Origin of the sequence: Pseudomonas sp. PA27(2017), from assembly GCF_001945445.1 — a bacterium.
GTDB lineage: Bacteria > Pseudomonadota > Gammaproteobacteria > Pseudomonadales > Pseudomonadaceae > Aquipseudomonas.
This window is the reverse complement of record NZ_MSXW01000009.1, coordinates 1-114836: the sequence shown is the minus strand read 5'-3', so window position 1 is coordinate 114836 and position 114836 is coordinate 1. Positions and strand designations below refer to the sequence as shown.

Annotated in this window: 102 protein-coding genes and 1 pseudogene (1 of these 103 running past the window's edge); 56 read left to right on the top strand and 47 right to left on the bottom strand. The window is 64.7% G+C overall.

Annotation, left to right across the window (positions count from 1 at the left end):
- Window positions 1-292, bottom strand: the 5' end (the start) of a protein-coding gene (gene znuA / locus BVH06_RS04280) for a zinc ABC transporter substrate-binding protein ZnuA (RefSeq protein ID WP_075933350.1). Its footprint begins 635 nt before the window's first position; only the first 292 of its 927 coding nucleotides appear in the window; the start codon lies at window positions 290-292; the stop codon falls past the left edge of the window.
- Window positions 293-478: 186 nt separating this feature from the next.
- Between znuA and BVH06_RS04275 the strand changes: the two genes are divergently transcribed.
- From BVH06_RS04275 to BVH06_RS04245, 7 genes are all read left to right on the top strand, one after another.
- On the top strand, window positions 479-979 hold the full coding sequence (locus BVH06_RS04275) for a Fur family transcriptional regulator (RefSeq protein ID WP_075928838.1): 501 nt from the start codon (window positions 479-481) through the stop codon (window positions 977-979).
- Window positions 976-1779: a zinc ABC transporter ATP-binding protein ZnuC gene (gene znuC, locus BVH06_RS04270; RefSeq protein WP_075928839.1), complete on the top strand. Its 804-nt coding sequence runs from the start codon at window positions 976-978 to the stop codon at window positions 1777-1779. Before BVH06_RS04275 ends, znuC begins: the two co-directional genes overlap by 4 nt.
- Window positions 1772-2560, top strand: coding sequence for a zinc ABC transporter permease subunit ZnuB (gene znuB, locus BVH06_RS04265; protein ID WP_074886094.1), 789 nt, complete (start codon window positions 1772-1774; stop codon window positions 2558-2560). The genes znuC and znuB overlap by 8 nt, the downstream gene beginning before the upstream one ends.
- Window positions 2561-2644: 84 nt before the next feature.
- Window positions 2645-3472, top strand: a complete 828-nt coding sequence (locus BVH06_RS25680) for a hypothetical protein (RefSeq protein WP_075933315.1) — start codon at window positions 2645-2647, stop codon at window positions 3470-3472.
- A gap of 147 nt (window positions 3473-3619) precedes the next feature.
- Entirely contained in the window at window positions 3620-4624 is a 1005-nt protein-coding gene (locus tag BVH06_RS04255; protein ID WP_075933314.1) for a methionine ABC transporter ATP-binding protein, read from the top strand.
- Window positions 4624-5289: a methionine ABC transporter permease gene (locus BVH06_RS04250; RefSeq protein WP_139315565.1), complete on the top strand. Its 666-nt coding sequence runs from the start codon at window positions 4624-4626 to the stop codon at window positions 5287-5289. Before BVH06_RS04255 ends, BVH06_RS04250 begins: the two co-directional genes overlap by 1 nt.
- A gap of 60 nt (window positions 5290-5349) precedes the next feature.
- Window positions 5350-6126 (top strand): MetQ/NlpA family ABC transporter substrate-binding protein, encoded by a 777-nt coding sequence (locus BVH06_RS04245; RefSeq protein ID WP_075928843.1) that lies wholly within the window; start codon window positions 5350-5352, stop codon window positions 6124-6126.
- A gap of 79 nt (window positions 6127-6205) precedes the next feature.
- Here the strand turns inward: BVH06_RS04245 and BVH06_RS04240 are convergent, their stop codons facing one another.
- The 24 genes from BVH06_RS04240 to BVH06_RS04125 form a co-directional block, all read right to left on the bottom strand.
- Entirely contained in the window at window positions 6206-6637 is a 432-nt protein-coding gene (locus BVH06_RS04240; protein WP_075933312.1) for a GFA family protein, read from the bottom strand.
- A 140-nt stretch (window positions 6638-6777) separates the two neighbouring features.
- Entirely contained in the window at window positions 6778-7191 is a 414-nt protein-coding gene (locus tag BVH06_RS04235; RefSeq protein WP_075928845.1) for a YbaN family protein, read from the bottom strand.
- Window positions 7184-7777: a biliverdin-producing heme oxygenase gene (locus BVH06_RS04230; protein WP_075933311.1), complete on the bottom strand. Its 594-nt coding sequence runs from the start codon at window positions 7775-7777 to the stop codon at window positions 7184-7186. Before BVH06_RS04230 ends, BVH06_RS04235 begins: the two co-directional genes overlap by 8 nt.
- 90 nt (window positions 7778-7867) lie before the next feature.
- Complete coding sequence (locus tag BVH06_RS04225) at window positions 7868-9205, bottom strand: TolC family outer membrane protein (RefSeq protein WP_075933310.1); 1338 nt, start codon at window positions 9203-9205, stop codon at window positions 7868-7870.
- The gene (locus BVH06_RS04220; RefSeq protein ID WP_305883397.1) at window positions 9202-10530 is read right to left on the bottom strand and encodes an HlyD family type I secretion periplasmic adaptor subunit; all 1329 of its coding nucleotides are present in this window, start codon (window positions 10528-10530) and stop codon (window positions 9202-9204) included. The genes BVH06_RS04225 and BVH06_RS04220 overlap by 4 nt, the downstream gene beginning before the upstream one ends.
- Window positions 10527-12287: a type I secretion system permease/ATPase gene (locus BVH06_RS04215; protein ID WP_075933308.1), complete on the bottom strand. Its 1761-nt coding sequence runs from the start codon at window positions 12285-12287 to the stop codon at window positions 10527-10529. The genes BVH06_RS04220 and BVH06_RS04215 overlap by 4 nt, the downstream gene beginning before the upstream one ends.
- 188 nt (window positions 12288-12475) lie before the next feature.
- Window positions 12476-13039, bottom strand: coding sequence for a heme acquisition protein HasA (locus BVH06_RS04210; protein WP_075928850.1), 564 nt, complete (start codon window positions 13037-13039; stop codon window positions 12476-12478).
- Between the two features lie 118 nt (window positions 13040-13157).
- Window positions 13158-16154 (bottom strand): TonB-dependent receptor, encoded by a 2997-nt coding sequence (locus BVH06_RS04205; protein ID WP_168172882.1) that lies wholly within the window; start codon window positions 16152-16154, stop codon window positions 13158-13160.
- A gap of 192 nt (window positions 16155-16346) precedes the next feature.
- Window positions 16347-17324: a FecR family protein gene (locus BVH06_RS04200; protein WP_075933307.1), complete on the bottom strand. Its 978-nt coding sequence runs from the start codon at window positions 17322-17324 to the stop codon at window positions 16347-16349.
- A gap of 89 nt (window positions 17325-17413) precedes the next feature.
- The gene (locus tag BVH06_RS04195) at window positions 17414-17917 is read right to left on the bottom strand and encodes an RNA polymerase sigma factor (protein ID WP_075933306.1); all 504 of its coding nucleotides are present in this window, start codon (window positions 17915-17917) and stop codon (window positions 17414-17416) included.
- Window positions 17918-18124: 207 nt separating this feature from the next.
- Window positions 18125-18754, bottom strand: a complete 630-nt coding sequence (locus tag BVH06_RS04190; protein WP_075933305.1) for an SCO family protein — start codon at window positions 18752-18754, stop codon at window positions 18125-18127.
- Between the two features lie 197 nt (window positions 18755-18951).
- Entirely contained in the window at window positions 18952-20481 is a 1530-nt protein-coding gene (locus BVH06_RS04185) for a SulP family inorganic anion transporter (RefSeq protein ID WP_075928854.1), read from the bottom strand.
- A gap of 197 nt (window positions 20482-20678) precedes the next feature.
- Window positions 20679-21410 carry a carbonic anhydrase gene (locus tag BVH06_RS04180; protein WP_075928855.1) on the bottom strand — a complete coding sequence of 244 codons (732 nt, stop codon included), beginning with the start codon at window positions 21408-21410 and terminating at the stop codon, window positions 20679-20681.
- A gap of 371 nt (window positions 21411-21781) precedes the next feature.
- A complete protein-coding gene (gene pgi / locus BVH06_RS04175) occupies window positions 21782-23446 on the bottom strand; it encodes a glucose-6-phosphate isomerase (protein WP_075928856.1) in 1665 nt (554 codons plus the stop codon).
- A gap of 123 nt (window positions 23447-23569) precedes the next feature.
- Complete coding sequence (locus BVH06_RS04170) at window positions 23570-24505, bottom strand: carbohydrate kinase (protein WP_075928857.1); 936 nt, start codon at window positions 24503-24505, stop codon at window positions 23570-23572.
- 72 nt (window positions 24506-24577) lie between these two features.
- Window positions 24578-26062 carry a xylulokinase gene (gene xylB / locus BVH06_RS04165; RefSeq protein ID WP_075933304.1) on the bottom strand — a complete coding sequence of 495 codons (1485 nt, stop codon included), beginning with the start codon at window positions 26060-26062 and terminating at the stop codon, window positions 24578-24580.
- 3 nt (window positions 26063-26065) lie between these two features.
- Window positions 26066-27541, bottom strand: coding sequence for a mannitol dehydrogenase family protein (locus tag BVH06_RS04160; protein WP_075933303.1), 1476 nt, complete (start codon window positions 27539-27541; stop codon window positions 26066-26068).
- Window positions 27542-27558: 17 nt separating this feature from the next.
- Window positions 27559-28665, bottom strand: coding sequence for an ABC transporter ATP-binding protein (locus BVH06_RS04155; protein ID WP_075933302.1), 1107 nt, complete (start codon window positions 28663-28665; stop codon window positions 27559-27561).
- Between the two features lie 12 nt (window positions 28666-28677).
- Window positions 28678-29511, bottom strand: a complete 834-nt coding sequence (locus BVH06_RS04150; protein ID WP_075933301.1) for a carbohydrate ABC transporter permease — start codon at window positions 29509-29511, stop codon at window positions 28678-28680.
- A 9-nt stretch (window positions 29512-29520) separates the two neighbouring features.
- A complete protein-coding gene (locus tag BVH06_RS04145; RefSeq protein WP_013793411.1) occupies window positions 29521-30453 on the bottom strand; it encodes a carbohydrate ABC transporter permease in 933 nt (310 codons plus the stop codon).
- A 108-nt stretch (window positions 30454-30561) separates the two neighbouring features.
- On the bottom strand, window positions 30562-31872 hold the full coding sequence (locus BVH06_RS04140) for a sugar ABC transporter substrate-binding protein (RefSeq protein ID WP_075933300.1): 1311 nt from the start codon (window positions 31870-31872) through the stop codon (window positions 30562-30564).
- 225 nt (window positions 31873-32097) lie between these two features.
- Window positions 32098-33003, bottom strand: a complete 906-nt coding sequence (locus BVH06_RS04135) for an AraC family transcriptional regulator (RefSeq protein WP_075928863.1) — start codon at window positions 33001-33003, stop codon at window positions 32098-32100.
- A 268-nt stretch (window positions 33004-33271) separates the two neighbouring features.
- Complete coding sequence (locus tag BVH06_RS04130) at window positions 33272-33994, bottom strand: carbonic anhydrase (RefSeq protein ID WP_075928864.1); 723 nt, start codon at window positions 33992-33994, stop codon at window positions 33272-33274.
- Between the two features lie 306 nt (window positions 33995-34300).
- Window positions 34301-35362: a PA0069 family radical SAM protein gene (locus BVH06_RS04125; protein WP_075933299.1), complete on the bottom strand. Its 1062-nt coding sequence runs from the start codon at window positions 35360-35362 to the stop codon at window positions 34301-34303.
- Window positions 35363-35511: 149 nt separating this feature from the next.
- Here BVH06_RS04125 and BVH06_RS04120 point away from each other — a divergent pair, with 149 nt between their 5' ends.
- Genes BVH06_RS04120 through BVH06_RS04110 form a run of 3 tightly spaced genes read left to right on the top strand, consistent with a single transcriptional unit; the run spans window position 35512 to window position 40765 of the window.
- The gene (locus tag BVH06_RS04120; RefSeq protein WP_075933298.1) at window positions 35512-36621 is read left to right on the top strand and encodes an efflux RND transporter periplasmic adaptor subunit; all 1110 of its coding nucleotides are present in this window, start codon (window positions 35512-35514) and stop codon (window positions 36619-36621) included.
- Entirely contained in the window at window positions 36618-37682 is a 1065-nt protein-coding gene (locus BVH06_RS04115) for an efflux RND transporter periplasmic adaptor subunit (protein ID WP_075928867.1), read from the top strand. Before BVH06_RS04120 ends, BVH06_RS04115 begins: the two co-directional genes overlap by 4 nt.
- On the top strand, window positions 37679-40765 hold the full coding sequence (locus BVH06_RS04110; RefSeq protein ID WP_075928868.1) for an efflux RND transporter permease subunit: 3087 nt from the start codon (window positions 37679-37681) through the stop codon (window positions 40763-40765). Before BVH06_RS04115 ends, BVH06_RS04110 begins: the two co-directional genes overlap by 4 nt.
- 194 nt (window positions 40766-40959) lie before the next feature.
- Here the strand turns inward: BVH06_RS04110 and BVH06_RS04105 are convergent, their stop codons facing one another.
- Complete coding sequence (locus tag BVH06_RS04105; protein ID WP_075933297.1) at window positions 40960-42726, bottom strand: sigma-54-dependent Fis family transcriptional regulator; 1767 nt, start codon at window positions 42724-42726, stop codon at window positions 40960-40962.
- Window positions 42727-42982: 256 nt separating this feature from the next.
- On the opposite strand from BVH06_RS04105, the gene BVH06_RS04100 reads away from it, so the two are divergent.
- Genes BVH06_RS04100 through BVH06_RS04090 form a run of 3 tightly spaced genes read left to right on the top strand, consistent with a single transcriptional unit; the run spans window position 42983 to window position 46285 of the window.
- Entirely contained in the window at window positions 42983-44473 is a 1491-nt protein-coding gene (locus BVH06_RS04100) for a benzaldehyde dehydrogenase (RefSeq protein ID WP_075933296.1), read from the top strand.
- A 41-nt stretch (window positions 44474-44514) separates the two neighbouring features.
- Complete coding sequence (locus BVH06_RS04095) at window positions 44515-45279, top strand: coniferyl-alcohol dehydrogenase (RefSeq protein WP_075933295.1); 765 nt, start codon at window positions 44515-44517, stop codon at window positions 45277-45279.
- Between the two features lie 58 nt (window positions 45280-45337).
- Complete coding sequence (locus BVH06_RS04090) at window positions 45338-46285, top strand: transporter (protein WP_075933294.1); 948 nt, start codon at window positions 45338-45340, stop codon at window positions 46283-46285.
- A 21-nt stretch (window positions 46286-46306) separates the two neighbouring features.
- On the opposite strand, the gene BVH06_RS04085 is transcribed toward BVH06_RS04090, so the two are convergent.
- Window positions 46307-47323: a bile acid:sodium symporter family protein gene (locus BVH06_RS04085; protein WP_075933293.1), complete on the bottom strand. Its 1017-nt coding sequence runs from the start codon at window positions 47321-47323 to the stop codon at window positions 46307-46309.
- A 98-nt stretch (window positions 47324-47421) separates the two neighbouring features.
- On the opposite strand from BVH06_RS04085, the pseudogene BVH06_RS04080 reads away from it, so the two are divergent.
- Window positions 47422-48207 (top strand): annotated as a pseudogene (locus BVH06_RS04080) (helix-turn-helix transcriptional regulator); the annotation flags it as partial.
- Between the two features lie 151 nt (window positions 48208-48358).
- Here the strand turns inward: BVH06_RS04080 and BVH06_RS04075 are convergent.
- From BVH06_RS04075 to BVH06_RS04065, 3 genes are all read right to left on the bottom strand, one after another.
- Window positions 48359-49138: a DUF1835 domain-containing protein gene (locus BVH06_RS04075; protein WP_075928874.1), complete on the bottom strand. Its 780-nt coding sequence runs from the start codon at window positions 49136-49138 to the stop codon at window positions 48359-48361.
- Window positions 49139-49157: 19 nt separating this feature from the next.
- Window positions 49158-50231 (bottom strand): hypothetical protein, encoded by a 1074-nt coding sequence (locus BVH06_RS04070; RefSeq protein ID WP_075933292.1) that lies wholly within the window; start codon window positions 50229-50231, stop codon window positions 49158-49160.
- A gap of 73 nt (window positions 50232-50304) precedes the next feature.
- Complete coding sequence (locus tag BVH06_RS04065; protein ID WP_075933291.1) at window positions 50305-51723, bottom strand: FAD-binding oxidoreductase; 1419 nt, start codon at window positions 51721-51723, stop codon at window positions 50305-50307.
- Window positions 51724-52370: 647 nt separating this feature from the next.
- Between BVH06_RS04065 and BVH06_RS04060 the strand changes: the two genes are divergently transcribed.
- The 3 genes from BVH06_RS04060 to BVH06_RS04050 all read left to right on the top strand — a co-directional run bounded on the left by BVH06_RS04060 (window position 52371) and on the right by BVH06_RS04050 (window position 55418).
- Window positions 52371-53339 carry a tripartite tricarboxylate transporter substrate binding protein gene (locus BVH06_RS04060; RefSeq protein ID WP_075933290.1) on the top strand — a complete coding sequence of 323 codons (969 nt, stop codon included), beginning with the start codon at window positions 52371-52373 and terminating at the stop codon, window positions 53337-53339.
- Between the two features lie 62 nt (window positions 53340-53401).
- Window positions 53402-53881 carry a tripartite tricarboxylate transporter TctB family protein gene (locus tag BVH06_RS04055; protein WP_075933289.1) on the top strand — a complete coding sequence of 160 codons (480 nt, stop codon included), beginning with the start codon at window positions 53402-53404 and terminating at the stop codon, window positions 53879-53881.
- 10 nt (window positions 53882-53891) lie between these two features.
- Window positions 53892-55418 carry a tripartite tricarboxylate transporter permease gene (locus BVH06_RS04050; RefSeq protein WP_075928879.1) on the top strand — a complete coding sequence of 509 codons (1527 nt, stop codon included), beginning with the start codon at window positions 53892-53894 and terminating at the stop codon, window positions 55416-55418.
- A gap of 63 nt (window positions 55419-55481) precedes the next feature.
- On the opposite strand, the gene BVH06_RS04045 is transcribed toward BVH06_RS04050, so the two are convergent.
- Both BVH06_RS04045 and prlC read right to left on the bottom strand, forming a co-directional pair.
- Window positions 55482-55769, bottom strand: coding sequence for a YheV family putative zinc ribbon protein (locus tag BVH06_RS04045; protein ID WP_075928880.1), 288 nt, complete (start codon window positions 55767-55769; stop codon window positions 55482-55484).
- Entirely contained in the window at window positions 55766-57814 is a 2049-nt protein-coding gene (prlC, locus tag BVH06_RS04040; RefSeq protein WP_075933288.1) for an oligopeptidase A, read from the bottom strand. The genes BVH06_RS04045 and prlC overlap by 4 nt, the downstream gene beginning before the upstream one ends.
- Before the next feature lie 102 nt (window positions 57815-57916).
- On the opposite strand from prlC, the gene BVH06_RS04035 reads away from it, so the two are divergent.
- The 4 genes from BVH06_RS04035 (at window position 57917) to BVH06_RS04020 (ending at window position 59980) form a co-directional block, all read left to right on the top strand.
- Window positions 57917-58459 (top strand): gamma carbonic anhydrase family protein, encoded by a 543-nt coding sequence (locus BVH06_RS04035; RefSeq protein ID WP_027908502.1) that lies wholly within the window; start codon window positions 57917-57919, stop codon window positions 58457-58459.
- An 81-nt stretch (window positions 58460-58540) separates the two neighbouring features.
- Window positions 58541-59011 carry an antitoxin Xre/MbcA/ParS toxin-binding domain-containing protein gene (locus BVH06_RS04030; protein WP_075933287.1) on the top strand — a complete coding sequence of 157 codons (471 nt, stop codon included), beginning with the start codon at window positions 58541-58543 and terminating at the stop codon, window positions 59009-59011.
- Entirely contained in the window at window positions 59011-59472 is a 462-nt protein-coding gene (locus BVH06_RS04025; protein ID WP_075933286.1) for an RES family NAD+ phosphorylase, read from the top strand. Before BVH06_RS04030 ends, BVH06_RS04025 begins: the two co-directional genes overlap by 1 nt.
- A 19-nt stretch (window positions 59473-59491) precedes the next feature.
- Window positions 59492-59980: a GNAT family N-acetyltransferase gene (locus tag BVH06_RS04020; protein WP_075933285.1), complete on the top strand. Its 489-nt coding sequence runs from the start codon at window positions 59492-59494 to the stop codon at window positions 59978-59980.
- A 272-nt stretch (window positions 59981-60252) separates the two neighbouring features.
- Here the strand turns inward: BVH06_RS04020 and solA are convergent, their stop codons facing one another.
- Together solA and BVH06_RS04010 are read right to left on the bottom strand one after the other, a co-directional pair.
- On the bottom strand, window positions 60253-61419 hold the full coding sequence (solA, locus tag BVH06_RS04015; RefSeq protein WP_075933284.1) for an N-methyl-L-tryptophan oxidase: 1167 nt from the start codon (window positions 61417-61419) through the stop codon (window positions 60253-60255).
- 8 nt (window positions 61420-61427) lie between these two features.
- A complete protein-coding gene (locus BVH06_RS04010) occupies window positions 61428-62087 on the bottom strand; it encodes an HD domain-containing protein (RefSeq protein WP_075933283.1) in 660 nt (219 codons plus the stop codon).
- Between the two features lie 282 nt (window positions 62088-62369).
- Here BVH06_RS04010 and BVH06_RS04005 point away from each other — a divergent pair, with 282 nt between their 5' ends.
- The 9 genes from BVH06_RS04005 (at window position 62370) to BVH06_RS03965 (ending at window position 72472) form a co-directional block, all read left to right on the top strand.
- A complete protein-coding gene (locus BVH06_RS04005) occupies window positions 62370-64595 on the top strand; it encodes a type VI secretion system Vgr family protein (RefSeq protein ID WP_075933282.1) in 2226 nt (741 codons plus the stop codon).
- 25 nt (window positions 64596-64620) lie between these two features.
- Window positions 64621-65070: a DUF6484 domain-containing protein gene (locus BVH06_RS04000; RefSeq protein WP_075928887.1), complete on the top strand. Its 450-nt coding sequence runs from the start codon at window positions 64621-64623 to the stop codon at window positions 65068-65070.
- Window positions 65071-65080: 10 nt separating this feature from the next.
- On the top strand, window positions 65081-66193 hold the full coding sequence (locus BVH06_RS03995) for a DUF2169 domain-containing protein (RefSeq protein WP_075933281.1): 1113 nt from the start codon (window positions 65081-65083) through the stop codon (window positions 66191-66193).
- On the top strand, window positions 66190-67227 hold the full coding sequence (locus tag BVH06_RS03990; protein ID WP_075933280.1) for a 3-oxoacyl-ACP synthase: 1038 nt from the start codon (window positions 66190-66192) through the stop codon (window positions 67225-67227). Before BVH06_RS03995 ends, BVH06_RS03990 begins: the two co-directional genes overlap by 4 nt.
- The gene (locus BVH06_RS03985) at window positions 67227-68444 is read left to right on the top strand and encodes a PAAR-like domain-containing protein (protein WP_075928890.1); all 1218 of its coding nucleotides are present in this window, start codon (window positions 67227-67229) and stop codon (window positions 68442-68444) included. Before BVH06_RS03990 ends, BVH06_RS03985 begins: the two co-directional genes overlap by 1 nt.
- Complete coding sequence (locus BVH06_RS03980) at window positions 68441-69337, top strand: hypothetical protein (protein ID WP_083651862.1); 897 nt, start codon at window positions 68441-68443, stop codon at window positions 69335-69337. Before BVH06_RS03985 ends, BVH06_RS03980 begins: the two co-directional genes overlap by 4 nt.
- On the top strand, window positions 69337-70572 hold the full coding sequence (locus BVH06_RS03975; RefSeq protein WP_075933279.1) for a TIGR02270 family protein: 1236 nt from the start codon (window positions 69337-69339) through the stop codon (window positions 70570-70572). The genes BVH06_RS03980 and BVH06_RS03975 overlap by 1 nt, the downstream gene beginning before the upstream one ends.
- A gap of 240 nt (window positions 70573-70812) precedes the next feature.
- Window positions 70813-71283: a DUF6795 domain-containing protein gene (locus tag BVH06_RS03970; RefSeq protein WP_075928892.1), complete on the top strand. Its 471-nt coding sequence runs from the start codon at window positions 70813-70815 to the stop codon at window positions 71281-71283.
- A 37-nt stretch (window positions 71284-71320) separates the two neighbouring features.
- Window positions 71321-72472, top strand: a complete 1152-nt coding sequence (locus tag BVH06_RS03965; protein WP_075933278.1) for a lipase family protein — start codon at window positions 71321-71323, stop codon at window positions 72470-72472.
- A 36-nt stretch (window positions 72473-72508) separates the two neighbouring features.
- Here BVH06_RS03965 and BVH06_RS03960 read toward each other — a convergent pair whose 3' ends face one another.
- The 4 genes from BVH06_RS03960 to purE form a co-directional block, all read right to left on the bottom strand.
- Entirely contained in the window at window positions 72509-73042 is a 534-nt protein-coding gene (locus BVH06_RS03960) for a DUF3299 domain-containing protein (RefSeq protein ID WP_075933277.1), read from the bottom strand.
- 61 nt (window positions 73043-73103) lie between these two features.
- A complete protein-coding gene (locus tag BVH06_RS03955) occupies window positions 73104-73352 on the bottom strand; it encodes a GlsB/YeaQ/YmgE family stress response membrane protein (protein WP_075928895.1) in 249 nt (82 codons plus the stop codon).
- Between the two features lie 84 nt (window positions 73353-73436).
- A complete protein-coding gene (locus BVH06_RS03950) occupies window positions 73437-74522 on the bottom strand; it encodes a 5-(carboxyamino)imidazole ribonucleotide synthase (RefSeq protein ID WP_075933276.1) in 1086 nt (361 codons plus the stop codon).
- Window positions 74522-75013: a 5-(carboxyamino)imidazole ribonucleotide mutase gene (gene purE / locus BVH06_RS03945; RefSeq protein ID WP_075928897.1), complete on the bottom strand. Its 492-nt coding sequence runs from the start codon at window positions 75011-75013 to the stop codon at window positions 74522-74524. The genes BVH06_RS03950 and purE overlap by 1 nt, the downstream gene beginning before the upstream one ends.
- A gap of 250 nt (window positions 75014-75263) precedes the next feature.
- On the opposite strand from purE, the gene adhP reads away from it, so the two are divergent.
- The 9 genes from adhP (at window position 75264) to BVH06_RS03900 (ending at window position 85735) form a co-directional block, all read left to right on the top strand.
- The gene (gene adhP, locus BVH06_RS03940; RefSeq protein WP_075933275.1) at window positions 75264-76286 is read left to right on the top strand and encodes an alcohol dehydrogenase AdhP; all 1023 of its coding nucleotides are present in this window, start codon (window positions 75264-75266) and stop codon (window positions 76284-76286) included.
- Between the two features lie 90 nt (window positions 76287-76376).
- A complete protein-coding gene (locus tag BVH06_RS03935; RefSeq protein ID WP_075928899.1) occupies window positions 76377-77174 on the top strand; it encodes a hypothetical protein in 798 nt (265 codons plus the stop codon).
- Window positions 77175-77452: 278 nt separating this feature from the next.
- Window positions 77453-78361 (top strand): glutamate/aspartate ABC transporter substrate-binding protein, encoded by a 909-nt coding sequence (locus BVH06_RS03930; RefSeq protein ID WP_075933274.1) that lies wholly within the window; start codon window positions 77453-77455, stop codon window positions 78359-78361.
- Window positions 78362-78534: 173 nt separating this feature from the next.
- Complete coding sequence (locus BVH06_RS03925) at window positions 78535-79281, top strand: amino acid ABC transporter permease (protein WP_075928901.1); 747 nt, start codon at window positions 78535-78537, stop codon at window positions 79279-79281.
- Window positions 79278-79946, top strand: coding sequence for an amino acid ABC transporter permease (locus BVH06_RS03920; RefSeq protein WP_177344592.1), 669 nt, complete (start codon window positions 79278-79280; stop codon window positions 79944-79946). Before BVH06_RS03925 ends, BVH06_RS03920 begins: the two co-directional genes overlap by 4 nt.
- Window positions 79943-80677 (top strand): amino acid ABC transporter ATP-binding protein, encoded by a 735-nt coding sequence (locus tag BVH06_RS03915; protein WP_075928902.1) that lies wholly within the window; start codon window positions 79943-79945, stop codon window positions 80675-80677. Before BVH06_RS03920 ends, BVH06_RS03915 begins: the two co-directional genes overlap by 4 nt.
- Window positions 80678-80746: 69 nt before the next feature.
- Window positions 80747-82420 carry a gamma-glutamyltransferase gene (gene ggt, locus BVH06_RS03910; protein ID WP_075928903.1) on the top strand — a complete coding sequence of 558 codons (1674 nt, stop codon included), beginning with the start codon at window positions 80747-80749 and terminating at the stop codon, window positions 82418-82420.
- A 98-nt stretch (window positions 82421-82518) separates the two neighbouring features.
- A complete protein-coding gene (locus BVH06_RS03905; protein ID WP_075928904.1) occupies window positions 82519-84420 on the top strand; it encodes an ATP-binding protein in 1902 nt (633 codons plus the stop codon).
- Window positions 84413-85735 (top strand): sigma-54 dependent transcriptional regulator, encoded by a 1323-nt coding sequence (locus BVH06_RS03900; RefSeq protein WP_075933273.1) that lies wholly within the window; start codon window positions 84413-84415, stop codon window positions 85733-85735. Before BVH06_RS03905 ends, BVH06_RS03900 begins: the two co-directional genes overlap by 8 nt.
- Window positions 85736-85822: 87 nt before the next feature.
- Here the strand turns inward: BVH06_RS03900 and BVH06_RS03895 are convergent, their stop codons facing one another.
- Window positions 85823-86734, bottom strand: a complete 912-nt coding sequence (locus BVH06_RS03895) for a LysR substrate-binding domain-containing protein (protein ID WP_075933272.1) — start codon at window positions 86732-86734, stop codon at window positions 85823-85825.
- A 177-nt stretch (window positions 86735-86911) separates the two neighbouring features.
- Here BVH06_RS03895 and aspA point away from each other — a divergent pair, with 177 nt between their 5' ends.
- The 3 genes from aspA (at window position 86912) to BVH06_RS03880 (ending at window position 90194) form a co-directional block, all read left to right on the top strand.
- On the top strand, window positions 86912-88369 hold the full coding sequence (gene aspA, locus BVH06_RS03890; RefSeq protein WP_075933271.1) for an aspartate ammonia-lyase: 1458 nt from the start codon (window positions 86912-86914) through the stop codon (window positions 88367-88369).
- A 124-nt stretch (window positions 88370-88493) separates the two neighbouring features.
- The gene (locus BVH06_RS03885) at window positions 88494-89261 is read left to right on the top strand and encodes an ABC transporter substrate-binding protein (protein ID WP_075928908.1); all 768 of its coding nucleotides are present in this window, start codon (window positions 88494-88496) and stop codon (window positions 89259-89261) included.
- 168 nt (window positions 89262-89429) lie between these two features.
- Window positions 89430-90194, top strand: coding sequence for an ABC transporter substrate-binding protein (locus BVH06_RS03880; RefSeq protein ID WP_075933270.1), 765 nt, complete (start codon window positions 89430-89432; stop codon window positions 90192-90194).
- Window positions 90195-90406: 212 nt separating this feature from the next.
- Here BVH06_RS03880 and BVH06_RS03875 read toward each other — a convergent pair whose 3' ends face one another.
- A complete protein-coding gene (locus BVH06_RS03875; RefSeq protein WP_075928910.1) occupies window positions 90407-91219 on the bottom strand; it encodes a helix-turn-helix transcriptional regulator in 813 nt (270 codons plus the stop codon).
- A gap of 165 nt (window positions 91220-91384) precedes the next feature.
- Between BVH06_RS03875 and BVH06_RS03870 the strand changes: the two genes are divergently transcribed.
- The 3 genes from BVH06_RS03870 (at window position 91385) to BVH06_RS03860 (ending at window position 94516) form a co-directional block, all read left to right on the top strand.
- Window positions 91385-92833 carry a sodium:alanine symporter family protein gene (locus tag BVH06_RS03870; RefSeq protein WP_075933269.1) on the top strand — a complete coding sequence of 483 codons (1449 nt, stop codon included), beginning with the start codon at window positions 91385-91387 and terminating at the stop codon, window positions 92831-92833.
- A gap of 206 nt (window positions 92834-93039) precedes the next feature.
- Window positions 93040-94029 carry an asparaginase gene (locus tag BVH06_RS03865; RefSeq protein ID WP_075933268.1) on the top strand — a complete coding sequence of 330 codons (990 nt, stop codon included), beginning with the start codon at window positions 93040-93042 and terminating at the stop codon, window positions 94027-94029.
- Between the two features lie 88 nt (window positions 94030-94117).
- Entirely contained in the window at window positions 94118-94516 is a 399-nt protein-coding gene (locus BVH06_RS03860) for a hypothetical protein (protein WP_075928913.1), read from the top strand.
- 319 nt (window positions 94517-94835) lie between these two features.
- Here the strand turns inward: BVH06_RS03860 and glsB are convergent, their stop codons facing one another.
- Complete coding sequence (gene glsB / locus BVH06_RS03855; protein ID WP_075933267.1) at window positions 94836-95744, bottom strand: glutaminase B; 909 nt, start codon at window positions 95742-95744, stop codon at window positions 94836-94838.
- A gap of 83 nt (window positions 95745-95827) precedes the next feature.
- The gene (locus tag BVH06_RS03850) at window positions 95828-96724 is read right to left on the bottom strand and encodes a homocysteine S-methyltransferase family protein (protein WP_075933266.1); all 897 of its coding nucleotides are present in this window, start codon (window positions 96722-96724) and stop codon (window positions 95828-95830) included.
- Between the two features lie 111 nt (window positions 96725-96835).
- Between BVH06_RS03850 and BVH06_RS03845 the strand changes: the two genes are divergently transcribed.
- From BVH06_RS03845 to BVH06_RS03805, 9 genes are all read left to right on the top strand, one after another.
- Window positions 96836-97657, top strand: coding sequence for an ABC transporter substrate-binding protein (locus BVH06_RS03845; RefSeq protein WP_075933265.1), 822 nt, complete (start codon window positions 96836-96838; stop codon window positions 97655-97657).
- Window positions 97654-98490 (top strand): amino acid ABC transporter permease, encoded by an 837-nt coding sequence (locus tag BVH06_RS03840; protein WP_075933264.1) that lies wholly within the window; start codon window positions 97654-97656, stop codon window positions 98488-98490. Before BVH06_RS03845 ends, BVH06_RS03840 begins: the two co-directional genes overlap by 4 nt.
- A gap of 2 nt (window positions 98491-98492) precedes the next feature.
- Complete coding sequence (locus tag BVH06_RS03835) at window positions 98493-98957, top strand: hypothetical protein (RefSeq protein ID WP_075933348.1); 465 nt, start codon at window positions 98493-98495, stop codon at window positions 98955-98957.
- A gap of 70 nt (window positions 98958-99027) precedes the next feature.
- The gene (locus BVH06_RS03830; protein ID WP_177344593.1) at window positions 99028-99483 is read left to right on the top strand and encodes a GNAT family N-acetyltransferase; all 456 of its coding nucleotides are present in this window, start codon (window positions 99028-99030) and stop codon (window positions 99481-99483) included.
- A gap of 58 nt (window positions 99484-99541) precedes the next feature.
- Window positions 99542-99988 (top strand): Lrp/AsnC family transcriptional regulator, encoded by a 447-nt coding sequence (locus tag BVH06_RS03825; RefSeq protein ID WP_075928918.1) that lies wholly within the window; start codon window positions 99542-99544, stop codon window positions 99986-99988.
- Between the two features lie 356 nt (window positions 99989-100344).
- Window positions 100345-101454 carry a TRAP transporter substrate-binding protein gene (locus BVH06_RS03820; protein WP_075933263.1) on the top strand — a complete coding sequence of 370 codons (1110 nt, stop codon included), beginning with the start codon at window positions 100345-100347 and terminating at the stop codon, window positions 101452-101454.
- Window positions 101451-101969, top strand: coding sequence for a TRAP transporter small permease subunit (locus BVH06_RS03815; protein WP_075933262.1), 519 nt, complete (start codon window positions 101451-101453; stop codon window positions 101967-101969). Before BVH06_RS03820 ends, BVH06_RS03815 begins: the two co-directional genes overlap by 4 nt.
- Window positions 101966-103291, top strand: coding sequence for a TRAP transporter large permease subunit (locus tag BVH06_RS03810; protein WP_075928921.1), 1326 nt, complete (start codon window positions 101966-101968; stop codon window positions 103289-103291). Before BVH06_RS03815 ends, BVH06_RS03810 begins: the two co-directional genes overlap by 4 nt.
- 66 nt (window positions 103292-103357) lie before the next feature.
- Entirely contained in the window at window positions 103358-104941 is a 1584-nt protein-coding gene (locus tag BVH06_RS03805; protein WP_075933261.1) for a gamma-glutamyltransferase family protein, read from the top strand.
- A gap of 139 nt (window positions 104942-105080) precedes the next feature.
- On the opposite strand, the gene BVH06_RS03800 is transcribed toward BVH06_RS03805, so the two are convergent.
- From BVH06_RS03800 to BVH06_RS03780, 5 genes are all read right to left on the bottom strand, one after another.
- Window positions 105081-106454: a sodium:alanine symporter family protein gene (locus BVH06_RS03800; RefSeq protein WP_075933260.1), complete on the bottom strand. Its 1374-nt coding sequence runs from the start codon at window positions 106452-106454 to the stop codon at window positions 105081-105083.
- A gap of 305 nt (window positions 106455-106759) precedes the next feature.
- The gene (locus tag BVH06_RS03795; protein WP_075933259.1) at window positions 106760-107596 is read right to left on the bottom strand and encodes an alpha/beta hydrolase; all 837 of its coding nucleotides are present in this window, start codon (window positions 107594-107596) and stop codon (window positions 106760-106762) included.
- Window positions 107590-108804, bottom strand: a complete 1215-nt coding sequence (locus tag BVH06_RS03790) for a YeeE/YedE family protein (protein WP_075933258.1) — start codon at window positions 108802-108804, stop codon at window positions 107590-107592. Before BVH06_RS03790 ends, BVH06_RS03795 begins: the two co-directional genes overlap by 7 nt.
- A 358-nt stretch (window positions 108805-109162) precedes the next feature.
- Complete coding sequence (gene oadA, locus BVH06_RS03785; RefSeq protein WP_075928926.1) at window positions 109163-110974, bottom strand: sodium-extruding oxaloacetate decarboxylase subunit alpha; 1812 nt, start codon at window positions 110972-110974, stop codon at window positions 109163-109165.
- A gap of 10 nt (window positions 110975-110984) precedes the next feature.
- A complete protein-coding gene (locus tag BVH06_RS03780; protein ID WP_075933257.1) occupies window positions 110985-112400 on the bottom strand; it encodes an acetyl-CoA carboxylase biotin carboxylase subunit in 1416 nt (471 codons plus the stop codon).
- 188 nt (window positions 112401-112588) lie between these two features.
- On the opposite strand from BVH06_RS03780, the gene BVH06_RS03775 reads away from it, so the two are divergent.
- Together BVH06_RS03775 and BVH06_RS03770 are read left to right on the top strand one after the other, a co-directional pair.
- Window positions 112589-113539 (top strand): LysR family transcriptional regulator, encoded by a 951-nt coding sequence (locus BVH06_RS03775; protein ID WP_075933347.1) that lies wholly within the window; start codon window positions 112589-112591, stop codon window positions 113537-113539.
- A 220-nt stretch (window positions 113540-113759) separates the two neighbouring features.
- Entirely contained in the window at window positions 113760-114431 is a 672-nt protein-coding gene (locus tag BVH06_RS03770) for a GntR family transcriptional regulator (RefSeq protein WP_075933346.1), read from the top strand.
- Window positions 114432-114836 lie beyond the last annotated feature (405 nt).

Below are 114836 nucleotides of genomic sequence, written 5' to 3'. Positions count from 1 at the left end.
GCAGGCTCTGCACCGCCACGCTGGGCTTCTCGCGGGTCGCCAGCACGCGGGGCATGAAGCTCTCCATGTCCGGACCGATCCAGTACAGCAGGTCCACTTCCTGCACCCGACGCATGTCGGATGGGCGCAGCGCGTAGTGGTGCGGCGATGCGCCCGGCGGCAACAGCACGTCAGGCTTGCCCACGCCGTCCTGCACCGCGGCGGCGATCAGTTGCAGGGGCTTGATGCTGGTCAGCACGCGCACCTCGGCCTGGGCAGAACCCACGACAAACAGCAGGGCGAAGGAGATCATCAACGAACGTGGAGAAAGCAGGCGCGGCAACATAGGCAGGAGATTCGGTCAGCAGGCGAAAGGAGTAATACAATAACATCTCTTTATGCCCATCGTCGAAACGCATCGACGGGCTGACTGGCCGATGCGTGGCGCCGGGCGGCCAATGCGTAATAGAATAACGTCCTACGTTTCGAGGCCCACGCCATGTACAAACCCGCCAGCGTCGTGCCGCCACTGGCATCGCGCCCCCACGATCACTCCCACTGCGTCAGCCATGCGCTGGCCGAAGCCGAGGCCATCTGCGCGCGCCAGGGCCTGCGCCTGACCGCCCTGCGCAAGCGCGTGCTGGAGCTGGTCTGGGCCAGCCACAAGCCGCTGGGCGCCTACGACATTCTCGGCGTGCTCAGCGAGGAAGACGGCCGCCGCGCCGCGCCGCCAACGGTCTACCGAGCCCTGGATTTCCTGCTGGAAAACGGCTTGGTGCACCGCATCGCCTCGCTCAACGCCTTCGTCGGCTGCAGCCACCCGGCCCACGCACACCAGAGTCAGTTCCTGATCTGCCGCAGTTGCAGCGCCGCCGTCGAGCTCGAGCAGACCGCCATCAGCGACGCCATCGTGCGCGGCGCCAAGGGCGTTGGCTTCGCGGTGGAAAACCAGACCGTGGAAGTCGTCGGCCTGTGCGCAGGCTGCCAAGGCAAGAAATGAGCGACGCGCTGATTCGCCTCGAAGGCGTGACTGTCGGTTTCACCGGGCAGACCGTGCTCGACAAGGTCGAGCTGACCATCCAGCCCGGCCAGATCGTTACCCTGATCGGCCCGAACGGCGCCGGCAAGACCACTCTGGTACGCGCCGTGCTCGGCCTGCTCACTCCGGACAGCGGCACGGTGTGGCGCAAGCCGAAGCTGCGCATCGGCTATATGCCGCAGAAGCTGCATGTCGACCCGACCCTGCCGCTCAGCGTGCTGCGCTTCCTGCGTCTGGTGCCGGGCGTCGATCGCGCTCGTGCCCAGGCCGCTCTGGCCGAAGTGGGCGCCAGCCAGGTGCTCGACAGCCCGCTGCAAGGCATTTCCGGTGGGGAGATGCAGCGTGTGCTGCTGGCCCGTGCGCTGCTGCGTGAGCCGCAATTGCTGGTGCTCGACGAGCCAGTGCAGGGCGTCGACGTGGCCGGCCAGGCCGAGCTGTACCGGCTGATCACCCGCCTGCGCGACCGCCATGGCTGCGGCGTGCTGATGGTTTCCCACGACCTGCACCTGGTGATGAGCACCACCGACCAGGTGGTCTGCCTGAACCGCCACGTATGCTGCTCGGGCCATCCGGAGCAGGTCAGCTTCGATCCGGCCTTCGTCGAACTGTTCGGCCGCGACGCCCAGAGCCTGGCCGTGTATCACCACCACCATGACCACGAACACGACCTGCACGGCAGCGTGGTCAGCGACGAACCGGGCCTGACCATCCACGGACCGGTCCGCCCTCACGTACATGGAGACGGCTGCAAGCATGGCTGATTTTCTGCTCAACGCCCTGCTCGCCGGTCTCGCCCTGGCCCTGGTCGCCGGCCCTCTCGGTTCCTTCGTGGTGTGGCGGCGCATGGCCTACTTCGGCGATACCCTGTCCCATGCCGCCCTGTTGGGCGTGGCACTGGGGCTGATGCTGGACGTCAACCCGACCTTCGCGGTGACCGTCGGCTGCGTGCTGCTGGCGATCCTGCTGGTGACCCTGCAGACCCGCCAGCCGTTGGCCAGCGATACCCTGCTCGGCATCCTCGCCCACAGCACTTTGTCGCTGGGCCTGGTAGTGCTGAGCTTCATGCGTGACGTGCGCATCGACCTGATGGGCTACCTGTTCGGCGACCTGCTGGCGGTGAGCCCTACGGATCTGGCCTGGATCCTCGCCGGCAGCGCCCTGGTGCTGGTGCTGCTGGTGCTGATGTGGCGTCCGCTGCTGGCGATCACCGTGCACGAGGAACTGGCACGCGTGGAAGGCCTGCCGGTAGCCGCCATCCGCCTTGGCCTGATGCTGCTGATCGCCATCGTCATCGCCGTGGCCATGAAGATCGTCGGCGTGCTGCTGATCACCTCGCTGCTGATCATTCCCGCCGCCGCCGCCCAGCGGCACGCCCGCACGCCTGAGCAGATGGCCTTCGGTGCCAGCCTGCTGGGCATCATTGCGGTGTGTTGTGGTCTGAGCCTGTCATGGTTCAAGGACACGCCGGCCGGGCCATCGATCGTGGTGTCGGCCGCCAGCCTGTTCCTGCTGAGCTTTCTGCTGCCACGCCGCAAGGCCTGACACCCCGCCGTGATGGCACATTTGGTGGCCCGCCGGCCGCCGTGTAGAATTGCGTATTTTTTGCACAAACCGAGACCCGCAGCCATGACATCGTTCCCTTTACGCTGCGCCGCCCTGGCCGTACTGGCCCTGCTGACTATTGGCTGCCAAAGCCAGCAGGCAGCCGAGCCGGCGCCGGCCCCGGCCGAAGCTGCCGCAGCCCCGGGCGCCCAGGAGCAGTTCGAGGCACATCTGGCCGCCGGCCAGCTGGCCGAGGCCGAAGCCCAGTTACCAGCGCTGCAGGCAGAAGGCGATTCCGCTGCACAGTTGCAGGCCCAGCGCCAGCTATCCGAGGCGTACCTGCAGGAAGGCCAGAAGGCCCTGGAAGCCGGCGATCTGGACAAGGCCGCTAAATCCCTGGCCCACGCGCGCACCCTGATGCCCAAGGCGCCAGCCCTGACCACCGGGCTGGATGGCGCCATCGGCAAGGCCCGCCAAGCCGAACTGAGCGCCGTAGAACAGGCGCGCCAAGCCGGTGAACAGGCCCAGGCAGCACGCCAGGAGCAACTACGCCTGCTGCGCCAGGCCGCCGAAGCGCAAGCTGCCGCCAGCCGTGCGGCCGATGGCGCACCCGCGCAGGTGCCGGCGCAATTGATCGACCCGGCAGACAAGCGCAGCGACGTCAGCCTGGCGATGCTCGACAGCCGTGACGAGGCGGCGCTGTTCGAGCGCCTGGATGCCGTGGCCGCCGATGTGGTGGCCTTCGACCGCAGCGTACAGGTCCAGGTACGCAGCGCCGAAGATCTGCGCCGTGTGACGGCCCTGCTCGAAGCTCGGGTGATGAAGCTCCATCCGACGTTCAAACTTGTACTCAGCCACGCCGTCAAACCGGTTCAGGTACCGCGCCTGATCTTGCGCGCTCGAGGCCAATAAGGTTTCGAACCGGGCTCGAATCCAGCTTTTTAGATATAAACATAGGCCTACAAAGATTTTTGAGGTCTAAGCAGCGCCGGGTAAACTGGCAATCATTTTTATGCTTATGCCTACCCGGCAGAACGAAGAACCCAAAAGGTTTAACGCGTGATCGACTTTCATCAGGTTCACAAGGCGTATCGCGTCAGTGGCCGCGATATTCCCGCCCTGCAACCCTGCGACCTGCATATCGAACGTGGCGAAGTGTTCGGCATCATCGGCCATTCCGGTGCTGGCAAGAGCACCCTGCTGCGCCTGATCAACCGCCTCGAGGAGCCCTCCGGCGGGCGCATCGACATCGACGGCGTGTATGTCACCGCCCTGGGCGCCGACGGCCTGCGCAAGTTCCGTCAGCAAGTGGGCATGATCTTCCAGCACTTCAACCTGCTGTCTTCCAAGACCGTTGCCGCCAACGTCGGCATGCCGCTGAAACTGGCGGGCGTGCCGGCCAGGGAAATCGACCAGCGCGTCGCCGCCCTGCTCGAGCGCGTCGGTCTCAAGGACCACGCCAGCAAGTACCCAGCGCAACTCTCCGGCGGCCAGAAGCAGCGTGTCGGCATCGCCCGCGCCCTGGCCACGCGGCCGAAAATCCTGCTGTGCGACGAGGCCACCAGCGCCCTCGACCCGCAGACCACCGCCTCGGTGTTACAGCTGCTGGCCGAGATCAACCGCGAACTGGGCCTGACCATCGTGCTGATCACCCACGAGATGGATGTGATTCGTCGTGTCTGCGACCGCGTGGCGGTCATGGATGCCGGCGTGATCGTCGAACAGGGCCCGGTAGCCGAGGTGTTTCTGCACCCGCAGCACGCCACCACCAAACGCTTCGTGCAGGAAGCCGAGCATGTCGACGAGGACGACCAACGCGATGACTTCGCCCATGTGCAGGGCCGCATCCTGCGCCTGACCTTCATCGGCGAGTCCACCTATTCGCCGGTTCTCGGCCAGGTGGCGCGGGAAACCGGCATCGACTACAGCATCCTCGCCGGACGCATCGACCGCATCAAGGACACGCCCTACGGCCAGTTGACCCTGGCGCTGACCGGCGGCGACATCGACGCCGCCCTCGCCCGCTTCGAAGCGGCTGACGTGCACCTGGAGGTCCTGCGCTGATGGAAACCCTGCTCCCCAACGTCGACTGGCTGGAAATCTGGCAGGCCAGTCTCGATACCCTGAACATGCTCGGCGGCTCCATGCTGTTCACCGTGCTGTTCGGCCTGCCCCTGGGCGTGTTGCTGTTCCTGACCGGCCCGCGGCAGATGTTCGAACAGAAAGGCCTGTACGCGGTGATTTCCCTGGTGGTGAACGTGCTGCGTTCGGTGCCGTTCGTGATCCTGCTGATCCTGCTGATCCCGGTCACGGTGGTGATCACCGGCACCTCCCTGGGCGTCGCCGGTGCCATTCCACCGCTGGTGGTCGGCGCCACGCCGTTCTTCGCGCGCCTGGTGGAAACCGCCCTGCGCGAGGTCGACCGCGGCATCATCGAGGCGACCCAATCGATGGGGGCCAGCACCCGGCAAATCATCTTCAACGCCCTGCTGCCCGAAGCCCTGCCCGGCATCCTGGCGGCCATCACCGTCACCGCCATCACCCTGGTGTCCTACACCGCGATGAGCGGCCTGATCGGCGGCGGCGGCCTGGGCGATCTGGCGGTGCGTTACGGCTATCAGCGTTACCAGCCGGACGTGATGTTCGTGACCGTGGCGCTGCTGGTGGTGCTCGTACAGATTCTGCAAACCATCGGCGACCGCCTGGTGGTGCATTTTTCCCGTAAATGAAACAGCTGGAAGGGCCAGCGGCAGCGTGCCGCCACGCCATCTCACTTCAAGGAGTCAACGATGAAAAAACTGCTCACTGCCCTGGCTGTCGTCGCAGCCTTCTCCAGCGCCGCCCAGGCTGAAACCCTGCGCGTCGCCGCATCGGCCGTCCCGCACGCCGAGATCCTCGATTTCGTCAAACCGGCCCTGGCCAAGGAAGGCGTGGAACTGGACGTGAAAGTCTTCACCGACTACGTGCAGCCCAACGTGCAGGTCGCCGAGAAACGCCTGGACGCCAACTTCTTCCAGCACCAGCCGTACCTGGACGAGTTCAACAAGAGCCGTGGCACCAGCCTGGTCAGCGTCGGTGGCGTGCATGTCGAGCCGTTCGGCGCTTACTCCAGCAAGATCAAGGACCTCAAAGACCTGCCGCAAGGCGCCAACGTGGTGATCCCCAACGACGCCACCAACGGCGGCCGCGCTCTGCTGCTGCTGCAGAAGGCTGGCGTGATCACCCTGAAGGATCCGACCAACATCCTGTCCACGCCGAAGGACATCGCCGAGAACCCGAAAGGCATCAAGGTGCGTGAACTGGAAGCCGCGACCCTGCCGCGCGTACTGACCCAGGTCGACCTGGCGCTGATCAACACCAACTACGCCCTGGAAGCCAAGCTGAACCCGACCGAGGACGCCCTGGCCATCGAAGGCAGCGACTCGCCGTACGTGAACATTCTGGTGACCCGCGAAGACAACAAGGACAGCCCGGCCGTGCAGAAGCTGGTCAAGGCCCTGCACAGCGATGAAGTGAAAGCCTTCATCCTGGAAAAATACAAAGGCGCGGTGGTTCCGGCGTTCTGATCGCCGCTACGCAACCGTTGCATCCAATGCCGCGTCGCCTCCGGGCCACGCGGCATTTTCATATCTTTGGCCCGGGTTCTCAGTCGGCGGGAATGAAGCGCAGCACCCCGGCCTGTCGCGGGCCAGCTCCGCTGGGATCGTCCTTGGGATGGGCGATGCCATCGCTGACCGGCACTTCCTCGAAATCGAACGGGCTGATGCCCTCCAGGCAGGCGACGTTGACGCCGTACTGATGGGGATTGGAGCGACGCTGGTGGTGGGTGTAGATACCGCAACGCGAGCAGAAGAAATGCTCGGCGCTCCCGGTATTGAAACGATAGGTGGTCAGCAGCTGCGCACCTTGAAGAATCCGAAAGCCGGCCAGCTCGGCCGAAACCGCTACCGCGCCGCGCATCCGGCAATAGGAACAGGTGCAGCGCCGTGCCGTATGCAGGCCGTCGCTGAGCGCCACGTGAAAGCGCACGCCGCCGCAATGGCAGGCGCCGTTGATCTCGCCGATATCCTTGTTCATCGCCAGGCCCTCGTTCGCACAAGCGCACAGCATAGGCTAAATACCGAACAGGTAGCCTGGCGTTGCACTTAGCGATACTCAGGAACAGTTGTCCCAACTACTTCCGATCTACCCTGGGTATCGCTGCGCTCAACCACGGGCTACGAGACATGATGGTCTTTGCGGGGGCGCTCTGGCCGTGACCAGATCCACAGTGCGCCGCAACTCATGCCCAGCCCGGCGAAGATCACTGACGGTGTATGCGCTACCGTGAGAACCATGATGGCGAACGCCACCAACATGCTCAGGCTGGCCGCCAGCTTGGTACGCCGAGTGATCACACCACCGTCTCGCCAGTTGCGCAGCAGCGGGCCGAACAGCCGGTGGTTTTCCAGCCAGGCGCTGAGCCGCGGCGAACTGCGCGACGCGGCCCAGGCGGCCAGCAGCACGAACTCGGTGGTCGGCAGACCAGGCACCAGTACACCGACTGCCGCCATGCCAATGCTCAGGTAGGCGAGCGCCAGCCACAGCCAGCGCGTCCAGCCGCTGGCCAGCGCCCCAGGCGTATCAGGCAAAGCAGCGCTCCAGGTGCTCGGTGAAACGCTCGAAGGCGGCGATGGCGGCAGCTTCGGCCTCGCGTTCCTGGCGCTCGTCCAGCTCGACGCCGTCGAGGGTTGCCACGAAGCTTTTCCAGCCTTGCGCCCGGCCGCCCTCGGGCTCGCCCAGATGCCGCGCCCCGAACGTTTCGCTCAGGCCCAGAGCGGGCATGCGCTTGAGCAGGAAGGCCGCGCCCAGCTTGGAACCCTCGGACACGAACAACCAGGCCAGCGCGGCACCGAGCCCGAGCGAACGGCTGCGGATGGCCTCGTCACCCTCGGGAATCGGCAAACCGAGATCAGCCAGATCCAGACGCGCCTGCTGGAGTCGGCAACGGGCGGGCAGGTCCGGTATCAACGCGACCAAAGCCGGATCGTTGTAAAGCGTCTCCAGGTCGTACTGGAACAGGTACTGCGCGGCGACGAAGCGCGCGAAACGCTCCGGGCTGCCGAACGGATCATGGCTCTTCACCAGAGTATCGAGCTTGCCATGAGGCTCGTGGGTCAACTGGTTCAGGCGTTGCGAACGCAGAGGGTGGGCAAGCTGTGCCGGTTGGGCGGTCATCGTTCTCTCCTTGGACGGGGCCTGCCGAGCGGTGCTCGGGATAGTCTAGATAAATGACGAATCAGCTGCGCAAAGTCGGTAATGCGCCCCTTACCCCTGAGCTGGAAAGTAGCGGTTCAAGTGGCGCAGATCCGCCTCCCCCAGCACTCCCGCCAGGTAACGAAGTTGCAGCCAGGCCCGCAGGTAGCCGTGGCGCGCCTCGGCCAGATCGCGACGTGCGCCGTAGAGTTGCTGTTCGGCATCGAGCACGTCGCGGTTGACCCGTTCGCCACCGGTCACGCTCTTGCGGGTCGCGTCGGTCAGCGCACTTGCCGACTCGACCGCCAGCTCATAGGCGCGCACCTTGGCCGTGCTGCTGGCGCACAGGTTGAACTGCCGACGCAGGTCGACGAGCACTTCGTCGCGCCGGGCATCGAGTTCATAGCGAGCCTGCTCAAAGGACGCCGAAGCCTGACGCCTGGCCGCCGAAACGCCGCCGCCAGCGAACAGCGGCATGCTGAGCTGGATACCGATGCTGTCGGTGTCGTATTTCTGGTTGTAGGTGCTTTCCGAGTCGGAACGGGTTTGCCGCGAGGTGGCGTACAACCCCAGCGTTGGCAGGTGTCCGGCACGCTGACGCTCGACCTCTTGCTCAGCCACGGTCAGTCCGTGACGCTGGCCGGCGAGGTCGGCATTGTGCACCAGGGCCATATCGCGCCACCCTTCGAAGCGCGCCGGTGCCAAGGGCTCGGCGCTGAACGGGCCGCTCAATGGTGCCAATTGCTGCAGCTCCACCGGCTCGCCGATGATCGCCTGCAGCTCGCGCAGCGCGACGTCCAGCGCATCCTGCGCCTCGATCTCCTGCGCGCGGGACAGATCATGGCGGGCGCGGGTTTCCAGCAGATCGGTATGGGTACCCTCGCCGGCTTCGAAGGTGCGCTGGTTGAGCTCGAGCTGCTCGGCATAGGCGCGCCGCTGGGCCGCTGCCAGCTCGATCTGCTCGCCGGCCAGCAAGGCCTGGCTGTAGGCCGCGAAGACGCGCACCACCAGTTCCTGACCACGGCCGCGCAAGCGCTCGTCGGCCAATGCCGCCTTGGCGACGCCCTGGCGGTATTCGGCCCAGGCGGCGTAGTCGAACAAGGGCTGCTGCAAGGTCAGCGTCGAGGAATAACTATCGTAGTCGCGGTCGAGGGTCACATCGCCAGAGGTCACCTCGGATTCGTTACGAGCCTTGCGATAGTTGTAGGAAAGGCTCGGCAACAACCCGGCACGACCGATGGCCAGGTTTTCCGCACCGGCATCCCGCTCATGGGTGGCAGCGCGGAAGGTCGGGTCGTTGCGCAAGGCCAGGGCGTAGGCGTCCATCACACCGAATGCGAAGCTCGGCGCAGTCAGCAACGCACCAATCAGCAAAACCAGGAGCCTGACGGCGACGTTCGAAGGCTTCATTCTTCCACCAGCGCCATGTGGGTACGATCGGTCAGCGGCTTGAACAGGTAGTTGAGCAGTGAGCGCTCACCCGTGCGCACGAAGGCCTGCACCGGCATGCCGGGACGAATCGTCTGGCCCTGCAACTGGCGCAAGCCATCGTCATCCACCTGCACACGCAGCCTGTAGTAGGGCTGATCGGTCTTCTCGTCGAGCAGGCGATCGGCGGAAACCAGCGTCACCTTGCCGTTGACCCTTGGCGTGCGGCTCTGGTTGAAGGCAACGAACAGCAGCTCCACGTCCAAGCCCGGCTGCAGCTTGTCGACCAGTTCGACCGGGGCTCGGGCGTCGACCAGCAACGGCGCGTCCTGCGGGACGATCTCCATCAGCATCTGCCCTGGCGAAATCACCCCACCCTCGGTGAACACGTCGAGCCCGACCACGGTGCCCGCGGCCGGGGCACGGACTTCGCTGTGGGCCAGCTCGAAGTCGGCGGCGCTCAGTCGGCTACCCAGTTCCTCGACCCTGAGGCGGGCGTCGGCGAGTTGCTGACGCACGTCCTGCTGATATTCCTCGCTGCGCTGGGCGGCACGCAGGCGCAACTCGAGGATCTGCCGTTGGGTACGACCGATGGTGCCGAGATCCTGGGAGATGTCACCATTGAGCTGGGCATACAGTCGCTCGTTCTCGAGCAGACGATTGCGCGCCACGTAGCCATCACGCGCCAGCTCGCGCAGCCCCTGCAACTGCGTCTGCATGCTGAGGCGTTGCTCGTCCTTGTGCGCCCTGGCGGCCTGCAACCCTTGGAGCACGGCCTGACTGCCGGCAATGCTCTCCTGCAGGCCTTCGAGCTCCAGACGCAACGCGGCCCGACGGCTGGCGAGCAACTGGCGCTGCAGGGCGACGGTCGCCTCGACGCGGGGATCGGCCATGGCACTGACGCCAGCAGGCAGGGCGATTTCCGGCAGGCCATCGCGCTCGGCTTCCAGCCGGGCGGTGCTGATCAGCGCGCCGAGGTGCTGGACGAATAGCGCCTCGCGCTGAGCGCGGATCTGCGTGGCATCCATGCGCAGCAGTACCTGGCCGGCCTTGACCTGATCACCATCACGGACCAGCAGGCGCTGCACCACGCCGCCGGAAGGGTGCTGCACCGCCTGGCGATTGCCGGCGACCACCACATTGCCGCTGACCGCCACACCCTTGTCGAGCGGAGCCAGGCCGGCCCAGAGCAGAAAGCCGCCAAACCCGAGGGCCAGCAGCCAGCTGCCCATGCGCGAATAACGCCGCTCGTCGAGGGGCAGTACATCGGCCAACTGGCCTTCCTTGCGAAGCGATTCGCCCATCACGAGGCCACTCCCTGGCTGCCGTAGCTCATGCTGAACGTTGACGTGCTACGCACCGCAGCCGCGACCGGCGGCGCCTTGGGCTGCAGTTCCTGGAGCACTCGCTCGGCGGGCCCGAATGCCTGCATCTGCCCGGCGCGCAGCACCAGCAGCTTGTCGGTACTGGCCAGTAACGACGGCTTGTGGGCAATCAGCACCAGGGTGCGGCCTTGCCGCTTGGCCTCGGCGATGGCGGCCAGCAAGGCCTGTTCCCCTGGTTCGTCGAGATTCGAATTCGGCTCGTCGAGCACGATCAGCGCCGGCAACCCATAGAGCGCCCGGGCCAGGCCGATACGCTGCCGCTGCCCGCCGGACAATCCGGTTCCACCCTCGCCGAGAAGCGTGTCGTAGCCGTCGGCCAGTTGCAGGATCAGGTCATGCACCCCGGCCATGCGTGCCGCGGCGACCACCTTGTCCGGGTCCACCTCGGTAAAACGAGCGATATTCTCGGCCACGCTGCCGGCGAACAGCTGCACGTCCTGCGGCAGGTAGCCGATATGGGCACCGAGGGCGGTGCGGTCCCACTGTTGCAGGTCTGCGCCGTCCAGCCGAACCTTGCCGGTCTGTGCTGTGCTTACGCCTACCAGCAGGCGCGCCAGGGACGACTTGCCCGAGCCCGAAGGGCCGATCACACCGAGGACTTCCCCGACCTCCAGCGCGAAGCCGAGATTCACCAGGCATGGCGTGCGGGTTCCCGGGGCGAAGGCACTGAGTTGCTCGACACGCAGCGCGCCACGCGGCGTCGGCAGTGGCATCCCCGCCTGACGCCGCGGGTTGGCCGCAAGCAACGCCGACAGCCGCTCGTAGGCCAGCCGTGCATTGCTCCATTGCCGCCAGACACCGAGCACCTGGTCGATGGGTGCCAGCACCCGCCCCATGAGGATGGAGCCGGCGATCATCATGCCGGGCGTGATCAGCCCATCCAGCGCCAGCCAGGCACCCAGGCCCAGCACCAGTGACTGAAGTGCCAAGCGCACGTACTTGGACCAAGCACTGAAGGCGGCGGTCTTCTCGCTGGCCAGGTTCTGCTGGCCCAGAAAGCCGGCATGCAGGGCGAACCAGCGCTGGCGCAGGGCAGTGAGCATGCCCATCGACTCGATGGCTTCGGCCTGGCGCAGGTGGCCGGCGGCCTGCTGATTCGACGCGATGGACAGGCGCGCCGCCTCGCCGAGCGGCACCTGGGTCACGCGCTGGTTGAGCCAGGCCAACGTCACCAACACCAGCGCACCAACCAGGGCCAGCAAGCCGAGCCACGGGCTGAACAGAAAGATCACGCCCAGATACACCGGAAACCAGGGGGCATCGAAGAACGCGAACAGCGCATTGCCGGTCGCGAACTGGCGCAGGCTGGTGAGATCGTTCAGCGCTTGGGTCGAGGTCTGCCGGGTGTTCCCCAGGTTGGCGTCGAAGGTGGCGTCGAACACCCGCCCATTGAGGTACATGTCCAACTGTGTACCGAGGCGGATCACCAACAGGCTGCGAACCCACTCCAACGCGCCGGCGAACGCGAACAGGCCGACCACGATGAGGGTCAGCATCAGCAGGGTCATGGCGTTGCCCGAAGCGAGCACCCGGTCGTAGACCTGCAGCATGTACAGCGCAGGCGCCAGCATCAACAGATTGATCGCCGCCGAAAACAGGCCAACGTGCAGCAGCCCCGAGCGGCAGGCACGCAGGGCCTGAAGTATCTCGTTGCCAGCCGTGGGGACGGGCGCGCGCATGCAGGAACTCCTTGGCGCAGTGCCAGGCGCAGCACGCCTGGCGGTATCCCCCGGAGCCATTGACGGGCGCCCGGGCGACACCCAGAATTGATGACCGTCACAGCCTGGGCCTTGGAAAACACGGGCCGTGACGGCGTTACCAGAGCGAACGGGATGACACATCCGTTCGCTTTTTCATTGCCGGATGATCAAGCCGCCAGCAGCAGCTCGGACTCGCTGAGCGAAGAACCCGCTGCGGTGATGATGTCGTCGGTCAGCCCGGCTGCTTCCAGCACGGCCAGCAGGCCGCCATCGTTCGGGGTGCCGGCACTGTCGGAGGCGCCTTCGACCGAACCGTTCATCAGCCCCCAGATCACGTCGTGCACGGCATTGTCACGGCCTTCCGCCGCGGTTGCGGTCAGCGGTGTGTTGCCGAAGTCGAAGGTGATCAGCGGGCTGGAAACGGTGCCGTTGGCATTCAGGCCGCCACCCAGGGTCACCTGCTGCAGGGTGCCGTACAGCGAGTGGCTGCTGAAGTTGTAGGACAGGTTGCCGACTGCCGAAAACGAGAACGAGCCGTTGTTGAGCGACATCGCGTAGGTATCACCGGACAAGCCAGACGCGACGCCATTGGTGTAGAAGCCGCCGGTGTTGGCCGGGTGCTGACCGGCAACGCCATTGGTTTCGTAAGCGCCCAACAATTCTGCAAGCGTGCCTCCCGAAGTGAAGCTGGTCGGGAAGTGGTCGGCATCGTAGCTATAGGAAATTGCCATCTTTGTTTCTCCTTGCTTGGCGATCGTTCGCCGGTTGATTGGCACCTCGCGGTACCGATTCGCACACCGTCACCGGTGTGCATCGAACAGGGCGGGCCATCACGGGCGACGACCCTACTCAGAACTGCAGTTCGAAGCCGCCCATCACGGTACGGCCGGGCCCATAGGATTTGACGAAGATGTCCGAGTAGCCCATGACGTAGCTGCGGTCGCGGATGTTCTCCACGGTGGCACGCAGCAGCAGGTTGCGGTTGATGCGATAGCTGGCGAACAGGTCCCAGGTGGTGTAGCTCGGCCACAGGTCGGTGCTCCAGCCCTTGGGTCGGCCGGCGGCGCTGTAGTTGAGGCGAGTACCCAGTTCCAGGCTTTCGTTCAGCCAGCGGGTGCCGAACACCCAGCTGCCGCGATCCATCGGCGAGTTGCGGGCGCTGTTCATGCCGAACACGTCTCCCCCGCAGTAGGTTTGGGCGTCCAGATAGGCCTGATAGGAGGGATATCCGGCGGCCAGGGCCTGGTTGCGAAGATCCGAATAGCTGCCGTCTTCCCGGGGCATGTCTTCGCGAATGTTGTCGCTGCCAAGCGGGTAGGTCTTCTGGCAGATATCGTTGTGGCCACCGATGACATGGGTGTAATTGACGCCGCTGTACCAACGCCGGGCGTCGTAGTCCAGTTCCAGCTCGACCCCGCGAAACTGCATCCGGGCCTGGTTATTGACGAACATGGTGTTGCCCAAGCCGCCGGTCCTGCCTGGCAGGGTATTGTTCATCGAGGTGATCAGGTAATTGTCGACGCGCGTGTCGTAGTACGTGACCTTGGCGTTGAACTGGTCGCCCAGCGTGACCAGGTCCAGCTTGCTGATATTGAAACCCACATCCCAACTGCGTGAGGTCTCAGGCTCCGCATAGGGGTTGGGGTACATGGTGGCGAAGGGATCGCCGGGATGGGAGCCCTCCATCAGCGACTCGGTCAGCGCCGGCGGCCGCCAGGACTTGCCCCAGCTGGCGAAGACTTCCAGCCAGTCCGTAGGGCGGTAGGCGGCGGCGAGGGTAGGCAGGAACTTGTCCAGGCTTTCGTCGACCTTGTACTCGCGCATACCGCTGTTGGACGACCAGGTACCATCATAGAGTCTCGCGTAGTAGCTGGGATCGGAGGTGGGATTGGCCAGTCTGGCCTGCAGCCCCGGGATGGTGGCGCAGGCACTCGCTCTGGTACGTGCCTGACGGGCCAGGCGTGCCTCTTCGCTCTGGCCGCGGATTACAGGCGCCACGTAGCTGGTGCAGCGTAGCTCGCTGCTAGCGATGGATTGCGTGAGCAAACGGTTGTAAACCTGGGCACGGTCTTCGTAGCTCCAGTCCGTAACGGGCACGCGAGTCTTGCCCTTGAGCCTGTAATAGTCATAACGCAGCCCACCCGCCAGCGTGACCTGCTCGGTTTCGAAGGTGAGGCTGCCAAAGGCGCTGGTGATGCTGCGCTTGCCGTTGGGGTTGAGGGTATTGGTGTCGCTACCCACTTCACGGCCCTGGCGGTTGTAGACGGTGTCCGAGGCGCCTCGGTCCTGGAAGTACTCCAGGCCATGGTTGAAGCGGAAACCCTCGACGCCAGCCAAGGCGAAGCGGGCGGTGTTGTCCAGGGTGAAGCCGATGGTGTCGATCTTGGTACGCGCATCGTTACCCAGCCCCGCCTCGCAGGCACTGGTCCAGGAACCGGGCACCGGGCTCTGGTCGCAGTAACCCAGTCGCCAGGCGGTCTCGGTCATGTCCACGCCGTCAGTGACGATCGGTCGGCCAGCAGCGGTGTCGCGCTGGTTTCGGGTGGTGACGTAGTAGAGCTTGGTCTTGAGATCAATCAACGGCGAGTCGGGATTGAAGCTGTAGTCCAGCCCGAACGATTGCGAGCGGGCACTGGCATCGCCGTATTTCTGCCAAGCCTCCTCACCGTCCCGTGCGGCGCCGTCGACCGGGTTGATCACCCGGCGATCGGACACGTTGGCATAGCTGAGGTCGGTATTGAGGTAGGTGAACTGCAGCGCCTGCTCAGGGTTGAGGGCAAAGCGCGCCTTGAACAGCTCCGAATCCTGCTCCTGACCGGAGAACTTGATGCGATCGACGACCTGCGTGATCGGGCGGTCGGAATCCTGAACGCCACCGAGCAGGAAATCGAAGTTCTCGCGGCGCGAACCCGGTGCGTAATCGCCAAAGCTGCGTCGGCTACGGGCAGCGAGCAGTTCCCAGCGATCACCGAAACGCCCGGCCACCGCTGCACTGCCGATGAAATTGACGCCATTGCCGTGGCCGCCCAGGCCGGTCATGCCGCGCAGGCGCGCGCCCTGGTCCTGGCCCGGCAGAATGATGTCGTCGACATTCAGGGTGCCGAAATTGGCGCTGCCGGCAATCGACGCGGCACCGGTGACGTCGGAGCGCGGGCCCTTCTCGATCACCACGCTGCTGATCAGCTCGGAATCCACGTAGAGCTGGCCATTGCGCTGCTGGTGGCCGTTCTCGTTGAAGTTCTGGCGCATGCCATCGATCATCGTGTTGACCCGGCCGAAGTCCTGCATGCCGCGGATGTTCACCGACAGGCCGGGGTCCTGAGCGCTCACCGCGCTGTACACGCCTGGCGTTTCGACCAGCATGTCGGCGGCATGCCGTGGCGGATTGCGGTCGAGCTGCTCGCGGGTGATCACGCTCACCGAGCGGGGCGTCTGGTAGATCCACTCGTTGCTGACGTCGTGGGTCGACTCGATCAGGGTCGTGTCGATCTGCAGGGTGCCGGCGACTTCGGCCAGGCGCTCCAGACTGACTCGCCGTTCACCGGTGAAGCTGTAGCTTACCGGCGACCCGCCAAGCAGTACGCGCAAGCCCTGCTCTGGCGCGTAAGGCCCTTTCAGCTCGTGGCTTTGCAGGCCAGCCAACTTACCGCTGTCGAAGAACACCTGGATCCCCGCCTGCTCGGCGAAGACGATCACGGCACTGCGCAGTGGCTGCGCCGGAATGTCGAAGTCGACCTGCTTGGCTGCTGAACCGCTGCCCACATTGATCTCGGCAGCCGCAGGCTGTTGAGCCCAGACGCTGCCGCCAGACGCCAGCACCATGCTGACCAGCAGGCTACCAGCCAACCCTCGCCAGCGCTGTATGCCGGGCGCTGTGCGGCTTGAATGACACGTTCCCTTGATGCCCATCGACCCTGCTCTTTTCTTGTGTTGATGTGTAATGAAAATCACTATCAACAAGCAAGACGATGCAGCCGGGCAAACTCAGTAAGCGTTTTTGAAAATTATTCGATCAGAGCCAAGTGCCAAGGCGCCTGTTCAGTAGATCAGGCTCAGGCCGGGCAGATCGGCATGGCGGGCCTTCAGCTCGCCAGTGAGAGTAGCGACTGCGCCGCCCAGCGAATCGAGGCGAAACACGCCACTGACCCGGCGCTGCGCCAGCCCGTCGCCAGCGACGAAGATGTGCCCGTCCCGGTACCGGTTGAGCTGAGTCACCACCTGCTGCAACGGCACCTGATCGAAAATCAGCAGGCCGCGCTGCCAACTGCTGGCCCGCGATAGCTCCAGACTCAGGCGTTCGAGGCGCCCGTCAGCCTCGACCCGCGCACTCTGCCCCTGCTCGAGAACCAGGCTCTGGCCGTGTTTGCTGACTGCGACCCGGTGCTGCATGACGCCGACGAGCATCTGCCCGCCATCCTCGCGACTGACCAGAAAGCGTGTGCCCAGCGCCTGGGCCTTGCCCCCGTTACTGTCGACGATGAAGGGTCGCGTTTCCTGTGGCCCAACGGGCGCCGTCTGGAATACCGCCGAGCCGGCGAGCAACTCGATACGCCGGGCCTGAGGCGTATAGTCCAGGCGTATGGCGCTGCGTGCATCGAGTGTCGCCAGGCTGCCGTCAGGCAATTCGACGGTGCGCACCTCACCGGTAGCGGTGCGGTGATCGGCGACCAACGGCAGGTACACCGCAGGCGCCTGGTTCCAGCCGATCAGGGTGACGACCCCAGCCAGCGAGGCGCTGCTCAACCAGCGCAGCACACGGCGGGTGCGGCGCCTGGGCGTAGCGATCGGTCGGGCCGGCGAGCGACGCGGCGCCTCGGCAACCGGCTCTTGCAGGCTGGCCAGATCGCCCCAGGTACGCCTGGCGAACTGCAGGGCAGCACCGTGGCGCGGATCGAGGGCGAGCCACGCCTGTAGCGCCTGCTGCTCGTGCTCGTCGAGTGGCGAGTCGCTCATGCGCACCGCCCACTCGGCAGCAGCCTGGCGAATCCCGCGATCCTGCAGGTCTGGGCTATTCACGTGTGCTCTCGGCTTTCTCTTGTAAGACTGAAGACGCTCAGGCGGCTGTTTTACCGTAAAAGTTTCCGACCATGACGGTATTTTTGCCATCACGAGCCTGCGCCGAGGCGCTCCATGACGTGAGACAACGCTCTGGACAGATGCTTTTGCACCGAGCTGTCGCTGATTTCCAGGCGCCTGGCGACCTCTGCGTGGGTCAGCCCCTCTATGCGGTTGAGGTGAAAGATTTCGCGGGTTCGCGGTGGCAGCTCGGCCACCGCACGCTGCAACAGCTCCATACGTTGCTGCCTCTCGGTGGTGTCTTCCAGGCTATCGACTTCATCCTCGACAGCATTGAGCACATCGTCGCCGACCAGGTCGGTCTTGCGCCGCTCCTGCTGGCGGAGGTGGTCGATCAGCAAATTGCGCGCGGTGCGGTAGAGATAGGCTGGCGTATTGTCGATATGGTCGTGACGCGCCTGTTCGCTCAGACGCAGGAAACTCTCCTGGACCAGATCGGCAGCCAGGTGCGGGTCACGACTCTTGCGCAGCAAAAAGCTTTGCAGAGCGCGGGCGTGCTGCTGAAAGAGGCCTTTGAGATCCAGATCCGACACTCGTCATACCTGACCTGAGCGGAAAGAGGCGGCATATTACCGACAGATGAGAATAGTTTTCAATTATCATTTTTAGCCGGGCATTGCCGTCGCCTGAGTTGCTCGTGAAAGAGCGCCAGGCATCGATCGCAAGAAAGAGGGCCAGAATTTCAGCCCGGCTGATGCCGAGCAGTGCACATGAAAATGGTACCCGCTGGGTCCCATTTTTCACTCGCTGCCGACCAGCCCCGGCAGTTGCGCCGCCAACTTGTCGATGTTGATCGGCGCGCGGATGAAGCCGCGCTGGGTGCCGTCCGGGCCGATGACGGCCAGGTTGCCGCTGTGGTCGACAAGGTAGTTTTCCTTGCTGGTATCGGCCGGAATGTAGGGAATGCTCACTGCGTTGGAGAGCTTCTGGATGGTGTCCGGCTCGCCGTTCAGGCCCATGAAGCCGGCATTGAAGTAACCCAGGTACTTCTTCAATTGCTCCGGCGTATCACGGGCCGGGTCGACGCTCACCAGCACGATGCGCAGGTTGTTCCAGGTCTCTTCCGGGATCTGCGTGCGCAGTTGGCGCAGTTGCGCCAGGGTCGCCGGGCAGATGTCCGGGCAGAAGGTGTAGCCGAAGAACAACAGGCTCCACTGATCCTTGAGCTGGCCGGTGGAGAAGCTCTTGCCGTCCTGGTCGAGGAAATCCAGGGCAGGCACCTGGCGCGGCTGGGGCAGCATGACGATACCGGCGTCGAGCAGTGCAGCGGCGTCGTTGGACTTGCCGCGCAGCGCCTGGCTGGCGATCAGGCCGAGCACCAGGGCCACGGCAGCGATGAGGACGAATACGATGATGTGCTTGCGAGTCATGATGGCCACGATGGTCAGGGTGAAGGGTATCGCCCTGCATGATCCGATTCCCCGGCTCGGTGGCGGGGTGTACCTGGGCGGCACAGAATCGGCCATCTGGCGATGCGCAACGGGAAAAGGTACCAGATACGCAGCGCCAAGTGGCCTTCGACGCCTGCGGCCAGCTGTCACGCTGACCGCAGGCCGGGCACCTGAGCTCAGGCCACCGCGCGGCGCATGCTCAGCGCACGGCCCTCGAGGCGACGGGTCAGGCCATGGCGTTCGATCAGCAGCGCACCACCCTGCTGCTCGGCGGCGCGGCCCCAGTCGTCGAGCAGCTCCATGCAGGCATGGTCGACGTAGCTGAGCTTGTCGAGCGGCACGCGCAGGCGGGTGGTCGGCGCGATGCCTTCCAGCACGCTGGCCAGGTGCGGCACCTTGAGGAAGGTCGCCGAGCCGGTCAGGCGCAGCTCCGCCTCATCGGGGCCGATCTCGCTGAGGCTGACCTTCAGGCGCGAAGCCTTGCCGGCCAGCTTGACCAGGGTCAGGGCGAAGCCGATCAGCACGCCGGTCAGCAGGTCGACGGCGACGATGCCCAGGGCCGTGGCGGCATAGATGAATACCGGTGCGCGGCCATAGCGGCCCAGGCCGCGAATCGCCTTGATGTCGACCAGCTTGAAGCCGGTGTACACCAGCACGCCGCCCAGGCAGGCGATCGGGATGCTCTGCAGCACCGACGGCAGCAGCATGACGAAGGCCAGCAGCCAGGCGCCATGGAAAATGGTCGACATGCGGGTGCGGGCGCCGGCCTGTACGTTCGCCGAACTGCGCACGATCACGCCGGTCATCGGCAGCGCACCGAGCGCACCGCAGAGCATGTTGCCGATGCCCTGGGCGGACAGCTCACGGTCCAGGTTGGAGCGCGGCCCGTTGTGCATGCGATCCACCGCTGCCGCCGACAGCAGGGTTTCCGCACTGGCGATGAAGGCCACGACCACAGCCGCGAGAATGATGTGCGGGTTGGCCAGGTTGAGCAGATCGGCCGGTTGCACCCAGTCGATGGCATCGCTCAGGGTCGCCGGCACCTCGACGCGTGCCACGCCGAGCCCCAACCACAGGCTGATCAGGGTCATCAGCGTCACACCGATCAGCGCACCCGGCAGAAAGCGCAAACCCTGAGGGCGCAGCTTGTCCCACAGGAACATGCAGGTGATGGTGCCGAAGCCCAGCAACGCCGCCGCCATGGCACTGCCGCCACCGAGGCCGGGAATCGCCTGGCGCAGGGTGTCGGGGAAGGCCAGCAGATTGTCCAGCCCAGAGGCCTGGGGTTTCACGTCGAACATCACGTGCAGCTGCGAAAGCACGATGAGAATGCCGATCCCGGCGAGCATGCCGTACACCACGGCCGGTGCAGTGACACGAAACCAGCAACCCAGACGCAGGCGCCCGGCGATCAGCTGCAGCAGGCCAGCGAGCAGCAGAATCGGCCCGAGCATGGCGATACCGTGGGTGCGCACCAGCTCGAAGACCAGCACGGCCAGACCGGCCGCCGGGCCGCTGACCTGCAACGGTGAGCCGGCCAGCCAGCCGACCACCAGGCCACCGATGATGCCCGTGATCAGGCCCTTGGCCGGCGGCATGCCGGAAGCGATAGCAATGCCCATGCACAGCGGCAGGGCGACGAGGAAAACCACGATGGATGCCAGGGCATCGCGTGGCAGAGCGGATTTGAATGAGGCGAGGGTCATGGTGCGGTCTCCTGCAGATCCAGCGCACGAAAGGTCATGACGATGAGCCACGGCTCACCATCAGCAGGTGTAAGGCAGTCAAAACCCAAGAGGCTTGTTGCCAGGGGCAAGGCAACAAGCCCGAAAACGGCTGTCGATTGTGGGCGGTTAATCCGCGGGTCGATTCATGGCCACCGGGTGACGTCCTGTCATTAGCGTTACGAGGCCAGGTAACGGGCTCGCGGGCTGGCATTGGGGGTGGTTTCGCCATCGAGGGGCAGGAACTCGCCACGCTCGGCGTCATACGCCTTGATGGTGCAGTTCTCGATGTCGTAGACCCAGCCATGGATGAACAGCTGACCGGCGGCCAGACGTGCGGCGACAGAAGGATGGGTGCGCAGGTGATCGAGCTGGGCGACCACGTTTTCTTCGGTCAATACACCGAGTTCCTGGTGCTCGGCGCAGTTGCAGCTCTGCTGGGTGACGGTCTTGGCGACCTCGGCATGGCGCAGCCAGGCCTTGACGGTCGGCATGCGTTCGATGCTCTGCGGGTTGAGCACCGCCTTCATGGCGCCGCAATCGGAGTGGCCGCAGATGATGATGTGCTGCACGCCCAAGCCCATTACCGCGTATTCGATGGCAGTGGAAACGCCACCGTTCATCTGGCCGTAGGGCGGCACCACGTTGCCGACGTTACGGGTCACGAACAGCGAGCCGGGGTCGCTCTGGGTGATCAGCTCGGGGACGATACGCGAATCGGCGCAGGTGATGAACATGGCCCGGGGGCTCTGCTGGCGGGCCAGCTTGCTGAACAGCTCGCGCTGCTCGGGAAAGACATCGCTACGAAAACGCTGGAAGCCATCAAGCAGGGTTTGCAGGGCCTCATCTGCGCTCTGCTTGCCGGCTGCGGTGGGTGTGGCGGATCGGATGGAACGAATGCGCTCGCTCATGGTGCCTCCTGGTTTTCAGTCGTGATATTGACTTGCCATCTGATGGCAGTTTGCTTAGTGACTATTCAGTCACATCGCAGACGAACTTACCCATGAAGGCTTAAACCAACCTTAATCGCAAGGAACGCGATCAATATCGGCAGAGCATTTGTAACGACATGCCACCGGGGCCAGATCAGCGCCATGGCGCAGCCAACCGCTCTAGCATGGGCCTGATAATGTCCCATCTAAAAACCGACAGATGTCTTTCGTATTACAGCGCGGCACCTCTCATCAGAAATCGGCCGCGAGTGAGGTGAGGAAGGAATCGTCGGAAAACATGCCACATCCCGCACCAGCCAGCTGTGCGGGATGTGGGCAACGTTGCGGGATCAACCGCGGTGGCGGCCGCGGAAGAAGTCGATCAGGCCCTGGGTGGAGCCGTCCTCGGCGGCAACTTCATCGCTGCCGACCATGCGCGAGTAAACGCCCTTGCCCAGCTCCTTGCCCAGCTCCACGCCCCATTGGTCGAAGGCGTTGTTGCCCCAGATGACGCTCTGTACGAACACCTTGTGTTCGTACATGGCGATCAACGCGCCGAGGCGACGGGGGCTGACGCGCTCCATCACCAGGGTGTTGCTCGGCCGGTTGCCGGGGATCACCTTGTGCGGCGCCAGGCGCTGCACATCGTCCTCGCCCATGCCCTTGGCGCGCAGTTCGGCTTCCGCTTCCTCGCGGGACTTGCCGAGCATCAGCGCCTGGCTCTGCGACAGGCAGTTGGCGTATAGCCACTGATGGTGATCGGCCACCGGGTTGTAGCTGCTCACCGGCACGATGAAATCCGCCGGGATCAACTGGGTGCCCTGATGCAGAAGCTGGTGATAGGCGTGCTGGCCGTTGCAACCCACGCCACCCCAGATCACCGGGCCGGTCGCCACGCTGACCGGCTGGCCGTCGCCGCGCACGCTCTTGCCGTTGGACTCCATGTCCAGCTGCTGCAGGTGCTTGGTGATGTTACGCAGGTAGTGGTCGTACGGCAGGATGGCGTGGCTCTGGGCATTCCAGAAGTTGCCGTACCACACGCCCAGCAGGGCCAGCAGCACCGGCATGTTCTCCTCGAACGGCGCGGTCTTGAAGTGCTCGTCCATGCGATAAGCGCCGGACAGCAGCTCCTTGAAGTTGGACATGCCGATCGACAGGGCGATCGGCAAACCGATGGCCGACCACAGCGAGTAACGGCCGCCGACCCAATCCCACATCGGGAAAATGTTTTCCTCGCGGATGCCGAAGCCCACCGCCGCCTCGCGGTTGCTCGACACGGCGATGAAGTGGCGGTACAGCTCGGACTCCGAACCGCCCTGGGCCAGGTACCAGCCGCGGGCAGCCTGGGCGTTCTTCAGAGTTTCCAGGGTGCCGAAGGACTTCGACGAGACGATGAACAGGGTGGTCTCGGCGCGCAGTTTGGCGACCAGTTCGTGGAACTCGCTGCCGTCGATGTTGGCCAGGTAATGGCAGCGCACCCCGCGCTGGGCGAATGGCAGCAGCGCCTCGGAGACCAGCTGCGGGCCGAGGAAGGAACCGCCGATGCCGATGTTCACCACGTCGGTAATCGGCTTCTCGGTGTAGCCGCGCCACAGGCCGTTGTGGATACGCCCGACCAGCTCGGTCATCTGCTGCAGCACGCGCTGCACTTCGGGAACGATATCGACGCCGTCGACCTCGACCTTGTCGCCCAGTGGACGGCGCAGCGCGGTGTGCAGGGCCGGGCGTTTCTCGGTGTTGTTCAGCAGCTCGCCGTCGAACAGCGCGCGGATGCCCTTCTCCAGCCCCACTTCACGGGCCAGATTGACCAGCAGCTCGCGGGTCTCGGTATTGATCAGGTTCTTCGAGTAATCCAGGAACAGCCCGCAACCGCTCAGGCTGAAGGTCTCGAAACGCTTCGGGTCGGCGGCGAAGGCCTGGCGCATGCTGAAGCTGGCAAGGCGCTCACGGTGGGCGACCAGGGCTTGCCAGCTCGGTAGTTGGGTGACATCCAGCGATGAAGAAAGATACGGCATGAAGACTCCTTGGTTCGGGCCAGCCTCCTGGCCCTGCGAATTCGATTGCATGCCGTGGGACGCGTGCGTTGGCAAGTACGGCGTTGAAAATTGCCTACTACGCCTCGCGCCCCTCAACGGCCTTTACTGCGCCAGCTCATGCCGATACGGCAGTTGCGGGCCAACCCGCGAACAGGTCAGCGCCGCCGCCTGTACGGCGAAGTCGAGCATCGCCGCGAGCGCCTCGCGCGACACCGCGGCCAGGCCAGCCGGGCTATCCAGCCCATGCTGCACCAGGTAAGCGATGATCGCCGCCTGAAAGGTGTCCCCGGCGCCCACGGTGTCACGGGTGACCACCTGCCGTGCCGGTACCGACCACTGCCCATGCTGCCGGCTGAACACGCTTGCACCCTCGCTGCCGCGGGTCAGGAACACCAACTGGCAGCGCTGGGCCAACCAGCGCTCGATGCTCGTCGACGGTGAGACACCGGGATACAGCAGCTCCAGGTCCTCCTCGCTGACCTTGATCAGATGCGCGTGGGCGGCAAAAGATTCAATTCGCTGCCGCCAGCGTTCGATATCGGGTGCCGGATTGAGACGCACGTTGGGATCCAGGCTGATCAGCCGCCGCCCGCTCTCGCGCTCCACCAGCGCCAGCAGGGTGTCGCCAACCGGCGCCACCACCAGCGAATAGGAGCCCACGTGCAGGCCACTGACCGTTTCGTCGAGTAGCGGCAGGTGCCCGGCCAGCACCTGGCGATCGGCGCAGCCTTCACCACGGAACATGTACTGCGGCGAACCCTTGGCATCCAGCGCGACCATGGCCATCGTGGTCGGCGCGTCGCTGGCGATCAGGTAACGATCACTGACGCCCTCTTCGCTCAGCACCTGGCGCAGGCGCTGTCCGAGGTAGTCGCTGGAGATGCCGCCGAATAGCGCCGACTCGACGCCGAGGCGGCGCAGGCCGACCGCCACGTTGAACGGCGAGCCGCCGGCCAGGGCCTTGAAATTCAGCTCGCTGCTGCGCTCGCCGGGGTTGCAGAAGAAATCGAACAGGGCTTCGCCGCATACCAGGTACATGGGATCTCCGCGTCACGGAACAGGCGCATTCGCGCAGGAAAGGGGCCGGTGGCGACAGGCCACCGGATTGGATTATTGCAGCGCGCGAACCTGTTCGCGGTAACGCTGGTAGACGCCTTCGTAGGCGCGGCTGCGCAGCTCGTCGGGCTCGGCGCTGCGAGCGTCATCGAGGCTCACGCAGCGTTCGCAAAGGCTTTGCAGGCTCGCCGCATCGCCGTGCTGATGGCTCACGCACCAGGCCGCCTGGATCGCCGCACCCAGCGCCGCCGCCTCGGTGTGCTGCGGGCAGGTCACCGGCGCGCCCATGATGTCGGCGACGATCTGCCGCCAGGTCGCGCTTTTCGCGCCGCCACCGATCAGGCGGATGTTGTCGCTGCGAATGCCGCTGGCCTTGAGCAGATCGAGGCCGTAACGCAGGCCGAAGGTGGTGCCTTCCACCACCGCGCGGCAGAGGTTGGCGCGGGTCAGGTTGTCGCTCGTGAGGCCGTGCAGGCTGGCAGTGGCCAGGGGCAGCGCCGGTACCCGCTCGCCATTGAGGAACGGCAGCATCAGCACGCCCCCGGCGCCGATGGGCGCCTCGCCGACCAAGGTGCCGAAGGCCTCCACATCCAGCCCCAGCAGGTCGCGGATCGCGCCGCTGGCGTTGGTCAGGTTCATGGTGCAGATCAGCGGCAGCCAGCCGCCGGACGACGAGCAGAAAGTCGCCACCTGCGGGTGTGGGCTGACGCGCGGCTGATCGGCGTAGGCGTACACCGTGCCCGAGGTGCCGAGGCTCATGGTGATGACGCCAGGGGCGATGTTGCCGGTGCCGATGGCGCCCATCATGTTGTCGCCACCGCCGCTGGCGACCAGTGCCCAGGGGTTGAGGCCCAGGCGTTCGGCGATTTCCGGGCGAATCGAACCGACGCACCGGTCGGACTCGATCAGCTCCGGCAGCGCCCGCACCAGGGCGCCCTCGGGGTCGATCAGCTCCAACAGCTCGGTGTCCCAGGTGCGCGTACGCACGTTGAAATAACCGCTGCCGGAGGCATCGCCGTACTCGGCGCAGGCGCGCCCGGTCAGCCAGTAGTTGAGGTAGTCGTGGGGCAACAGGATGTGGGCGATACGGCCGAATACCTCGGGGTGATGGTCACGGGTCCACAGCAGTTTCGACACCGTGTAGCCCGGTGCGATGGCCACGCCCAGGCGTTCCAGCGAGCCGCTGTCACCGCCGAGAAAATCCAGCAGGTGGGCGTTTTCGGCGGTCGATTCGGTGTCGCACCACAGCTTGGCCGGGCGCAGCACCTCTCCCCTGGCATCGAGCAGCACCAGGCCGTGCTGCTGGCCGGACACGCCGATACCGAGAATCTCGCTGCCCGCCACCCCGGCCTGCTGCAGGGCCTGGGCGGTGGCCTGCTCGAAGGCCAGCAGCCAGTCGGCCGGGTCCTGCTCGCGGCGGCCATTGGCGCCGCTGATCAGCCGGTGCGCCGCACTGCCCTCGCCGAGCACCTTGCCGCTGTGGATATCAAGGATCAGCGCTTTGGTGCCCTGGGTGCCGCAATCGATGCCGAGGTACATGGCTCAGTCACCCAGCAAGGTCTGCAGGGTGCGCGTCACGCCCAGCTTGCGCAGGCTGTCGTAGCACAGTTCGAAGGCGGTGACGAAGGCCGCCGATTGTGGGATGGCGGTGCCGAAGATCACCTCGACGCCCAGCACACGCTCGCGCACCCTGTCGTCGTCGGCCACCAGCGCCTGGCAGAACTCGGCGCGCGGGTCGGGGATGCGGTAGGTGGTACCGGTCTCGTCGACGCCCTTGAGATACAGCGCCCAGGCCGCGACCACCAGGGCCGCGCGCTCCAGCGGCCGGCCATCTTCGATCAGGCGGTTGATAGTCGGCACGATGAACTTGGGAAACTTCGACGAGCCGTCCGAGCAGACGCGCTCGAGCTGGTCGGCGATGGCCTGGTTGGAAAAGCGCTCGATCAGGGTGTCCTTGTAGTCGTGCAGGTCGATGCCCGGTACTGGCGCCAGCTGCGGGGTCACGTCCAGGTCCATGAAGGTGCGCACGTAACGGCGGAACAACGGGTCGTTCATGGTTTCGTGAACGTAGCGGTAGCCCTTGAGAAAGCCCAGGTAGGTCAGCGCCAGGTGGCTGCCGTTGAGCAGCTTGATCTTCATTTCCTCGTAGGGCGTGACGTCGTCGGTGAACTGCACGCCGACCTTGTCCCAGGCCGGCCGGCCATTGACGAACTTGTCTTCCAGCACCCATTGCAGGAACGGCTCGCAGACCACCGGCCAGGCGTCAGCGATGCCATGGCGCTCGGCCAGTTGGGCACGGTGAGCATCGCTGGTCATCGGCGTGATGCGGTCGACCATGGCATTGGGAAAGCTCACATGGCTGTCGATCCAGCCCGCCAGTTCATGATCGGCCAGGTGGGCGAAGGCCAGCAGCGCCTTGCGGGTCACCGCGCCGTTGTGCGGCAGGTTATCGCAGGACATCAGGGTGAACGCCGGGGTGCCGGCGGCGCGGCGTTTGGCCAGTGCCGCGCAGAGGAAACCGAACACGCTGCGCGGCGCCTCCGGGTGCGCCAGGTCGTGCTGGATGTCCGGCAGGTGGGCCATGAATTCGCCGCTGCTGTCGTCGATGCAGTAGCCGCCTTCGGTGATGGTCAGCGAGACGATGCGAATCGCCGGGTCGGCCAGCTTGTCGATCAGCGCGGCGGGCGAATCCTCGGCCAGCAACATGCCGTTGATGGCACCGACCACGCGCACTTCCAGGCCCGGCTCATCGCCGAGCACGAACATGGTGTAGAGGTGATCCTGCTCGGCCAGCGCCTGCTGCATGATGCGGTCTTCGCGGCGCAGGCCGACGCCGCAGATGCCCCACTCGCGGGCTTCGCCGCGGTTGAGCAGGGCTTCGGTGTAGATGGCCTGGTGGGCGCGGTGGAAGCCGCCGACGCCGATATGGGCGATGCCCTGGCGCACGTCGGTCGGGTCGTAGGCTGGCACGTCGATTTCGGGGGCCAGTGCGCAGAGGTTCTTGCGATTGAGTTTCATGGGGCGATTCCTGCGCGTCAGGCGGCCTGGCCGGCCTGGATGCGTTTGTCGATGGCCAGGCCATCGGCGTTGAAGACGTGGCAGTGGGCCGGGTCGAAATCCAGCGCCAGGGCTTCGCCGTAAGCCGGCGAGAAGTCGCCGCGCACCCGTACGGTGAGGTCTTCCTCGCCGACGCGCACGTGGCAGAAGGTGTCGCTGCCCAGACGTTCGCTGACGTCGGCGGTGGCCTGCAGGCGGCCCTGCCCGGCCGGCACCACGTTGAGGTGCTCGGGCCGGATGCCGAGGGTGATCTGGTCACCGTTGCGCAGGCCGGTGGCGGCCAGCGGCAAGTCCAGCGCTGCGCCGCAAGTCAGGCGCAACTGGCAGCGACCGCCGTCGACGCCTTCCACCTGGCCACGCAGGAAACCCATCTTCGGCGTGCCGAGAAAGCCGGCGACGAAGAGGTTCACCGGATGGTTGTAGAGCTCCAGTGGCGAGCCGACCTGCTCGACGCGGCCACCGTTGAGCACCACCACCTTGTCGGCCAGGGTCATGGCCTCGACCTGGTCGTGGGTCACGTAGATCATCGTCGCCTTGAGCTCCTTGTGCAGGCGCGCCAGTTCCAGGCGGGTCTGCACGCGCAGGGCGGCATCGAGGTTGGACAGCGGCTCGTCGAACAGGAAGATCTTCGGGTTGCGCACGATGGCGCGGCCAATGGCCACGCGCTGGCGCTGGCCGCCGGAGAGTTGCTTGGGCTTGCGCTCGAGCAGCGCACCCAGCTCCAGGATGCGCGCGGCATTGGCGACCTTCTCCTCGACCTCCCCCTTGCCGACCCGGGCCAGATCGAGGGCGAAGGACAGGTTCTTGCGCACCGTCATGTGCGGGTACAGGGCGTAGGTCTGGAACACCATCGCCAGGTCGCGCTTGGCCGGCGCGGTGTCGGTGATATCGGTGCCATCGAGGGTGATGGTGCCGCTGGAGACTTCCTCCAGCCCGGCGATCAGCCGCAGCAGCGTGGACTTGCCACAGCCGGACGGGCCGACGAACACCACGAACTCACGGTTTTCGATATCCAGGTCGATGCCCTTGATGATCGCCGTGCCGTCGAAGCCCTTTTTCAGGTTGCGGATTTTCAAATCAGCCATGACGTAAACCTCTTATTTGACGGCGCCGAACGACAGACCACGCACCAGCTGCTTCTGGCTGATCCAGCCGAAGATCAGGATGGGCGCGCAGGCGAGGGTCGAAACGGCGGAAAGCTTGGCCCAGAACAGGCCTTCGGGGCTGGAGTAGGAGGCCACCAACGCGGTCAGCGGCGCGGCGGCGGAGCTGGTCAGGTTGAGCGACCAGAACGCCTCGTTCCAGCACAGGATCAGCGACAGCAGCATGGTCGAGGCCAGGCCGCCGCGGGCGATGGGCAGCAGCACGCGAACGATCTCCTGCCAGGTGGTGGCACCATCGAGCCGTGCCGCTTCGAGGATCTCGCCGGGAATGTCCTTGAAATAGGTGTACACCATCCACACCACGATCGGCAGGTTTATCAGGGTGTAGATGACGATCAACGCGATACGCGAATCGAGCAGGCCGAACTGCTTGGCCAGCAGGTAGATCGGCACCAGCACGCCCACCGGCGGCAGCATCTTGGTCGACAGCATCCACAGCAGCGTGCCCTTGGTGCGTTTGGTCTCGAAGAACGCCATCGAGTAGGCCGCCGGCACCGCGATGAGCATGCATAGCAGGGTCGCGGCGAAGGAGATCAGCACCGAGTTCCAGGCATAGGCGAAGTAGTCGCTGCGCTCGTTGATGTGCAGGTAGTTCTCCAGGGTCGGGGTGAAGATGAACTGCGGCGGCGTGGCGAACGCGTCCAGCTCGGTCTTCAGGCTGGTCAGCACCATCCAGAAGATCGGGAAGAAGATCAGCGCGGCCACGGCCCAGGCCAGCGTGCCGACCAGCACGCTTTGCAGGCGACGGGATTGCTTGAGAGTCAGCATGCTCTGCTCCTACTGCCGGTCGGTCAGGTTCTTGCCGATCATGCGGATCAGCACGATGGCGGCGATGTTGGCGATGACCACGGCGATCAGCCCGCCGGCGGAGGCCATGCCCACGTCGAACTGCAGCAGCGCCTGGGTGTAGATCAGGTAGGCCAGGTTGGTCGACTCGTAACCCGGGCCGCCGCTGGTGGTGGTGTAGATCTCGGCGAACACCGAGAGCAGGAAGATGGTTTCGATCATCACCACCACGGCGATCGGCCGTGCCAGGTGCGGCAGGGTCAGGTGCCAGAAGATGGCCAGCGGGCCGGCACCGTCGAGGCGCGCGGCCTCCTTCTGCTCCTGATCCAGCGACTGCATGGCGGTCATCAGGATGAGGATGGCGAACGGCAACCACTGCCACGACACGATGAGAATGATCGAGAACAGCGGGTGGTGCGCCAGCCAGTCCACCGGCTGGGCGCCGAAGAACTGCCATACGGCGGCGAGAATCCCCGATACCGGATGGAAGATCAGGTTCTTCCACAGCAGCGCGCTGACCGTCGGCATGATGAAGAACGGCGAGATCAGCAGCACCCGCACGATGCCGCGACCAAAGAACTCGCTGGCTTCCAACAGCGCGGAGATCAACACGCCGAACACCACGCTGATCAACAGCACGCTGCCGACCAGCAGCAGGGTGTTGCCGGCGCCGGACAGGAAGGCGGCATCGGTGACGAAGTATTCGAAGTTTTCCAGGCCGACGAAATCGTTCTCGCCGGGGTACAGCAGGTTGTAGCGGATCAGCGAGAAGTAGATGGTCATGCCCAGGGGCACGATCATCCAGATCAGCAGCAGAACCACCGAAGGGCTGACCAGGAACCAGCCGGGCGCCAGGCGCTTGCGCCGCGTAGCGACGGCTTCGCCTGCCGCTGGCGAGCGGGAGTCGAGGGTTGTGTTATCCATGGGGGCTCCGCAATGAGCGGTTGGGTATGACGGATCGGGCCGAGTGACCCAGGCGTTGTCTGATCACCCGCGGTGGGCCGCTGCACGGCGGCCCACCACCGGGCGTGCTTACTTCGGATACCCGGCGCGCTTAATTCCCCGTTCGGTGCTCTGCTGCGCGGCCTGCAGCGCCTGCTCGGGCTGCATCTGCCCGGTCAGGGCGGCGGCGAACAGCTTGCCGACGGCGGTGCCGATGGCCTGGAACTCGGGAATGGTCACCAGCTGGATGCCCACGTACGGCACCGGCTTGGCGCTCGGGTCGGCCGGGTTGGCCTTCTTCAGCGAATCGAGGGTCACCTTGGCGAACGGCGCAGCCTTCATGTAGGCATCGCTGTAGGTCGAGGCGCGGGTGCCTGGCGGCACGTTGGCGACGCCATCCTTCTCGGCGACCAGCTCGGCGTAGGCCTTGGACGTGGCCCAGGCGCTGAAGGTCTTGGCGGCATCCTTGGACTTGGAGCTGGTGGGGATCGCCAGCGCCCAGGAGTACAGCCAGGAGGCGCCCTTGTCGGTGACCTGGGTCGGCGCGAAGGTGAAGCCCACCGAGTCGGCGACCTTGCTCTGCGACTCGTCGGTAACGAACGAGCCGGCCACGCTGGCATCGACCCACATGGCGCACTTGCCGCTGTTGAACAGCGCCAGATTCTCGTTGAAGCCGTTGCTCGAGGCGCCCGGCGGGCCGTATTTCTTCATGGTGTCGACGTAGAAGTTCAGCGCGTTCTTCCACTCGCTACCGGTGAATTCCGGCTTCCACTGTTCATCGAACCAACGCGCGCCGTAGGCGTTGGCCACGGTGGTGATCAGCGCCATGTTCTCGCCCCAGCCGGCCTTGCCGCGCAGGCAGATGCCGTACTGGCCCTTGTCCGGCTGGTGAAGCTTGCCGGCGAACTCCGCCATCTGCTCCCAGGTCGGCTGCTCGGGCATCTTCAACCCGGCCTGCTCGAACAGGTCGGTGCGGTAATAGGTGATCGAGGCTTCGGCATAGAACGGCAGTGCGTAGAGCTGGCCGTTGGCCGACAGGCCTTCGCGCACGGAGGGGAATACATCGTCGAGGGCGTAATCGGCAGGCAGGTCCTTCATCGGCTCCAGCCAGCCCTTCTCGCCCCACAGCGCCGCTTCGTACATGCCGATGGTCAGCACGTCGAACTGGCCACCCTGGGTGGCGATGTCGGTGGTCAGGCGCTGGCGCAGCACGTTCTCTTCGAGCACCACCCACTTGAGCTTGATGTCCGGGTGCTGTTCTTCGAAGGTCTTGGCCAGGCGCTGCATGCGAATCATGTCGCTGTTGTTGACCGTGGCGATGGTCACGGTCTCGGCAGCCTGGGCGCCGACGGTCAGGGAAAGGCATGAAGCGGCTACGAATACTTTGAGCGTATGGTTCATGGTCTTGAACTCCTCTCCCTGGCCCGGTGAGCCTCGGGAGACGTTATTGTTTTTGTGGGCCGACCCGGATTACACCCCTAGCGCCGAACCCGAACAACGCCTCGACTGCACTGCAACCGATACTTTTTTGCACTGAACGGCAAAACCAAGGCAGCCAGGAAATAGCCATCCAACACGTCAAGCACGACGCTTTCGGCTATTTTCCGACAGATTGGGGCGACGGAATCAGTACAGGTTTTGCGCCGTGATTCGCTGGGTAACCAGCCGTCGGTAGCCGCTGGGCGTCATGCCCTTGAGCTGCTGGAAGCGCCGGTTGAAGTTGGAAATGTTGTTGAAGCCGGACTCGAAACACACCTCGGTCACCGGCTTGTCGCTCTGGGTCAGCAGCTCGCAGGATTTGCTCACCCGCATGCGATTGACGAACTCGACGAAGCCGCGCCCGGTGGCCTGCTTGAAGAAGCGCGAAAAGTAGGTGGGCGTCATCCCGAGGTACTCGGCCACTTCCTCCTGGCTCAGTTCCTGGGCATAGCGCTGGAAGATGTAGTCGACGGCGCGGTTGATGCGGTCGACGTGGTGCTCGTCGGCCAGCTGCGCAGCGGTGCGGTCCGAGAGCAGTTGGTACGCCTCGCAGCCGGCCAGCAATTCCATGAGGATGAAGAAGTGCCCCAGGCGCGTCATGCCCTGGGAATTGGCGATGCGCTGCAGCAACTGGCGTGCCTCGCCGATGGTGTGCGGGCAACGGAACTCGATGCCGTACTGGGCGCGGGCCAACAGCGGCTGCAGGTCCTTGAGCTCGGCGAACACCGCGGTGCCGCTTTCCAGCACCTCGTCGGTGAAGTTGACCAGCATGTCGCGCTCGGCCACCGCTTCGCCCGGCGCCATCTGGCTGATCCAGTTGTGCGGCAGGTTGGGGCCGGTGAGAAACAGGGTGTCGGGAGAGAAATTGCCGATGTAGTCGCCGATGAACACCTTGCCGGCGCTGGCGACGATCAGGTGCAGCTCGTATTCCTTGTGGAAATGCCAGCGCACCAGCGGGCTGGGAAAGCCGTGCTGGCGATAGATCAGCGAATGACCTTCGTGGTCATCCATCAGCTCATAAGAGGGGTCGAGCGTTCTCTGCGATCGGGACATGGCGGGCCGGCATCGTCTTGTTCTTGTCGGTGATTGCCGGTTGGACGCGCCTCATGCGCGGGCCAACCGACCGACTAAAGACCCTAGCACAGTCCAGCAGGTTCGCTGGTTCGACTCAGAACGGGAAATGGGTCACAGCTTGAGGCGATGACGCATGCAAGCCCGTTAAAGGTCCAAGCGGCGGATCACCTGCTTTTGTGGGAGCGGGCGGGAACGCCTAGTCCATGCCCGCTCCCACAATTCGTAGGGTGGGACGCCGTAGTGTCGATCAACCCTGTGGATAACGCGGGCGCGGCGTCGCCATCGGCAGTGGGCCGTCGCCGATCTGGCGGAACTCGCCGGTTTCGGCATCGTAGGCCTTGATCTCGCTGCTTTCGATGTCGTACACCCAACCATGGATGAACAGCTGGCCGGCTGCCAGGCGCGAGGCCACAGAGGGATGGGTGCGCAGGTGGTCGAGCTGGGCCACCACGTTTTCCTCGGTGAGCACGCCCAGCGTGGTGTGATCGGCGCAGCCGCAGTTGTCGGCGACCACCGTCTTGGCCACTTCGGCATGGCGCAGCCAGGCCTTGACCGTCGGCATGCGCTCCAGGGTTTCCGGGTCGAGCACGGCCTTCATCGCGCCGCAGTCGGAGTGGCCGCAGACGATGATGTGCTGCACGCCCAGGGCGGCGACCGCGTACTCGATAGCGGTGGACACGCCGCCGTTCATCTGGCCGTACGGCGGCACCACGTTGCCGACGTTGCGGGTCACGAACAGGTCGCCCGGCTCGCTCTGGGTGATCAGCTCGGGCACGATGCGCGAGTCGGCGCAGGTGATGAACATGGCACGTGGCGACTGGGCATGGGCCAGCTTCTTGAACAGCGCCTGCTGCTGCGGGAACACATCCTGACGAAAGCGCAGAAAGCCTTCGACCAGATGATCAAGCGCCTCGGCGGCCGAAGCGGCGTTCTTGGGGGTGCTCTCGGCAGGACGACGATTACCAGGCATTAGCGTTACCTCGCTTACGGATGGGAGACGAAGCGTGCGACAGCGCACAGCTTTCCAGCCGGCAGGACTGCCGACGAGATCGAAGGATTTGACTGTGGCAGAACCACTCAAGACACGTCGGCGTGAAAAATCTCCACCCGCCCGTCAATGTCGACCATATTTTCGCCGTGTCGTGCACCGCGCTAACGATCCATGACACGACCAGTATCCGACCTGGGTATCGCTACGCTCAACGCCAGGCTCCAGAGCTGCGAACATCGCCAGTGCGTGGCAGGGTCGAGCGCAGGCTAGCGCCTCAAGCAGCCCTCAGAACAACCCCATCTGCTGCCCCGGCGGCGCGAACTGCGAGCAGTCCAGCACGGCGCGCTTGCTGCCGTCGTAACCGTAGCGGCGGCGCGCCAGGCGAAAGCGCTGCGCCAACAATTCGGCGAAGTGCCCCTCACCCTTCATTCGCGCGCCGAAACGGCTGTCGTAGTTCTGCCCGCCGCGAGACTGGCGGATCAGGCTCATCACGTGTTCGGCGCGGTCGGGGAAATGGGTCTTCAGCCACTCCTCGAACAGATCGGCGATCTCCAGCGGCAGGCGCAGCAGCACGTACCCGGCAGAACTGGCACCCGCTTCGCGGCCCGCTTCGAGCAGGCGCTCGAGCTCCATGTCGTTGATCATCGGGATCATCGGCGCGGCCATCAGGCCGACCGGCACACCGTGCTCGTGCAGGGTCTTCATCGCCCGCAAACGTGCCTTGGGTGCTGCGGTGCGCGGCTCCATGATGCGCTTGAGCTCGTCGTCCAGGGTGGTGACGCTGAACGCCACGCTGACCAGATTGCGGCTGGCCAGCTCTTCGAGCAGATCCAGGTCGCGCAGAATCAGCGCGCTCTTGGTGATGATGCTCACCGGGTGGCGATAGCGCAGCAGGATATCCAGAGCCTGGCGGGTCAGCTGGTGTTCGCGCTCTATGGGCTGGTAGCCGTCGGTGTTGATGCCCAGGGCGATGGGCGCCGGCACGTAGCCCGGCTTGCTCAACTGCTCTTCGAGGCGGTCGGCCAGGTTGGTCTTGGCGATCAGCTTGGTCTCGAAATCGATGCCCGGCGACAGGTCCCAATAGGCATGGCTGGGCCGGGCGAAACAGTAGATGCAGCCGTGCTCGCAGCCGCGATAGGGATTCACCGAGCGGTCGAAGCCCACGTCTGGCGAGCTGTTGCGGCTGATCACCGTTTTCGCCCGCTCGTGGCGCACCTCGGTGACGACGGTCAGCGGCGTCTGTTCCTGATACCAGCCGTCGTCCTCGGTCTCACTGGTGGTGGGCGCGAAACGATTGTGCGGCTTGCTGGCGGTGCCGCGCCCGCGCGGCGCTGAAGTCGGGTTCATGGCTCGAGCTCGATAACTGTATATAAATACAGTATTTGGATTGCGTCCCCAGCACAAGCCACGCTCGTCGCACGAGTAGCCTGAACCGTTCGTCGCCTGGTGCGGTCGCATCTGCACACACCCTCGCGTCCTGCCGTGCCGGAGTCTCCATGCCGCCCGTATCGACCTCTGCGTTGCCTCGCCTCGTCGCGGCCTTGCTGGCTTTCGCGCTGCTGGCCGGCTGCGCCGAGGAGACGCCGCCCGCGCCCAAGCATCCGCGCGTGAAAGTGGCCACCGTCAGCCAGGTCGACTACGCGGCGGACGCCACCATTACCGGTGATATCCAGGCGCGCATTCAAACCGATCTGTCGTTCCGCGTAGGTGGCAAGATCACCGAGCGCCTGGTGGACGTCGGCGATGCCGTGAAGGCGGGCCAGGTTCTGGCCCGCCTCGACCCGCAGGACCAACGCAACGCCGTGCGCTCCGCCGAAGCGGCCGCCGAAGCAGCCCGTGCCCAGGTCAAGCTCAGCGCCGCCAACCTCTGGCGCCAGCAGCAACTGCTGCCCAAGGGCTACACCAGCCGCAGCGAATACGACAGCGCCGTGGCCAGCGACCGCGGCGCGCGCAACAGCCTGGCCGCCGCCGAAGCGCAACTTGCCGACGCCCGCGAACAGGCCGGCTACACCGAGCTGCGCGCCGAGAGCGACGGAGTGATCACCGCCCGGCAGGCCGAGGTCGGCCAGGTGGTGCAGGCGGCCACGCCGATCTTCGGCCTGGCCCGCGAGGGCGAGCGCGATGCGGTGTTCAACGTCTTCGAAGCGCTGCTGGTCGAGCCGGGCCAGCCGTTGCACGTGAGCCTGCTCGACAACCCCGAGGTGGGCGCCAGCGGCACGGTACGCGAGGTCAACCCGCAGGTGTCGGCGCAGAGCGGTACGGTGCAGGTCAAGGTCGGCCTGGAGCAGGTGCCGGCAGCGATGACCCTGGGCTCCACCGTCAGCGCCCATGTCAGCAATCCGGCGGTACGCAGCGTCGAGCTGCCCTGGTCGGCACTCACCAAGGCCGAGCGCGAACCGGCGGTGTGGCGCCTGGGCGACGGCGATGTGGTGCAGCTGCATCCGGTGCAGGTCGGTCGTTACCTGACCGACAAGGTGATCATCCGCGCCGGCCTGCAGGACGGTGACCGCGTGGTGGTGGCCGGCGGACAACTGTTGCACCCCGGCCAGAAAGTGGAAGTCGCCGAGGCCCACGAGCAGAATCCACAGCAGGAGCAGCAGCCATGAAGCGCGCGATGGCTTTCACGCTGGTTGCCGCGCTGCTGGCAGGCTGCGCCGAAGACGAGAAACCCGAGCCGATCCGCCCGGTGCTGTACAGCGAAGTGCAGCAGCAGGATCAGCAGGTGCTCGGCCGCTTTGCCGGTACCATCGAGGCGCGGGTGCAGAGCACCCTGGGCTTTCGCGTCGGCGGTCGGGTTTCTCACCGCCTGGTGGACGCCGGCGCCGAGGTGCAGGCCGGCACGCCCCTGGCCACCCTCGATCCCACCGATCAGCAGAACGCCCTGCGCGCCAGCGAGGGTGACCAGGCGCGCAGCGAAGCGCAGTGGATCAATGCCCAGGCCAACGCGCGCCGCCAGCAGGAACTGTTCGACCGTGGCGTCGGTGCCAAGGCCACCCTGGAGCAGGCGCAAACCGAACTGAGCAATGCCCGCAGCAACCGCGACCAGGCCGCGGCTGCCACCCGCCAGGCCCGCGACCGCCTGAACTACGGCACCCTGAAGAGCGATTTCGCTGCGGTGGTTACCGCCTGGCACGTGGAGGCCGGCCAGGTGGTCGGCGCCGGTCAGGAAGTGGTCACCCTGGCCCGCCCGGACGTGCGTGAGGCGGTGTTCGACCTACCCGTGGAACTGGCCGACGGCTTGGACGATCAGGTGCAATTCAATGTCGCCTCCCAGCTCGACCCGAGCATCGCCACCCGCGGCCAGTTGCGTGAGCTGGAGCCCCGCGCCGATGCCGCCACCCGCACCCGTCGCGCTCGGCTGACCCTGGAAGAAACCCCGCCCGGCCTGCGCCTGGGCACCGCCGTGGCCATCAGCCTGACCCGTGCGCAGACCCCGCGCAGCCTGCTGCCGGCCGCCGCCGTGCAGGAGGTCGACGGCCAGAGCCGCGTCTGGGTGATCGACACCCAGGCCAAGACCGTGCACCCGCGCAACGTGCGGGTGGTCGGCCGCGAAGGCGAACAGATCAGCGTCGAGGGCCTTGCGGCCGGCGACAAGGTAGTCAGCGCCGGCCTGAGCGAGCTCAGGGACGGCCAGCAGATCCGCATCGATGAGGGCGTCGCACCATGACCCAGCAGGCGCCGCGCAAGGACGGCTTCAACCTCTCGGACTGGGCGCTGCGCCACCAGTCGTTCGTCTGGTACCTGATGTTCGTGTCGCTGCTGATGGGCGTGATCTCCTACATGAACCTGGGCCGCGAGGAAGACCCGGCGTTCACCATCAAGACCATGGTCATCCAGACCCGCTGGCCGGGCGCCACGGTCGACGAAACCCTCAACCAGGTCACCGACCGCATCGAGAAGAAGCTCGAGGAGCTGGACTCGCTGGATTACGTGAAGAGCTATACGCGGCCGGGCGAATCGACCGTCATGGTGTTCCTGCGCGACACCACCAAGGCCGGCGACATCGACGGCATCTGGTACCAGGTGCGCAAGAAGATCGACGACATCCGCGGCGAGTTCCCCCAGGGCCTGCAGGGCCCGTCGTTCAACGACGAATTCGGCGACGTGTTCGGCTCCATCTACGCCTTCACCGGCGATGGCCTGAGCATGCGCCAGCTGCGCGACTACGTTGAAAAGGTCCGCGCCGAGATCCGCAGCGTGCCGGACCTGGGCAAGGTGCAGATGGTCGGTCAGCAGAACGAGGTGTTCTACCTTAACTTCTCGACCCGCAAGCTGGCCGCCCTGGGCATCGACCAGAGCCAGGTGATCCAGAGCCTGCAGGCGCAGAACGCGGTGACGCCTTCGGGAGTGATTGAGGCCGGGCCGGAGCGGATTTCCGTGCGCACCAGCGGCCAGTTCGCCTCCGAAGCCGACCTGCGCAACGTCAACCTGCGTATGGATGACCGCTTCTATCGGTTGACCGATATCGCCGAGATCACCCGCGACTACGTCGACCCGCCCCAGGCGCTGTTCCGCTACAACGGCAAGCCGGCCATCGGCCTGGCCATCGCCATGCGCGACGGCGGCAATATCCAGACCTTCGGCAAGGCCCTGCACACGAAAATGGATGAGCTGACCGCCGACCTGCCGGTGGGCGTTGGCGTGCATGTGGTGTCCGACCAGGCCGAAGTGGTGGAGGAAGCCGTAAGCGGTTTTACCCGCGCCCTGTTCGAAGCGGTGCTGATCGTCATGCTGGTGAGCTTCGTCAGCCTCGGCATCCGCGCCGGCCTGGTGGTCGCCTGCTCGATTCCGCTGGTGCTGGCCATGGTGTTCATGTTCATGGAATACAGCGGCATCACCATGCAGCGCATCTCCCTGGGCGCGCTGATCATCGCCCTTGGGCTGATGGTCGACGATGCGATGATCACCGTGGAAGTGATGGTCACCCGCCTGGAAAAGGGCGACTCACTGCACGACGCCGGCACCTTCGCCTACACCTCGACGGCCTTCCCGATGCTGACCGGTACCCTGGTGACGGTGGCCGGCTTCGTGCCCATCGGCCTCAACGCCAGCTCGGCGGGCGAATACACCTTCACCCTGTTCGCGGTGATCGCCGTGGCGCTGTCGCTGTCCTGGCTGGTGGCCGTGGTGTTCGCCCCGGTGATCGCCGTGCACATCCTGCCCAAGCGCATGAAGGCCAAGGAAAGCGGCCCCGGTCGTATCGCCCGCGCGTTCGACAAGGGCCTGCTGCTGGCCATGCGGCACCGCTGGTGGACCATCGGCCTGACCATCGCCCTGTTCGCCGCCTCCCTGGCCGGCATGACGATGGTGCAGAGCCAGTTCTTTCCTGCCTCGGATCGCCCGGAGATTCTCGTCGACCTCAACCTGCCGCAGAACGCCTCGATCAACGAGACCCGCGCCCAGGTCGACCGCCTCGAAGCCACCCTGCAGGGCGACGAGGACATCGCCCGTTGGAGCACCTACATCGGCCAGGGTGCACTGCGTTTCTACCTGCCGCTGGACCAGCAACTGCAGAACCCGTTCTACGCCCAGCTGGTGATCGTCGCCCAGGACATCGATGCCCGTGATCGCCTGGTAGCCAAGCTCAACAAACGCCTGCGCGAGGACTTCGTCGGCATCGGCACCTTCGTGCAGCCTCTGGAAATGGGCCCGCCGGTGGGCCGGCCGATCCAGTACCGGATCAGCGGCGCGGACGTCGATCAGGTGCGCAAGCACGCCCTGGAGCTGGCCACTCTGCTGGACGAGAACCCGGACATCGGCGAGATGGTTTACGACTGGAACGAGCCCGGCAAGGTGCTGCGCATCGACGTAGCCCAGGACAAGGCGCGACAGTTCGGGCTGTCCTCCGAAGACGTCGCCAATCTGCTCAACGGCATCGTCAGCGGCACCACGGTCACCCAGGTGAAAGACGACATCTACCTGATCGACGTGATCGGCCGCGCCGAAGACAGCGAACGCAGCTCGCCGCAAACCCTGGAAAACCTGCAGATCGTCAACCCCAACGGCGTAGCCATTCCGCTGCGTGCCTTCGCCACCGTCGGCTACGAGCTGGAGCAACCGCTGGTCTGGCGCCGCGACCGCAAGCCGACCATCACCCTCAAGGCCGCGGTGGTCAGCGATATCCAGCCCACCGACCTGGTGGCGAACCTGGCGCCGGACATCCAGAAATTCTCAGATGGGCTGCCCAACGGCTACAGCGTCGCCACCGGCGGCACCGTGGAAGAAAGCGGCAAGGCCCAGGGCCCGATCGCCAGCGTACTGCCGCTGATGCTGTTCTTGATGGCCACCTTCCTGATGATCCAGCTGCACAGCGTGGCCAAGACCTTCCTGGTATTCAGCGTGGCGCCGCTGGGCCTGATCGGCGTGGTACTGGCTCTGGTGCCGACCGGCACGCCGCTGGGCTTCGTGGCGATTCTCGGGGTGCTGGCGCTGATCGGCATCATCATCCGCAACTCGGTGATCCTGGTCACCCAGATCGACGAATTCGAGCGGGCCGGCGACTCGCCCTGGCAGGCGGTGATCGACGCTACCCACCACCGCCGCCGGCCGATCCTGCTGACCGCCGCCGCCGCCAGCCTGGGCATGATCCCCATCGCCCGCGAGGTGTTCTGGGGGCCGATGGCCTACGCCATGATCGGCGGCATCTTCAGCGCCACTCTGCTGACCCTGCTATTCCTGCCGGCGCTGTATGTGGCCTGGTATCGGATCGAGGAGCCAAGCGACGAGCAGCGCGAGGATGCACAGGTGTAAGTTTTAACCGGCGCGCCGCTAGCAAGCCCGTGTTCATTCAGCAGGGTCAGCGGTGCTCGGTAGCCCCTTCGCGGGCATGGACTGGGCGTCCCCGCCCGCTCCCACGTGGGATTTGCGGGCACCGACAAATTTGGTGCCGAGGACAGCTTTTGTGGGAGCGGGCGGGAACGCCTAGTTTATACCCGCGAATAATCTCAACCGACCCGCGCCCGCTTCAGCCGATACGCAAACTGCGCCCGGCTCAGCCCCAGCATGCGGGCGGCCGCAGCCAGGTTACCGGCACTGCGCTGCAGGGCCTGTTCGAGCAGTTGGTTCTCCACGGCCTGCAGCGACAGGTTGGCATCGGGCAGGTCAGGGCAACCGAGACGAGTCAGCAGGTCGGTTTCGCCAGGCCGATCCTGATGCTGCACCAGCCGCCCCTGCTGCAGCAGCGAATAGAACTCGGCCGGCAGCTCTTCATCGCGGAACAGGTGGTTGAGGTCGATCGGGGCGCCTTCGTTACTGGCGATCACCCCGCGTTCGATCAGGTTCTGCAACTCGCGGATATTGCCGGGGAAGCTGTAGTTGAGCAGCGCCTTGAGGCCGCGCATGGTCAGCCCGACCGGGGTTCGCCCGTAGCGCTCGCAGTAGCGGCGCATGAAGAAATCCACCAGCAGCGGAATGTCGTCGCGCCGCTCGCGCAGCGGCGGAATATGGATCGGGTAGACGTTGAGGCGGTAGTACAGGTCTTCGCGAAACTCGCCACGGCGCACCGCCGCACGAAGGTCGACGTTGGTGGCGGCGATCACCCGCACGTCGATGCTGATCACCGAAGTACCGCCAACCCTCTCGATCTCGCGCTCCTGCAGGGCGCGCAGCAGCTTGCCCTGGCCCGGCAGGCTCAGGCAGGCCACCTCGTCGAGAAACAACGTGCCGCCCTGGGCGCGCTCGAAGCGGCCGGGCCTCGAGTGGCTGGCGCCAGTGAAGGCACCGCGCTCGACGCCGAACAGTTCGGCCTCGATCAGACTTTCGGCGATGGCCGCGCAGTTGAGCGCCACGAACGGCCCGTCGCGGCGTTCGCTCATGCGGTGCAGGTTGCTGGCGAACAGCTCCTTGCCGACCCCGGATTCGCCACCGAACAGCACCGTGGCCGGCGTGCGCGCCACCCGCTGCAGCGACTGGAAGGCCGCATTGAAGGCGGCCGAAGCGCCGATCATGCGGCCTTCGTCGATTTCCCCGGCGCTGGCCGGTAGCGGCTGATACGCCGTGCGCTCCAGGCCGCTGCGCTCGCCCTCCTCGGTCGAGGCGTTGAGATAGCGCAGGTCTTCGCTGACATCACCCCACAGCTCGGCGGTCTTGCCCAGTACGCGACATACCTGGTGGCCCATGGCCCGGCATTCCACCTCGCGAAACACCACCAGGCGGCCGAACAGACCGCTCACGTAGCCGGTGGCGTAGCCCAGTTCCATCCAGCAGGCCGGGTCGTTGCCGATTCCATAGGCGGCGATGTGCTCGTCGTCTTCGTGGGCGTGGTGCCAGAGAAATTCGCCGTCGTAGTGGCCGCGATCGACATCGAATTCGAAGTGCAGCGGCTCGACCTTGACCATACCCTCCAGCCCATGCAGGCGGATGCCCGCGGCGAAGATCGACGCTGGCTCGGCGTCCGCCCAGCGCTGCTGCACCAGCCGTGCATCCCGGGCGCCGGACAGGTACCCCGCGCGAGTCAGCAAACCGCGGGCACGCTCCAGGCCGAGGCTGTCGATCAGCTCGCGGCGTAGCGCGCCCAGCGCTTCGCAATGCAGCAGCACCATGCGCTGGTCGTTGAGCCAGATTCGCCCGTCACCCGGCGAGAAGAACAGGCACTCGGTGAGGTCGCGCAGGGTCGGGGAATTCTCCCAGTCCAGCGCGTCGCTGGCACCACGGTAGTGCGGCGCTTCAGTGATCTGCAGCGCATCCAGGGAAATGCGACGGCTATCGGCCATGCACGGCTCCTCGCTTGCGCAATTCATCAGATCGGCATGGAAAAACGGCTCTTCGACTTACTCATTTGCTCAAACGTGAGCAGCTGAAATCGATGCCTGACCAACCTGAAAATCCCGATGAACGCGCCCAGCTTATTGAAATTTTTATGGATTATCCAAATCGCTCAGCGCCGCCACATGGCTGGGCACGCTCCTTGCGATCAGTGCTGATGCCACCGGCACATCACTCAAAACAACAATACTCCAAGGAGACACCATGTCTCGACTGCCACGATCAGAATCGACTGCTGCACTGCTGGATGAAGGCATATGGGCCGCCAAACTGTTTTCCGGCACCTGGCGGCCGCCCCTGGCGGGAGGGAGCAACGCCGTCATCGAGCCGGCCACGGGTGAACGCCTGGCCATCACCGGCCAGGCTCGCGCCGAGGATGTCGCCATCGCCACTGCGGCGGCAGCCGCCCAACAGCCGGCCTGGGAGGCCGTGCCGCCGCGCCAGCGTGCCGATATCTTTCTGCGCGCCGCCGGGCTGCTGCAGGCCCAGGCCGACGAGTGCGCGCTGTTCATCGCCCGAGAAACCGGCGGCATCCTGCCCAAGGCCCAGCATGAGGTGCGTGAGGCGGTGCTGTTCCTGCAGCTCGCCGCCGGCCAGGTGATGCAGCCCCACGGTCTGGTGCTGCCGAGCAACACCGCTACGCTGTCCTACGCGCGGCGCCTGCCCCACGGCGTGGTCGGGGTGATCTCGCCGTTCAATTTCCCGCTCATCCTGTCGATCCGCGCCGTGGCCCCGGCACTGGCGGCAGGCAACGCGGTGGTGCTCAAGCCCGACCCACAGACGCCGATCGCCGGCGGCTTCCTGATCGCCCGGCTGCTCGAGCTGGCCGGCCTGCCCGAGGGTGTGTTGCACGTGCTGCCCGGCGGTGCCGATGCCGGCGCGGCGCTGTGCAGCGACCCGCACGTGCGGATGATCGCCTTCACCGGCTCCACTGCAGCCGGGCGCAAGGTCGCGGAAACCGCCGGGCGCCACCTCAAGAAAGTGGCGCTGGAGTTGGGCGGCAAGAACCCGCTGATCATTCTCGACAACGCCGACCTGGAGCGCGCCCTGAGTTGCGCCAGTTGGGGCGCCTTCCTGCATCAGGGACAGATCTGCATGGCCAGCGGGCTGATCCTGGTGCACGAGTCGCTGCACGAGCGCTTCGTCGAGGGTTTGGTCGAGCGCACCCGGCGCCTGCGCCTGGGCGACCCGGCCGGCGGTGACGTGGAGCTGGGCCCGATGATCAACGAGAACCAGCTGGTACGAACCCATCAACTGGTGCTCGACAGCGTGGTGGCCGGTGCGCGCCTGCAGGTGGGCGGCCAGTACGAGGGGCTGTTCTATCAGCCCACCGTGCTCAGCCATCTGGCGCCGGGCATGCCGGCCTTCGACACCGAGCTGTTCGGCCCGGTGGCCTGCGTGGCCAGCTTCGCCAGCGACGAAGAGGCCGTCGAACTGGCCAACCGCAGCGAATACGGCCTCGCCGCGGCGGTGATCTCACGCTCCGTAGGCCGCGCCATGGCGATCGGCGCCCAACTACGCGCCGGCATGCTGCACATCAACGACCAGACCGTGAACGACGATGGCGTCAACCCATTCGGCGGCCGTGGCAATTCCGGCAACGGCGGCAGCATGAGCGGCCCCGCCAACTGGGACGAATTCACCCAGTGGCAATGGGTGACGGTCAAGGACACCCCACCGCTGTATCCCTTCTGACCCCACCCGACTTGCCCACAAGAAGAACAAGAGGACGCACCATGAACCTGCATGACAAGACCCTGATCGTGACTGGCGCCGCTTCCGGTATCGGCGCCGAAGTGGCTCGACTGGCACGCTGCGCCGGCGCCCGGGTGATCGCCCTGGATCGCCACGAGCCGCAGATCAGCGTGCACGCCTATCACCAAGTGGATCTGGGCGACCCGACGAGCATCGACCAGGTCATTGCCCGCCTGCCCGAGCGCATCGACGGCCTGTGCAACATCGCCGGCGTACCCGGCACCGCGCCGGCCGAGCTGGTCGGCCGGGTCAATTACCTGGGCCTGCGCCACCTCAGCGAGGGCCTGCTGTCGCGTCTGGCTGGCGGCTGCATCGTCAATGCCGCGTCGATTCTCGGCGCCGAGTGGCCACAGCGCCTCGCCGCGCACAAGGCCCTGGCCGCCACATCGGGTTTCGCGGCCGGCGGCACCTGGCTGGACGCCAATCCGGTCGAGCAGGCCACCTGTTACCAGTACTTCAAGGAAGCGTTGATCGTCTGGTCGTACCAGAACGCCTCGCCCTGGTTTCGCGAACACGACGTGCGCATGAACTGCGTGGCGCCCGGCCCGGTATTCACGCCGATCCTCGGTGACTTCGTGCAGATGCTCAGCGACGAGCGCCTGGAGCGCGACGGACGCCACATGAAGCGCCCGGCCCTGGCTGACGAAGTAGCTGCCGTGGTGCTGTTCCTCTGCTCGGATGCGGCGCGCTGGGTGTGCGGCGCCAACATCCCGGTCGATGGCGGGCTGGCAGCCAGCTACGTGTGAGCCTCGCCGAGGCTGCACCACGATCTACGACAAGAACAACAAGACAAGGATCATCACCATGCACGCATCACGTCTCCCGCTTCTGACCCTCGGCCTGGCTGCGCTGGCAGGCACAGCCCAGGCCTACGACCAACCCTCGGTCAACCTCGGCTCCACCAGCTTCTACGACGGCTCGCCGTTGCCCGGCGGGCCCGGCAACTACCTGGTCGAGTACCTGATCTACGGCAAGGCTTCGCGCTTCAACGACGAGCACGGCGACAAGCTGCCGCTGCCCAAGCAGGAGATCGAGACCTTCGCGCCGGTCACCCAGTACATTCACCTGGGCCAGCCGATGGCGGGCGGCTGGATGCCCGGTTTCACGGTGATCGTGCCCTGGCTGGCCCATGCCGAGGTAGACGATGGCCTCGACAACGCCGCGCTCAGCTCACGCGAAGGCGTGGGCGACATCGTGCTGGGGGCGTTCCTGCAATCCTCGCTGACCACTCGCGCCGACGGCTCGCCACTGTTCGCCCAGCGCATCGAGGCCGAGGTGATCCTGCCCACCGGGGCCTATGATCGCGACAAGTCGGTCAACCCCGGCGGCAATTTCTGGTCGTTCAACCCCTACTACGCGGCGACCTACTGGTTCACGCCCAGGTGGTCGGTCAGCGGGCGCTTCTGGTACCTGTGGAATGCCAAGAACCGCGACCCGTCAACGGCCTTCGGCGATGTATCGAGCACCCAGGCCGGCCAAGCGCTGCATGCCAACTTCGCCACCCAGTACGCGCTCGACGACAAACTGAGCATCGGCCTGGCCGGCTACTGGCTCAAGCAGATCAGCGATACCGAGGTCGACGGCCGCGACGTCAGCGGCCGCCGCGAACAGGTCTGGGCCATCGGCCCGGGGCTGACCTACAGCTTCTCGAAGGAGAACATCCTGACCGCCAACAGCTACTTCGAACAGGGCGCCGAGAACCGCACGGAGGGCAACAAGCTCGTGCTCAGCTTCGTGCACAAACTGTTCTAGCAGCCCCCGGCGCGATACGCGTCACGGCGCTTTGGCGACAGGCGCCGGCTGCACGGCCGGCGCCTCGATGGCTATCTCCGGACGGCGTGCATAACGCTGGGCGAGTACCGCGCAGACCATCAGCTGGATCTGGTGGAACAGCATCATCGGCAGGATCATCAGGCCGATGCTGCTGCCGGCGAACAACACCTGGGCCATCGGCACACCGGTGGCCAGGCTCTTCTTCGAGCCACAGAACAGGATGGTGATGCGGTCTTCCTGGTTGAAGCCGCACACCTTGCCAAGCAGCGCGGTGATACCCAGCGCCAGGGCCAGCAACAGGCAGCAGGAGAGGATCAGCAGGCCCAGGGTCGGCCAGGACACCTGATTCCACAAGCCTTCGACCACCGCCGCACTGAAGGCGGTGTAGACCACCAGCAGGATCGAGCTCTGGTCGACGTACTTGAGCCAGTTCTTGTTGCGGCCAACCCAGGCACCGATCCAGCGCCGGGCGATCTGGCCGAGGATGAACGGCACCAGCAACTGCAGGGTGATCTTGCCGATGGCATCGAGCAGCGAGCCGCCGCTGCCGTGCACGTCCATCAGCAGTGCCACCAGTAGCGGCGTGAGAAAGATGCCGAACAGGCTGGAAGCCGCCGCACTGCAGATCGCCGCCGGGATGTTGCCGCGTGCCAGCGAGGTGAAGGCGATGGCCGACTGCACGGTGGCCGGCAGGGCGCACAGGTAAAGCATGCCCAAGTACAGCTCGGTGCCGATCATTGGCGACAGCAGTGGCTTGAGCGCCAGACCGAGCAGCGGGAACAGAATGAAGGTGCAGCTGAACACCAACAGATGCAGGCGCCAGTGGCCGGCACCGGCGAGGATCGCCTCACGCGACAGCTTGGCGCCATGCAGGAAGAACAGCAGGGCGATGGCCAGGTTGGTGATCCAGCCGAATGCGACTGCCGCCTGGCCACTGACGGGCAGGAAGGTGGCGGTGAGCACGACGGCGATCAACGTCAGGGTGAAGTTATCGGGCAGTAAGCGAGAGCGGGCCATGGGTAAAGATTCCGGGCAGTCGAGGCAGGCAGTTGCCACACGAAGGTGCTCACTTTACCCTGCACGAAAATTGCCGACTAACGCCATAAAGCCAAATCATGTCGTCTAACGGACAGAACAGCATCGCCGAACGCAGTATTCCGCAACTGGAACGCCTGCCGCGCCCGCTCTATGCACGCAACGAATCCCTGCCGCGCCAGACCGGCACGCCGCGCCACAGCCATGCCTGGGTGCAGTTGACCTATGCCATTCAGGGCGTGCTGCACGTACACACCGCAGCCGGCCGCTTCGTCGCACCGCCGCAGCGGGCCATCTGGATTCCCGCCGGCCTGGAACACGAAGTGCTCAGCTCGCCGAACACTGAAATGCGCAGCCTCTACCTGCAGAACGACAATTCCGAGCGCACAGCGCAAACCTGCCGGGTGCTGGGCGTGGATGCGCTGACCCGCGAGCTGATCCGCAGCTTCTGCGAGCTGCCGGTGGAGTACGACGAAAGTGGGCCGGACGGCCGCCTGGCTCAGGTGCTGCTTGACCGCCTGCGCGCGGCGCCCGAGGTGCACCTGTCGCTGCCGTGGCCAGGCGATACGCGCCTTCGCACCTTGTGCAGCCAGTTGCAGAAAAAACCAGACGACGACCGCATCCTGGCCGCCTGGGGCGAAGGGCTCGGCGTGTCGGAAAAGACCCTGAGCCGCCTGTTCCTGCGCGACACCGGCCTGACCTTCCGCGCCTGGCGCCAGCGCCTGCGCCTGCTCGGAGCGCTGACCCCGCTGGAGCGCGGCGAGCGGGTCACCGACGTCGCCCTGCTGTGCGGTTATGACTCCACCTCGGCCTTTATCGCTGCCTTTCGCCAGCAGTTCGGCGCCACGCCGGGCGAGTTCTTCAGGGCAGCTCTAAAAACGTCGGCGAGGCAGTCAGCGCAAGGCAAAAACAGGCTAAAAAGCGGAGTTTACGTGCTGTAAATGAGCATTTTTAGCCTGTTTTTAACGCCGCGCTGACAACGTAGGTAGTTTTTTGAGGTGCCCTTCAGCGGCTGAATCAGCTGCTGCGGCGCACCTGCAGCCCCGAGTAACCGTGCTCGCCCGGCTCACCGCCGAGCACCAGCTGGCCGCTGTCGGCCAGCTCGCGGGCACGCCAGAACAGGAAGAAGTCGGTGGCGAAGAAGCCGTCGCAGCGCGCCATCACTTCGGCCATCACCCGTGCCAAGGGTTGTGGCTCGGCGCGGGCGTGGCGCAGCAGTGCCGCGTCGATGGCCTGGTAATCCTCGGCGCTGAACGCGCCAGCCTGCCAGCGATGAATCAACCCGCCATCGGCAACCACGGCACGCCACTGCGCCGCCAGCGCGGCGAGGCGCTCAGGCCCGACCGGCTGCGGGTTGGCCAACTCCAGCAGCGCCTGCGGAGCGTGCATGGCCACTGCCTTGCGGCTCTGCACCCAGCTGTTGCCGGTGCCGCAGGCCACTTCGAGCAGGGCGACGCCGCTGCCTTCGAGGCCGTGGGCCACACGCGCCAGCAGCAATTGCTCGCTGGCGCTGTCGCCGTGCCAGACGGTCACCGGCCGCTGCTGGCGGGTCAGATCGGCGAGCCACCGCGCATCGGCGGGCAGGTCCGCGGCAAAATCCGGTACCGGCGTCACGCCCGCCGGCCATACCCCACGCCAGAACGCCACGCGGGCCGCACAGGGGGGCGCGTCGACATCGCCCAGCGGGCCGACGGCCAGGTCGTCGCGCAGCACACGCAGGCCGGCCTCGGCGGCCTCCTGGCCGATCACATGGGTGACGCCGGCGACGGCATTGTCACCACAGACCAGATGCCACATAAGTCCTCCTCGTCGAACGCTACGGGGTGAGTCTCACGGCCAGCGGCGGTTTCTCGCCCTGCTGCCAGGTGCCGGTCAAGCTGCCATCGGCCTGGAATTCGAGTTCGAAGCGGGCCGGTGGTTCGCCGCTTTCGTGAAAGGTGAGGAAGTCCTGCTGGAACTCGCCGCCCAGTTCGATCTGCCTGGCGTGCTTGTCGTAGAAGTAGCTGGCGGACAGGCTGTGGTCGCTATACAGCTGCTCGATCACCAGGGTGATCGGATAAGGCCCGATGCTGCCGTGGTAAACGCCTTGCGGCGTACTGTTCGCCGGTAGGGTGCAATCGTTGCGTTTTTCCAGCAGCAGGCAGCGGCCGTAGGGGCTGAGGGCGGCGCTCAGGGACTGGTAGCTGGCGCTGTTGGGGAAATCGCCAAGCTCGTCCAGCGCGCGGCTGGCGTGGTTGGCGCAGCTGCCGCCAATCACCGTCATGCTGTCTGTGCCCAGTTGCAGACGGTCGAAGTCGAAGCTGGCCTCGCCAAGGCTCTCCAGGCATTCGCTGTACAGAGCGCGCTGGTCTTCCTGCTGCTGCTCGTCGTCGCTCAGCTGGTCGGGGTCAACCGGCTTGCTTGGCGGCATGGCCTTGAGAAAGTCCTGCATGCGTTTGGCCCGTTTGCCCTGGAGCTCGGTTTGCAGACGCGTCAGCCCTTCAGGAGTGAGCAACTGCGCCAGGCCGATGGGTCGCCCGGTGGCCAGGTCGAAGTTGTAGGCGGTCGAATTCTGGCTGCTGTAGGCGGCGGTGTACTCGCTGTCGACGTTCAGCGACAGATAACCCGGGCCCTGACCGACTACCTGATAATCGAGACTGTTCACGCCGCCGATTTCGCCCTCCTTGGGCCGCACCTTCTCGAACGGCGACTTGGCAAAGCGGCCAGGCAACGCCTGCAGTTCGCGTACATGCAGGAAGATGTTGATACGCGCGATGGCCGGGCTATCGCCGACCAGCAGCGGGAAGCGGTAGGTTTCCCAATCGCTGCGTTTGTCGGTGAGATCGTCGATACGCACATCGGCCAGCGCAGGCAGGGCGATGGCAAGCAGGGGCAAAAGCAGCAGGCGCACGAGAAACGTCCTTATTCCGGTCACGGGAGGCAGGCAGTATCCGTCACGCCCCGCATGAACTCCAGGCGCCGGATCAGAGCAGCTTGCCGGGGTTCATCAAACCGGAAGGATCCAGCGTCTGCTTGAGGCTGCGCATCAGCTCCAGCTCCAGCGGGTCCTTGTAGCGCCGCGCCGCCTCGCGCTTGGCCTGGCCGAGGCCATGCTCGGCGCTGATGCTGCCGGCGAAGGCCTGGGTCACGTCGTAGATCAGGTGCATGATCGCCTCGGCCTGAGCCCTGAAGGGTTCATCCTCGCTGCCTACCGGCTTGCTGATGTTGTAGTGCAGGTTGCCGTCACCAACGTGGCCGTAGCAGACGATGCGCACACCCGGGAACGCCTGCTGCAGGCGCTCGTCCGCCTGGGCGATGAAGACGGCGATGGAGCTGACCGGCACGCTGATGTCGTGCTTGAGGCTCGGCCCCTCGTGGTTCTGCGCTTCGGAAATGCCCTCACGCAGCTTCCACAACGCCACGACCTGCGCCTCGTTGCTGGCCACCACGGCGTCCAGCGCCTCGCCCTGCTCGAAGGCGGCACCGAGGCCGGTTTCCAACATGGCGTTGAGCGGTGCCTCGGGCAGCGTGTCACTGAGTTCGATCAACACGTACCAAGGATGCTTCTCGGCGAAGGGATCGCTGCAACCCGGTACGTGGCGCAGCACGAACGCTACGCTCTGCCGCGACATCAGCTCGAACCCGGTCAGCCGATCGCCACACAATGCGCGCATACGGCCGATCAGCTCCACCGCCGCCTGCGGGCTGGGCAGCGCAACCCAGGCGGTGGTGCGGCTGCGCACCGCCGGGTAGAGCTTGAGCACCGCCGCGGTGATGACGCCCAGGGTGCCTTCGCTGCCGATGAACAGGTGCTTGAGGTCATAGCCGGTGTTGTCCTTGCGCAGGCCGCGCAAGCCATTCCAGAGGCGCCCATCGGGCAGCACCACTTCGACGCCCAGGGTCAGGTCGCGCATGTTGCCGTAGCGCAGCACAGCGGTGCCGCCGGCATTGGTCGCCAGGTTGCCGCCGATGGTGCAACTGCCCTCGGCGCCGAGCGACAAGGGAAACTGACGGCCTACCGCGGCGGCGGCTTCCTGCACCTGCTGAAGCAACACGCCGGCCTCGACGGTGATGGTTTCGTTGCCCGCATCGACGTCACGAATCCGGGTCAGGCGGGTCATCGATATCACCACCTGGCGCCCCGAGTCGTCGGGGATCGACCCGCCACACAGCCCGGTGTTGCCGCCCTGGGGCACCAGCGCCACACCGGCCTGGTGGCAGGCACGAACCACTGCGGCCACTTCCCCGGTGGAGGCCGGGCGCACCACCAACGCGGCGCGGCCGCGGTAGGCGTTACGCCAGTCGCTAAGGTAGGCCTGCATGGCGGCCTGGTCATCGATCAGGCCGGCCGGGCCGACGATCTCGCCCAGGGTCCGCAGCAGTTCGGCTGGCAGGTGGCTCATGCAATGGCACTCCGCGGGGAATGGTCAGGATCGCCGCTGACGCGACAGTGCGAACTCGGCAGTCAGAGAAAGAAACCGCTGTACCCAGGGCTCGGCTGGAGAAGCCAGCACTGGCGGCAATACATAGCAAGGCTTACTGAGCCGCCAAGAGAAGTTAGGCGAGCAAGTCGCTGTCACCGACCAAATCATAAGTCATCGTATAACAAAAATTAAATAGGCAAGAATCCGCTCATTCATGAACTATTAATCGGCAAGAATTCGCTTACTTAATAAACAATATCGAAAGCAGCATAATAAGAAAGATAATGAAACATTTAATAAAACACTTATTAATCAATTAGTTATAAAAATTAAACATTATGAATCGGTTTATCGAAAGATGCTTCATTGACAGGCCGAACAACGCAGACAATCATCTTATAGTCGTCATATGACAACGTACGACACCAACTAATAATAATCATAGGATCCGCTCTCGCCATGAGTCCCCGCAGCAGTCCAGACCGGCACTAACGCCGCCTCGCCATCCCCAATCGCCATATGACTTACCTGCTGATTAATTATCAGGCGGATTGGGCTTCCTATTAAGTGCGCGCTGGAAACAAGCCATCGAGTTGTTCAGGCGTGGCGTTATCGGAGAACTTCCAATGAATAAAATTCTGTCCGCGACCTTGCTGTCCGCAGCCCTGCTGACCACTTCCGCCACCAGCTTCGCCCAGGAACCGAACTGGCCGACCCGCGCGGTACAGGTCGTGGTGCCGGCCAACGCCGGCGGCGACACTGACTTCAACGCCCGCATGATGGCCAAGTACTTCACCCAGATCACCGGCAAACCGATGGTGATCACCAATATGGGCGGTGGCGGCGGCACGGTGGCCGCCTCCCACGTAAAAGAATCATCGGCTGACGGCCACACCATTCTGTTTACCCACACCGGCCAGTTGATCGTCAACGAAGTCGCCGGCCTCAGCGAGGACAGCTATGACGCCTTCGACATTTCCTGCATCGCCGGCGTCGACAAGGCGTCAATCTTCGTAGCCTCCAAGCAGTCGGGTATCGACAGCGTCGAGAAGCTGATCGCCCAGGCCAAGGAAAAGCCCAAGAGCATCTCCTACGGCACCGAGATGGGTAACTTCTCCCACCTGCAGGGCCTGATGTTCGAGAAACGCACCGGTACCGAGCTGCGCTACATCGACACCGGCACCGTGGCCGAGCGCATCGTCGCGCTGCTGGGCGGGCGCATCGACATGGGCGCGATCAGCTACGGCGCGCTGCAGGACTACATCCAGAGCGGCGCGATGAACGCCCTGGCGCAGCCCAACGAGGATCGCAACCCGCTGGTCGGCGACATCCCCACCTTCCGCGAGAAGGACGTCGACCTGATCGTCGAGAAGCCCTACGTGGTGGCCTTTCCCAAAGGCACCGACGCCGCCATCGTCGCCAAGATGGCCGAGGTCATGAAACAGATCACCGAGATCCCCAGCTACGGCGAGGAACTGGCCAAGACCTACAAGCAGCCGGTGGCCTACTACGGCACGGACGACGCCATCGCCATGCTCAAGGAACACCGCGAGGAGTTCATGCAGTTCAAGGACGCCCTGCGGCAATCGAACTGATCCCCGGCAGCCGCAAGCCCACGCTTGCGGCTTTTTCATTCCCCGATCCATAGGAGTTCGCTGTGGATGCTTTCAAGCGAAAAGAGCTGATCACCGGCAGCTTCATGCTGGCCGCCGGCATCGCTTACCTGCTGGCCACCATGAGCCTGCCGCGCAAGTCGTTCATCGACGCCGCGTTCGTGCCCTACGTGCTGGCGATCTTCATGTGCGGGCTGGGCGTGCTGCAGCTGGTATTCGGCTTTCGCAACCCGCCGGCCGCAGATAGCCCGGCCGACGACAAGAAGGGCGAGGTCTCCGAGTACGGCACGGTGATCAAGACCCTGGCGCTGATCGCCGCCTACATTGCCACCCTGGAGCCCATCGGCTTTCCCATCGTCACGGCGATCTACCTGTACCTGCAGTTCATCGTGCTGACGCCCCACGGGCAGAAGATCGGCCACCTGACCTACGCGATCACGGCGATCATCTCGGCCATCGTCATCTACCTCATCTTCCGCCAGGGCTTCGATCTGATGCTGCCCTCCGGCGTGCTGAACATCTAGGAGGCGCGCCATGCTCGACTTGATGACACACGGCTTCGCCGCCGTTTTCTCGCTGCAGATCTTCATCCTCATCACCATCGGCGTGGTGGTCGGCATCATCTTCGGCGCCGTGCCGGGCCTGTCGGCGACCATGGCCGTGGCGCTGTGCCTGCCGTTGACCTTCACCATGGGCCCGGCCGCCGGCCTGTCGCTGCTGGTAGCGCTCTACGTGGGGGCGATTTCCGGCAGCCTGATCCCGTCGATCCTGCTGAAGATTCCCGGCACGCCCTCCTCGATCGCCACGGTGTTCGATGGCGGGCCGATGATGGAAAAGGGCGAAGGCTTCAAGGCCCTCGGCATCGGTATCGTGTTCTCGTTCCTGGGCACCTTCTTCGGGATCGGCGCACTGATGTTCATCGCCCCGATGCTGGCCAAGGTGGCGCTCAGTTTCGGCCCCCACGAATACTTCGCCATCGCCATCTTCTCCCTGACCCTGATCGCCACGCTGTCAACCGGCTCGCTGACCAAGGGCGTGTTCTCCGGTGCACTGGGCTTCGCCTTCTCCACCGTCGGCATCGCCCCGGTGGATGCGATCCGCCGCTTCACCTTCGACCAGTCCAACCTCAACGGCGGCTTCGCCATGCTGGCGGTGATGATCGGCATGTTCGCCGTGGCCGAGGTGATTCGCCTGGCCGAGACCGGGCGCCACGCCGGCATGACCAAGGTCAAGCCACTGGACATGTCCAAGGTGCGCGGCTTCGGCTTCTCGCTGAAGGAATTCGTCGGCCAGCTGCGCAACGCCTTCCGCTCGGCGATGATCGGCCTGGGCATCGGCGTGTTGCCGGGCGTGGGCTCGGGCACCTCGAACATCATTTCCTACATCGTGGCGAAGAAGCGCGCCAAGGACCCGGACTCCTACGGCAAGGGCAACCCTGGCGGCGTGGTGGCCAGCGAAACCTGCAACAGCGCGGCCATCGGTGGCGCCATGGTGCCGCTGCTGACCCTCGGTATTCCGGGCGACACGGTGACTGCCATGCTGCTCGGCGGCTTCCTGATCCACGGCATCCAGCCCGGCCCGCTGCTGTTCATCACCCAGGGGCCGCTGGTGTACACCATCTTCGCCGCGCTGATCCTGGCCACGGTGATCATGCTGGTGCTGGAGTTCTACGGCCTGCGCATCTTCATCAAGCTGCTGTCGGTACCCAAGCACATTCTGTTGCCGATCATTCTGGTGCTCTGCGTGGTCGGGGCCTTCGGCCTCAACAGCCGCCTGTTCGATGCATGGAGCATCCTGCTGTTCGGCATCCTCGGCTACGGCTTCATCAAGGCCGGCATGCCGGCGCCGCCGTTCATCATCGGTTTCATCCTCGGGCCGATGGCCGAGACCAACCTGCGCCGCGGGCTGATGCTTTCCGACGGTAGTTTCACCGCCTTCCTGACCAGCCCGATCTCGGCGCTGTTCCTCGGCTTGGCGGCGCTGTCGGTGCTCTGGCACGCGTACAGCCTGCTGCGCGCCAGGAAGAGCAAGAAACCCGCCGAAGCATTATCGACCAGTTGATTGCCCGCTCCTGAAACGAAACAAGCGCCCTGGGGCGCTTGTTTCGTTTCCGCGAGGTGAAACCTATTCAGGCTTCTTCAGCTTTGGATTGGGAAAGAACTGCACCGCCTTGACCTTGGGATCAGCCGGTTTCTTCGGCGTCAGGCCGCTGACGTTGACGCGGGTAGGCAGCTCCCTGGCGACCGAGTTGCCACGCTCGTCCAGGGTGTCGGCGTAACCGCACTGCACGCATTCGCGGTGAGGCACGCCGTCGACGTTCCACATCTTGATGCTGTCCATCTCGCTGCACGCCGGGCACACGGCCCCGGCGATGAAACGCTTGGGCGTGACGTCTACAGGGGCGTCGCTCATGCCGCCTCCGCACTCAGGCCCAGATGGCGCAGCAGCGCGTCGATGCTCGGCTCGCGGCCGCGGAAATCGACGAACAGCACCATCGGCGCCTGGGAACCACCGCGCGCCAGGATCGCTTCGCGGAATGCGCGACCGGTCTGCGGGTTGAGCACGCCCTCTTCCTCGAACTTCGAGAAGGCATCGGCGCTCAGCACCTCGGCCCACTTGTAGCTGTAGTAACCGGCCGCGTAACCGCCGGCGAAGATGTGCGCGAAGCTGTTGGGGAAGCGATTGTAAGCCGGCGGACGCAGCACCGAGACCTCGTCGCGGATGCCTTCGAGCACCTCCAGCACGCTACGACCGTCACCGTGGGTGACGTGCAGCTCGAAGTCGAACAGCGAGAATTCCAATTGGCGCACCATCATCAGGCCGGACTGGAAGTTCTTGGCGGCCAGCATCTTGTCGAGCACATCCTGAGGCAGTGGCTCGCCGGTCTGGTAATGGCCGGAGATCAGCGCCAGGCCCTCGGGCTCCCAGCACCAGTTTTCCATGAACTGGCTCGGCAGCTCCACGGCGTCCCAGGCCACGCCGTTGATGCCGGACACCCCGACATGCTCGACGCGGGTCAGCAGGTGATGCAGGCCATGGCCGAATTCGTGGAACAGCGTGGTGACTTCGTCGTGAGTCAGCAGCGCCGGCTTGCCCGCCGACGCTGGGGTGAAGTTGCACACCAGGTTGGCCACCGGGCTGACCAGCTCGCCACCGACCGCGCGGCGCTTGTCGCGGGCGCCGTCCATCCAGGCACCGCCGCGCTTGTTGGCGCGGGCGTAGAGGTCGAAGAAGAAGCGCCCGACGTGCTGGCCGTTCTCGGAAATCTCGAACAGGCGCACGTCCGGGTGCCAGGTGTCGAAGTCATGCAGCTCCTTGATCTGGATGCCGTAGAGCTTCTCGACGATGGCGAACAGGCCGCCGAGCACCTTGTCGATCGGGAAGTAGGCCCGCAGGATTTCCTGGGAAATGCTGTAGCGCTGCTCGCGCAGCTTCTCACTGTAGTAGCCCACGTCCCAGCTTTGCAGGTCGTTGCAGCCCTGCTCGGCGGCGAAGGCGCGCAGCTCGGTCAGGTCCTGCTCGGCGAACGGCTTGCTGCGCACCGCCAGGTCGCGCAGGAAGCTCAGCACCTGCTCGCTGGACTCGGCCATCTTGCTGGCCAGGCTCAACTCGGCGTAATTGCCGAAGCCCAGCAGGCGCGCCAGCTCCTGGCGCAGCTCGAGAATCTCGGCCATCACCGGGCCGTTGTCGTTCTGACCTGCGTTCGGGCCCTGGTCCGAGGCGCGGGTGCAATAAGCCGCGTAAAGCTCTTCGCGCAGGGCGCGGTTGTCGGCGTAGGTCATCACCGCGTAGTAGCTGGGGAATTCCAGGGTGATCAGCCAGCCCTGCAGGTTCTTGGCTTCGGCGGCCTGCTGCATCTGCGCCTTGGCCGACTCGGTGATGCCGGCCAGCAGGCTTTCGTCCTCGATGTGCTTGGTCCAGGCCTGGGTGGCGTCCAGCAGCTGGTTGGAGAAGCGGCTGCCTAGCTCGGAGAGCTTCATCTGGATCTCGCCATAGCGCTTCTGCTGCTCGGGCGGCAGGTCGATACCGGACAGGCGAAAATCACGCAGGGCGTGTTCGAGAATGGTCTTTTGCGCGACATCGAACTTCGCCGCTTCGGGGCTGGCGGCCAGCGCCTCGTAGGCCTGGAACAGGGCGCGGTTCTGGCCCATTTCCGTCCAGTATTCCGACAGCTTCGGCAGGCAGGCCTCGTAGGCGGCGCGCAGCTCGGGGTTGTTGCGCACGGCATTGAGGTGGCTGACCGGGCTCCAGGCGCGGCCCAGCTTGGCGCCCTGCTCGTCGAGCGCGTCGATCAAACTTTCCCAGCGCGGCGCATCGCCCTGGCTGGCCAGCACCTTGGCGACCACGCTGCGGCTCTCGGCGAGAATGGCATCCACCGCCGGCTCTACATGCTCGGGCAGAATGGACGAATACGGCGGCAGGTCGAAATCTTGCAGCAGGGGATTGTTCGCACTCACGTCGGGTACCTGTGGTGGGAATGAATAAGATGTCTGATTGACCAGATATGGCGGTCATCTTAATTACAATCAACCCCCGACGTAACTTCAGAGGTTTCTATCGTGGCGATTCGTACTTATCAGGGCACAAAACCGACGCTCGGTGATCGGGTGTTCGTCGACAGCTCGGCGGTGGTCATCGGCGACGTGGAAATCGGCGAGGACAGTTCCGTGTGGCCGCTGACCGTGATCCGCGGCGACATGCACCGCATCCGCATCGGCAAGCGCACCAGCGTGCAGGACGGCAGCGTGCTGCACATCACCCACGCCGGCCCGTTCAACCCGGACGGCTTCCCGCTGATCATCGGCGACGAAGTGACCATCGGCCACAAGGTGATGCTGCACGGCTGCACCCTGGGCAGTCGCATCCTGGTCGGCATGGGCAGCACGGTGATGGACGGCGCGGTGGTCGAGGACGACGTGATCATCGGCGCCGGCAGCCTGGTGCCGCCGGGCAAGGTGCTGGAGAGCGGTTTCCTGTACGTCGGCAGCCCGGTGAAACAGGCACGGCCGTTGACCGACAAGGAACGCAATTTCTTCAGCTACACCGCCGGCAACTACGTGAAGCTCAAGGATCAGCATATTGCCGAGGGCTACGATCAATAGCCGACAGCCGAGCGTGCAAGCACGGATCCAAAGGTGTAACCTTCATTTGACGCTTAATTTAATTCAAATGAAGGAGGCAGCATGACCGTTACCGCAATGCGTCAGGCCAAACAGGACAAGGATGACCACTCGCCCGTGGTCGCCGCCTTCTGGGATTTCAGTGCTGGCCGGGAAAAGCTCAGTGAAGCCGAGCGCCTGCAGCAGATTCGCGACGGCTTCGCCGCCGACCTGGCGCAGGCGGTCAAGGCGACCTTCACCCTGCCCGAGCGCAGCCTGGAAATTCTTCTTAACGCCTCGATCTCGACCCTCGAACGTCGCCGTCGCGAGCGCAAGTTGCTCGATCCGGTGGCCTCCGAGCGCCTGGATCGCATCGCCATGGTCTGCCAATTGGCCGAGGACGTGTTCGAAAGCCGCCAGGCAGCTGCCGAGTGGATGTCACGCGCCAATCGCTCCCTCGGCGATCAGGCACCGATCATGCTCTGCGAGACGGAAATCGGCGCCAAGCAGGTACGCCGGGTGCTCAATGCTCTCGATTGGGGTGGCGCCGCCTGATGCGTGCCTGGCGCGTGGCCAAGGCCAAGCGAGCCACCGACCTGTCCGGGCGTGGCGCCGCCATCGAAGGCGGGCGCTGGAACGAGCAGGACATCGCCGCGGTGTACATGGGCCTGAGCCCCGGCATCTGCTGCCTGGAAACCTTCGTGCACGCCGAAGGCCCGCCGACGATGCCGATGAAAATCACCTGCTTCGAGCTGCCGGACGATTCGGATCTCTACTGGGAGCCCGCAGCGGGCGAACTGCCACAAGGCTGGAACGCGCTGCCGGTGGATCGCCCGAGCATGGATTTCGGCAGCGTCTGGCTGCGCGCCGTCAGCCACCTCGGCCTGATCGTGCCGTCCGCGGTGCTGCCGCTGGAGCGCAACCTGGTGGTCAACCCGCTGCACCCGGCCATCAGCCGCATCCGCATCATCGACACCTACGATTTCACCTACGACCCACGCATGTTCAAGGCGTGACCAACACTCAGGAAGCCCCGTGAATATTCGCTCCATCAACGAAACCGATTTCGATCAGGTCTGGTCCATCATCCGCGATGTGGTCCAGGGCCAGGAAACCTACGCCTATGACCCGGCCATGGATCGTGAGACGGCCTGGAAAACCTGGGTCGAGCTGCCCCGCGCCACCTTCGTGGCCGAAGAGCACGGGCAGATCCTCGGCACCTACTACATCAAGGCCAACGCCGCAGGGCCGGGCGACCACGTGTGCAACTGCGGCTACATGACCTCGCCCGCCGCCCGCGGTAAGGGCGTGGCGAGCGCGCTGTGCCAGCACTCGCTGCAGGTCGCCCGCGAGCTGGGCTTCCAGGCCATGCAGTTCAACTCCGTGGTGGCCAGCAATACCGTCGCCGTGGCGCTCTGGCAGAAACACGGTTTCGCCATTGTCGGCACCCTGCCCAAGGCCTACCGCCACCGCACCCTGGGGCTGGTGGATTGCCATGTGATGTATCGCTGGTTGGATGATTGACGCCGATTCCGTAGCCCGGTGTAGAGCGCAGCGAAACCCGGGATGATCTCCTGGGTATCGCTACGCTCAACCACAGGCTACGAGCTGCAAAGGGGCGAAGCGGTCTTATCCGATCCACTGTGGGAGCCGTGACCTCGCGGCGATTCGCTCAGGCACCGCCGATAGGCAGTCAGGCTGCAATCGCTTCGCCCCGAGGTCGGGTCTCCCACAGGTTGGTCTGGGTGGCTGCTCCTGCCCTGCTGCAGTCGATAAGCCACTCGCGCCCGAGCAGGCTACGACGTGAATCGCGCCAGCGAAAACGCCGACAGATCAGCCGCCCCCGGCTCGCCACAATACTGCATGGCCAGGGCCTCACCGATGCCAGCGGAATGTTTGAAGCCGTGCCCCGAGCAGGCCGACACCAGGGTCACGTTGGCCATCTGCGGATGGGTATCGATGATGAAGTTGAAGTCCGGCGTAATGGTGTAGGTGCACACCTTGGACTTCAGCACCCGCCGGGAAACCCCGAGCAGCCGGCCAGCCACGTGGGCGTCGTACAGGGCGTCGATATCCGCCTGGCTGACGCTGCGATCCAGCGCATCGGGGTCGCAGCCTTCGCGGTATTGCTCGGTGGCGACCTTGATGGCGTTCTCGCCCGGCAGCGGCGGGAAACCGTAGCAACTGTCGGTATCCGCCGCGCCGTGCAGCAGGATGTACACCGGCGAGCCGGCAGCAGAACGCTCCGGCTCGTCCAGCTCGAACCACACCAGCTGCTGGCGACAGACCTTCAGCAAGCCCTCGACCGATGCGCCCAGCAGCCGGCCCGTCCACATGCCGGCGCAGACGATGGCCTTGTCCGCCGTAAGCGTGCCGCTGCCCGTGCGCACCCGAACGCCTCCGGCATCGGACTCGATAGCCTCGACCCGCGTATTGGTGTGCAAGACCGCGCCCAGTTGCTCGGCCAGCCGAACCTGCACGTCGATGGCCCGCTCTGGGCGCACATAACCGGCGCCCGGCTCGTAATAGCCGGTGGCAGCATCGCCGAAGCCGCCGAATTGCGGGAAGCGCTGGCGGATGGCGGCGGCGTCCAGCAGGCTGTGTTCGATGCCGAAGCGTTTGGCCAGCGCTGCCGTTTCGCCGCCGAAGTCAGGCGTGCCATGGCCGCGGGTCGGCTCCTGGCTGCTGCTCAGCATCAGCATGCCGCAGGCTTCGAACAAAGCTTCCCCGCTCTGCGCCTCCAGCTCACGCCAGATGCGTTGGGAACTGAGCGCCAGCGGCACGTAGGCCGCGCCCTCGCCCACCGCCTGGCGGGTGATGCGCGTGTCGCCATGGCTGGAGCCCTGGTCGTGGGGCGGCGCATAGCGGTCAACGCCGGCCACGCGCACGCCGCGCTTGGCCAGTTGATAAAGGGTGGCGGCGCCCATGGCGCCCAGGCCGATCACGATAACGTCGTAGTGCATGGGGTTCTCTACTGTTCGAAGGGCTGGGTTTCTTCGCGAAAGGCGTCGAGGAAGGCGACCATCCGCGCGTGCCGCTGCCCGGCCAGGCGCGAACCGGTGGCAGTCTGGAAGCCGGCGGCCAGGCCCAGCAACTTGGTGTGGAAGTGGTCCAGGGCGAAACGCTGGTCATCCAGTGGCCGCTGGCGTGCGTCGATATCCTCGGCATCGTACAACGCACTGCCCAGGCGCCCGGAGACATGAAAACAGCGCGCCACGCCGATCAGGCCGATGGCGTCCAGGCGGTCGGCATCCTGCAGGATGCGCGCCTCCAGGCTGGTCGGCGTAATAGCGGCGGAGAAACTGTGCGCCTCGATGGCATGGCGCACGGCGGCGATGCGCTCGCTCGACCAGCCGAGGTCTGCGAGCACCTCGTGGGCGCGCGCAGCGGACAACCGCGAAGCGCTGGAGCGCAGCGGCGAATCCTTTTCCACCGCCACGCAGTCATGCAGCAGCACCGCCGCCAGCAGCAACTGCAGATCGCCGCCCTCCTCGCGCTGCAAGCGCCGAACGTTGGCCCACACCCGCTGCAGGTGCGACAGGTCATGGGCGCCATCGTCGGTAGACGGCGCGCAGCCGGCCAGCAGCTGGCCAGCCAGCTCGGCGTATGGAGCGAAAGGATCCAGATTCATCGACAGGGCGCCAGGTGCGAAAGCCGCACCTTAGGGCCAGGCGCGAGCGCTCGCAAGCCGTACGGCGCAATGTGGCGCCTTGCCATTACTGGACAAGCTCATAGGGCTTGCGCCACCTTTGGCAGCTTCGCCGAGCGACCTGGCAGCGCGCCAAGATCGCCTCGGCACATGAAGGATTTTCGACAGACTCGCCAGCATGAGCGCACATTCCGAACGGCGTCTCAGCAGATAACCGCGTTCGCGGTTATCTTCGGCACAGGATGGCATCGCAGGGATACGCACATGGCAATCACACAACAGTCGCGCATGGCCAAGGTCAACAGCCCGCTCGGCGACAACGTGCTGGTAATGGAGCGCCTGGCCGGCAGCGAATCCCTGGGCCGCCTGTTCCACTACGAGCTCAGCCTGGCCTCGGAAAACTCCTCGCTCAAGCTCAACGCCCTGCTCGGCAAGCCCATGGGCCTGGCCGTGCAACTGGCCGACGGCAGCGACCGCTACTTCCACGGCATCGTCGCGCGCTGCAGCCAGACCGCCCACCGTGGCCAGTTCGCCAGCTATCAGGTCACCCTCAAGCCCTGGCTATGGTTGCTGTCGCGCACCTCCGACTGCCGCATCTTCCAGAGCAAGACGGTGCCGGACATCGTCAAGCAGGTGTTCCGCGACCTGGGTTTTTCCGACTTCGAAGACGCCCTGACCCGCTCCTACCGCGAGTGGGACTATTGCGTGCAGTACCGCGAGACCAGCTTCGATTTCGTCAGCCGGTTGATGGAGCAGGAAGGCATCTACTACTACTTCCGCCACGAGCAGGAACGCCATGTGCTGGTGCTCTGCGATGCCTATGGTGCCCACAGCACGGCGCCCGGCTATGGGCGCGTGCCGTTCTATCCGCTCGACGACCAGATGCGCGAGCGCGACCACATTCACGACTGGCACCTGGCCCACGAAGTGCAGCCCGGCTCCCTGGCGCTCAACGACTACGACTTCCAGCGCCCCAGCGCACGCCTGGAGGTGCGCTCCAGCATCGCCCGCGAGCATAGCAACGCCGATTATCCGCTCTACGACTACCCGGGCGAATACGTGCAGAGCAAGGATGGCGAGCAGTACGCGCGCAATCGCATCGAGGCCATCCAGGCGCAGTACGAGCAGATCCGCCTGAAGGGCAATGCCCGCGGCCTGGGCAGTGGGCACCTGTTCAGCCTTACCGATTACCCGCGCGACGATCAGAACCGCGAGTACCTGATCGTCGACAGCGAGTACACCATCACCCAGGATCTCTATGAAAGCGGCCGCGGCAACGAGAACTTCCAGTTCGACAGCAGCCTGACCTGCATCGACGCCAGCCAGGTGTTCCGCCCACTTCCGCAGACCGTGCAGCCCATCGTGCAAGGCCCGCAGACGGCCATGGTGGTCGGCCCCAAGGGCGAGGAAATCTGGACCGACCAGTACGGCCGGGTGAAGGTGCATTTCTACTGGGACCGCCACGACCAATCCAACGAGAACAGCTCGTGCTGGATTCGTGTGTCGCAGAACTGGGCCGGCAAGAACTGGGGCTCGATCCAGATCCCGCGCATCGGCCAGGAAGTCATCGTCAGTTTTCTGGAAGGCGACCCCGACCGGCCGATCATCACCGGTCGCGTCTACAACGCCGAGCAGACGGTGCCCTACGACCTGCCCGCCAACGCCACGCAAAGCGGCACCAAGAGCCGCTCGAGCAAGGGTGGCACGCCGGCCAACTTCAACGAAATCCGCATGGAGGACAAGAAGGGCGAAGAGCAGCTGTTCATCCATGCCGAGAAGAACCAGGACATCGAGGTCGAGAACGACGAGACCCACTGGGTCGGCCACGACCGCAGCAAGACCATCGACAACGACGAAACGGTGCACGTCAAACACGACCGCACCGAGACGGTGGACAACAACGAGACCATCACCATCGGCGTCGATCGTACCGAAAAGGTCGGCAACAACGAGTCCATCACCATCGGCGTGAACCGCACCGAAAACGTGGGTAGCAACGAATCGATCAGCATTGGTGCCAACCGTACCGAGAGCGTAGGCAGTAACGAGACCATCAGCATCGGCGCCAACCGCACCGAGAGCGTGGGCAGCAACGAAACCATCAACATTGGCGCCAATCGTACCGAAAGCGTGGGTAACAACGAGCGCATCACCATCGGCGCCGACCGCACCGAGCTGGTCACCGCCAATGAAAGCGTGTTCATCGGCGCCAACCAGACCACCGCAGTCGGCGGCAGCGAATCGCGCTATGTGCGCGGCGAACGCAACACCCGCATCGGCAAGGACGACACCCTCAACGTCGGCAAGAACTTCGTGCTCAAGGCAGGTGACTCGATCACCCTGCAGACCGGCGCCGCCAGCATCACCATGAAGAAGGACGGCACCATCTTCATTCGTGGCAAGAACATCAGCATCGACGGCTCTGGAGCGATCAACGTCAAGGCCGCCAAGAACATCGTGATGAAAGGCCAGAAGATCCTGCAGAACTAGGCCGCGATCAGCGCCAGGAGCCCCCATGACTGTCCAGCACCACACTCCCGCCGCCGCCACTCGCCTGGACGGCGTGGTCATCGGCGTACTGCTCGATGTGCCGCAAGCCGCAAGCCCCGTGGTGGCCTTTGCCGGCTGCCCGTCGGAGACCGGCATCGCCGCGACCACCACCACGGCCCTCAGCCGCGAGGACATCGGCGCCCAGGTGGCCCTGATGTTCGTCGCTGGCGACCCGGCCCAGCCACTGGTGATCGGCCGTATCCAGCGCCTGCCGCAGGCACCGGCCGCGGTCGCGGTCGCGCATCTGGACGGCGAGCGCCTGGAATTCAGCGCCGAACGCGAGATCGTGCTGCGCTGCGGCAAGGCCAGCATCACCCTGACCCGCGAGGGCAAGGTGCTGATCAAGGGCGCCTATCTGTCCAGCCGCTCCAGCGGCGTGAACCGCATCAAGGGCGGTTCGGTGCAGATCAACTAAGAAGCCACCCATGGAACTGCTCAACGCCACACGAATGGTGGCCGCCTACAACCAGGGCCTGGACGCCGATGGCCGCGAATACCTGGTGGTCATCGTCAAGGGCACCTTCAGCCTGCCGGTGGACGGCAGCGTGGCGCGCCTGCTCGATGAGCAACAGCCGCTGCTGATGAGCGATACCTTTGCTGGCGACCCGGCGCTGTCCGCGCCCTTGCGCGAGTTCGACTTCGCCCCATTCAAGCCGTACTGCGACGTGCTGGTGAGTGGCAGCGCCCATGCGCCAGGTGGGCGGCCGGTTAGCCAGCTCACCGTGGGCATCCGCGTCGGCCGGGTCAGCAAGGCGTTCAGCGTGTTCGGCCCGCGCCACTGGCAGCCCGGCGCCCTGGGCACCAGTGCCGGCGCGCCGCAGCCCTTCGTGCGCCAGGACATTTCCTACGCCAGCGCCTTCGGCGGCAGCCACCCGGCGCCGGGCAACCCCGAGCAACTGCTGTGCAACCTGCGCAACCCGGCCGGCCAAGGCTGGTACCCGCGCAGCCTGGGCGGCGGCACCGTGGTCGGCATGCCGATGCCCAACACCGAAAAACTTGGCCAACCAGTGGATGCACCCCATGGCGATTTCGAGCCCATGGCCCTCGGCCCGCTGGGCAAGCACTGGCAAGCGCGGGTTGGTTTCGCCGGCACCTACGACCAGGCCTGGCAGGACGAGCAGTTCCCCTTCCTGCCCAGGGACTTCGACGAGCGCTATTTCCAGGCGGCCCCAGCCGACCAGCAGACCGACTACCTCAAGGGCGGCGAAGAGGTGTTCCTGCTCGGCCTGCTGCCCACCGAGCGCGCCGGCTTCCGGGTGCCCAGCGTGCGCATGCCGGTGACCTATTTTCTCAGCGCCGGCGGCCATGAAACGGCAGAGGCTGTGATCGATACCCTGCTGGTCGACACCGACGCCAACCAGGTGGAAATCACCTGGCGCACCCGCCGCCCCCTCAAGCGCAGCCTGTTCGAGATCGCCCAGGTGCTGGTGGGCGAGAAGTCCCGGGCCTGGTGGCGCGCCCGCGAGCTGGGCAAGGACTACTATCCGTCGTTGGCCGCACTGAGCCGCAGCCGCTCGACCGAGGATGACCTGTCATGAGCGCCCTCAATATCCTCTCCAGCGGTATGGTCAGCGCCGTGGGCCTGAGCGCGCCGGCCAGTTGCGCGGCGATCCGCTGCGCCCTCGACAACTTCCAGGAAACCCGCTTCCTCGACGGCGGCGGCGAATGGCAGATCGCCGCCAGCGTGCCGCTGGAGGAGCCGTGGCGCGGCCGCACCAAGCTGGTGAAGATGGCCGCCCGCGCCATCGCCGAAAGCCTGGCCGGCGTGCCGGGCATCGATTGCACCGCAACGCCGCTGCTGCTTGGCGTCGCCGAACTGGATCGCCCAGGGCGTAGCGACGGCCTGGACAACAGCCTGCTGCACGATATCGAAAGCGAGCTGGGCGTGCGCTTTCATGAAGCCTCCACGCTGATCCCGCGGGGCCGGGTCAGCGCCGGCGTGGCGTTGCTCAATGCGCGCCGGCTGATCCACGAAGGTGGCCATCGGCATGTGCTGATCGCCGGGGTCGACTCGTTTATCAACGCTGCCACGCTGTCCGCCTTAGAGCAGCGCCAGCGGCTGCTCACCAGCCGGCATTCCAACGGTTTCATTCCCGGCGAAGGGGCGGCGGCGGTGGTGGTCGGCGCGCCCGTGCGCCAGGAAGCCGAACAGCTGATCTGCTTTGGGCTGGGCTTTGGCGTCGAGAAGGCCACCGTGGAAGCCGACGACATCCCGCTGCGCGCCGACGGCCTGGTACAGGCCACCCAGGCGGCGCTCAAGGACGGCAACTGCCGTATGGAAGAAATGGACTATCGCCTGACCGACAACTCCGGCGAGCAGTACTACTTCAAGGAAGCCGCCCTGGCGCTGAGCCGCACACTGCGGGTGGTCAAGGAAGAGTTCGACATCTGGCACCCCGCCGACTGCATCGGCGAATGCGGCGCCGCCATCGGCCCGGCCATGCTGGCGGTGGCGCTGGCCGCCTCGCGCAAGGGCTACAGCCCTGGTGCGAACATCGTCTATCAACTGGGCAACGACGCCGGCGAACGCGCCGTGGCGTTGCTGCGTTACCAACGGGTAGGAGCCGCCTGATGGCCAACGAGGTCTATGCCAACAACCGGGAGATTTCCTGCAAGGCGGCCAGCGGCAAATCCATCGCCGCCTTTCCCGACGTCTGCTTCACCCCGCCGCAAACGCCGCCGATGCCTCTGGGCATCCCGATCCCGTACCCCAACACCGGGCTGTCCAAGGACACCACCAAGGGCACGCGCACCATCCGCATCACCCGCAAGGAAGTGATGCTCAAGAACAAGAGCTACTACAAGACCAGCTACGGCGACGAACCCGGCCGCGCCCCGAAGAAAGGCATCATCACGGGCAAGATCAAGGGCAAGGTGTACTTCACCTCCTGGTCGATGGACGTCAAGTTCGAAGGCAAGAACGTGGTGCGGCATATGGATTTGACGACCCATAACCATGGGTCGTTTCCGGGGAATACGCCGACCTGGCCGTATCTGGATCAGATGGCAGTGAGCAAGGGTGAAGGGCCGTGCAAGGAAGACATCAAGAAAGAGAAAGATGCCTGTAAGGAATACACCCCTCATGGAGACGACGACCCATGCCCACCAACCACCGAACTGGTGAAAGCGAAAAAAGCGCGGGCGCTTACCGCCAAGGGCTCCGCGGCCAGGACCCAGGCCAATGCGTCGGTCAAGAGCGCTTACGAGCGACTCGCCAGTAAGAATCGCGCCAATAAATGCCTGCAGGCTCGACGTTGCATGCTGACCCCCTACAAGCCTAAAGGTCGCGGTAAAAACCGCCAACCAGGCTGCTGCCCAGGCCAGACAGGCCACCATCTCATAGAGGCTTCGGCGTTCCTCGAACCAGGCACCCGCAAAGAAGGCGGCTCCTTGAGAGCTCAATTCAAGAACTCGAAATACGACCTTGATCGAGCCCCCTGCGTATGCGCGGAAGGCCCTGACAATACGACCGCAACCCACGGTTTGATGCATACCTATCAAGGCGTCAGGGCAAAAAAGCTGGCTCCCGATGGCACATGGACCTTGCGCCAGGCCACCGAATGCGGGGCCGCGTCAGTGAATATGGTATTTCAGGGCGGATGTGATCAGAAGTGTCTGGAGTCGCAACTCAACGCCTACCACTCCAGCCCCGAAGTAGGCGTGAAACCGGACACGAAAATACCCTCGTCACCCAGTGGCAAAACCGACAGCAAGGTTGCCGAGAAAGCTTGGCAGCAATACGACAAGGGCAAACGGTCAATAGATAACTCAGGGAGTACCACACGATGATGTTCAAGGACGTTGGTTACCGTTACCGCAGCGGGGCCGTGCGCTACGGCGACCTCGCTTATGTCTTGTGCATTGACCCTGATCTTGCCGCGGACGGCTTACCACATACCTCTTTTTATGCCTGGGATAATGGCGGATGGGGTATGTATGAGATAGGGCGCTGGAACGCTCATTCGATCTGCGTTACTCAAACGCCAAAGGATCAAGCTATCGCACTAGGCGAGCACGGCGATATCCGTGTGATGGGCAACAACGACGATTATGACGAGCAGATAGCCTGTCCCGGCGTAGCGTTGAGCATCATGCGGGAGATACGCAATATCGGTGGTTTCGCCTATGTGTGCGGCATGGATCGTCAGGTATTCAAACGAGACGGCCCAGGCAATTGGATTGCCTTGCACGACGACATGCCGGACCAACCAGCCAAGGACATGGTTTTCGGCTTCGAATCCATTCATGGTTACAGCGAGCACGATATCTACGCCGTCGGCTGGTATGGCGAAATCTGGCATTTCGATGGCAAGGCTTGGAAGAATTGCGCCAGCCCCACCAACATAAACCTCACTCGGGTGTGCTGTGCCGAAGACGGCTGGGTTTATGCCTGCGGCATGCACGGAATCCTGCTGCGGGGTAAGCATGATCAATGGGAACCGGTTGAGCATGAAGCTACCGATTTGGATATCTGGGATCTCGAGTGGTTTGCCGGCAAGCTTTATGTCTCGACACTCCATGCACTGTACTGGCTCAACGCAGACCAGCTAGAGCTAGTCGACTTCGGTGATCTAGTCCCCAATAGCTGCCATAGCTTGAGCAGTGCAGATGGGGTGCTCTGGTCCATCGGGGAAAATGACATTCTGGCCTTCGATGGCACTTCGTGGACCCGAGTCGAGTAATGATCGCCACCCTCCTCGACCAGCATGCAGAAGAAGCCGCCTTTCTCGCCGGCCTGCGCAGCTACGCCGTCGGCGCGCCGCATTATGACCTGGCCCATCTCGGCGACCTGGACGAGCGGATCGAGGCTCATCTCGACGGCCTGCAGATCGCCGGCCTCAAGGGGCTTCACCTGTTACTGGAGCACCTCACCCCACACGCCCAGGGCGAGGTATTCGCCACGGCAGCGCTGGCGCTGCGGCTGGGCAACGAGAGCGCCCTGGAAACCCTGTACCAGCATCTGCAAGAGCATCCTGAAGGCGAGCCTTATCTTATGGCGGCACTGGGCTGGCTGGAGTGGCACGAAGCCTCCGCGCTGATCGAACGCGACCTGAGCTCCACGAACGCCCAGCGCCGCCGGATCGCCCTGGCTGCCCATGCCCTGCACGGCAAGGATCCGGGCCCGGCGCTGCTGTCGGCCCTCGGCCACGGTGATGCCAGCGTACTGGCTGCCGCGGCCCGGCTGGCTGGCACCCTGCGGCGGCGCGATCTGCTACAGCCGCTGCGTCAGCACCGTCTGCACGGCGACGATGAAGTCCGCTTCTGGAGCAACTGGGCCAGCGCCCAGATGGGTGACCAAGAGGCGCTCGGCAACCTGCGCCTGTTCGCCGAGCATCCCGGCGAGCTACGCCGGCCCGCGCTCGAGGTGCTGCTCGCCTGGCAGCCGCGTGAGGCCAGCGTCGCCTGGTTGCGTGGCCTGATGCAGAGCGCGGCGCACCGCCATATGGCGATCCAGGCTATCGGCCTGCTCGGCGATCCGCAGACCATTGCCTGGCTGATTCGACAGATGCACGACCTGCCCACGGCCCGTGCAGCGGCTGAAGCCTTCAGCCTGATCACCGGCGCCGACCTCGCGGAACTCGACCTGGAATTAGACGTCTATCCCGACTACGACGAAGGCCCTAGCGATGATCCGTCCGACGCCAACGTCAGCATGGATCCGGACATCGACCTGCCCTGGCCCGACCCGCAGCGCGTCGAGCAGTGGTGGCAGAGCCAGCAACAAGGCTTGCAGCCAGGCACCGGCTACCTGCTAGGCCAGCCGTTCAGCGAGCAGCAATGCATGGCGGTACTGCGCAGCGGGATGCAGCGGCAACGCCGAGCGGCCGCCAGCCTGCTGGCGCGCTACCAGCCGACCAGCGTTCTGTTTGCAACGGATGCGCCGGCACGCCGGCAAAAGCGATTACTGGGCTGCTGAGCTCAAGCGACCAACGACACAAGGAGAGTGCGAACATGCTCAAGAAATCCCCACCACGCCCCTCGCTATACTCGGTGATCGATTCGAACTGCCCACGCAGGGAGCGCCACTGAGCTGGGCCACCCGTTGATGAGGACCTGCCTCGGTGGCCGATATTTCCTAGCAGGCCGGCAAGCAAGGAAACGCTTATCGATGACTCCGTCCACCCAAGAATCATATTCACCTGGCGAGGAAACGCCCTTGAACCGCAAAACGCTTTCCTGCTGCGCACTGCTGCTTATCGGACTTTTCACACAGGGTTACGCCATGGCTTTTTCCAAGACGCTCTATCTGTTCTCCGAGGTCCAGGGCACGGTGCTGCTCGATGGCAAGCCCGTGCAAGGCGTGGATATCGAGCAGGAATATCACTGGCACTGGAAAAACGAACACCGCAAGAACAATACGAAAAGCGACGCGCAGGGTCGCTTCCACTTTCCGGCTGTCACGGCCAAGTCACTGACGGCCGGTTTCATGCCCCACGAACCGGTAACCGGCCAGCGCATCACGCTCAGGTACCAGGGCAAGGAACACAAGGGCTGGGTATTCACCAAGCACAACTACGACAACCTGGGCGAAGTGAAGAACCGCCCGCTGACGTTCATCTGTGAACTGAACAGCGAGCCTGTCGCCCATCCCGAGACAGAGACCTTTGGCATCTGCGTCCTGCAGTGATGCCCCATCACCCTCACCAGACCAGAAGGATTCGGCTGTGAACCCCTTGAGCCCCAAGCAATCCGCGCAAATCGCCACCCATGTCTACACCGTCAAGGATGCCGTCATGTCATCCATGGGCGGCGTGGAGGATGAAGCCGCCCGTCTCGGCCTGAGTAACGCCTTCGACTTCTCCAAGCTGCAGATGGCCAGTGGCACCAGCGGTGCGATCTTTCGTACCCGCACCGGCTTCGCCTATGCGGTGCATGGCGTGGGCGGCCGCCAGGGCGAGATGCTGCTGGCATTTCGCGGTACCGACAGCATTGCCGACGCCCTGACCGATGCCAACGCCGGCCTGCAGCGCGGACCCAGCACCTGGCCGGTACACGCAGGCTTCAACGAGACGTTCAAATCCCTGCGCGGTGACCTCGACGCCTTCATGCGCGGGCGCAACCCCAGCACCGTGCACTGCGTGGGTCACAGCCTGGGCGGCGCCCTCGCCACCCTGGCAGCCGACCATCTCAGCGAACTGGGCGTGGCCGGCATCAAGCTCTACACCTTTGGCTCGCCGCGCACCGGAGTGGCCGGCTTTGCCCGCCACCTGAGCGGCAAGCTCGGCGCCGACAATATCCACCGGGTCTACCACAGCGCCGACCCGGTGAGCATGGTGCCGATCTTCCCGTTCAGCCATGTGCCGGTTACCGGTAATGTCTGCATGATTCCGTGGAAGGGCGCGCAGATCAGCCCTGACGCTCACCGCATGACCTCCTACCTGCCTTCGATTGGAGACGCCAGCTGGAGAGGGCTCTATCGCAATCCGGAGCCGCCCCTGGATCGGGAAATCGATATCTGGCTGGAAAGCGCCAGCTACGGTCCGACCATGTTTTCCTCAGCAACCCTGTGGATGATCTCCAAGGCTATGCAGTACCTGCTCAAGAAGGCCGCCAATATCGTTATCGGTAGCGCGATCACCATCGGCGTTACGGTGCTGGATCAGATTGCCGGGATCCTGGTGCAGGGCGCCCAGATCTGCAAAGACATCAGCGATTCGGTCCGCGCCCTGATCGTGAAAATCTTCAAATTCCTGGGCCGTGCCGTGCCCGCGACCATTGAAGTGACCACGTTCTTCCTGCGCTGGGTACTCGACCTGCTCGCCCGAGCAGTCGTCGACATGGCCCGTCAGGCCATGCACCTGGTCATCCGCTCCTGAGTACAAAAAACGGCGCCTCCTGGCGCCGTTTTCACATTACAGATCCCCTTCCTCGACCATTCTCGCGCTGCTGGCATCCAGCGCGTAGGCGGCATCGGCCAGATCGTTGCTGACGGACTCGACTTTCAGCGTGCCATTGACCCACAGCGGCTCGTAGATATCGTCGAGGGCGATGCCCTTGGGGTAGCGCACCAGCACCAGTTGGTTCGGCGGCGGTGGTGGCACGTGGATGCAGGCGCCGGGGTATGGCACCAGGAAGAACAGCGTGCTTCTCCCGGCGTTGTCGGTTTCCAGCGGCACCGGGTAGCCACCGAGGCGGATCTTCTTGCCGTTCATGCCTGGTACGGTCTTGGCCGAGTACATGACGGCGGGCAGGCCCTTCTCCTGTTGCTTCAAGCCACCCTTGCTGTCGAACGTGCCGGCACCTTCCGGGCCGTTATGGACGATTTCCGGCATCTGCTCGAGCGCGCGCTGATCCTCCTCAGGCATCAGGTCGAGCCAGTCGGTTTCGGGGAGTTCGGCGCGGGCGAAGCCGCTCAGCAACAGCAGGACCAACAACAGGTAACGCATCGACGGGACTCACATGATGACAACGGGAGATAGCCGGGCGTCGATGCGTCAGGCTACCGGTTCAACGCTTCTTGGTGATCATGCCGAAGATCACCAGCAGGATGATCGCACCGACGACCGCGCCGATGAAACCCGCCGCTTCGCCCGCTTCGTAAATGCCCAGCGCCTGGCCACCGTAGGTCGCGGCGATGGAGCCACCGATGCCCAGCAGAATGGTCATGATCCACCCCATGCTGTCATCGCCCGGCTTGAGGAAGCGAGCCAACAGGCCAACGATCAGGCCGATGAAAATAGTGCCGATAATACCCATGACGCCCTCCAGAAATGAAAAAGGCGCCGCACGAATGCGGCGCCTTTCATCAGACGGAAGCGGTGCCGGAGAGGTTCAACCTCCTCAGCCGGCGTCGATCAGCGCCTGCACCTGGGCGATGCGGCTGTCGAGGGTCGCCCGATCCGCGCAACGCAGGGTGGCGTGGCCGACCTTGCGCCCGGCCTTGAAGGCCTTGCCGTAGTGGTGCAGGTGGCAATCGTCGATGGCCGCCACTTTATCCACAGCCGGTACGCTGCCGATGAAGTTGAGCATGGCGCTCTCGCCGACCTTGGCGGTCGAGCCCAGTGGCAGGCCGGCGACGGCGCGCAAGTGGTTCTCGAACTGGCTGCACTCGGCGCCTTCGATGGTCCAGTGCCCGGAGTTGTGCACGCGCGGGGCGATCTCGTTGGCCTTCAGGCCGCCGTCGACCTCGAAGAACTCGAAGGCCAGCACGCCGACATAGTCGAGTTGCTTCAGCACACGGCCGACGTAATCTTCGGCCAGCGCCTGCAGCGGGTGCGCGGTGCTGGCGATCGACAGGCTGAGAATGCCGCTGTCGTGGGTGTTGTGCACCAGCGGGTAGAAGCGCGTTTCGCCATCACGGCCGCGCACGGCGACCAGCGACACTTCACCGGTGAACGGCACGAAGCCTTCGAGGATGCACGGCACGCTGCCCAGCTCGGCAAAGGAACCGGCCACGTCTTCGGGCTTGCGCAGGACCTTCTGGCCCTTGCCGTCGTAGCCCAGGGTGCGGGTCTTCATCACCGCCGGCAGGCCGATGCTGGCAACGGCCGCATCGAGATCGGCCTGGGACCGGACGTCGGCGAACTCGGGCGTGGGGATGCCCAGGTCCTTGAACATCGACTTCTCGAACCAGCGATCACGGGCGATGCGCAGCGACTCGGCGCTCGGGTACACCGGTACGAACTGGGAGAGGAAAGCCACGGTTTCCGCCGGCACGCTCTCGAACTCGAAGGTCACCAGATCGACCTCGTCGGCCAGCTGGCGCAGGTGATCCTGATCGCCGTAATCGGCACGGATGTGCTCGCCCAGGGCTTGCGCACAGGCGTCCGGCGCGGGGTCGAGAAACGCGAAATTCATCCCCAGCGGAGTGCCCGCCAGGGCCAACATGCGGCCGAGCTGGCCGCCGCCGATTACGCCGATCTTCATCACTGTGCCCTCGGGTCCGGGTTGTCCAGCACGGTGTTGGTCTGCTCGTCGCGGAACTGCTTGAGCGCCGCGTGGAACTGCGGGTGCTGATGACCGAGGATGCTCGCCGCCAGCAGCGCGGCGTTGATGGCGCCGGCCTTGCCGATGGCCAGGGTGGCCACCGGAATACCGGCCGGCATCTGCACGATGGACAGCAGCGAGTCGACGCCCGAGAGCATGGACGACTGCACCGGCACACCGAGCACCGGCAGGTGAGTCTTGGCGGCACACATGCCCGGCAGGTGGGCAGCGCCACCGGCACCGGCAATGATCACCTGGATGCCACGGCCCTCGGCTTCTTCGGCGTACTGGAACAACAGGTCCGGGGTGCGGTGGGCGGAAACCACCTTCACCTCGTTGGGGATGCCCAGCTTGTCGAGCATCTCGACGGTATGGCTCAGGGTGCTCCAGTCGGATTTGGAACCCATGATCACGCCAACCAGTGCACTCATCGTCGTGCCTCTCTACGTCTCGGGCGCAGGGCGCCATGTCGATTGATCGGGCGCTTGGCGCCGCGGCAGAAACAACAAACCACGCGGGAGGCGTGGTTTGCGCAAATCGGCAATTATACTGCAGTCGCGCATAAATCGATAACCGACCGCCTGTCGGCCGGTGGCGCCATGGGCACCGGAATTTGTCCTGGAGCAATATCCGCCCTGCCGGGCCCTCCATACTGGGGTTCCTATCGAGGAGGATCGTGCCATGCAGCAGACCATGAAAGCCGCCGTCGTCCATGCCTTCGGCGAGCCCCTGCGGCTCGAGGAGGTGAAAGTGCCCCTGCCCGGCCCCGGGCAGATACTGGTGAAGATCGAGGCGGCGGGCGTTTGCCACACCGACCTGCACGCCGCCGACGGGGACTGGCCGGTAAAGCCCAGCCTGCCGTTCATTCCAGGCCATGAAGGCGTCGGCTACGTTGCCGCGGTCGGTGCCGGCGTGACCCGGGTGCGCGAAGGCGACCGGGTCGGCGTGCCCTGGCTGTACACCGCTTGCGGCTGCTGCGAACACTGCCTGACCGGCTGGGAAACCCTCTGCGCCGATCAGCAGAACACCGGTTACTCGGTCAACGGCAGCTACGCCGAATACGTGCTGGCCGACCCCAACTATGTAGGCATCCTGCCCAAGACCGTCGAGTTCGCCGAGATCGCGCCGATCCTCTGCGCCGGCGTTACCGTCTATAAAGGCCTGAAGGTGACGGGTGCCCGGCCCGGCCAGTGGGTGGCGATTTCCGGCATCGGCGGCCTCGGTCACGTGGCGGTGCAGTACGCCCGGGCCATGGGCCTGCACGTGGCCGCCATCGACGTGGACGACGCCAAGCTGGCGCTGGCCAAAAAGCTCGGCGCCAGCCTGACCATCAACGCTCGCCAGGAAAACCCGGCCGAGGTCATTCAGCGCGACATCGGTGGCGCCCACGGCGTGCTGGTCACCGCCGTATCCAACAGCGCCTTCGGCCAGGCCATCGGCATGGCCCGCCGGGGCGGCACCGTCGCTCTGGTAGGACTGCCGCCGGGCGACTTCCCGACGCCGATCTTCGACGTGGTGCTCAAGGCCATCAGCATCACCGGCTCGATCGTCGGCACCCGAGCGGATCTGCAGGAAGCGCTGGATTTCGCCGGCGAAGGGCTGGTCAAAGCAACCATCCACCGTGACCGGCTGGACAACGTCAATGACGTACTCCAACAGATGCGTGCCGGGAAGATAGAGGGCCGGGTGGTGATGCAATTCTGAGCGTGACGTCTGACAGCGCGGAACGGGCTCACAGAACCCGCTGTCAGACGCCGTTAGACTCAGCTTCATTACCCACCAAAGGACCATGCCATGACACGGCTGTCGCTGCTTATCGCCTCAACCTTCCTGACTTTCAACGCCAGCGCCCTGGAGCTGGCGAAATACCCCAAGGCCTTCGTCGCCGACAAGGGCATCAACGTCGTGCTCGCCCCCAGCAGCGACGAAAAACAGGCTCTGGTGCAGATCAGCGGTATCAACCATGCGCTGGATGAAGTGGTGTTGCTGACCGACGTCAAACCACGCAGCCAGGACGAAAGCGACTACGCCACCACCCTCGACGGCAGCGCCTACGTGCTGATCGGCCAGCGCCAGGAGTGGGGCGGGGAGTCCTACCAGCTGTACCTGCCGGGCAACCGTGAGCCGCTGTACCTGAGCTTCGACGAGAAGGCCAGCAAGGCGGTCAAACCGACCGAGCTGCTGGCGCTGTACGAGAAGCAGAAAAAAGATGGCGTGCAGGACAAGCTGGCCGAGTTCGACCGCGAGAAGCGCCAGCAGTATCACGTCGAACGCCTGCAGCAGATGGACCAGGAGGCGTCGGCCAGTTGCGGCACCACCCTGAAGACCGAAGTGAACTGGCAGGCCATGGACGAGCAGCTGCTCAAGGAGCTGAGCGTGTCCGGCTACTGCGGCGAGGTGGTCAATCAGATGAACAACCTGTGCAGCAGCTCGCCGGAATTCAAGGAACAGGCCGCCAAGCTGAACACCGTCGAATGCAGCTTCGGCAAGGAAATGAAGATTCGCGAACAGGGCAATCGCATTCAGTTCACCACCGAGCGCGACGCTGCCAACCAGGGCGAATTCATCAACGCCTTCCTGCGTAACCGCTAATACGGCCTGCCGGGCGGCCTTCAGCGCCGCCCATCCTCATTCGGAAACCCGAACACCAAGCGATCAAAAAACCGAACATCCGACCGCAACGTCTGCTCTCAGCACCCCTACCAAATAAAAAAGGCCTTTGTATTCATACAGTTGCGATATGAGAGCGTTAGCGCCGCAGCCTGGCACACATCCTGCTCCTTACAAGGCAGGAAAGCGATAGCCCTTCCACATGGAGGCACGTACCCCAGCGTACGTCTTCAATAACAACAACACCGAGGAACCGACCCATGCGTATCGTCCCCCGCGTACTGGCTGTAGCCGTCGCCGCCACCCTGATGTCCAGCCCAGTCTTCGCCGCCGAACTGACCGGCACCCTGAAGAAGATCAAGGATTCGGGCACCATCACCCTGGGCCACCGCGACTCGTCCATCCCCTTCTCCTATTACGGCGACACCTCCAAGCAGCCGGTTGGCTACTCCCATGACCTGCAACTGAAGGTCGTCGAAGAGCTGAAGAAAGAGCTGGAGATGCCTGACCTGAAGGTCCGCTACAACCTGGTGACCTCCCAGACCCGCATCCCGCTGGTGCAGAACGGCACCGTGGACCTGGAGTGCGGCTCCACCACCAATAACGTCGAGCGTCAGCGTCAGGTCGACTTCTCCGTCGGCATCTTCGAAGTGGGCACCCGCCTGCTGACCAAGAAGAGCAGCGGCGTGAACGATTTCGAAGACCTCAAGGGCAAGAACGTGGTAACCACCGCCGGCACTACGTCCGAGCGCCTGCTCAAGTCCATGAACGCCGAGAAGAAGATGGGCATGAACGTGATTTCCGCCAAGGATCACGGCGAGTCCTTCCTGATGCTCGAGTCCAACCGCGCCGTGGCCTTCATGATGGATGACGCCCTGCTGGCCGGCGAAATGGCCAAGGCCAAGAAGCCGGACGACTGGCACGTGGTCGGCACCCCGCAGTCCTTCGAAATCTACGGCTGCATGGTTCGCAAGGGCGACGAAGGCTTCAAGAAGGTGGTCGACAAGGCCATCAGCGATACCTTCGCTTCGGGCGAAATCAACGACATCTACAACAAGTGGTTCCAGCAGCCGGTTCCGCCAAAAGGCCTGAACCTCAACTTCCCCATGAGCGAACAGCTGAAGAAGCTGATCGCCGAGCCGACCGACAAGTCTGTAGAGCAGATCTGACGGTGTGATGCCACGCCCCTTTCACGAGAAGGGGCGTAGGGGGACCCGGAGAGGCCAGCGGCCTCTCCATCCATTTCCTGACGAAGCCGAAAACCGTTCGCTCACGCGGATGCGGGTGACTGCTGCCCGCCGCCGAGCTTCGCTGCGTCAACCCACCTGAGGGGAAACCCGTAATGAACTACAACTGGGACTGGGGCATCTTCTTCAAGTCCACCGGCATTGGCGATGAAATCTACCTGGAGTGGTTCATCACCGGCCTGGGCTGGACCATCGCCATCGCCCTGGTCGGCTGGCTGATCGCCCTGTCGCTCGGCTCGCTGCTCGGTGTGATGCGCACCGTGCCGAACCGCCTGATCTCCGGGATCGCCACCGCCTATGTGGAGATCTTCCGTAACGTACCGCTGCTGGTGCAGCTGTTCCTCTGGTACTTCCTGGTCCCGGATCTGCTGCCCGAACCACTGGAGCTGTGGTTCAAGCAGGACCTCAACCCGGCGACCTCGGCCTACCTGTCGGTCGTGGTCTGTCTCGGCCTGTTCACCGCCGCCCGCGTCTGCGAGCAGGTGCGCACCGGTATCGAAGCACTGCCCAAGGGCCAGACCGCCGCGGCCTACGCCATGGGCTTCCGTCTGCCACAGATCTACCGCAACGTGCTGCTGCCCCAGGCCTACCGGATCATCATTCCGCCGCTCACCAGCGAGTTCCTGAACATCTTCAAGAACTCCTCGGTGGCCTCGCTGATCGGCCTGATGGAGCTGCTCGCGCAGACCAAGCAGACCGCCGAATTCAGCGCCAACCTGTTCGAAGCCTTTACCCTGGCGACGCTGATCTACTTCACCCTGAACATGAGCCTGATGATGATCATGCGTATGGTCGAGCGTAAGGTCGCCGTGCCGGGCCTGATCTCCGTGGGAGGCAAATGATGGACTTCAGTCAGATCATTCCCGCTCTGCCAGGCCTCTGGGAAGGCATGGCCATGACCCTGCAACTGATGGTCATGGGCGTCATCGGTGGCGTGATTCTCGGCACCCTGCTGGCGCTGATGCGCCTGTCAAGCAACGTGCTGCTGTCCAAACTGGCCGCCACTTACGTCAACTACTTCCGCTCGATCCCGCTGCTGCTGGTCATCACCTGGTTCTACTTCGCGGTGCCGTTCATCCTGCGCTGGATCACCGGTGAAGACACGCCGGTGGGCGCGTTCGCGTCCTGCCTGGTGGCGTTCATCATGTTCGAGGCGGCGTACTTCTGCGAAATCGTGCGCGCCGGCATCCAGTCCATTCCCAAGGGCCAGATGGGCGCTGCCCAGGCACTGGGCATGAGCTACGGCCAGACCATGCGGCTGATCATCCTGCCCCAGGCGTTTCGCAAGATGACCCCGCTGCTGCTGCAGCAGAGCATCATCCTGTTCCAGGACACCTCGCTGGTCTACACCGTCGGCCTGATGGACTTCCTCAATGCCGCCCGCTCCCGTGGCGACATTCTGGGGCAGCCCCATGAATTCCTGATCTTCGCCGGCCTGGTCTACTTCACCATCAGCTTCGCTGCCTCGCAGCTGGTCAAGCTCCTGCAAAAAAGGTTAGCCGTATGATTTCCATCAAGAACGTCAACAAGTGGTATGGGGACTTCCAGGTGCTGACCGACTGCACCACGGACGTCAAGAAAGGCGAAGTGGTCGTGGTCTGCGGACCGTCCGGCTCGGGCAAGTCGACCCTGATCAAATGCGTCAATGCGCTGGAGCCCTTCCAGAAGGGCGACATCGTGGTCGACGGTACCTCCATCGCCGACAAGAAGACCAACCTGCCGAAACTGCGCTCGCGCGTCGGCATGGTGTTCCAGCACTTCGAGCTGTTCCCGCACCTGACCATCACCGAGAACCTGACCATCGCGCAGATCAAGGTGCTGGGCCGCAGCAAGGAAGAAGCTACCCAGAAGGGCCTGGCCCTGCTTGACCGCGTCGGCCTCAAGGAGCACGCCCACAAGCACCCGGGCCAACTCTCCGGCGGCCAGCAGCAGCGGGTGGCGATCGCCCGCGCCCTGGCGATGGATCCGGTGGTGATGCTGTTCGACGAACCGACCTCGGCGCTCGACCCGGAAATGGTCAACGAGGTGCTCGACGTGATGGTGCAGCTGGCCCACGAAGGCATGACCATGATGTGCGTGACCCACGAGATGGGGTTCGCCCGCAAGGTCGCCGACCGGGTGATCTTCATGGATGCCGGCAAGATCGTCGAAGACTGCCCCAAGGAAGAGTTCTTCGGCGACATCAGTGCACGCTCCGAGCGGGCCCAGCAGTTCCTCGCCAAGATCCTCCAGCACTGACGCACCCGGCCCGCCATCGCTGTGATGGCGGGCCAACCTCGACAAGTACAATTAAATCGAGACCCCATCATGCGCCTTCTGCACGCCAAGACCCTCACCCTCAGCGTTGCTTTCGCCGTCAGCAGCAATGCCGTATTGGCCGCCAGCCTGGACGGCGGCGCGGTAGCCGCACCCGACCAGTACGCAGCCAAGGTGGCCGCCCAGGTGCTCAAGGACGGTGGCAATGCGGTAGACGCCGCCGTCGCCACCGCCTTCACCCTGGCCATCACCTACCCCGAAGCCGGCAATATCGGCGGTGGTGGTTTCATGACCCTGTTCATGGATGGCAAGCCGTACTTCCTCGACTATCGGGAAACCGCGCCCAGGGCGGCGACCAAGACCATGTACCTCGACGACAAGGGCGAGGTGATCGAGAACCTCAGCCTCGTCGGCGCCAAGGCCGCTGGCGTACCCGGCACGGTGATGGGCCTGTGGGAGGCGCACAAGCGCTTTGGCAAACTGCCCTGGAGCGAGCTGATTACCCCAGCCATCGGCTACGCGCAGAATGGTTTCACCATCGCCGACAAGCAGTTCCAGTACCGCGAAGACGCCCTGGGCCTGTTCAACGAACACACCAATTTCAGTGACTACTTCGGCAACATGCAGCCCGGCAAGCCGTTCAAACAGCCGGAGATGGCCAAGACCCTGGAGCGCATCGCTGCCAACGGCCCCGACGAGTTCTACAAGGGCAAGACCGCCGACCTGCTGGTCGCCCAGATGCAACGTGACGATGGGCTGATCACCAAGCAGGACCTGGCCGACTACCGGGCCAAATGGCGCGAGCCGATTCGCGTCGACTGGCAAGGCAACACCCTCTACACCGCGCCTCTGCCCAGCTCCGGCGGCATCGCCCTGGCCCAGCTGATCGGCATCAAGGAGCAGCGCGCCGCTGACTTCAAAGGCGTCGAGCTGAACTCCGCGCGCTACATCCATCTCCTGGCCGAGATCGAAAAACGGGTGTTCGCCGACCGCGCCGACTACTTGGGCGACCCGGACTTCTCCGACGTGCCGGTCGACAAGCTGATCGATGCGCAGTACCTCGAACGCCGCGCGAGCGAAGTCAACCCGACCGCCATTTCGCCGACCGAGCAAGTGCGCCCCGGCCTGGAGCCGCACCAGACCACGCACTTCTCCATCGTCGACGCCGATGGCAACGCGGTCAGCAACACCTATACCCTGAACTGGGACTTCGGCAGTGGCGTGGTGGTCGAAGGCGCCGGCTTCCTGCTCAACGACGAGATGGACGACTTCAGCGCCAAGCCCGGCGTGGCCAACGCCTTTGGCGTGGTAGGCAGCGATGCCAACGCCATCGAGCCGGGCAAGCGCATGCTGTCTTCGATGAGCCCGAGCATCGTCACCCGCGACGGCAAGGTCAGCCTGGTGCTGGGCACGCCCGGCGGCTCGCGGATCTTCACGTCGATCTTCCAGGTGCTCAACAACGTCTACGATTTCAAGCTGCCTCTGGAAAAGGCCGTCGCCGCCCAGCGCGTTCACCACCAGTTGCTACCCAAGGACACGATTTACTACGACGCCTACGCGCCGCTCACCGGCAAAGTCGCCGACGAGCTCAAGGCCATGGGTTACGTGCTCGAGGATCAGGGCTGGAACATGGGGGACATCCAGGCCATCCGCGTCGACGGGCGCCGCCTGGAAACCGCCTCCGATCCGCGCGGGCGCGGCGTCGGTCTAGTGGTTGAACACTGAGCCGATGTCATGACTCGCCCCCCACGGCACCGCTGCACCTGCGGCGGTGACCCGCCTTCCCCGTCTCCAGGCGGGCTGGCCCGGTCACGGTGACTGTGATGCAATGCGCGTCCATCAGTCCCTCTGGGGTGCCGCCCGTCTTGGCCGCCAAACCGCGCTACGTTCGCCACCTGTCGCTGACCCTGCTGATGCTGGTACTGGTAGCTGCCTGCGGCTACGCCGGCTACTACCTCAGCGAGAAGTCCGGTATCCGAAGCCTGGTCGAAAGCGGCGAGCGCCAGCTCGAGCTCAATGCCCGGGCGGTGGAAAGCGAGATCAACAAATACACCTACCTGCCCAGCCTGCTGGAGCTCGAATCCAACGTCAGTCGCCTGCTGCTGACTCCCGACGCCTACCGTCGCCAGCGCGTCAACGATTACCTCGAAGGCCTCAACCGACGCAGTGGCAGCATGGCCATCTACGTGATGGACACCGACGGCCGGGTGCTGGCTACCAGCAATTGGCGCCAGGCGGACAGCTACCTGGGCGAGGACCTGTCCTTTCGCGCCTATTTCCATGACGCCCTGCAGGGCGAGCAAGGTCGTTTCTACGGCATCGGCAGTACCACCGGTGAGCCCGGCTATTACCTGTCCCACGGGCTCAAGGCCAACGGTCGGATCATCGGCGTAGCGGTGGTCAAGGTGCGCCTCGACCCGCTGGAGCAGCGCTGGCAACGGGCGCGCCTGGAAGCCTACGTCAGCGACGAGAACGGCATCATCATCCTCTCCAGCGATCCGATGCGCCGGCTCAAGGCGGTGCGCCCACTCAACGCCGAGACCAAGGAGCGCCTGGCGCGCAGCCTGCAGTACCACTGGTCGTCGCTCGACGAGCTGATCCCACAGGCGCGCAAGCCGCTGGCCGACGGCGTCGAACAGGTCAGCTTCGCGGGCCACAATGGGCAGAATGCCAGTGAGGTGACCCAATACCTCGCCCAGAGCCGCCCCCTGGAAGACACGCCGTGGCACCTCACCCTGCTCAGCCCGCTACAGGACTTGCGCCGTGAGGCCGTCAGCCACGGCATGCTGGCCGCCGCCGCCTTCGCCCTGCTGGCCTTCCTGCTGATCGCCTGGAACGAGCGCCGCAAGGTGATCGCCACCCGCCTGGCCGCCCGCGAAGCCCTGCAGTTGGCCAACAGCGAGCTGGAGCGCAAGATCACCGAGCGCACCGCCGACCTGCGCGCCAGCAACGACCGCCTCAAGGCGCAGATCCGCGAGCGCCGCCAGGCCGAGCAAACCCTGCGCCTGGCCCAGGACGAACTGGTGCAGGCCGGCAAGCTGGCGGTCATTGGGCAGATGTCCACCAGCATCGCCCACGAGCTCAACCAGCCGCTGGCGGCGCTGCGCACGCTGTCCGGCAACACCGTGCGCTTCCTGTCCCGCGGCGCCTATGACGTGGCCACCACCAACCTGCAGACCATCAACGAGCTGGTCGACCGCATGGGTAAGATAACCGGCAGCCTGCGCGCCTTCGCCCGCCGCTCCAACGATGGCGGCGAAGCCAGCCTGGCCAAGGCCGTGGACGCTGCGTTGCAAGTCGTGCAGCCACGCCTGGAACGTACGCCGCTGAACATTCACCACCAGTTCACCGACGCCCGGCTGGCAATCAACCAGACCCGCCTGGAGCAGATCCTGGTCAACCTGATCGCCAACGCCGCCGATGCGATGAGCGCCCAGGCCGATCGCCAACTGTGGCTGCAGGGCGGTACCGAGGGCGAGCGCTATCGCCTGCGCGTGGTCGACAACGGCCCCGGCATCGCCCCCGAAGACCGCACCCACCTGTTCGAACCCTTCTTCACCACCAAGCCCGGCGAGCAGGGCCTCGGGCTCGGCCTTACGCTGTCCGCCAGCCTCGCCGCAGCCGCCGGCGGCAGCCTCAGCGCCGACCATCCGCCCCAGGGCGGAACCGCCTTCGAACTCAACCTGCCGCAGGTTGCCGCTGTCATGGAGACACCCGATGAATGATGACCTCACCGTGCTGATCGTCGAGGACGATCCCCACGTGTTGCTCGGCTGCCAACAGGCCCTGGCCCTCGAAGACATCCCCTGCGAGGGCGTGGGCAGCGCCGAAGAAGCCCTGCAGCGCATCGGCGCGGACTTCGCCGGCATCGTCATCAGCGACATCCGCCTGCCCGGCATGGACGGCCTGCAACTGCTCGGCGAACTCAAACGCCGCGATCCCAGTCTGCCGGTGGTGCTGATCACCGGCCACGGCGACATCGGCATGGCGGTCGGCGCCATGCGCGATGGCGCCTATGACTTCATGGAAAAACCCTTTTCGCCAGAGCACTTGGTCGACGTCGCCCGTCGCGCCCTGGAGCAGCGCAGCCTGGCCCGCGAGGTATCGTCGCTGCGCCGCCAACTGGCCGGCAAGCAGGCCCTGGAACACCGCCTGATCGGCCGTTCGCCGGCCATGCAGCAGTTGCGCGAACTGATCGCCAATGTCGCCGACACCTCGGCCAACGTGCTGATAGAAGGCGAAACCGGTACCGGCAAGGAGCTGGTCGCGCGCTGCCTGCACGATTTCAGCCGCCGGCAGAGCAAGGCCTTCGTGGCGCTCAACTGCGGCGGCCTGCCGGAGAACCTGTTCGAGAGCGAAATCTTCGGTCACGAAGCCCACGCCTTCACCGGCGCCGGCAAGCGGCGCATCGGCAAGATCGAGCACGCCAACGGCGGCAGTCTGTTTCTCGACGAAGTCGAAAGCATGCCGCTCAACCTGCAGATCAAGCTGTTGCGCGTACTGCAGGAGCACAGCCTGGAGCGTCTGGGCTCCAATCAGCCGGTCGCCGTGGATTGCCGGGTGATCGCCGCCACCAAGACCGACCTCGACGAGGCCGGCAAGAGCGGACAGTTTCGCAGCGACCTGTACTACCGGCTCAACGTGGTGACCCTCGAACTGCCGCCGCTGCGCGAGCGCCGCGAGGATATCGCCCTGCTGTTCGAACACTTCCTGCAGCTCTCGGCCCTGCGCTTCGACCGCGCTGCGCCGGAGCTGGATCGGCACACCCTGGCGGCCCTGATGGCCCACGACTGGCCCGGCAACGTGCGCGAGCTGCGCAACGTCGCCGAGCGCTTCGCCCTCGGCCTGCCGGCCTTCAAGAAGAGCGGCGCCAACGAAGGCAATGCCGCCACCTTCGCCGAGGCCGTGGAAGCCTTCGAACGCAACCTGCTGGTCGACGCCCTCGAACAGCACGCCGGCAACCTCAGCCAGGCCGCCCAGGCCCTCGGCATGGCCAAGACCACGCTGTTCGATAAGGTGAAGAAGTACGGGCTGGGATAAGACGTAAGCCGAGCGGTGGCGCGGCTGTTCGAATCACGATTGTGTATCCAGGGACTGTGGGAACAAGAGATGGTTGATCCCGCCGCTCTAGCTTTCGTCACGCCCTACGCCCCCTTCCAGCTTGCGCCACAACAGGCGTACCGCCGCCTTGCGCGACATGCTCCAGCGGTACAGGCGAATCTCCAGCGGGATGTGCCAATGCTCCTTGCCGCACACCACCAGCTCGCCACGCGCCAGCTCGGCGTTCATCGACAGGCGTGGCACCCAGGCCACGCCCAGACCCTGCTGGGCCATGGCCTTGAGGCTGTCGGCCATGGCCGTTTCGTGCACGGTGGTCGAGCGCAGGGCGCGCTGACGCAATAGCAGGTTCACCGACCGGCCCAGGTAGGTGCCGGCGCTGTAGGCCAGCAGCGGCACGCTCTGCCCGGCGTCCAGATCGAACAGTGGCGCGCCCTGCTCGTCCACGGCGCACACCGGTAGCATCTCACTGACGCCCAGAGGCAGCGATGGGAACAGATCGGGGGCCAGTTGCACGGCGGCGTCCTGATCGTGGTAGGCGAGAATCAGGTCGCAGGTACCTTCACGCAGCGAGTGCACCGCCTCGCCGACGTTGGTCGCCACCAGTCGGGTGGTCAGCGGCAGGCCGTCACGGCGCAGGCGGGCGATCCATTCCGGGAAGAAACCGAACACCAGGGAATGGGCAGCGGCGATCTGCAGCGCCTCGCCCTGCTGCCCTTCCAGGTGATGCAGGTGACGCACCACTTCGCCGAGCTGCTCGACCATGCTGCGCGCCGTGAGCAGGAACAACTGGCCCGACTCGGTCAGCTCGATCGGCGTGCGGGAGCGGTTGACCAGAGTCAGGCCAAGCGCTGCCTCCAGGCTCTGGATGCGCCGGCTGAAGGCCGGCTGGGTCACGAAGCGCTTTTGCGCCGCGGCGGAAAAGCTGCGAGTGGCGGCCAGGGTGACGAAGTCTTCCAGCCATTTGGTTTCCAGATTCATGGGCGTCCTCGACTCGCGCAGCGCGATGCACACGTTTGGTGCAAAGAATTGGTCACGACCGCATTATGCCGATTATGCATACCCCAGCAAACAACAGCATTGGCCGCTCACTGCCGGAAAGCCTTATTCTTTGGCCCATCGCGGTATCTTCCGCCTTACCAAGAGAATCGAGACATCATGTCCGCTGCTGCATCGTTCCGCGTCGAAAAAGACCTGCTCGGTACCCTCGAAGTTCCGGCAGAAGCCTACTATGGCATCCAGACCCTGCGTGCGCTGAACAACTTCCGCCTGTCCGGCGTGCCCCTGGCCCACTACCCGAAACTGGTCGTAGCCCTGGCCATGGTCAAGCAGGCCGCCGCCGACGCCAACCGTGAGCTGGGCCACCTGCCGGCCGAGAAGCACGCGGCGATCAGCGAAGCCTGCGCACGCATCATCCGCGGCGATTTCCACGAGCAGTTCGTGGTGGACATGATTCAGGGCGGTGCCGGCACCTCGACCAACATGAACGCCAACGAGGTGATCGCCAACATCGCCCTGGAAGCCATGGGCCATGCCAAGGGTGAATACAAGCACCTGCACCCGAACAACGACGTCAACATGGCGCAGTCGACCAACGACGCCTACCCGACCGCCATCCGCCTGGGCCTGCTGCTTGGCCACGACACCCTGCTGGCCAGCCTCGATAGCCTGATCCAGTCGTTCGCTGCCAAGGGTGAGGAATTCGCCCATGTACTGAAGATGGGCCGCACCCAGCTGCAAGACGCCGTGCCGATGACCCTCGGCCAGGAATTCCGCGCCTTCGCCACCACCCTGGGTGAAGACCTGGCGCGCCTGCGCAGCCTGGCGCCAGAGCTGCTGACCGAAGTGAACCTGGGCGGCACCGCCATCGGTACCGGCATCAACGCCGACCCGGGCTACCAGCACCTGGCGGTGCAGCGCCTGGCGCTGATCAGCGGCCAGCCGCTGGTGCCGGCTGCCGACCTGATCGAAGCCACTTCGGACATGGGCGCCTTCGTACTGTTCTCCGGCATGCTCAAGCGCACCGCGGTCAAGCTGTCGAAGATCTGCAACGACCTGCGCCTGCTGTCCAGCGGCCCGCGCACCGGCATCAACGAGATCAACCTGCCGGCGCGCCAGCCGGGCAGCTCGATCATGCCGGGCAAGGTCAACCCGGTGATCCCGGAAGCTGTTAACCAGGTGGCCTTCGAAATCATCGGCAACGACCTGGCGTTGACCATGGCAGCCGAGGGCGGCCAGCTGCAGTTGAACGTGATGGAGCCGCTGATCGCCTACAAGATCTTCGACTCGATCCGCCTGCTGCAGCGCGCCATGGACATGCTGCGCGAGCACTGCATCAACGGCATCACCGCCAATGAAGCCCATTGCCGCGCACTGATGGAAAACTCCATCGGCCTGATCACCGCGCTGAACCCGTACATCGGCTACGAGAACTCCACCCGTATCGCCAAGGAAGCCCTGGTCAGCGGCCGCGGCGTGCTGGAGCTGGTACGTGAAGAGAAGCTGCTGGACGACAGCACCCTGGCCGAGATCCTGCGCCCGGAAAACATGATCGCTCCGCACCAGCTCAAGCCCCTGACCCCACCGGTCAAAGACGCCGTCGAGCAGCAGCGCTAAGCGTTGCCAGACCCGAAGCCCCGTACCGTTCAGCGGTACGGGGCTTCGCTTTGTTCAGGACCGATTGCCGTTTGCCCGCGCGCAGGCTAAAAGAGCGGCAGTCCTAATAAAGAGAAGTCGCCCCATGACCGTCAAAACCGCGTGGCTGCTGTGCCTGCTGTCCCTTTCAGGTGCTGTCGCACTCCCCGCCCAGGCCGAATTGCCGGCCGGCTACCAGGTCGTGTTACAAACGGAAAACTTTCCGCCGTTCAACATGGCGGACAACGACAAGAACTTCGCCCGCGACGCCAATATCCAGGGCGTCAGCACCACCATCGTGCGCGAGATGTTCAAACGCGCCGGCATCGACTACACCCTGACCCTGCGCTTCCCGTGGAGCCGGGTCTACGACGCCACCCTGGCCAACGCCAACCACGGCCTGTTCTCCACCTCGATGAACGAGGCGCGTCGCCCACTGTTCAAGTGGGTCGGCCCAATCGCCAAGGTCGAGCGCGTGCTGCTCGCCGCCCCCGGCTCCAACATCCCCAACCTGACCAGCCTCGAGCAGGCGCGCCAGTACCGCATCGGCAGCTACAAGGACAGCGCCGCGGCCCAGGCCCTGGAGAAGGCCGGGCTGGAGCCGAACAACGCACTGCGTGACCAGGAAAACATCGCCAAGCTCACCGGTGGCAAGATCGACCTGTGGGGCACCACCGATCCGGTCTGGCGCTTCCAGGCACGCCAGGCGGGCGTCACCGGCCTGCGCAACGTGCTGACCTTCGACCGCGCCGACCTCTACCTGGCGCTCAACCTCGATACGCCGGACGAAGTCGTCTCGCGCCTGCAACAGGCGCTGGACCAGATGAAGACCGAGGGCTACGGCACCTGCAACAAGCACCCGGAGCTGTGCTGATCGCCGCACCTCGACGGCTCGCCTGACGTTCTCCGTTACGACGGCGAACGCCGCTGTCGGTCGAAAGCCCCAGACCGGTTCACAGTCTGGGGCTCTGCTGGCAACGACTCGTTGCCGTTTACGCGGCGGCACGCTAAAAGGGCTGCGGCCTAACAAGGAGTCGTTCCAATGAGAGTCAATGCCGCATGGTTTGCCGGCCTGCTTGCCGTTTCCAGCCTCTTCGCCCTGCCCACCCAGGCGGCGCTGCCACCGGACTACAAGGTGGTTCTGCAGACCGAAAACTTCCCGCCGTTCAACATGGCCGAGCAGAACAAGAACTTCGCGCGTGACGCCAATATCCAGGGCGTCAGCACCACCATCGTGCGCGAGATGTTCAAGCGTGCCGGCATCGACTACACCATGACCCTGCGCTTCCCATGGAGCCGCGTGTACGACGACACCCTGGCCCACGCCAACTATGGGCTGTTTTCCACCTCCATGAGCGAGGCGCGCCGGCCGCTGTTCAAATGGGTCGGCCCGATCGCCAAGGTCGAAGGCGTGCTGGTGGCAGCCGACGCGAAGATCACCAACCTGGCGAACCTCGACCAGGCGCGCCAGTACCGCATCGGCAGCTACAAGGACGGTGCGGTCAGTCAGGCCCTGGAGCGCGCCGGCCTGCAGCCAACCAACGCGCTGCGCGACCAGGAGAACATCGCCAAGCTCACCAGCGGCAAGATCGACCTGTGGGCCACCACCGATCCGGTATGGCGCTACCATGCCAACCAGGCCGGCGTGAGCGGGCTGCGCACGGTGCTGATCATCGATCGCTCGGACATGTACCTGGCGCTCAACCTGGAAACGCCAGACGAAGTGGTCACCCGCCTGCAACAGGCGCTGGACCAGATGAAGAGCGAAGGCTACGGCACCTGCAGCAAGCATCCGGAGTTGTGCTGATGGCCACAACAAAGCCACTCATTTACAGATAAAAGGCGGAAGCAGCCACTCAAACCAAGCTGTGGGAGCCCCGACCTCGGGGCGAAACGATTGCAGCCTGACTGCCTATCGGCGGTGCCTGAGCGAATCGCCGCGAGGTCGCGGCTCCCACAGTGGATCGGATAACGGCCGCTCCCGCCTCGAAGCGATCCTTCGGCACTTCGCCATCCCCTTCACTCCACCTCGAACAACCCATCACGCACCGGCGCGTGGGCCAGGCGTTGGCGGATATCTTCGTCGATGCGCGGATCGTCCGGCTGGTAGAGCATCACCTGGCGGTAGGTGCTGATGCGGTTGATCTCGGTACCCAGGAATTCCCACACCACGCGGGTGCAGGCCGGCGTGCGGCGGTCACCGCTGGACACGCCGGTCTTCAGGCCATTGAGGCGGGTGATGCGGCTCTTGAAGCTGGGGATGAGGATGGTCTGGCTCATCTCGTTGACGGTCAGCGACTCGTAGTCGATGAGGAAAAGTCGGTCCTGCAGCTGGAAGGCGGCACCCAGGTAGCGGCAGCGCGCCGAGTCGTCGGCCAGCCCGCCGGTAGACGTCACCTGGCGCTCCTGGCGCTCGAACAGGAAGTTGCCGCCCTCCTCGCGCACGTGTACCAGCGACAGCAGGATGGTGCCCGGCACCGACATGCAGTTGGCGTATTCGAAGTAGTAACCGCAGTAACGTGACAGGTCACCGGAGCTTTCACGCAACGGCTGTAACAACGCGTGTAACGGATCTCGCTCGGCCGGTGCGCCGATCTGCGTGCCACGGGCGCCGATCAGCCGCGCGAACTGCTCGCCGGGCAAGCCCAGTTCGTAACCCTCGACGCCGAAGAAATCCCCAATGCGCTTGAGGTTATAGGCCGTCGGCTGGCTCTCTCCGGCAAGATACTTGTTGAACTGGGCACGGTTGATGCCGACCTTGCGGCACACCTCCGCAATGGATCGGTAGTGGCTGCAGAGCAGCCGAAGATTCTCACCGAGGTGACTGGACATGATGGGCTCAGATGATGCGAGTGACGTGATTATAGCATCAGGTCGCGTCACTTAGGATCGACCCGCGAAATTGTCCCCCGGGCCACCTTGCTCAAACATTAGCCACCGCATCTCGCGTCAGCGTTCGCCTGCGAACAATCACAATAAGAATCGAGGATTCTCATCATGCTCGAAGTACTGAACGACTTCCTTTCCGGGAAAGTGTTGATCGTGCTTATCGTCGGCCTGGGTAGCTACTTCACCCTGCGTTCGCGTTTCGTCCAGTTCCGTCATTTCATCCACATGTTCAGCGTATTCAAGGAATCGCTGCGCAGCAGTGGCGGCCAGCTCAGCTCGTTCCAGGCCCTGATGCTCAGCCTCGCCGGCCGTGTCGGCGCGGGTAACATCGCCGGTGTCGGCATCGCCGTGACCCTTGGCGGCCCGGGCGCCGTGTTCTGGATGTGGGTGACCGCGCTGGTCGGCATGTCCAGCAGCTTCTTCGAATGTACCCTGGCTCAGGTCTACAAGCGCAGCGACGGCGATGGCCTGTACCGCGGCGGCCCGGCCTACTACATCCAGCACGGCCTGAAACTGCGCTGGATGGCGATGACCTTCGCCGTACTGCTGCTGGTCACCTACGGTTTCGCCTTCAACGGCCTGCAGTCGTACACCGTGACCCACTCGCTGCAGAACGCCTTCGACATCCCGGTTCAGTACAGCGGCATCGCCCTGGCCGTACTGCTGGGCCTGGTGTTCATCGGCGGCATCAAGCGCATCGCCTCGGTCTCGGACCTGCTGGTTCCGATCAAGACCCTGATCTACATCGCCGTGACCATCTACGTCATCGCCATCCAGATCGAGCACGTACCGGCCATGCTGGCCACCATCGTCAAGAGCGCCTTCGGCCTCGAGCCAGCCTTCGCCGGCCTGCTGGGCAGCGCCATCGTCATGGGCGTGAAGCGCGGCGTATTCGCCAACGAAGCCGGTCTGGGCAGTGCCCCGAACGTGGCTGCCGTGGCCTCGGTGAAGCACCCGGCGGCACAGGGCGTGGTTCAGGCGTTCAGCGTGTTCCTCGACACCTTCGTGATCTGCACCTGTACCGCGCTGCTGATCCTGCTGTCGGGCTTCTACACCCCGGGCTTCGAAGGTGACGGCATCGTCCTGACCCAGAACTCCCTGGCTGCGGTAGTTGGTGATTGGGGCCGCACGTTCATCAGCGTCGCGCTGAGCCTGTTCGTGTTCACCTGCATCCTCTACAACTACTACCTCGGCGAGAACGCACTGCAGTTCCTGGTCGGTCGCAGCAAGGTCGCCCTGCTTGGCTACCGTGGCCTGGTGCTGGCGCTGATCTGCTGGGGTTCGATGCAGAACCTGGGTACCGTGTTCGCCTTCGCCGACATCACCATGACCTGCCTGGCGTTCGTCAACCTGACCGCCCTGGCCATGCTGATCAAAGTGGGCCTGCGCGTCATGAAGGACTACGACGAGCAGCGCAAGGCAGGCATCGACCAGCCGGTGTTCGACGGTTCCAAGTTCGCTGACCTCGACCTGGATCGCGCCTCCTGGCCAGCCGCCAAGCCAGCCGCTGACGCTCAACCGCAGAGCGCACCGGAACTGCTCTCGACTCAGCGCTGAGTCGCACTGCCTGATCGGATGGCGCGCCGTGCGCCATCCGATCCTGCCGCTCTCTGGCGGCTTTCCCTTTCCTGCCGATGCCCTTGCTCGATGACGAGCGAGCCGGGATCGGCTTGGCCTGGAGATTGCCTCCCAGGTCTTTCACGAGTGGCGATCGGATGTATCCTGCCGCTTTGCATACCCATTCTTACAATAAGGAAAAAGGCATGCCTGCCGTACAAAAACTCCTCGTGCTGTATACCGGCGGCACCATTGGCATGCAGGCCAGCGCCAGCGGCCTGGCCCCCGCCTCCGGCTTCGAGGCACGCCTGCGCGCGCAGCAAACCGAGCAGCGCGAGCAGGTACCGACGTGGGTATTTCGCGAGCTGCTGCCGCTGATCGACAGCGCCAACATGACCCAGGCCAACTGGCTGGCGATGGTCGCGGCGATCCGCCAGGGCGTCGAGCAGGACGGCTGCGACGGCGTGCTGGTGCTGCACGGCACCGACACCCTGGCTTACAGCGCTGCGGCCCTGAGCTTCCTGCTGCTGGGCCTGCCGGTGCCGGTAGTACTGACCGGCTCGATGCTGCCGGCCGGGGCGGAGAACAGCGATGCCTGGCCCAATCTGTTCGGCGCCATGCAGGCGTTGCACGAAGGCGTGGCACCGGGTGTGCATCTGTACTTCAACGGTGCACTGATGCATGGCGCCCGGGTCAGCAAGCTGAGCAGCGACGCCTTCGATGCATTCCAGGTGGTGCCGCGCCTGCGCCAGGGCGAACGCCTGGTCGAGTTGCCGGCGCAAATCGACTTCCGCCAGAGCCGCCAGGCGGTCAACCTGCTCGCCCTACCGCTGGTGCCGGGCCTGCGCGCCAGCCACCTGCGCGCCTTGCTGGACAGCGGCGTGCAGGGCTTGCTGCTGGAGTGCTACGGCAGCGGCACCGGGCCGTCGGACAACGCTGAGCTGCTCGACGTACTGCGCGAGGCCCATGGGCGCGGCGTGGTGCTGGCGGCAATCAGCCAATGCGCGCGCGGCCATGTGGAGTTCGGCGTGTACGCCGCTGGCAGCCAGTTGGCTTCGGTGGGCCTGATCTCGGCGGGCGGCATGACCCGCGAAGCGGCGCTGGGCAAACTGTTCGCCCTGCTCGGTGCCGGTCTGGCGCAGGATGAAGTGGAGCGACTGTTCAGCCTCGACCTGTGTGGCGAACGTGTGGAGTAACGCATGGATTAGGGCGTGACCAATCGGTATAGTCGCGCCCCGCTGACGGTAAGCCAGCTTCTTTTCACCTCATCCACAAGGACGTCCCATGCCTTTGCTTCGCTCCAGCGTATTCCTTCTGCTCGCCCTGGCCATCACCGGCTGCTCGACCAAAGCCTTTTTCAAATTGCCGGAAAACAGCACCGTTGCCATCAACGAGCGTGCCGAGCAACATCCCCAGGGCCTGGTCAAGATTCGTCCGTTCTTCTGGAACCGTGCCGGCGGCGTGCCCTATCGTTTGACCAGCACCACCACCGGCCAGCCAATCTCCGAAGGCAAGCTGAGCACGCGTTTTCGCGTCGTATCGATCTTCTGGCCGCCGTACAGCATCATCTACTGGCCGATGGGCTTCCGTCACCCGTGCTATGACCTGACCGCCCCGGTGGCCGGCACCTGTACCGACCAGGACCTGATGATGCTGCGCAAAGCCTACCGCGACGCCCAGTAAACCGCGCGGCTGCCGCCCAGGCAGCCCACTGCTCTCTTGCAAACGATCTAGCGAGCTAGAGCACTGCAAGGCCCAGGCGGCCCCACAAAAACAGGCGAGAAACGCAGCGCAGCGTGGTAACAGCCGACGGCTGGCCCGTAGGGTGAGCGCAGCGAATCAAGCGGCCGGGGTCGCGGGCGACTGTACTTTTTGTACATGAGCCTTACTCGCTTCGCTCCCCTCCGGGCCGCGCTGAAGCACGTTAGCCGCCAGCGGCTTTCCGAGCGGGCTGGCGATCCAGCCTGTTTTTTACGCCGCAGGGCCGACGCGCAGCAGATCGTTAGAAGACCGACCAGCCAATCCGCTCGCTGAGCACTTCCAAAGCCGCCATGCCCGCCAGGGAATTGCCCGCCTTGTTGAGCCCCGGCGACCACACGCAGATGGTGTACTGCCCCGGCACGATGGCGACGATCCCGCCGCCCACACCGCTCTTGCCCGGCAGGCCAACGCGGTAGGCGAAGTTGCCGGCTTCGTCGTACAGCCCGCTGGTGGCCATGATCGAATTGACCTGCTGAGTCTGCCGGGCGCTGAGAATCTGCTCGCCGCTGTGTTTGCAGAACCCATCGCGAGCCAGGAAGCAGAACGCCTTGACCAGATCCACACAGCTCATGCTCAGCGCGCAGTAGCTGAAGTAATTGCGCAGCACCGTCTCTACGTCGTTGTGGAAATTGCCGAAGGACTGCATCAGGTAGGCCATGGCCGCGTTGCGCGCGCGGTGCTGGTATTCGGACTCGGCGATATGCCGGTCGATCACCACATGGGCGTTGCCCGACAGGCGCCGCACGAAATCGCGCATCGACAGGGCCGGCGCCGCGAAGCGCGACTGATTGATGTCGCTGATCACCAGGGCGCCGGCATTGATGAAGGGGTTGCGCGGCCGGCCGTTTTCCAGCTCCAGCTGCAGCAGGGAGTTGAACGGCTGGCCCGACGGCTCGTGGCCCAGACGTTCCCAGATGCTCTCGCCGGAATGCTGGATGGCCTGCACCAGGCTGAACACCTTGGAGATGCTCTGGATCGAGAACGGCGTATGCGCATCGCCAGCCGTGAATAGCTCGCCATCGTTACCGTAGACGGCGATGCCCAGCTGATCCACCGCCACATCGGCCAGAGCGGGAATATAGGTGGCGACCTTGCCCTTAGCGATCAGTGGGCGAACCTGGTCGAGGATTTCATTCAACAACGCTTGCATGGACACGCTCGCAATCCGACCCGGCGGCTGCCGGGGTCAATCAGCTATAGACGCCAAGACTGACCCACAAAGCACAGCGACGTTCAGAGGCGCTGCGCCAACACCGCGATGTGCTCCGGGCCGATGCCGCAGCAGCCGCCCAGGTGGCTCGCGCCCCGGGCGCGCCAGTCGGCGACCCAGCGCAAGTAGCCCGGCGGGTCGAGGTCTTCACGCAGCGGGTCGAGGCCGTCGTTGGCGGTGGCTTCTTCGGGTTGCGGCGGGAAGGCATTGGCATAGGCGCCGATCGCGACGCTCGCACCGAGGCTGGTGAAGACTTCGCGCGCCGCGTCGATGGCGTCACCGATCACTTCCGGCTGGCTGCAGTTGAACAGCAGCACCTCGACGCCCAGTTCGGCCGCCGCACGGGCTGCCTCGGCCACCGGCTCGCCGGAACGCAGGCGCGGCACTTCATCCACGTCTTCATCGCGCAGGGTGAACGACAGCCAGAACGGCTTGCCGTCTTTGGGCAAGTGGGCGTGAATGGCGCGCGCTTCGGCGATGGCGCTCTGGGTTTCCGCCAGCCACAGGTCGACGTGAGGGGCGAGGCCGTCGAGCAGCGGCGTCAGCACCTCGGTGACGCGTTCGGGCTGGAACAGGTCCGGGCGATACGAGCCGAACAGCGGCGGCAGCGAGCCGGCGACGCGTACGCCGTTGCCGGCCTTGTCCGCCGCGCTGCGGGCCAGTTGGCCGGCACGTTCGGCCAGGGCCCGGCCTTCGGCGGCGAAGCGCTGTTCACCGATATGAAAGGGCACCACGGCGTAGCTGTTGCTGGTGATCACCTGGCTGCCGCTGGCGATATAGGCGGCGTGCACGTCCTCCACCTGCTCCGGCGCCTCGGTCAAGGCCAGGGCCGACCACTCCGGCTGGCGAAACGGCGCGCCGCGGCGCTGCAGCTCCCGGCCCATGCCGCCATCCAGTAGAATCAGAGATCGCTCGCTCATATAAGCTCCAGTCATATCGATATGCATTCAATTCATTTGGATGCACCTAGTTATAACTATTTAATACGCCGAAATTGCCGCTCACAACCTTTTTCGCGCCCAAGGATTTCCGTGAAAACCACCCTGCTCGCCGCCCTCGGCCTGACCCTCGCCTCCGTCTGCAATCTGGCCCTGGCCGGCCCCACCCTCGACCGTATCGAGAAGAACGGCGAGCTGGTCAACGTGCTGATGGAAAACTATCCTCCGTTCTCTTTTCTCAACGATCAGAACCAGCTCGATGGCTTCGACGTCGATGTCGCCAAGGCCGTGGCCGACAAGCTGGGCGTCAAGCTGCGCCTGGAAACGCCGTCCTGGGACGTGATCGCCGCGGGTCGCTGGAACGGCCGCTACGACATCTGCATCTGCTCGATGACGCCCAGCCAGGCACGCGCCCAGGTGTTCGACTTCCCGGTGACCTATTACGCATCGCCGGCGGTGATCGTGGTCAACGCCAACGACGAGCGCATCCACTCGGCCAAGGATCTCTCGGGCCTGAAGGTCGGCGTCACCAGTGCCTCCTCCTACGAGGGCTACCTGAACAAGGACCTGATCATCGAAGGCGCCGAAGACAAGCCGCTGACCTACCCCTTCGACGCCGTGCAGGTCGCGCCCTACGACAACGACACCGTGGCGTTCCATGACCTGGCCCTGGGCGCCGGCGTACGCCTGGACGCCATCCTCACCAACCTGGTGACCGCTCAGCCGCGCATTGATCAGGACAAGCGCTTCAAGCTGGCGGGCGACGCGCTGTACGCCGAACCCAATGCCGTGGCCATCGAGAAGGACGACGCCGAGTGGCGCGCCAAGGTCGAGAGCGTCTTCGCAGAGCTGCGCCAGGACGGTACCCTGGCGGCCATCTCCAAAAAGTGGATCGGTTCCGATATCAGCCAATGACGCCTCCACCTGAAACCCTTCGCCCGCCGCCCCAGGCGGGCGAGTCGTTGCTGCAGCGCCTGTTCGGTTTTCGCACCCGCCTGTATGTCACCTGGGCGATCATGTTCGCCCTGTGCGTGGCGTTCTTCCTGAGCTTCGACCTGAAGTTCTCGATCATCCTCGACAAGCTGCCCAACCTGCTGGGTACCAGTCTGGCGCCCAACGGCTTTCTGCAGGGCGCGGCGCTGACCCTGTTCCTGTGCTTCTGCTCGATCTGGGCGTCCCTGGCGCTGGGCTTCGTCACCGCTCTGGCGCGCCTGTCGAAAAGCGCCGTGGCGTTCGGCATCGCCACCTTCTACGCCTCGTTCTTTCGCGGTACGCCACTGCTGATCCAGATCCTGCTGATCTACCTGGGGCTGCCGCAGCTGGGCCTGGTGCCGGGCGCAGTCACCGCCGGGATCATCGCCCTTTCGCTGAACTACGGTGCTTATCTGAGCGAAATCTTCCGCGCCGGCCTGCTCGGCGTGCCGCCCGGCCAGCGCGAAGCCTCCCTGGCCCTGGGCCTCAAGCCGTTGGTGATCTTCTGGCGGGTGACCCTGCCCCAGGCGATGCGCACCATCATTCCGCCGACCACCAGCCAGTTCATCTCGATGCTCAAGGACTCGTCGCTGATCTCGGTGATGGGCGTCTGGGAAGTGATGTTCCTGGCCCAGTCCTACGGCCGCTCGTCGTACCGCTACATCGAGATGCTGACCACCGCGGCGGTGATCTACTGGCTGCTGTCGATCGGCCTGGAGCTGATCCAGGCGCGCCTGGAGCGGCACTACGGCAAGGCCTACCTGAACGGGCGATGAGCATGCAGATACCCGCCGCCGCCATCGAGCGCCTGCTGCGCATCGACTGGCTCGCCAATATCGGCAAACCTGCGTCGCTTGCCGGCGTGCGCCAGATCGACCAGGGCGAGCTTGGCTCATCGCTGGCCAGCGACGCCTGGGAAGCCACTACGCTGGAGGCGCGCAACGCCGTCACCGGCCGCCTGGCGCGTCTGCATCCGGGACAATATCAAGCCTGGAACGAGCTGGCCGGCCAGGCCAAGACGGCGTTGCAGCCGCTGTGGCAGAAATTACCGGTCGCCCTCGCCAATAACGCCACCCTCGACGACCTGCAATGGATCCTGCACGCCTATCTGATGGAAGCCGCCTACCGCGATGTGCTCCTGCAGCCGCTGTTCTTCGACAGCCTGATCAAGGTTTACGAGGCCGGGCATATCCCCTGCGGCTGGGACGGTGAGTGGCCGAACGGGCAACTGGTCATCTGCTGAGCCACTGCGCTTGCGGTGAACGGCGTCACCACGCAGGATGACCCTCGACCGACTTTCAGGAGACCTGCCGATGACCGTTCGCATTCCCGTGGACATCCGCGCTGTCAGCGCCGCCGACCATGCTGCCTGGCTGCCGCTCTGGCAGGGCTACCAGCGCTTCTACATGACCGAGATCGACGCCGCGACCAGCGACCTGACCTGGCAGCGCTTCCTCGACCCAAGCGAACCGATGTTCGCCGCCCTGGCTTGGCGCGACGGCGAGGCGATCGGTCTGGTGCACTGGATCTACCACCGCTCCTGCTGGACGACCGGCGACTATTGCTACTTGCAGGATCTGTTCATCGGCAAGGACGTGCGCGGCAACGGCATCGGCCGCCAGTTGATCGAACACGTCTACGCCGAGGCCGCCCAGGCCGGCTGCTCGCGGGTGCACTGGCTGACCCACGAAACCAACGCCAAGGCCAAACTGCTGTACGAGCGCATCGGCGAACGCTCAGGGTTCGAGCAGTACCGCAAACTGTTCTGAACACCGGCTGGCACACAATCCGCATCTCTGTGGGCCTCAACCACCGACAGAGTGCGCCATGAACAAACTCGATAACGCCCTGCTGAACATCCTGATCAAGGATTCGCGCACCTCGTTCGCCGACATCGCCCGCCAGCTGAACATCTCTCGCGCCCACGCCCGCACCCGCGTGCAAGCCTTGGTAGAAAGCGGCGTAATCGAGAAATTCACCGCCGTGGTCAACCCGGAAAAGCTCGGCAAGGGCATCTCCACCTTCGTCGACCTCACCGTCGCGCCGCATGCCATAGAGGCGGTCGCCGAACGGCTATCGGCCACCCGCGAAGTGGTGAGCCTGTACATCATGAGCGACTTGAAAAGCCTGCACATCCACACCCTGACCGACAGTTACGAAACCTTCGACGCTTTCGTGCGCCAGCACATCTTCAACCACCCGGAGATTCTCACGGTGGACTGCAAGGCGCTGATGACCCGGGTCAAACATCGGCGTGGCGGCGCACGCCTGTAACCTCACTGCGCACTGCGTCAAAAGCGTGCCGCCGATGCGTTTTGGTGCACAAATGACATTCGCACGCTCACCAAGGCCCTGCTCGACGGAACGAACCCGGACAGCAGGCGTGACCTGACAAATGTTCAGTACTCCCTGCTGCGGTTACCGTTTCGTCACCTCCCGAACCTGCGCCACGCTTGTTTTGTGTGCGCCGGGCTTTTGGAAGGCAAACCGAAAAAATCATTAAATCCATTTAAAATCATAGGCTTAAAATAATTTTCTCCTGGCATGGCTGTTGCTGAAGGCTCTCGGTAACGACTTTACATCCGGCAGGCAAACGCCCGTCGCAATGGCCACAGTGAAAGGAGAATCCCATGAGCCTCAATCGACGAAATTTCATCGGCGCCAGCGCCCTTGCAGCCGGCGCAGGCCTGGCACTGGGTGCCAGCGGCGTGGCCAGTGCTGCCGTCAGCGGCAAGACCTTCAACTGGAAGATGACCAACGCTTATGCACCGGGCTCACCCTTCTACGTGCAGGGCCCGGGTAGCCCGACCGACTTCTGCAAGCGCGTCGAGGAAATGTCTGGCGGCCGCCTGAAGATCCAGCACTTCGCAGCCGGCGAGCTGATCCCGGCGCTGGAGGGCTTCGATGCGGTGGCCAGCGGCATGGTGGAAATGAACGCCGCCAACGCCTTCTTCTGGGCCGGCAAGATTCCTGCCGCGCAGTTCTTCACCGCCGTGCCGTTCGGCATGAACACCCAGGGCATGAACGCCTGGCTGTACAACGGCGGCGGCCTCAAGCTCTGGGAAGAGCTCTACGCGCCCCATGGCCTGGTACCGATGCCCATGGGCAACACCGGCACGCAGATGACCGGCTGGTTCCGCCAGCCCCTGGAAAACGTCGACAGCCTGAAAGGTTTGAAGATGCGCATCGCAGGGCTAGCCGGCAAGGTCTACAGCGAACTGGGCGTGGCCGTGCGTCTGCTGCCCGGCGGCGAGATATTCCCAGCCCTGGAGCGGGGCGTGATCGACGCCGCCGAGTTCGTCGGCCCCTACCAGGATCGCCGCATGGGCCTGCACAAGGCCGCCAAGAATTACTACACCACTGGCTGGCACGAGCCAACCAACGTCACCGAGCTGATCATCAACCAGCAGGCCTGGGACAGCCTGCCGGCCGACCTGCAGGCCATCGTGCGGTTCTGCGCCCAGGCCTGCAACGTCGACAGTTGGTCGTGGTGCGATGCGGTCAACGCCGAAGCCATGCAGGACCTGGTGGGCAACCAGGGCGTGATCGCCCGGCCGCTGCCGGACGACGTCATCAAGCGCCTGCACGAAGTCACCCGCGACACCCTGTCGAGCATGGCGGCGAGCGACCCGGCGACGAAGAAGATCTACGAGCACTTCTTCGCCTTCCGCAAGCAGTACGTGTCCTGGGCGTCCGTGGGCGAGAAGGCGTTCATGGAAATCGGGATGGGCGAATCATGATGGCACTCGTCACCCGAATCGAGGGGCTGGTCGAGGCACTGGGGAGGCTGGCACGCGGCTGTGTATTGCTGCTGGTCCTGCTGGTGTCGTTCGACGTGCTGATGCGCTACCTGTTCGACTTCAGCCCGGTCGCGCTGCAGGAGTTGGAGTGGTACCTGATTTCGCCCATCGCCCTGCTCGGCATCGCCTACACCCTCAAGCATCGCCAGGACGTGCGGGTGGATTTTCTCTACGAGAAATTCAGCGTGAAGACCAGAGCAGCGGTCGACCTGTTCAGCGGCATCGCCACGGCGGCAATCGGCTTCTACATCGCTCACCTGGCACTCAAGTACACCCTGCAATCCTACAACATGGGCGAAGGCTCACCCGATCCGGGCGGCCTACCCTATCGCTTCCTGGTCAAGGCCTTCCTGCCGCTGGGCTTCGGCCTGTTCGGCCTGCAGGGTGTAGCCGATAGCCTGCGGGCTCTGTGCACCCTGCTGCAGCCATCACCCGCACGGGAGGTGCGCGCATGAGCCCCAACGAATGGTTGGCCATCGCCATGGTCTTCGGCTTCTTCGCCATGATGATGGCAGGTGTGCCGGTGGCCATTTCCCTGGCCGTTTCGGGTTTCGTGGCCGGCATGGCCGGCTTCGGCCCGATGCTTTTCGCGCTGCTGCCGGCACGCATGTTCGGGGTGGTCAGCAACTACACACTGCTGGCGATACCCTTGTTCACCTTCATGGGGGTGATGCTGGAGAAATCCCGGGTCGCCGAGGACATGCTCGATACGATTGGCCGCGCCATGGGCGGCCTGAACGGCGGCATGGGCTTGGCGATCATTCTGGTCGGCGTGCTGCTTGGCGCCTCCACCGGTATCGTCGGTGCCACCGTGGTGACCATCGGCCTGCTGACCCTGCCTACCCTACTGCGTCGCGGCTACAACAAGACCGTAGCCTGCGGCACCATCTGCGCCTCCGGCACCCTCGGGCAGATCATCCCGCCGAGCCTGGTGCTGATCCTGCTGGCCGATATCCTCGGCCAGTCGGTGGGGTCGATCTTCGCTGCGGCCTTCATTCCCAGCCTGGTGCTGGCGTTGATCTACGTCGCCTACATGCTACTGCTCGGCTGGCTGCGCCCGGACTGGGTGCCGGCGATTCCCGCCGAGGAACGTGCCCTGACCAGCCGCAAGCAACTGCTCAAGGACATGGCGCGCAGCGTGCTGCCACCTTTGCTGCTGGTGATGGCGGTGCTCGGCTCGATCATCGGCGGCGTCGCGGCGCCTACCGAAGCGGCCTCCATGGGCGCACTCGGCGCGTTGCTAATCGCGGCGCTTTCAGGTCGCTTGAGTTGGCCAACGCTGAAGGCCACCCTGCACGGCACCCTGACCATCAGCGCGATGATCTTCCTGATCCTGCTCTGCTCGCAGCCGTTCTCCCTGGCCTTCCGCGGCCTCGGTGGCGAGGCGCTGGTACACGATCTGTTCACCATGCTGCCAGGCGGCGAACTGGGGGCGATTCTGTTCCTCATGGCGGTGCTGTTCGTGCTCGGCTTCTTTCTCGAATGGATCGAGATCTCCTACATCGCCCTGCCGATGTTCCTGCCGGTGTTCATCGCCTACGATACCGACCTGGTATGGCTGGGCATCCTGGTGGCGCTGAACCTGCAGATGTCGTTCCTCACACCGCCCTTTGGCTGGGCGCTGTTCTTTCTCAAGGGCGTGGCGCCACCAGGGATCAGCACGAAAGACATCTACATCGGCGCCCTGCCTTACGTGTTCCTGCAGATGCTCGCCGTGGCCGTGGTGTTCTGTTTCCCACAACTGGCTACCTGGCTGCCTGCCGCTATCGGTTGGTAGTAGATCTTCCAAGGGCTGCGGACGCTATGATCGCTGCAGCCCAACTACAACAAGGAACTCTCACCCATGCTCAAGAGCACCCACGCCACCGGCGGCCTGTTCGTTGCGCCCCACCATCTCGCCGCCCAGGCCGGGCGCGACGTGCTCAAGGCTGGCGGCAGCGCCGTGGAAGCGATGGTCGCAGCGGCGGCCACCATCGCGGTGGTCTATCCGCACATGAATGCCATCGGTGGCGACGGTTTCTGGCTGATCCACGAACCAGGCAAGCAGCCCATCGCCATCGATGCCTGCGGCAGCAGCGCGGCCCTGGCCGATCGCGATTTCTACGCCGGCCACACGCAGATCCCCAGCCGCGGCCCACTGGCTGCGCTGACCGTGGCGGGCACCGTTGGCGGCTGGGCCGAGGCCCTGGTACGCACCGCCCATTGGCAGCCGCAGCGGGCGCTGCCCGAGCTGCTCGCCGATGCCATCGGCCACGCCCGGCGCGGCATCGTGGTCAGCCGTAGCCAGGCGCACCTGACTCGCGCCAAGCTGGCCGAGCTGCACGACGTGCCGGGCTTTGCCGAGGTCTATCTGCGCGAGGGCCAGCCACCGCACGAAGGCGACCTGCTGCGTCAGCCGGCCCTGGCCGACACCCTGCAGCGCCTCGCCGACGCCGGCCTGGACGACTTCTACCGGGGCGAGTTGGCAGAGCGCATGGCCGCCGACCTCGAGCGCCTGGGCAGCCCGCTGCGCCTGGCCGACCTGCAGGGCTACCGGGCCCGCGTCGTCGAACCACTGAGCGTGCGGCTGGGCGATGCCACCCTGTACAACATGCCACCGCCGACCCAGGGCCTGGCTTCGCTGCTGATCCTTGGCATCTTCGAGAAGCTCGGCATCGAACAGGCCGAAAGTTTCGCCCATGTGCACGGGCTGGTCGAATCGACCAAGCAGGCGTTTCTGATTCGCGACCGCGTGGTGACCGACCCGCGCCGCGTGCCGGAAGATCCGCAGAGCCTGCTGGCCGACGCCAACCTGCAGCGTCTGGCCGACAGGATCGATCCACGACAGGCGCTGGCCTGGCCGCAACCGGCGCAGCCGGGCGACACCATCTGGATGGGTTGCATCGATGCCGAAGGCCGCGCAGTGAGTTTCATCCAGAGCGTGTACTGGGAGTTCGGCTCCGGCGTGGTGCTGCCGTCCACCGGTGTGGCCTGGCAGAACCGCGGCATCAGTTTCTCCCTCGATCCCGCCGCGCTGCAGACCCTGGAACCGGGCCGCAAACCCTTCCACACGCTCAACCCGGCCCTGGCGCTGTTCGACGATGGCCGAACCCTGAGCTACGGCACCATGGGCGGCGAAGGCCAGCCGCAGACCCAGGCGGCGATCTTCAGCCGCTACCGCCTGGGCAGTGACCTGCAGGCAGCGGTCAGTGCGCCGCGCTGGCTGCTGGGCCGCACCTGGGGCGATGTCAGCACCACGCTGAAGCTGGAGAGCCGCTTCCCGGCCGAGCTGGTCGAGCGGTTGCGCCAGGCTGGGCATGTCGTCGACGTGCTGGACGAAGCCTTCAGCGACACCATGGGCCATGCCGGCGCCCTGCTGCGCCACCCCGATGGCGTGCTGGAAGGCGCCGCCGACCCGCGCAGCGACGGCAGCGTCTGCGGCTTGTGATCCTGAGCCGCAGAACGAAAACGCCCCGCTGACCAGCGGGGCGTTTGCATTGGCGAGTTCGTAGCCTCGCAGGATGGACGTCGTTTTTCACATCCAGCGCAACGGTGGATCGATGAAGCGTGATCCACCCTACGGGTCGTCAGTCCTCGGTCTTCCAGTTCTTGCGGCTCATGTAGTCGCGGGTTTCCTTGACCACGACGCCGGAGAGTAGCAACAGGCCGATCAGGTTGGGCAGCGCCATCAGGCCGTTGGCGATGTCGGAGAAGGTCCACACCACTTCCAGCGAGGTCACCGCGCCAACGAACACCACCGCCGAGAAGATCAGCCGGTACGGCATTACCGCCACGCGGCCCATCAGGCGCTCCATGCAGCGCTCGCCGTAGTAGGACCAGCCGAGAATGGTGGTATAGGCATAGACCAGCACACCGATGGTCACCGTGTAGATGCCCCAGCCGCCGCCCAGGCCCTGTTCCAGCGCCCAGGCGGTCATCGGCGCGCCTTTCAGGCCTTCCTGGGTCCAGGCGCCGGTGACGATGATCGCCAGCGCGGTAAAGGTGACCATCACCAGAGTGTCGAGAAAGGTCTGGGTCATCGACACCATGGCCTGGCGCACCGGCTTGTCGGTCTTCGCCGCAGCCGCCGCGATCGCGCCGGTACCCAGGCCCGACTCGTTGGAGAAGATGCCGCGGGCCACGCCCATCTGCACCGCCAGGATGATGCTCGAGCCAAGGAAACCACCGGCTGCCGCGCTACCGCTGAAGGCATCGGTGAACACCAGAGCGATGGCATCCGGCAGGCGATCGGCGAACACCACCAGCACAGCGACGTTGCTGATGATGTACAGCACGATCATCACCGGCACCACGCCGGCGGCGAAACGGCCGATGCTCTTGATGCCGCCGATGATCACCACCGCAGTACCGATGGCCAGCACCAGGCCGCTGAGCGTCGGCGAAATGCCCCAGGTGTCCTGCAACTGATGGGCCGCCGTGTTGGCTTGAACCATGTTGCCGATGCCGAACGAAGCGATCGCACCGAAGATCGCGAAGGCGATGCCCAGGGTCTTGCCCAGAGTGCCGCCCACGCCTCGGGTCAGGTAATACATCGGCCCGCCACTTTGCTCGCCCTTGGCATCGGTGACCCGGTACTTCACGCCCAGCAGGGCTTCCGAGTACTTGGTGGCCATACCGACCAGGCCGGTCATCCACATCCAGAACAACGCGCCGGGGCCGCCGATGCCGATGGCCGTGGCCACCCCGGCGATGTTGCCGACGCCGATGGTCGCCGCCAGTGCGGTGGCCAGGGCCTGGTAGTGGGAAACGTCACCGGGTACGTCGCCCTTTTCCTTGCGCTTGACGAAGGCCAGCCAGAAGGCATGGCCGAGCACGCGAAACTGGATGCCACGCAGGCGGATGGTCAGGTACAGACCGGTCAGCAACAACAGGGGGATGAGCAGAAACGGCCCCCAGATGAAACTGCTGATGGCCGTGAGCACAGCGAGAAATTGATCCATGGCGGGTGTCCTTGTTGTTCTGTCCAGTGCGGCTCGTGGCCGGCAGGAAGGCGCCCTGGCGGGTGGAGCCGGGTGCCGAGCGAGTGAACGCAGATGCGTCCGTGCAACGTCGGATGGTCTGTCACAGCCCCAAGGGCGTAACAAAATGTTTAAGCGAATCAATCGATTGCAACGGCGGCGATTGTTGCCAGGTCGGCAAGGCTATAACAACTTCGCCGCGAAAGGGCCGGAAAAAACAGGCAATTCAGCTGCGCGACGGGATTCGCACAGGTGATCGGCGCGCCCCGGCGCCACTAACCAGACAATCAGTCGTTGCACGCTATCGGCTGTGAACGCCAGGTCGCCCAGGCCTGCTCCCAGCCCGTGTGGTGGGATACCTGCGCCAGGCTGACGGTTTGCACGCAGCGCACTTCACCGAGGCCATCCAGATAGTGATGCAGTACGCCAGCCGGCACCACGCTATCCGCGTCGCCGGCCAGGTGCCGCTGGGTAACGGCGCGCAGCCGCTCGCGGTAATCCAGCGGCTCCAGCGAACCCTCAAGGGGGCTTAGCTGCCGCAGCTGTACCCAGTAGCGTGGGCTGAGGTTGCCGGCGAGGGTTTGCACGCTGGTGACGTCATCGCGTCGCGCGGCCAGCAGTAGGGCCAGCGCGGCGCCGCCGGAATAGCCGACCAGTTCGAACGTCTGGTTGCCGTAGCGCGCCTTGATCAGATCGAGCGCGCCGTCGAGGCTGCGCAGCACGTCACTGCCGAAGCGCCGACTTGTCCACAGGCTTGCGGCGCACCCCGGCGCGGTGACGAACTGGCAGGGCCGCGCCAGGTACAGGCTGGGCGTCGGATCGCTGAATGCCAGGCGCGCCACCAGCAGATCGCGCGGCGAGGGATCGAGGCTGGGCTGCGACGGCGTCGCCCAGGCCTGACCGTCGCCTTCCAGATAAACGCGCATACGCACCGCTGCCGGCGCCTGGACCGGTGCGCCGAGCAGTAACGGGAAAGGTTGACTGTCGAGCGTTTGCAAGCGCTGCTGGTGCTGGTCGGCAAGCCCGCCAAGCCGCTCTTGCGGCGACTGGCAACCACCCAAGGCAAAGGCCAGCAGCACGCCAATGAGCAGCGCGGCCGGCCTCGCAGGGCGTGCTGTCAGCATCCCGTCAGCTTCGCCTCGCGGCGCTCGCCCGGGAAGAAGAAAGGCCGCAGGCGCACGCCCACGCCGTTACCGACGAACGCCGCCACTAGCCACAACCAGCCGTGAAGGCTGCCGGAAGCGATGCCACTGAAGTAGGCGCCGATGTTGCAGCCATAGGCCAGGCGCGAGCCGTAACCGAGCAGGAGGCCGCCGATCACCGCTGCCACCAGCGAACGCAACGGGATATTCAGGTTCGGCGCAAAGCGCCCGGCCAGGCCGGCAGCCAGCAGCGCACCGATGACGATGCCGATGTCCATCACCGTGGTGATGTCTTCCCACAGCGGCGCAGCCAGCGCCTGGGCATTGGCCGGCTGCTGCCAGAACGCCCAGGACGATACCTCGACGCCGCCGCCCTGCAACACCTTGGCGCCCCACAGCGCGAACGCCGAGGTGATACCCCAGGGGCGCCCGGCCAGCGCCAGGGTGGCGAAGTTGAGCAGCGCCAGCAGCACCGCGCCCCAGATCAGCGGCCAGGGGCCACGCAGGAAACGCTGCCAGCCCTGATGCTCGCTCGACGCCGCTCGCTCCAGGCTGCCGTGACGGCGCAACTCCAGGCGCGCGCTCAATGCCGCGATGGCGGCGAACAGCGCCAGGCTGACGACCAGCGCCGGCACCAGGCCCAGGCTGGTGACGATGGAGGTCGGCGGCAGGCTCGGCAGTGCCGACCACCACTCCAGGTGATGGGTAGCGACCACGCCGCCGATGATGAAGAACAGCAGGGTCACCAGCATCCGCGCGTTGCCGCCGCCCACGGTGAACAGCGTGCCGGATGCGCAACCGCCGCCCAGCTGCATGCCGATGCCGAAGATGAAGGCGCCGACGATCACCGAGGTACCCGCTGGCGCCACCAGCCCCTTGACCGGTGTACCGAACAAGGTACCTGCCGACAGCGCCGGGAAGAACAGCAGCACGGCGATGGCCAGCATCACCATCTGCGCACGCAGGCCTGCGCCACGGCGCTCGTTGAGCAGCACGCGCCAGGCCGACGTGAAGCCGAACGCCGCGTGATAGAGCACCAGGCCCAGCGCACCACCGACGATGAACAACAACGCCTGACGCCCGCTGACCGCGAAGGTGAGGGCCAGCGCGCCGGCCAGCAGCAGCGCCACGGCCACCAGCGGCGTACCCGGACGGTTGACCGGTGCCGCAGCGGGAACGGAAAGATTCATATAGACCTTCGCATGACCAATTGAAATGGTCGGCTATTCTAGCCTGTCCCGGGTAACCCGGTGTGCCGCTGCTTAGATCGAATGCTGAAAAGGTTATGCCATCAGCGGCGTAGTCAGAACGTGCAATCGGCGGGATGAATGGACTGGCCGGATCACGGCGTACCGAACCCTCCTCTATCTTTTCTGCTTCGACTTTGTGGGAGGGCGCCATGCGCCCGAAAGCTTAGCGGGCATGGACTAGGCGTCCCCACCCGCTCCCACTGGCTAGAGAAGATTCGGCCTCCCCACCCACTCCCACGATATCGAGGCCGACAGATAAAAAAGGGGCCTTGCGGCCCCAGAGGTTAATCGGTGGTAATCAGGCTTCGACTTCGATCAGCACTTCGCCCGGGTTGACGCGGTCGCCCTTGGCCACGTGCACGGCTTTCACGGTGCCGGCGATTGGCGCCTGCACTTCGGTTTCCATCTTCATCGCTTCGGTGATCAGCACGGCCTGGCCGGCCTTGACGGTGTCGCCTTCCTTGACCAGCACGTCGACGATGTTGCCGGGCATGCTGGTGCTCACGTCACCCGGTGCGCTGGCGCTGCGGCGTTTGCTGCCGGTACCGCCGGCGACGTAGTCGTTGAGCGCCTCGAACACCACTTCCTCGGGCATGCCGTCGATGGACAGGTAGAAGTGGCGCTTGCCCTCGCCCTTCACGCCGACGCCGGTGATGTCCACGCGGTAGCTTTCGCCGTGCACGTCGATGATGAACTCGGTCGGCACGCCCGCACCGCCGGCCGCCGCCACGCCGCTGCCATCGGGAATCGGCAGCAGGGCTTCGGGTTGCAGGGTGCCAGCCTCGCGCTCTTCGAGGAACTTGCGGCCGATGTCCGGGAACATGGCGAAGGTCAGCACGTCTTCCTCGCTCTTGGCCAGCTCGCCGATCTGCCCGCGCAGCTTGTCCATTTCCGGCTTGAGCAGGTCGGCCGGGCGCACGTCGATCACCTCTTCATTACCGATGGCCTGCTTGCGCAGCTGCTCGTTGACCTTGCCCGGTGCCTGGCCGTAGCCGCCCTGCAGGTAGAGCTTCACTTCGTTGGTGATGGTCTTGTAGCGCTCGCCGGCCAGCACGTTGAAGAACGCCTGGGTGCCGACGATCTGCGAGGTCGGCGTGACCAGCGGCGGGAAGCCGAGGTCCTCGCGCACCCGCGGGATCTCCGCCAGCACTTCGTTCATGCGGTTCAGCGCGCCCTGCTCCTTGAGCTGGTTGGCGAGGTTGGAAATCATCCCGCCCGGCACCTGGTTGACCTGCACGCGGGTGTCCACGGCGGTGAATTCGCTTTCGAACTGGTGGTACTTCTTGCGCACGGCGTGGAAGTACATGCCGATTTCCTGGATCAGCGACAGATCCAGGCCGGTGTCGTATTCGCTGCCCTTGAGTGCGGCGACCATCGACTCGGTGCCTGGGTGGCTGGTGCCCCAGGCGAAGCTCGAGATGGCCGTGTCGATGTGGTCGGCGCCCGCTTCGACGGCCTTGAGCTGGCACATCGAGCCCAGGCCCGCGGTGTCGTGACTGTGGATGAATACCGGCAGGTCGATCTCCGCCTTCAGCGCCTTGACCAGATCGGCGGTGGCATAGGGCGTGAGCAGGCCGGCCATGTCCTTGATGGCGATGGAGTCGATACCCATGGCCTGCATGGCTTTACCCTGTGCGACGAAGGCCGCGACGGTGTGCACGGGGCTGGTGGTGTAGGCGATGGTGCCTTGGGCGTGCTTGCCGCTGGCCTTCACCGCCTCGATGGCCACCTGCAGGTTACGCACGTCGTTCATGGCGTCGAAGATGCGGAATACGTCGATGCCGCTTTCCGCCGCCTTGGCGACGAAGGCACGCACCACGTCGTCGCTGTAGTGACGGTAGCCGAGCAGGTTCTGGCCACGCAGGAGCATCTGCAGCCGGGTGTTGGGCAGCGCCGCGCGCAGTTGGCGCAGGCGCTCCCACGGGTCTTCCTTGAGGAAGCGCACGCAGGCATCGAAGGTCGCGCCGCCCCAGACTTCCAGCGACCAGTAGCCGACCTTGTCGAGCTTGTCGCAGATCGGCAGCATGTCTTCGGTGCGCATGCGGGTGGCCAGCAGGGACTGGTGGGCGTCACGCAGGATGGTGTCGGTAACCGTGATCTTTCTTGTCATGGTGCGTTCCTCACAGGCCGGCATGGGCGGCGATGGCGGCGGCGATGGCCAGGGCCAGTTCGCCCGGCTTGCGTTTGATCGAGTAGTTCAAGAGCTCGGGGTGGTTGTCGACGAAGCTGGTGTTGAAGCGCCCACTGCGGAATTCGTCGTTGGCGAGAATCTGCTGGTAGTAGGTGGCGGTGGTCTTCACGCCCTGCACGCGCATGTCGTCCAGCGCCCGGGAGCCGCGGGCCAGGGCTTCTTCCCAGGTCAGCGCCCAGACGATCAGCTTCAGGCACATGGAGTCGTAGTACGGCGGAATGGTGTAGCCGGTGTAGATCGCCGTATCGGTGCGCACACCGGGGCCGCCGGGGGCGTAGTAACGGGTGATCTTGCCGAACGAGGGCAGGAAGTTGTTACGCGGATCCTCGGCGTTGATGCGGAATTGCAGCGCGAAGCCGCGGTACTGGATGTCTTCCTGCTTGATCGACAGCGCCAGGCCCGAGGCGATGCGGATCTGCTCGCGAACGATATCGATGCCGGTGATTTCCTCGGTGATGGTGTGCTCCACCTGCACCCGGGTATTCATCTCCATGAAGTACACCTCGCCCTCGGCGAGCAGGAACTCCACGGTGCCTGCGTTCTCGTAGCCCACCGCCTGTGCGGCGCGCACGGCGAGGTCGCCAATGTAGGCGCGCTGCTCCGGGGTGAGCTGCGGGCTGGGGGCGATCTCGATGAGCTTCTGGTTGCGCCGCTGGATCGAGCAGTCACGCTCGTACAGGTGCACGGTATTGCCGAAGCTGTCGGCGAGGATCTGCGCCTCGATGTGCTTGGGGTTGACGATGCATTTTTCCAGGAACACTTCCGCACTGCCGAAGGCCTTGGTGGCCTCGGAGATTACCCGCGGGAATGCCTGTTCCAGCTCCTCGCGGCTGTTGCAGCGGCGAATGCCGCGGCCGCCACCGCCGGAGGTGGCCTTGAGCATGACCGGGTAGCCGATGCGGTCACCTTCGCGCAGCGCCTCGGCGATATCCGCGACGTTGCCTTCAGTACCCGGCGTCACCGGCACACCGGCCTTGATCATGCTGCGTCGCGCTTCGGTCTTGTCGCCCATGCGGCGGATGACCTCGGCGCTCGGGCCGATGAACTTGATGCCGCGCTCGGCGCAGATTTCCGCCAGCTCGGCATTCTCGGAAAGAAAGCCATAGCCGGGGTGCAACGCATCACAGCCGGTTTCCACGGCCAGGTTCACCAGCTTGCGCGGGTTGAGGTAGCCGGCCAGCGGATCGTCACCGATACCGTAGGCCTCATCGGCACGTTTGACGTGCAGCGCCTGACGGTCGGCATCCGAATAGATGGCCACCGAACGAATGTTCATTTCGGCGCAGGCCCGCACGATGCGCACCGCAATCTCGCCACGGTTGGCGATCAGGATTTTCTTGATCACGAGCCAACATCCTCGATCACGTGAACAGGCAACCCTTGAAGGGTCGATATATGACCGAATGATTCCAGACCGGTCTTTGGTCAAACCCTACGCCGCTGTAACAATTAACCAAAATCAATATTTGTTGGGTTCTGCATAAGTAAAAACTTATGCTCTGCGAACAAGAAACCACCCGAGTGGTGAATAAAATTCGCAAGTCATTGTTACGCATGACCTTTCGGCAGCTTCAGGTATTTCGCTCGGTGTGCGATCACCGCTCCTACAGCCGCGCTGCCGAAGAAATGGCCCTCACTCAGCCGGCCGTGAGCCTGCAGATTCGCCAGCTCGAAGAGCTGCTCGGCCAGCCTCTGTTCGACTACGTGGGCAAGAAGCTCTACCTGACCGAAGCTGCCGAAGCGCTGCAGCGGGCCAGCGAGGACATCTTCGGGCGCCTGGAGAGCCTCGACATGCAGCTCGCCGATCTCAAGGGCTCGCTACAAGGGCAACTGAGCCTGGCAATCGAATCAAGCGCGAAGTACTTCGTTCCCCACCTTTTCGCCGCTTTTCGCCGCGAACACCCAGAAGTCAGCCTGCAGCTCACGGTGGTCAACCACACCCAGGCGGTGAGGCGGTTGAGCGCCAACCGCGACGACCTGTTGATCATGTCCCAGGTGCCATCGGACATGGCCCTGGAATTTCTGCCCTTTCTCAACAACCCGATCATCGCCGTGGCGCCCCCGGACCATCCGCTGAGCCAGGCCGAGACCCTGCAATTACAGGACCTCTGCGACTGGCCGCTGCTGGTACGCGAGCCGGGCTCGGGTACACGCCGCGCCTGCGAGGAGTACTGCCACCAGAAGCGCGCCCACTTCGCGCAGATCCAGGAGGTCGGCTCCATGGAGGGCCAGCGCGAGGGCGTACTGGCCGGTCTGGGCCTGGCGCTGATTCCACGCCACGCAGTGCGCCGCGAGCTGCAGCTGGGCCTGCTGCGCGAGCTGCCGGTGGCCGAGCTGCCACTGCTGCGCAGCTGGTGCGTGCTGCACCCGCGCGGCAAGCACCTGTCGCCGGTGGCCCAGGCGTTCTTCAACTTCGTGCGCAACCAGCGCACGCAGATCGGCGCGCTGGCCGAGCAGTTCAGTGGCGTGGGCAATTCGCTGTAGGGCTTTCGTATATGATGGCGAGGGTCTGTACGAAAAGTTTCCGAGCGAAGGTCAGGCGAGGCAAAAATCGGTGAGGAACGGACTGGGCTCGCACGCGAGTTTACGAGCTGTAAATGAGCATTCCGACTGCGCTGGCAATCCAGCCGACTTTTAACGAAGCATCACCGAGCGCAGGTACTTTTCGTACCGAGCCTGGAGCTCTTGTTTGGCAGGTGCCATTTTGCCCTTATCCCCTGAAAATGCGCCCAATCTGGGTATCGTGCCGCCCGCGTCGGAGGTGATCACCCGGCACCTGCGCGACGCCATCGTTGCCGGCCGCTTCGCCGAGGACGAGCCGATCCGCCAGGACGAGATCGCCCGGCTGTTCAACGTCAGCAAGATTCCCGTGCGCGAAGCGCTCAAGCGTCTGGAGGCCGAGGGCCTGGTGGTGTTCCAGCGCAACCGCGGGGCGATGGTCACACGCATCGCCGAGGCGGAGCTGGCGCAGATGTTCGAGGTGCGCATCCTGCTCGAGGACAAGGCGCTGCGCCTGGCGATCCCCAACATGAGCGACGCGACCTTCGCCGAGGCCGAGCGCATCTGCGAAGCGTTCATCGGCGAGCACGACGTCGGCCACTGGGCTGCACTCAACTGGGCGCTGCACGCCTGTCTTTACGAGCCGGCGCAGCGGCCCTATCTGGTCAACCTGATCCGCTCGATCCACGACAAGCTGGAGCGCTACCTGCGGCTGCAGATGAGCCTTTCCGAGGGCAAGGATCGCGCCGACCAGGAGCACCGCGAGATCATCGCCGCCTGCCAGGCCGGGGACGTGGAACACGCCGCAGCGCTGCTCGAGCAGCACATCACCGGCGTGTGTCGGAGCTTGTTCGAGCATTTGCCTGGCCGGCAGTGAGTTGGCGGCCCCGCCAGACAGCGCTCTATCTTGTGCGGGAGCCGTGACCTCACGGCGAATGGCACTCACGACGCCGCTTTTGCGGGATGGCCACGATCGCTTCGCCCCGGGTCGGGGCTCCTACGGGTGTAATGACTTCTCCCGATCCTGTGGGAGCCGTGACCTCACGGCGAATAGCACTCACGACGCCGCTTTTACGGGATGGCCACGATCGCTTCGCCCCGGGTCGGGGCTCCTACGGGTGTAATGACTTCTCCCGATCCTGTGGGAGATTCTATGTCAAGGATCCCCCTTTTTCGGGGTTGTAATCGACCTGCTTCTGCATCAGCGCAAAGGCGATACGAGCGAGTTTACGGGCCAGGATGGTCAGGGCTTCTGTTCGCTTGAGCCCACGCTTGAGGTAGC

Bases quoted from the DNA above. Each gene is read 5' to 3' on its own strand.
- BVH06_RS03955 (WP_075928895.1), bottom strand. From the start codon at position 73,352: ATGGGTATTATCGGCACTATTTTCATCGGCCTGATCGTTGGCCTGTTG.
- BVH06_RS04115 (WP_075928867.1), top strand. From the start codon at position 36,618: ATGAAGCGCGCGATGGCTTTCACGCTGGTTGCCGCGCTGCTGGCAGGC.
- BVH06_RS04010 (WP_075933283.1), bottom strand. From the start codon at position 62,087: ATGAATCTGGATCCTTTCGCTCCATACGCCGAGCTGGCTGGCCAGCTG.
- BVH06_RS03920 (WP_177344592.1), top strand. From the start codon at position 79,278: ATGATGGACTTCAGTCAGATCATTCCCGCTCTGCCAGGCCTCTGGGAA.
- BVH06_RS04125 (WP_075933299.1), bottom strand. From the start codon at position 35,362: ATGAACCCGACTTCAGCGCCGCGCGGGCGCGGCACCGCCAGCAAGCCG.
- BVH06_RS04245 (WP_075928843.1), top strand. From the start codon at position 5,350: ATGAAAAAACTGCTCACTGCCCTGGCTGTCGTCGCAGCCTTCTCCAGC.
- BVH06_RS04105 (WP_075933297.1), bottom strand. From the start codon at position 42,726: ATGGCCGATAGCCGTCGCATTTCCCTGGATGCGCTGCAGATCACTGAA.
- BVH06_RS04180 (WP_075928855.1), bottom strand. From the start codon at position 21,410: ATGAGCGAGCGCATTCGTTCCATCCGATCCGCCACACCCACCGCAGCC.
- BVH06_RS03875 (WP_075928910.1), bottom strand. From the start codon at position 91,219: ATGTCCAGTCACCTCGGTGAGAATCTTCGGCTGCTCTGCAGCCACTAC.
- BVH06_RS04060 (WP_075933290.1), top strand. From the start codon at position 52,371: ATGAATAAAATTCTGTCCGCGACCTTGCTGTCCGCAGCCCTGCTGACC.
- BVH06_RS03805 (WP_075933261.1), top strand. From the start codon at position 103,358: ATGCTCAAGAGCACCCACGCCACCGGCGGCCTGTTCGTTGCGCCCCAC.
- BVH06_RS04075 (WP_075928874.1), bottom strand. From the start codon at position 49,138: ATGTGGCATCTGGTCTGTGGTGACAATGCCGTCGCCGGCGTCACCCAT.
- BVH06_RS04090 (WP_075933294.1), top strand. From the start codon at position 45,338: ATGCACGCATCACGTCTCCCGCTTCTGACCCTCGGCCTGGCTGCGCTG.
- solA (WP_075933284.1), bottom strand. From the start codon at position 61,419: ATGCACTACGACGTTATCGTGATCGGCCTGGGCGCCATGGGCGCCGCC.
- BVH06_RS03820 (WP_075933263.1), top strand. From the start codon at position 100,345: ATGAGCCTCAATCGACGAAATTTCATCGGCGCCAGCGCCCTTGCAGCC.
- BVH06_RS03990 (WP_075933280.1), top strand. From the start codon at position 66,190: ATGAGCGCCCTCAATATCCTCTCCAGCGGTATGGTCAGCGCCGTGGGC.
- xylB (WP_075933304.1), bottom strand. From the start codon at position 26,062: ATGTACCTCGGCATCGATTGCGGCACCCAGGGCACCAAAGCGCTGATC.
- BVH06_RS03850 (WP_075933266.1), bottom strand. From the start codon at position 96,724: ATGAGCGAGCGATCTCTGATTCTACTGGATGGCGGCATGGGCCGGGAG.
- BVH06_RS03885 (WP_075928908.1), top strand. From the start codon at position 88,494: ATGACCGTCAAAACCGCGTGGCTGCTGTGCCTGCTGTCCCTTTCAGGT.
- BVH06_RS03795 (WP_075933259.1), bottom strand. From the start codon at position 107,596: ATGCTGACAGCACGCCCTGCGAGGCCGGCCGCGCTGCTCATTGGCGTG.
- BVH06_RS03810 (WP_075928921.1), top strand. From the start codon at position 101,966: ATGAGCCCCAACGAATGGTTGGCCATCGCCATGGTCTTCGGCTTCTTC.
- BVH06_RS03840 (WP_075933264.1), top strand. From the start codon at position 97,654: ATGACGCCTCCACCTGAAACCCTTCGCCCGCCGCCCCAGGCGGGCGAG.
- BVH06_RS04185 (WP_075928854.1), bottom strand. From the start codon at position 20,481: ATGACCCTCGCCTCATTCAAATCCGCTCTGCCACGCGATGCCCTGGCA.
- BVH06_RS03925 (WP_075928901.1), top strand. From the start codon at position 78,535: ATGAACTACAACTGGGACTGGGGCATCTTCTTCAAGTCCACCGGCATT.
- BVH06_RS04030 (WP_075933287.1), top strand. From the start codon at position 58,541: ATGACCGTTACCGCAATGCGTCAGGCCAAACAGGACAAGGATGACCAC.
- BVH06_RS03960 (WP_075933277.1), bottom strand. From the start codon at position 73,042: ATGCGTTACCTGTTGTTGGTCCTGCTGTTGCTGAGCGGCTTCGCCCGC.
- BVH06_RS03870 (WP_075933269.1), top strand. From the start codon at position 91,385: ATGCTCGAAGTACTGAACGACTTCCTTTCCGGGAAAGTGTTGATCGTG.
- znuC (WP_075928839.1), top strand. From the start codon at position 976: ATGAGCGACGCGCTGATTCGCCTCGAAGGCGTGACTGTCGGTTTCACC.
- BVH06_RS03915 (WP_075928902.1), top strand. From the start codon at position 79,943: ATGATTTCCATCAAGAACGTCAACAAGTGGTATGGGGACTTCCAGGTG.
- BVH06_RS03930 (WP_075933274.1), top strand. From the start codon at position 77,453: ATGCGTATCGTCCCCCGCGTACTGGCTGTAGCCGTCGCCGCCACCCTG.
- BVH06_RS04150 (WP_075933301.1), bottom strand. From the start codon at position 29,511: ATGCTGACTCTCAAGCAATCCCGTCGCCTGCAAAGCGTGCTGGTCGGC.
- BVH06_RS04045 (WP_075928880.1), bottom strand. From the start codon at position 55,769: ATGAGCGACGCCCCTGTAGACGTCACGCCCAAGCGTTTCATCGCCGGG.
- BVH06_RS03950 (WP_075933276.1), bottom strand. From the start codon at position 74,522: ATGAAGATCGGCGTAATCGGCGGCGGCCAGCTCGGCCGCATGTTGGCC.
- BVH06_RS04025 (WP_075933286.1), top strand. From the start codon at position 59,011: ATGCGTGCCTGGCGCGTGGCCAAGGCCAAGCGAGCCACCGACCTGTCC.
- BVH06_RS03825 (WP_075928918.1), top strand. From the start codon at position 99,542: ATGAACAAACTCGATAACGCCCTGCTGAACATCCTGATCAAGGATTCG.
- BVH06_RS03995 (WP_075933281.1), top strand. From the start codon at position 65,081: ATGGAACTGCTCAACGCCACACGAATGGTGGCCGCCTACAACCAGGGC.
- BVH06_RS04225 (WP_075933310.1), bottom strand. From the start codon at position 9,205: ATGAAGCCTTCGAACGTCGCCGTCAGGCTCCTGGTTTTGCTGATTGGT.
- BVH06_RS03935 (WP_075928899.1), top strand. From the start codon at position 76,377: ATGACACGGCTGTCGCTGCTTATCGCCTCAACCTTCCTGACTTTCAAC.
- BVH06_RS03895 (WP_075933272.1), bottom strand. From the start codon at position 86,734: ATGAATCTGGAAACCAAATGGCTGGAAGACTTCGTCACCCTGGCCGCC.
- BVH06_RS03880 (WP_075933270.1), top strand. From the start codon at position 89,430: ATGAGAGTCAATGCCGCATGGTTTGCCGGCCTGCTTGCCGTTTCCAGC.
- ggt (WP_075928903.1), top strand. From the start codon at position 80,747: ATGCGCCTTCTGCACGCCAAGACCCTCACCCTCAGCGTTGCTTTCGCC.
- BVH06_RS04110 (WP_075928868.1), top strand. From the start codon at position 37,679: ATGACCCAGCAGGCGCCGCGCAAGGACGGCTTCAACCTCTCGGACTGG.
- BVH06_RS04170 (WP_075928857.1), bottom strand. From the start codon at position 24,505: ATGTACCTGGTATGCGGCGAAGCCCTGTTCGATTTCTTCTGCAACCCC.
- znuB (WP_074886094.1), top strand. From the start codon at position 1,772: ATGGCTGATTTTCTGCTCAACGCCCTGCTCGCCGGTCTCGCCCTGGCC.
- BVH06_RS04210 (WP_075928850.1), bottom strand. From the start codon at position 13,039: ATGGCAATTTCCTATAGCTACGATGCCGACCACTTCCCGACCAGCTTC.
- oadA (WP_075928926.1), bottom strand. From the start codon at position 110,974: ATGACAAGAAAGATCACGGTTACCGACACCATCCTGCGTGACGCCCAC.
- BVH06_RS03860 (WP_075928913.1), top strand. From the start codon at position 94,118: ATGCCTTTGCTTCGCTCCAGCGTATTCCTTCTGCTCGCCCTGGCCATC.
- BVH06_RS04085 (WP_075933293.1), bottom strand. From the start codon at position 47,323: ATGGCCCGCTCTCGCTTACTGCCCGATAACTTCACCCTGACGTTGATC.
- BVH06_RS03800 (WP_075933260.1), bottom strand. From the start codon at position 106,454: ATGGATCAATTTCTCGCTGTGCTCACGGCCATCAGCAGTTTCATCTGG.
- BVH06_RS04215 (WP_075933308.1), bottom strand. From the start codon at position 12,287: ATGCGCGCGCCCGTCCCCACGGCTGGCAACGAGATACTTCAGGCCCTG.
- BVH06_RS04145 (WP_013793411.1), bottom strand. From the start codon at position 30,453: ATGGATAACACAACCCTCGACTCCCGCTCGCCAGCGGCAGGCGAAGCC.
- glsB (WP_075933267.1), bottom strand. From the start codon at position 95,744: ATGCAAGCGTTGTTGAATGAAATCCTCGACCAGGTTCGCCCACTGATC.
- BVH06_RS04275 (WP_075928838.1), top strand. From the start codon at position 479: ATGTACAAACCCGCCAGCGTCGTGCCGCCACTGGCATCGCGCCCCCAC.
- BVH06_RS03790 (WP_075933258.1), bottom strand. From the start codon at position 108,804: ATGAATCTTTCCGTTCCCGCTGCGGCACCGGTCAACCGTCCGGGTACG.
- BVH06_RS04130 (WP_075928864.1), bottom strand. From the start codon at position 33,994: ATGCCTGGTAATCGTCGTCCTGCCGAGAGCACCCCCAAGAACGCCGCT.
- BVH06_RS04100 (WP_075933296.1), top strand. From the start codon at position 42,983: ATGTCTCGACTGCCACGATCAGAATCGACTGCTGCACTGCTGGATGAA.
- adhP (WP_075933275.1), top strand. From the start codon at position 75,264: ATGCAGCAGACCATGAAAGCCGCCGTCGTCCATGCCTTCGGCGAGCCC.
- BVH06_RS03985 (WP_075928890.1), top strand. From the start codon at position 67,227: ATGGCCAACGAGGTCTATGCCAACAACCGGGAGATTTCCTGCAAGGCG.
- aspA (WP_075933271.1), top strand. From the start codon at position 86,912: ATGTCCGCTGCTGCATCGTTCCGCGTCGAAAAAGACCTGCTCGGTACC.
- BVH06_RS04065 (WP_075933291.1), bottom strand. From the start codon at position 51,723: ATGAGCCACCTGCCAGCCGAACTGCTGCGGACCCTGGGCGAGATCGTC.
- BVH06_RS04135 (WP_075928863.1), bottom strand. From the start codon at position 33,003: ATGTCCCGATCGCAGAGAACGCTCGACCCCTCTTATGAGCTGATGGAT.
- BVH06_RS03980 (WP_083651862.1), top strand. From the start codon at position 68,441: ATGATGTTCAAGGACGTTGGTTACCGTTACCGCAGCGGGGCCGTGCGC.
- BVH06_RS04250 (WP_139315565.1), top strand. From the start codon at position 4,624: ATGGAAACCCTGCTCCCCAACGTCGACTGGCTGGAAATCTGGCAGGCC.
- BVH06_RS03975 (WP_075933279.1), top strand. From the start codon at position 69,337: ATGATCGCCACCCTCCTCGACCAGCATGCAGAAGAAGCCGCCTTTCTC.
- BVH06_RS04050 (WP_075928879.1), top strand. From the start codon at position 53,892: ATGCTCGACTTGATGACACACGGCTTCGCCGCCGTTTTCTCGCTGCAG.
- BVH06_RS03905 (WP_075928904.1), top strand. From the start codon at position 82,519: ATGCAATGCGCGTCCATCAGTCCCTCTGGGGTGCCGCCCGTCTTGGCC.
- BVH06_RS04240 (WP_075933312.1), bottom strand. From the start codon at position 6,637: ATGAACAAGGATATCGGCGAGATCAACGGCGCCTGCCATTGCGGCGGC.
- BVH06_RS04155 (WP_075933302.1), bottom strand. From the start codon at position 28,665: ATGGCTGATTTGAAAATCCGCAACCTGAAAAAGGGCTTCGACGGCACG.
- BVH06_RS04140 (WP_075933300.1), bottom strand. From the start codon at position 31,872: ATGAACCATACGCTCAAAGTATTCGTAGCCGCTTCATGCCTTTCCCTG.
- BVH06_RS04000 (WP_075928887.1), top strand. From the start codon at position 64,621: ATGACTGTCCAGCACCACACTCCCGCCGCCGCCACTCGCCTGGACGGC.
- BVH06_RS04230 (WP_075933311.1), bottom strand. From the start codon at position 7,777: ATGACCGCCCAACCGGCACAGCTTGCCCACCCTCTGCGTTCGCAACGC.
- BVH06_RS25680 (WP_075933315.1), top strand. From the start codon at position 2,645: ATGACATCGTTCCCTTTACGCTGCGCCGCCCTGGCCGTACTGGCCCTG.
- BVH06_RS04120 (WP_075933298.1), top strand. From the start codon at position 35,512: ATGCCGCCCGTATCGACCTCTGCGTTGCCTCGCCTCGTCGCGGCCTTG.
- BVH06_RS03900 (WP_075933273.1), top strand. From the start codon at position 84,413: ATGAATGATGACCTCACCGTGCTGATCGTCGAGGACGATCCCCACGTG.
- purE (WP_075928897.1), bottom strand. From the start codon at position 75,013: ATGAGTGCACTGGTTGGCGTGATCATGGGTTCCAAATCCGACTGGAGC.
- BVH06_RS03830 (WP_177344593.1), top strand. From the start codon at position 99,028: ATGACCGTTCGCATTCCCGTGGACATCCGCGCTGTCAGCGCCGCCGAC.
- BVH06_RS04190 (WP_075933305.1), bottom strand. From the start codon at position 18,754: ATGACTCGCAAGCACATCATCGTATTCGTCCTCATCGCTGCCGTGGCC.
- pgi (WP_075928856.1), bottom strand. From the start codon at position 23,446: ATGCCGTATCTTTCTTCATCGCTGGATGTCACCCAACTACCGAGCTGG.
- BVH06_RS04095 (WP_075933295.1), top strand. From the start codon at position 44,515: ATGAACCTGCATGACAAGACCCTGATCGTGACTGGCGCCGCTTCCGGT.
- BVH06_RS03865 (WP_075933268.1), top strand. From the start codon at position 93,040: ATGCCTGCCGTACAAAAACTCCTCGTGCTGTATACCGGCGGCACCATT.
- BVH06_RS04160 (WP_075933303.1), bottom strand. From the start codon at position 27,541: ATGAAACTCAATCGCAAGAACCTCTGCGCACTGGCCCCCGAAATCGAC.
- BVH06_RS04005 (WP_075933282.1), top strand. From the start codon at position 62,370: ATGGCAATCACACAACAGTCGCGCATGGCCAAGGTCAACAGCCCGCTC.
- BVH06_RS03835 (WP_075933348.1), top strand. From the start codon at position 98,493: ATGCAGATACCCGCCGCCGCCATCGAGCGCCTGCTGCGCATCGACTGG.
- BVH06_RS03815 (WP_075933262.1), top strand. From the start codon at position 101,451: ATGATGGCACTCGTCACCCGAATCGAGGGGCTGGTCGAGGCACTGGGG.